We start from the raw sequence: 115,343 nt of genomic DNA, 5'->3' as shown, positions 1-115,343 counted from the left end.
ATGATTATTTTATTGTGACTATTTTAAAGTACAATCACATAATATTTTTATCAATCATGTTTAAAATATATTGACTATTTTTGATACTCTACTATTTAATTCAAGATTATAACACGACATTATATTTATTACAATACATTAAATTAAGTATTTTTTTATTTCATACATCAGTATAGCAGAACTTATTGCGGCATTTAACGACTCAGCTTTGCCATATATAGGTATTTTAACCAAAATATCAGATTTTGATACAAGCTCTTCATTTATCCCATTTGCTTCGTTTCCTATCACCAAAGCTACTTTTGAGCCATAGTCTATTTTGTCATAAAAATTATCTGTATTTAAATAACTTGAAACTATATTAAACCCTTGTGATTTAAGTACATCTACAGTCTCATCTTGTAGGGCATTAATTATATTCATATCAAAAATAGAACCCATAGTTGACCTAATTACCTTTGGATTGTATATATCAACACATCCCTTTAGTGCTATTATTGCATCTACTCCAGCAGAGTCAGCAGTCCTTATTATGGTCCCCATATTTCCTGGGTCTTGTATTCTGTCTAAAATCAATACAAACTTATCTTTTTTATTTATACTTTCTTTTAAATTTTTTTCCTTAAATGAAACTACACCTATTATACCTTGAGTATTTTCTGTGTCTACAAGTTCTTTAAAATTTTTATTAGTAGTCTTATATACATTTGTGTTTTTTTTATCTAAGTTTTCTAATAGTTCCACGTGTTCCTTTTTATTTTCAAAGTCCTCATTGATAAATACATAATCAAGATTTGCATTACATTCAAGTGCAAGCACTACTATTCTGTACCCTTCTATTATGAATTTTGACTCTTTTGTTCTATTTTTTGACTTTAACAGTGCTTTAGTATATTTTAATTTTTCATTATCCTTACTGCTTATAGTTGTAATCATTTTATCTAAATGCTAACTTAATATTAGCACAACCTCCTTATCATTCTTTATCCTACTTTTAAAATCTTGATTTCGATTAAAACTCTATTATCAATTAAAATAAAAATAGTATCATATAACTATTCATAATTATATGATACTATCTACTTTCATTGCAATCAAATATATCTTAAATAATAGACTATCTTCTTCTAATTATACCCTTATTTCCAGATGTAATAGCTGTTATACTAGTATTTTGACCAATTATAACCAATATACTTCCAGCTGTAAGTTCCTCATCAGGAGAAGGTGTCACATTTATATTTTTACCAGTCTTGATGGCAAGCACAGTTATCTCATATCTAGCTCTAAGCTCAAGTTCTACAAGTGTTTTACCAACCCAATCATTTGGAGTTACGATTTCAACAATTGAATATTCTGGGTCAAGTTCAATATGGTCTAATATATTGTCAGAAACTAAATTATGTGCAACTCTTACTCCCATATCTCTTTCTGGGAATACAACTCTATCTGCACCAATCTTATAAAGAACTTTGGCTTGTAATTCATCTTTTGCCTTACATATTATCAACTCTACGCCCATTTCTTTGGCTATAAGAGTCGCCATTATAGATGCTCTTATATCAGAACCTATTGCAACTACTGCTACATCAAAGTTACCTAGACCCAATGATCTTAATGCTTGTTCCTCAGTAACATCCACTATAAGTGAATGCGTTACTTTATCAGATATACTTTGAACTGAATCTTCATTTTTATCTATTGCCATTACTTGATGTCCTAAAAGATGCATAGTAGATGCAACTGAACTTCCAAATCTCCCACACCCAATGACTATATATTGCTTCATCTCGAAACTTCCTCCCTAACACACAATTTGTATAATATCTATTAAATTAACTTTTATATAGATAAATTAATTTAATTTTTATATTTAATATTTTTGTTTTATTTGATTAATCATATCTAAATTTATTTTCTAGATTATTACTATCATTAGTTGATTTATTTAATTAATCACATCTAAATTTATTTTCCTAGATTATTACTATCATTAGTTGATTTATTTAATTAATCACATCTAAGTTTATTTTCCTAGATTATATATCATTATTAATCAATTTATCTCATAAATGCTACTCTATCCAACCATAATCTTCCCTTCTGCGTATCTAACTGGCTGACTCTTTCTTTTACCTCCAGAAAGTATAGCCATAAATAAAGTAAGAGAACCAACTCTCCCCATAAACATAAAGATTATTATTATAACCTTACCTAAAGCATTTAGGTTTGGACTTCCAGCTAAGCTTGAACCAACTGTAGCTAGTGCTGAAGTAACCTCAAATGCTGATTGAACTAGCGTAAACTTAGGTTGAGTTATTGAAATAATCAAAGTTCCAAAAATAACTGCGGATATACTAATTACAAATATCCCTAGAGATTTTTTTATAGTTGCTGGAGCTAGTCTTCTCTCAAAAGCTTCTATATCAGATTTTCCTGATAAAAAACTTCTAACTGTAATTATTAAAACTGCTAATGTTGTTGTTTTGATACCTCCACCAGTAGATGCAGGTGATGCTCCGATAAACATCAAAATTATCATTATAAATATACTACTTTCTCGTAAAGTAGCTAAATCAAGTGTATTAAAACCAGCCGTTCTTGCTGTTACTGATTGAAATATCGCTGATAATATTTTCCCTTTTACAGGTAATTCTGCCATAGTGGCCTTTTGGTTAAACTCTATAAGAAAAATAAATATTGCACCTACTAAAATAAGTATTACAGTTGAAAATAAAACAACTTTAGAATGCACATTTAATTTTGAAAATCTTTTTTTTCTTACAATATCAAGAACAACTGGAAATCCTAATCCACCTAACACTATAAGCGCGCAAATAGTCATTGATACTGTAACATTGTTTACATAAGAATTTAGTGATGTAAATGGCCCACTTACACTACCCATTAAGTCAAATCCGGCATTACAAAACGCTGATATTGCATGAAATATGCTATACCATATTCCTCTAGATAAACCAAATTGTGGAATAAAGACAGTTGATAAAACTAGTGCACCTATTCCCTCTATTGTTATAGTTATTATTAATACAAATCTTGTAAGTCTTACTAGCCCTGATAAATCTGCTTGGTTTAATGATTCTTGTATCAATAATCTTTCTCTTAGTTGTATTTTTTTTCGTGCCATAAGTGAAAACATTGTAGCTACGGTCATAAATCCAAGACCACCAATTTGTATCAATGTTATTATTACTATCTGTCCAAATAAACTCCAATAAGTTGCTGTATCTACCATAACGAGACCAGTAACACAAACCGCTGAAGTAGCTGTAAATAGAGCATTTAATAAGCCTATACTCTCTCTACTCTGTGACGATATCGGGAGTGTTAACAATATGGCTCCAATTAAAATAATTGCTGCAAACCCAGATACCATTATTTGAGTAGGTCGCATTCCATCTGCGTAGAGAATAAGTCTTCTAACTATTGTTTTCAACTTTCTTTATACCTCCTTAACATAAAATCATTACTGTTAAGACCTTTAATTTGTTTATTTTTAGAGCTTTCCTCTAAATTATTATTCTATTATAGTATAAATATTGTATAAAGACAATGATATGAATTTTTATAATTTTTGTTTGGAATATTGCAAATTTTTATATATGTCTTTTAATTTCAATTACATCAAAAATTCCTATATTTTTTGCATATAATAAGTATAATATTAGAATAGTTTTTCGCATTTTGTACTTAAAATTTATTTATCATTTTACCAATACAATTTTCATATACTTTTTTGAAGTTAAGTTTTTATATTATTTATAATCTTGTCCATATTTTTATATTAAATTTTCTTAATATGCATTTTTTATATTTAATATAGTAAAATAACTAATAACTATATCCATGATTGGAGGATTTCTATGATTAAATCCAAGAAAAGATTATTTATTTCTCTAATTTTAATTGTAATTTTTATTATATTTGCATTATACATAAAAAATTATACTAATGATTCAAAAAAAGATTCAGTTAGAGGAACTATTCCTTTTGAAAAAATGGAATATAAGCGTCCTGATATAAAGTCAGTATGCGAAAATATTAACACATACAACGGCAAACTTTTAACATGTAAAAATGCCAAAGAGCAATTGAACGTATTTAATAATGTCGATAAGATTTACCAAGACTTCTATAGTACACTTACTATAGCAAAACTTAGAAACAATATAGATTCATCAGATGAATTTTACTCTAAGGAATACAAGTACCTTATGAGTAAATCTGTGGATGTTGACATGGCATACAAAGATTTTCAGGATACATTTATAAATTCTAAGTTTTCTAAAAAACTAAAAAAAGAAATTGGAAAAGATGGATTTAATTATTTAAAAAACATTGGAAAGCTTAATTCAGAAGAAGTCGAAAACCTACTTAAAAAAGAGCAAGACTTAGTTGTTAGATATGAAGACTTATTATCTAAGTCTACTGTATCAGTAGATGGAATGGAAATAGATTTTGAAGAAGCTATGTCAAAACCCAATCTTAGTTATGAAGAATATGTAAAAATTTATTCAGATTACTTAAAAAAATACAACCCTATATTTGGTAATATTTTTTTAGAGCTTGTACAGACGAGAACTGAGATAGCAACTAAACTAGGCTTTAAGAATTATACCGATTATGCTTATTTAAATTTAAATAAAGATTACTCCCAAGAGGATGCAAGAAAATTTAGAAGTGAGGTAAAAGAGTACATAGTTCCATTATATATGAAAGTTACATCACAACCTTCTGACTCTTCTATTTATATTAAGGCATATAAGAATCGTTCATTTAGAAAATTTGATAAAGTACTTGAAGATATATCTCCAAAATTAAAAGAATGTTTTAATTACATGAAAAAATATGACTTATACGATTATTCTTCTGGAAAGAACAAATCACCTGGAGGTTATACTACTTATATAAACAAGTACAAAGCACCCTTTTTATTTAATACATGGGACAATTCTTTTTTAGGTGTTACTAGCTTTGCCCATGAGTTTGGTCATTTTTATAATTACTACAACAGTATTAACTTAAATAATACGATACAGCCAAGTATTGATATATGCGAAGTTCATTCTACATCTTTAGAAATTTTATTTTACAAGTATTTTGATGAATTCTTTGGGAAACAATCTGAAGCCATAAAAAAGGAACACTTATCGATTGTTTTAAATACTATTATTGATGCTTGTCTTTACGATGAGTTTCAAGAAATTATATATAAAAACCCATATATGAGCTTAAATGATATCAATAAACTATTTTTTGACTTGGAAGAAGAATATGGAGTATCTAATAAGATACTTAAAAACAAAAATGCTCCATTTTGGATACTTGTATCTCATAACTTCCAAGTTCCTTTTTACTATTTAAGTTATGGCCTTGCATCTGATGTATCTCTTCAAATATGGGAGTTATCACAAGATGACTATAGAAAAGCTGTTGATGTATACATGGATTTTTTAAATCAAAATACAGATGCAGGATTTAAAGATGTAGTAGAAAAAGTTAATCTACAATCTCCTTTTGAAAGCGGAAACTTGGAGGAAATAAGCTCAGCTCTATACGATTATTTTGGTATAGAGAACCCTCTTGAATTAGAAAATGCTTCTTAACATTTAATAATAAAAACGTCAGAAATTTTATAAGCCTTTGCTTTTATTTCTTCTGACGTTTTGTATATTTGCCCAATTAGATTAATATTTTTTTATGTACATAATTAAAAGAATTATAGTAATCAATAAAAACACACCTGTAAAAATAGCACTATTCATGTGAAATTTAATAGAACTTGTATCTGTTACCTTGTTATTTCTAATCCAAAAACCACAAATCATAGTTGAAATAAAAAATAAAGCAGTAATAATACTTGCACCAATAGTTATAAGTTTCATTTTACATCATCCCCTTTGATAATATTTTCTATTAAAATATCAATAAAATTCTCTCTCTGATGTTTAACTTTTATATTTGTACCACTATATAATTGAAATGATTCTGGTGATAAAGCCGCCATTTGTATAGGTAAAATAATTTGTAAGGCAATAGTTCTTAAACTCATTTCGTCTTTTTCGTCCCCAAATATATTACGAAGTATAGGAATGATAGCAAGTTGTGCCTGCATATTTCCATTGATTATACATTGATTCAATATAAAAGGTAGTACCTTATCATAACCTACCTCCAAAACATTATACTGAACATTTTTCGTTCTAAACATGTTCAGTATAATGTTTTTTATTATATGTCAATATATAATTTTTAGTTGACTCTACCACTATGATATGGTTTATATTGATATTGAGCTCAAAAATAATACCTTTATAAAGGAGATATAAATATGTTTAAGATAGGCGATTTTTCAAAACTTAGTAAAATTAGTATTCGCATGCTACGTCACTATGATGAAATTGGACTTTTAATACCAACTCATATAAATAAAATTAATGGTTATAGATACTACAGTGCAAATCAACTTTCCACTACAAATAGAATCCATGCCTTAAAAGATATGGGATTTAGCTTATCTTCTATCAAAGAAATTTTGACGGAATACAATGATAGAGAAAGCTTGATAAGGTATTTAAATATCCACCATTCTCAAGTAAGAGAACATCTAGAAGACACGCAAAAAAAACTATTAAAAATAGAAACTACTATTGAGAGAATTGAAAGGATTGATATTATGAAAAATTATGATGTAACTATAAAAGACTTTGCTCCAAAATATATGATGACTTTAAGAAGAACTATACCTACTTATCAAGATGAAGGAATGCTATGGCATCAATTATGCTCAGAAACAAAAGGGCATAATGTACAAGTTGATGTTCCTAACTATTCTAAAGCAGTCTTTTATGATGTTGAGTATAAAGAAAATTATGTTGATGTTGAGATACAACTTGCTGTATCTGGAAATTATAAAGATACTGAAAATGTTAAGTTTAGAACTGTTCCAAGTGTAACTGCTGCAACTGCTATTGTAAAAGGAAACTTCAATCAACTTACAGATGCTTGTGAGGCTATTGGTAATTGGATATCTGACAATAACTATGATGTAGATGGCCCTATGTTTAATATTTATCATATAGGACCTGGTCAAGACAGTAATTCTGATAATTGGGTAACAGAAGTATGCTTTCCAGTTAGAAAAAAATAAGTTTCAATGATGTTTTATTTATGTAATATTTGTATTCTAGCTCTTGTTGTACTTCTTTATAAGTCTTTTAAACATAGATTCATACTTTAGTACTACCTTTGAATAAGCATCTCAATTAATGAATAAGAAATTGCTATAACCATCAATTACAATCGGCTTTAGATTCTTTCGTTTTTTCAAATTTTGCTAGAATGTCTGACAAGCTTCCTAACTAATAGGAACTTGTTAGACCTCACATTTTATTTCTTCACTGAGTATAAATATCCTTTGTTAAACTTACAACCTAGGGAATAATATTTATTTTTATTCTAATCTCTTATTTTCCAAACATCGAACTACTAATAGCAAAAGTATATTTTTTCATAGCATTGTTAACTACTCTATTGAAAGTACCATATTCACATTCTCACCTTCTGGATAATCACCTTGACCCCATTTATCGAAGTATTTCCCATAATAATCTTTAGGATTAAAACAATCACTTACTACAAAACCACATTTTTCATAGGCCTTTATAGCACGAGGATTTTTAATCCATGGTCGAATAATAAATGTGCCTATCTCATAGTCTCTAGTCAAGCTGTCAATTAACAACTTCATAGCTTTTGAACCAATCCCCTTACCAGTACATTTCATTGAACGCAACCACATATCTAGCTCCATATTAGGTATCTTCCCATCATTGTATGCATAAGAAATGGTCCCCACAATTTGATTATCATATTCTATAAGCAAGTATTTATTAAGACCAGGAGTACTACTAAAAAAGTAAGATTCTTCATCATGAATGTCAGACCAGTCAAAATCCTCTTTATTATCAAACATTGACTTCCATATCTCATCTTCCTCAAATACCATATCATATATTAGTTTTCTATCAGAATCTTCAGCATAAAAAAGCTTTATTTTATCTCTCATTACATATAAATCTCTTTTCATAAATCTCACCACCTTCATATAAACAATATTATAAATTAAATAGCTATCTTTCTATTCTGATACAAAATTATTAATTTCGCTTTGCAATTTATTTAAAAACTTTTTAGTTGCCTTAGAAAAAACCTGATACTTTTTCCAGACAATATTTAAGTGTGCTTCTAATCTCGGTTCTAAAGGTCTAAAACAAAGATTGCTATTACCTGTTGTATTGATTAGCTTATCCAAGCAAAGAGCATATCCAACCCCTTCATCTACCATAAGAGAAGCATTGTAGACAAGATTATAGGTTGCCACTATATTAAATGTTTGAAAATCTTGCCCAGACCAACCAGAAATTACATTTTGAACCAATGTTTGACGTGAAGTTAATATAGGAATTCCCTTCAAATCTTCTGCACATATCATTTTCTTTTGAGCAAGTTCACAATCTTTTTTCATAAGTAACCCCCATACATCATTAACAGGAAGTTTGATATAATCATACTTTTCCATGTTGGCAGGTTCAATTAAAATTCCAAAGTCTAAAAGTCCTTTATCTAGTCTTTCCGTTACATCATCAGCATTTCCACTAAATAGATGATAGCGTATATTAGGGTATTCTTTCTGCAATTCTTTCACAGTTTTGGCAATAAAACGCATAGCATCTGTTTCTCCCCCACCAATATAAACATTTCCTCGTATGTCATCATAATCATTGTTAAAATCTGAAATAGTTTTATCTGCTAAATCAATTATTTCCTGTGCACGTTTACGTAAAAATAAGCCATCCTCTGTAAGTGTGATTTTTCTGTTGCCACGCAAAAACAACTTTTTCCCAAGTTCATCCTCAAGTTCCATAAGTTGTTTTGAAAGTGTAGGTTGTGTCACATTAAGTGATTGAGCTGCACTTGTAATACTTTCCTCTTTTGCAACTGCCAAAAAATATCTCAATACTCTAAGTTCCATTTGTATATCCCTCCTATTTATAGTGTAGTTTCCTCTACTATTCCTGTCAACTATGGGAAGGTATTCTTTATAAGTATTTGCTATTATATTATTTCGTTAATATAATAAACGTATAGAAACTATGATATAAATTTTAATAAGAACAATAACATAAAGAGGACATAAAAAGGAGGAAAAAATATGAATTTTAATATGTATATACCAACTCGTTTTATCTTTGGAAATGGACGTTTAGATGAATTACATCAACAAAAACTACCTGGAAAGAAAGCCTTGCTTGTTGTTTCAAGTGGAAAATCAACTAAAGAAAATGGTGCACTTGCCCGAACAGAAAAGCAGTTAAAAATGTCAGGAGTAGAGTTTGTGTTATTCAGTGAAATAGACGCAAATCCTAATAAAAATTCTGTCATGAACGGGGCTTCCTGTGCTCGTGAAACAGAATGTGATTTTATTATTGCCTTAGGTGGTGGAAGTGTCATGGACGCTTCAAAAGCAATTGCAATGATGGTAACAAATGATGGTGACTTATGGGATTATGTAAATGGAGGTACTGGAAAAGCACAACCATTACAAAATGAACCACTACCAGTTGTTTGTATTACAACCACTGCTGGAACAGGTAGTGAAGCTGACCAATGGGGAGTTGTTACAAATGAAGAAACCCATGAGAAAATTGGTGTTGGTGGTTATGACTCTTTATTCCCTGTTTTGTCTATAATTGACCCAGAATTGATGAAATCTGTACCACCTGAATTTACTGCTTATCAAGGATTTGATACCTTATTCCATGCTGTGGAAAGCTATATATCTTCTTTTTCCAGTGTTATGAGCGATATGTATGCTTTAACTGCTATCGAAAATGTAGGCAACTATCTTGCACATGCAGTAAAAAATGGTAGTGATATGAAAGCAAGAGAACACATGGCTTTTGCAAATACGATTGCAGGAATTGTCATGACAATCAGTGTCACTACAGCACAGCATTCTTTAGAACAGGCTATGTCTGGTTATTACCCAAGACTTCCTCATGGTGCAGGTTTGATTATGATTTCTAAAGCTTTCTTTGGATTTTTTATAGAGAAACATGCTTGTGATGAACGCTTTGTACGCATGGCACAGGCATTGGGAATGAAGGATGCTAACAAAGCAGAAGATTTTATTACAGCTCTTAGCAAATTACAAGAAGCTTGTGGCGTTGCAGATTTAAAAATGTCCGATTATGGAATTACACCAGGAGATTTTAATCTAATAGCAAAAAGTGCACGAGAAACAATGGGTGGTTTATTTACAGCAAATCCTTGTGAAATGACACATGAGGATTGTGTAGAAGTATTGAAAAAATCTTACAGTTAATCAGAAAGGATGTGTGAAATGAACTTGAACTTAAATACATTTTTAGAACACGTTAATCAAGGACTTACTGTTGTTGGAGGCTCAGAGTTACATAAATTTATGAGTGAACTCAGCAATGAAGCCATGAAAATTACCTCTAAATTAAACAATCATTATCATGAGCCAGAAGAAATTAGAACATTGTTTTCAGAGTTAATAGGAAAACATGTAGATGAAACATTCAACATGTTCCCTCCATTTTATACTGACTGTGGAAAAAATATAACAATAGGTAGAAATGTTTTTATAAATTCAGGATGTCGATTTCAAGACCAAGGTGGTATTACTATTGGAGACAATTCGTTAATTGGTCATAATGCAGTATTGGCAACTTTAAATCATGATTTTGCACCAAGCAAACGAAGTACTATGCACCCAAAACCTATTAAAATAGGGAAAAGTGTCTGGGTCGGTGCTAATGTCACAATAACTCCTGGTGTAGAAGTGGGAGATGGAGCAATCATAGCAGCTGGAGCTGTTGTAACAAAAGATGTGGCACCTAATACGTTGGTGGGAGGTGTACCGGCAAAGTTTATAAAAAAAATTGAGGAGGAATAAATAAATGAACAAAAAAGTCTTAATTATATCTACAAGTTTTCGCAGAGATGGAAATTCTGAAATATTAGCAGATATGTTTTTAAAATGGGCAAAAGATATATTAAGTAAAGCATATCAAATGGGAAAGGCAGTATAAGCCTATGAAAAAGATTATAAGCCTTATGTTAACTGCACTTTATAGCTTTGCATTATTAGGTTGTACAAATATTCCAGCCTCACAACAAACAATTAATCAAGAATCTAAAAATAATACTTTAACTGCAACTCCTATTTCTTATAAAGAAAAAGAAGTGATAACATCAACTAAAAATAACATGATAATTGCCAATCTTAAAATTGGAGATAAAGACTTTGTATTGAAACTTTATAATAATGCCTCTGTACAAACACTACTAGAAAAAATGCCACTTACACTAGATATGAAAGATTTAAATAAAAACGAAAAATATAATTACTTTACAAAAGATTTGCCATCAAGTTCAGAATCTGTAAAAAATATTAAGACTGGTGATTTTATGCTATACGGCTCTGATTGTTTGGTACTATTTTATAAAGATTTTCAAACCTCATATAACTACACTAAGCTGGGATACATTGAAGATACCAGTAAACTTAATGAAATATTAGGAAATGGAAACATACAAATAGTGCTTAGTATTATTAACTAAAACAATAGTGTCATTATGTCAAATACATCTACCATGATGACACTATTAAACCGAATTTTCTCTAACTTACAATCTTATTTTTTCCATTATTTTTAGCTATGTAAAGCTTTGTATCCGCTCCCTTTACTAGCTTCTCAATAGTCATATTTTCAACGTACTCCTCTACACCACCACTGACTGTAATTTTGTTTACTAAATCAAATAATTTTTTATCACTAGAAACATGTATGCGAATACGCTCTGCTACCTCAATTGCTTTAGATTTAGTAAAGCTAGGCATTACAACTATAAACTCTTCTCCTCCGTATCTTGAAACAATCCCATCATTTCCAACCTCTTCAATTAAAATCTCACTAAATCGAATTAATACATTATTTCCACATAGATGACCATATTTATCATTTATTTTTTTAAAATCATCTATATCAAACAATACAATGGACATAACTCTTTCTTGCAGTGGCTTTTTTAATATATTGGACATATATTGTATTAAATATCTTCTATTATACAAATTTGTCAAATCATCTATAATTGCCTGCCTTTCAAGTCTTTGGTTCAATTTATATACTTTATCACGCTCATGAGAATACTCTTGTAATACTACAATCATTACTATACATAAAAACAATGAAACTATAATAAAACTACTTATCGTATCTGATGCACGAGATTCGCCTATAGATACAATTAAGTTTGGGTAATTAAATGCCAAAAATATAGATATACAATACACAAATATAGATACAGATATCATAACTATTCTCTTAAGACCATCAAGAGTCAATGATATAACACATATTCCCAACAAGAAATAAAGCATCATACCACTATCCACTCCACCACTTATAAAAAAGAGTACTGGAAATAAGAATATATTAAGCCCTATATTAATTACTAGACACCCTCTATCAATATCTTGTGTTTTAAGAGAATAGATTGCCAATATTGACATGATACAAAAGCAAGAAAAACTTCCCCATATAGATATACTAGGAAGGCTACTAAAAAGAGCTGCAACAAAAGCTAAAAATGAACAAATAACTCCAGCAAAACAAAAAAGATAAAAAAGCCTTTCTTGTAAGTTTAATTTTTTATTTAAATACGTCTCCATGTATTTTTTAATAGACTGTTGTATAGATGACAAATATTTATCTCCTTCTTTATTAAGATATTTTAATTTAATTATATTATAATATTATATCATATAATAAGTATGTTTAAATAATAGCTTACATATCCAATATATGGAATTAAATTTATCTAATAAGTATATATGATAATAAAAGTATGTAGAAAAATATTAAAAATAAAACTTATAAAAAATAACAGACAATTACATGTATAAAATAACAAAGCAAAGCACTCATATTATGTTAAAGTGCCTTGCTTTATTTATATATTATATAAAAATTTATAACCTATAATTTCTATTCCAACTCAAATGCCCCTGTATAAAGACTATAATAAACTCCTTTTTTATTTATTAACTGATTATGAGTACCTCTCTCTATTATACGTCCCTGTTCAAGAACTATAATTGCATCTGAGTTTCTAACAGTAGACAATCTATGTGCTATTACAAAAACAGTTCTACCCTTCATAAGATTATCCATACCTTTCTGTACCAGTGTCTCTGTACGTGTATCAATAGAAGATGTAGCTTCATCAAGAATCATTACTGGTGGATTTGCAACTGCTGCACGGGCAATCGAGATTAATTGTCGTTGACCTTGTGAAAGACTGGAACCATTTTGTGTCAATATAGTCTGATATCCATTTGGCAATCTAGTAATAAAGTCATGTGCATTTGACAATTTAGCAGCCTCAATACATTCATTATCTGTAGAATCCATTTTACCATATCGGATATTATCCATAATTGTTCCTGTAAATAAGTTGACATCTTGCAAGACAATTCCCAAGGAATGGCGTAAATCTGTCTTTTTAATTTTGTTGATATTGATACCATCATATCTAATTTTTCCATCTGCTAAATCATAAAAACGGTTAATCAAGTTTGTTATGGTAGTTTTTCCAGCTCCAGTTGCACCGACAAATGCTATTTTTTCTCCTGCTGTTGCTTCCAAAACTATGTTGTGTAATACTAATTTCTTTTCTGTATATCCAAAATCTACATCAAAGAACTGAATATCACCTTTTAAAGGAGTATATGTTATTGTACCATCATGATGAGGATGTTTCCATGCCCATATTTCTGTATTATCAGTTGTTTCGATTACTTCCCCATTATTGAATCTAGCATGTACTAATGTAACATATCCATTATCTTGCTCAGGCTCTTCGTCAATCAATTCAAATATACGCTCTGCTCCTGCCAATGCCATAGCCATCATACTAATTTGCTGTGCAATCTGTGAGACAGGCATACAAAATGTTTTCGACAAACTCAAGAAAGCTACAATCATTCCAACTGTAATAGAGCCTACACTATGCAATGCCATAAGTCCTCCAAAAAGAGCAATTAACACGTATTGCAGATTGCCAAGTTGCATAATAGTTGGCATAAGTATATTACCATATTTATTTGCTTGTGTAGAATCTAAACATAAATCTTTATTCTTTTTATCAAATTGTTGTTTTGCATCTTCTTCATGGCAGAATACCTTAATGACTTTTTGACCATTTATCATTTCTTCAATATATCCTGTAATATTTCCTAATGTCTCTTGTTGCTTTATGAAATACTTTGCACTTGCACCACCAATTTGTTTAGTAACTATGCTCATGATGACTGTAACTACTAAAACTAAAAGCGTCAAAGGTACATTACTTATAAGCATAGAAATCAATATAACAACTACTGTAATAATAGCCGAAATAAATTGTGGTAATGCCTGTGAAATAAACTGACGCAATGTGTCTGTATCATTGGTATAATGACTCATAATATCTCCATGTGTATGAGTATCAAAATAACGAATAGGAAGTTTTTGCATATGTACAAACATGTCATCTCTAATTTCTTTCAAAGTTCCTTGAGAAATCTTTACCATAATTCGATTATAGAGAAATGTCGCGACAACACCTAAGATATAAATACATGCCATTAAAATAATTGTATATAATAAGCCACTAAAAGATGGATTATCTTCAAGCAAAAGTGGAGTTATATAATCATCAATCAATGTTTGCAAAAACAAAGAACTTATAACAATAGTACAAGAGCTAAAAAGAATACATACGACAACCGTACTAAACAAAATTTTATGTCGCCCTACAATATAAGATAACAGTCGTTTCCATACGCTAAATACCTTTGTTTCCATTACTTGTCATCTCCCTTCGTTTGTGAATCATAGATTTCCCTATATATTACATTTGTTTTTAGCAATTCCTCATGTGTACCATACCCATTGATTTTACCGCCTTCCATAACTATAATATAATCAGCATCTTCCACTGAAGAAATACGCTGTGCAATAATAATTTTTGTAGTGTCTGGTATTTCTTCACTGAATGACTTTCTAATCATTGAATCAGTTTTTGTATCTACTGCGCTTGTAGAATCATCAAGTATTAAAATTTTTGGTTTTTTTAGCAAGGCTCTTGCAATACATAGTCTTTGCTTTTGACCACCAGAAACATTTGTCCCTCCCTGTTCAATATATGTGTCGTATTTATCTGGAAATGTTTCAATAAAAGAATTTGCCTGTGCCAATTTACAAGCATGTATCATTTCTTCTTCACTAGCATATTTATTTCCCCAAAGTAGATTTTCTTTAATTGTTCCAGAAAATAGCTCATTTTTTTGAAGAACCATTGCTACTTCATTACGAAGTGTAAATAAATCATAGTCTTTTACATTTACGCCTCCTATTGTAATTTTTCCCTCTGTCACATCATAAAGACGTGGTATTAATTGAACTAGTGAACTCTTTCCACTTCCAGTCCCACCTATAATCCCCAATGTTGAACCAGTTTCTATATGAAATGAAATATTTTTTAGACATTCTTTTTCTTTATCATCTACATAACTGAAACATACATTATCAAAACTTATTTCTCCATTTTCCATATGATATACAGGAGTATCACCGTTTTTTAATGAACTTTCTTCATCTACTATTTCTATAATTCGTTCACAAGAAGCTTTTGCCATATTAATCATAACCATAACCATAGATAACATCATAAGACAATTAAGAATATTCATGGCATATGTAATTAAGCTGGAAAGTTCTCCTGTAGTCATTGTAGTTGCATTGCTTGAAACTATCATTTTTGAACCAAACCAACAAAGTAGTAGTGTACAGCAATACATAGAAAACTGCATTAATGGCATATTATAAGCAACAATTCCTTCAGCCTTTCCAAATGTCTTGTATATTTTCTCTGAAACATGTTTAAATTTCTTGACTTCAAATTTTTCTCTTACAAAAGATTTAACTACTCGTATACCTGTGAGATTCTCTTGCACAACTCCATTTAAGTCATCATAAATATTAAACACTCTTTCAAAATATGGATGGGAACGACTTACAATTAAATATAAACCAACTCCAAGAATTGGGATTGCAATTAAAAATATAAAGGATAAACTCGCATTAACCATAAATGCAGCAATCAATGAAAATACAAGCATAAGTGGAGCACGTACAGCCACACGAATAATCATCATATAAGCATTTTGGACATTTGTAACATCTGTGGTTAATCTTGTTACAATACTGGAAGTTGAAAACTTATCAATATTAGCAAAAGAATAGCCTTGTATTTTGTAATACATATCCTTCCTTAAATTTTGTGCAAACCCAGCAGATGCAGTAGCACAAAAACTTCCAGACAGTATTCCAAAACATAATCCTAAAAATACACAAACAATCAAAATGGTACCAAGTTGTACTAGGGTCTGTGTATTGTTTCCACTGATTCCTACATCAATCATTTCTGCCATAATCATAGGAATCAAAATTTCCATTAAGACTTCTAATACAACAAATACTGATGTTAGTATGGAAGCTTTTTTATACTCTTTAATGGAACAAGCTAATTTTTTAATCATATTCTATCTCCTTTTCTAACTAATTTTTAAGATGTTGATTTACTCTAAGTTTTATCAGACAACTTTAATTATCTATAATTTTCTTACCTAACTTTTATTTGTTCTGTATAGAAATGAATATACTCAGATGCCTAATATTTAAAATTTTATCATTATCTGTGTTGAATGAGAATTTCAAAAACCTTAATAACATTAGATAAAATCTAATATTATATTGAAATTATCTCATCTTACAATTATACTTTTTGATATGGAAAGAAGGTGCTTTATGAATACTCAACAATTAGAATGTTTCGTATGTGTTGCTGACAAGTTAAATTTCACAAAAGCAGCAGAAGAACTTTTTTTATCTACTCCTACAGTTACTCACCATATCAAAAATCTAGAAGAAGAATTAGGAGCGAAATTATTTATACGAAATTCAAAAATGGTTCGATTGACAGAAATGGGAAATATGTTTTACAGTGATGCCAAAGACATACTCAACAAAATAGAGGTATCACAGAAAAGGATAGCAAAAGCTACTTCTCAGAATACTTCTTTTTTGCGTATTGGATGTTCTAGTCATGCTGAACTCAATAAATTACAAGGCATATTGTCAGACTTACGAATTGCCTTTCCACAGGTGTACCCTTTAATATTTATGGAGGATTATTTTAAGCTTAAAAATTTATTCAATAATAAACATTTAGACATTATGCTTTCAACAAGAGAAATGATTAGAGATATGAAAGAGTGCACTTTTAAGAAATTAAAGAATACTAAAAATTATGCTATTATGTCCTCACAATCTATCCTTGCTGAAAAAGATAGTCTGACTTTTGATGATTTAAAGACAAATTGCTTAATTATATTAAATCCTAAGTTTATACCATTTCAACATGGAAACATATTGCAGGAAAAAATAGCATTACATTCTCAAAACCATTTTAATATTGTATGTGAAAATGACCAAGCAAGTATACTTCTTGCAAATTGTGGATATGGTATAGCAATATTACCTGAACATTGCATACCAACAGAAAGTGATGGTTTTATTATTCGTCCAATCATTGAAGAAGCTATCATCGAGTATGGTATTGCATATCAAAAAAATGTAAAGGAAAAATACATTCGATTCTTTATAGATAATTTTACTTGTTTGTAAATAAAAATAAGAAAGAAGAACCTCAAATATAAAGGTTCTTCTCTTTTATTTCAATATACTATTCTTTAGTATTTTAACTGTATCGAGACATATTTTTATATAAACATATTTTTACTAATAAATCTAATATTACAATGTACCTAATTGTATAATTATGGTATAAATTCAATTTATTTTTATTAATTTACTACTTTATTAGTTTACTTATGTATCAATTCATCTTTATTGTATTAATTCATCTTTATTGTCTCACTTAATCTTTATTGCTCTACTTCATTTTTATTGCCTTACTATATTTATTGATAATATTCCATGTACCATTTTCTTTTCTTAATTCGAGGCTTATTTTTGAATAATAATCTCCATTTTCACTAGATTGTGTCACTATAACTTTATTTCCAGACTTATTCTTATAGCTACGTTCTTTTATCTTATTTTTTGTATGCCCAACTACAATAGCATCTATTCCATCTACTGTAGTAGCAAGTTTTTTTATCTCGCTACTTGGATTTTTTAAATTTATATTATTACTATCTGAATGTACAACTGTAACAATTACATCTGGATTTTCTTTTTGCATAACCTTTACCCACTCATTTGCATCCTTAACTAAGTCATTGGTATATAATCTATTTGTTTTTTCAGAATTTTTTTCTGAACTTGAATCATTAATATTTTTTTCATCTTTATCTATAGTAAGCCCCAATATTCCAACCTTTATGTCGCCTTCTTTAGTTTCAACTTTATGCATTATATAAGGTTTTACATAATTTTCTCCAGACTCATCGTATATATTAGCTGATAAAACAGGAATTTTCATTTCCTCAAAATTTTCTATAATAGAATCCAATGTAGACTTTTTTTCTTCAAAATCATTTTTTTCAGATATAAGTTCATGACTACCAAGTACTACAGCATCATAACCTAGATAAACAATAGGCCATTCGTTTATTCTTTTATGAATACCTTTTTTTGTATTATACTGCCATTCTTTAGACCATCTAGTCATTTCTTTTGTATCTGCATCAAAGAAGTCTCCAGTATCAATAAAGATTGGCTGTACAGCTCTATATCTTTCATTAAATAAACTAACTGCCATTTCATCTGAAAAATTTGAATGTAAACCAGATGTTGTAATTATATTTACTTCTTTTCCAAATACCTTTAATTCACTGTGCTTATCTTTTATAAACCACTTATCATTCTTCTTACCCAACTTAAAGTTAATCTTTGATACACTATCGCCATGAGCTCCAGGCTGTGTCACTATCACTTCTTCACCAGATTTATTTTTAAATGTATGTTGCTCTATCTTTTCATGCGTATGACCAGCTACAATAGCATCTATTCCCTCTACAGTTGTTGCCAGCTCCTTTATTCTATTTCCTGGGTTTTTAGGATTTTTAGGCTCTTCACCTGAATGTACAATGGCAACGATTATATCTGGACTTTCTTTTTCCATGACCTTTACCCACTTTTTAGCATCTTCCACCAAATCATTTGCATATAATTTACCTTTATATTGTGCTTGTTCTTCAAGTGCTCTAGCTTTTTTATCTTGCTCAAAGCTTTTAAATCTTGAACGTTCTCCTACTTCTTTTATAGTAAGCCCTAGTATTCCTACCTTTACATTCCCTTTTTCTGTTTTGACATCTTTCATTATGTATGGTTTTACATAGTTTTTTCCAGATTGTTCATATATATTTGCAGACACCAATGGTATGTTATTATTTCTAAAATCAGAAACTAACCTATCAAGACCTTGCTTATCATTAGAAACGAACTCATGATTTCCAAATGTAACTGCATCATATTTTAATTTTGCCATTTCTTTAGCTATAGGAACTTCTCCTTCACGTGGCTCAGCTATTTTTTTAAACTCTGGCATACCATCATTAAATCGTACTAGTTTTTGACCAGTAGACCATCCATTCATATCAATACTTTGTATGTCAAAAAAATCGCCTGCATCAACCATTAGCAAGTTTTCATCGTATTTTCTCTCTTCTTTCACATAAGAAACTAGGTTTTCTGGGACTATTGAATGTAGGTCACTTGTCCCAAGTACATTGATTTCTATATCTTTAGTGCTTTCACATCCCACTAATAATATTATTAGAACTATTATTGATGTAACTATAATAAATTTTATTTTCATAAAAGCTTCCCCCTTGATTTTTTTGATGATAATAAAATTTACTCTTATACCTTATCTTTACTATCTAAGTTTGTTACTGTTTATTATACGAAAAAAACTATATGTAAATTCCTTTTTAAATAAATCTACATATAGTTCTTTATATTTTTTAGTTTCAAAACAAGACTTACTCTAATATACTCAAATCTTCAAGTGGGTTTAATATAGTATACTCACAATATTTTACTATATGGAATATGGAAATAGTCTTATATATTCATCTTATCTATCATACTAATATTAAATACCTTATATTATTTATAAACTTTATATATTATCTATAAACTTTATAAAGTTACTCAACCTCAATTGTTTTACTAAATTTATCACTAATAACCCATGAACCCTTTTCTTTTTTCACTTTAAAAGTAATTTTAGAATAATATTTACCATGTTCACCTGGTTGTGTCACTATAACTTTACCTCCAGACTTATTTTTATAGTCATGTTCATCTATCTTTTCATGAGTATGACTAGCAACAATAGCATCAATCCCATCTACTGTAGTTGCTAATTCTTTTACTCTATTTCCTGGATGCTTAGGATTTTTAGGTTCTTCTCCTGAATGTACAACTGCAACTATTATATCAGGATTTTCTTCTTTCATCACTTTTACCCACTTTTTTGCATCTTCTACTAAATCATTTGCATATAATTTATCTTTATATTGAAATTGCTCTTGTAAATTTACATTTTCAAGACCTTTACCTACCTCTTTTATTGTAAGACCCAATATTCCAACTTTTACATTACCTTCATTTGTTTCCACATCTTGTATGACATATGGTTTAACATAGTTTTGTCCAGACTGTTTATATACATTTGCTGATAATACAGGAATCGCCAACTGCTCAAAATCCTCTACAACAGCATCTAAAAGACGCTCATCTGACCAAAACTCATCTTTTTCAGATACAAATTCATGATTTCCAAGTACTACTGCATCATACATTCCATTCTTCATAGCTATGACCATTGGACATCTACTAATCTCTGTGTCCGTATTATTATCCCTTATAGCTTGCCATTCTTTATACCATTCAGTCATTTCATCTGTTTGAGGGTCTAAAAAGTCTCCTGCATCTACTACAACAGGTTCAATGTGGCTACTTTGTTCATTAACAAGGCTGACTTCTAATTTATCAGAAAAATGTGAATGTAAATCTGCAGTAGCAAGTATATTTATTTCTTTATCAATTATTTTTAATTTGCTAGTCTTTTCCTTTATATCCCATTTACCATTCCTCTTATTTAATTTAAAGTTAATCTCTGACACACTATCTGAATGTGAACCTGGTTGTGTGACAATTACTTCCTTGCCAGATTTATTTTTATATGTATGTTGCTTTATTTTTTTATGAGTATGACCAGCTATAACTGCATCTATTCCTTCTACCGTAGTTGCTAGCTCCTTTATTCTATTTCCTGTATTATCAGAACTCTTAGATTCTTCCCCTGAATGTACAACTGCAACTATTATATCTGGGTTTTCTTTCTTCATCACTTTTACCCATTTCTTTGCATCTTCTACTAAATCATTTGCATATAATTTGCCTTTATACTCAGGTTGCTCTCCAAGTTCTCTTGATTTAGTTTCTTTTTCAACATCTTCAAATCCTGAACTTTTCCCTACTTCTTTTATAGTAAGACCTAGTATTCCAACTTTTACATCGCCCTTATCTGTCTTAACATTTTTCATCACATATGGTTGTATGTAGTTTTTTCCAGATTGTTCATATATATTTGCTGATACTACTGGTATATTATTATTTTTAAAATCAGAAACTAATTTATCAAGACCTGGCTTATCATTTGAAATAAATTCATTATCTCCAAGTACCACAGCATCATATTTTAATGGTATCATGTCTTTAACTATAGGTACTTCATCTTGGCTATTTTTAACTGTGTCTTCATATTCTGCTATACCACTCTCTCTAATATTAACTAGTTTTTTTCCAGAAGTCCATTCCCACATTTCTTTACTTTGTTCACCAAAAAAATCTCCTGCATCTACCATAAGTAAATTTTCATTCTTTGCTCTTTCTTCATTTACATATGAAACCAGAGAATCTGTCACAACTGAATGTAAATCACCTGTTCCTAATATTTTTACTTCTGTATCTGATACTTTATCTTTTGTATCTTTTGTACTTTGACATGCCACAAGTAATCCCACTAAAAACACTATCAATGCCATTATAATAAATTTTATTTTCATAAAAGCCCCCCTCGCAAATTTTTAGATTATAATAAAATTTAATATCATGCTTTATTTTAAACTATAGCAGGTTATAGAACTATGAGCAACATTCATTGGATTAATAGATTATTATCTTTAAAGATATTCATATTTAAAGATATACATTTCATTTATTATGTCATCATATTTAAACATACTTAATAAAATATTTAAATATACTATTAGAAAACTTTAAATGTATATTTCACATAATAAACTTTTATCCAATACAAATAGATATGATAAGATTGTAGCAATATTAAAATATATGAAGAAAATCGAGTATAAAATCTTATTTAAACAGTTAAGTAACTAGAATGGTTGTAAAAGTGACATGTCCACACCTTTATAAATAAAATTGATAAAAGGCTTTGTGTATTTTTGACTGTATTACCTATATTTTATCTGATATTCAAAATATAGAAATACGGAGTAATTTTATATCCTCAGATGTGATTGTTATAGATATCAACATCCTCAACATGCATGCTGATAAGAACCTCATTGTACCACTTCACTTTCTTATGCTAAAAGGTACAATGAAATTCTGTTTTATTTATACAATTTATAAATTAGACCATTACTTCTTAGGATTTACAAGTTCATCAAGTAACATTGGAAGTAGCTCGTCTATTTGTTCATCATTAAATTGGCAAGTCCCAACAGCTTTGTGACCTCCACCGCCATACTTAAGCATTAGACTACCAACATCAATATTTGAAGTTCTATTTAAAATACTGTATCCTACAGCTACAGAACACCCTTTTCCACCTTTTCCATTTACAATCCAGGCAGAAATATTTTGTTCTGGATACATACTGTAAATCATGAAACGATTACCTGTATAAATTGGCTCTACTCCACGTAAATCAGAAATAATAACATCTCCTTCTGTACGTGTGTATTTAGCAACCATTTCTTTAAATTTATTTGTCTGCTCAAAATAAACTTCTATACGTTCCTTTACATCTGACAGATTTAAAATTTCTTCTGTATCTAAAGTTCTACATGCATCAATTAACTTTTCCATCAATTGATAGTTAGATATAGTAAAGTTTCTCCAACGCCCCAACCCTGTTCTTGGGTCCATAAGATAACCAATTAAAATCCATCCAGTTGGATTTTGTACCTCTTCTATAGTAAGATTTCCAGAATCAACTTTGTCTACTGCTTCTAGCATTTCATTAAAATGAGAAAATCTTTCATTTCCACCATAATACTCATAAATAATTCTTGCACAAGAAGGAGCAATGCGACTTTCTCCTTTATACCTTCCTTTAAGCTCATTTCTCTCAAATTCACTAGAATGATGGTCAAACCAAAGACCACACCCTTCTACAAATGGTACATTGGCAAGACAATCATCTTCTGTTACCTCAACTAACCCATCTTGTAAGTCTTTAGGATGAGCAAATTTCCAATTATCAATAATACCTGCTTCTTTTAATAATGCACCACAAACTAATCCATCAAAATCAGAACGTGTAATTAATCTCATTATGTTTCAACCCCTTTGCTTTAAATATATGCCTATAGATATTATAATTTTTTCCTTAAATATATAATATCACTTTATATGTCAGCTTGATATACATTTCAATATATACCCATAAAACTTATTTTTTTGACTATAAATAGCTTTATTTATTATTTAAAGCACAACTTTATCTTTTATTTAAAATATAGTTATATCTTGCCTAACAGCAAAAATTTCAATTATTCTTCTTTAGGAGGTGTAATTATCAATCCTATAGAGTGCTTTTTGCGTCCTTCTCCTGATGGGTTATTTTTTAAAGGTTCTAGTATATCACTAATCTTTCTAGTTGCTTCAGTTATTTCTTCTAGATTAGCATATACTGGAAAGACAGAAAAACCAGAACCATCTTTTAAAATATCTTTTTCTTCTCTTTTAGCGTAATCATAAAACTCCTTCATAAATACCATCATATATTGAGTAAACAGCTGTACATATGCTTCTGCTGAGTTTTCATTTATCATTTTTTTTGCATCATCATCAATATCTGACTTAACAGCATATACTTTTTCAACAGTTCCTCTTATTTTATTTTCTTCAATTACCTTTATAATATTATCCTTTAACATTTTATCAAGATAACGATAAAGTGTGGCTTGTGATATATCCTTAAACTTCTCTCCTAATTGCTTTGCTGTAGTTTGCTTATTTGAATAAATCTCAAGTAACAACCTGCACTTAACTGGATTTATAAAGCAATCCATAAGTTTTTCATTCATATTATACTACCTCCCCATTATTATCATTAAGATAATATTATCATGTTGATAATATTTAATCAAGTCTATTAAAAATTTTATACAAACAAATAATACTCAAAAAATAAAAAAAGCCCTTGAATTATTTACATAATTCAAAGACTTTATATCTCATGATTTAATACTAAGCTAATTTTGCTTTAGCAACTTCTGCTAATTTAGCAAATCCATCTGGATCTTGTATAGCCATTTCAGATAACATTTTTCTGTTAACTTCAACACCAGATAATTTTAATCCATTCATTAATCTTGAATAAGATATTCCATTCATTCTAGCTGCTGCATTTATTCTTTGTATCCAAAGTTTTCTGAAGTCTCTTTTCTTTAACTTTCTTCCTATATAAGCATTTTTTAATGCCTTCATTACGAATGTATTTGCTGGTCTATATAATTTGCTTCTAGCTCCTCTGAATCCTTTTGCAAGTTTTAATATTTTTTTATGCTTCTTACGAGCGTTCATAGCTTTTTTAACTCTTGCCATCGTTATGACCTCCTTTTATATCCCTCTTCTATAGTTATTATTTATAATCCGTATCCTATCCTAGTATGGTAATAATTGTGCTATTCTCTTAGCATCTCCATCACTTACTAGAGTTGATTTTCTTAAGTTCATCTTAGTTTTTGCAGATTTTTTAGTTAATATATGTTTTTTATAAGCTTTAGCTCTCTTTAACTTTCCTGTTCCTGTTTTCTTTAATCTCTTTGCTGCACCTCTATGAGTTTTCATTTTAGGCATGACAAATTCCTCCTCTCAGTTAATCATCTATTTTTTTGGATCTATAATTACAACCATATTATTACCCTCAAATGCAGGGGCTTTTGTTGGTTCTCCAAACTCTTTTATTATATCTAAAAACTTTAACATAACTTCTCTTCCTATATCCTTATGTCCTAGTTCTCTACCTCTAAATCTAAGTTCGACTTTGACTTTATCCCCTTTTTTAAGGAATTTTATAGCATTATTAGCTTTCGTATTTAAATCATTTTGTTCAATACCTGGTCTAAGTCTTACTTCTTTTACAACTATAGTCTTTTGTTTTTTCTTAGCTTCTTTGTCTTTTCTCGCTTGCTCATATCTAAACTTTCCATAATCCATTATCTTACACACTGGTGGATTTGCATTTGGCGAGATTTGAACCAAATCTAAGTTTTTACTAGTAGCCATTGCTTGAGCTTCTTTAGTAGGCATTACTCCAAGTTGTTCACCTGTAGGTGAAAGGACTCTTATTTCCTTGTCTTTTATTTGTTCATTGATTGCTAATTCTTTGCTAATTGTAGGACACCTCCAAATTTTTTATAAAATATAAAATAAAAAGCGGATGACATAATCATCCGCAATATAAGTTACCAAATTTAAACAAGCTTAAATTACTACTAAGCTTTAACTTATATTTACCTTACTAACCCTCGGCGTAAGGTGAGAAGCGGACTTCTTCTTTGTTTTATTCTTACCCTATCCACTATATCATTTTATCAAATTTTTTGCAACTATTTTTTTAAGTTTAATAAATTTTTACTAACTTAACTGCTTTTTTATTTAAAATTGCACATATTTATTATAAACTACATATTATTTGTATTTAATTTCTTCTTCCTAATACTTATTATATGCTCATACCATTTATTTTGCCCTCATTTTCCAAAATTTAATTAAAAAAATTCAAACTTCAACTTTAAAATCTTTTATTACCCTATCACTCTATATAATAAATACTTAAAAACACTTCTTTAGCCAATTTTATACTGAATACTTTACTTTACATTCTTTAATATCCATATTATAGCTTTTTCATCATTTCAATTTTATCTTGATTTGTAGTATTTTTTAGTATATAAAGGTAATTTGCACATATTCATAAATGACTTTTTCCAGTTAAATTTATGAATTTATTTTTATTTAGATTACATGTATATTTTTTCCATAAAAAATAAATAATAAAATATAGTAAATATGGAAAATATAAAATTGATTAACAATAATTAATTACCTGAGGTGTGAATATGAAAATGCTAAACAACTTTTTTAAAAAAATTAACAATCCAGTTCCTGTCTTTGCACAGACAAAAATGGAAAGAGAAAATCAAACAGATGATTCGCTTTCTACAAAACCAAAAACTACATTTAGAGATGTAGCTGGATTAGACGAAGTAAAAGAAGAACTATTTGAAATAGTTGATTTTATGAAGTCTCCACAAAAATATCAAAAAATGGGTGCAAAAATACCTAAAGGCGTATTATTTTATGGTCCTCCAGGGACAGGAAAAACATTACTTGCATCTGCTGTAGCTGGTGAAACAAACTCATCATTTTTCAATGTTACAGGTTCTGAGTTCGTTGAAAAATATGTAGGTGTAGGAGCAAAAAGAGTAAGAACTCTATTTGAAAAAGCTAGAAAAGAAGCTCCAAGTATAATATTTATAGATGAAATAGATGCTGTAGGAGCAAAAAGACATCTTGAAAGCAACAATGAAAAAGACCAAACGTTAAACCAACTTTTAGTTGAAATGGATGGATTTAATAAAGACTCCAATGTATTAATAATAGGTGCTACCAATAGACTTGACTTATTAGATGAAGCTTTACTTAGACCAGGAAGATTTGACAGACACATTCATATAGGTGCACCAAATTATCACACTAGATTTGAAATTCTAAAGGTACATACAGATGACAAGCCTATAGACAAATCTGTAAATCTAGAACTTTTAGCTAAAAAAACTCACGGTTTCAACGGAGCCCATCTTTCAAATATAGCAAATGAAGCAGCTATATTTGCAGTTAGAGATGACAGTGAATATATTACAGCAGAACACTTCGACAAAGCACTTGAAAGAGTTATTGCAGGATTAGAATCCAAAAACTCTTCATTAGTTGAAAAAGAGAAAAAGATAGTAGCTTATCATGAAGCTGGACATGCTCTTGTAAGTGATATAGTTGGAATTTGTCCTATACAAAAAATATCTATAGTACCTAGAGGACAAGCATTAGGTTATGTTCTTCAATTACCTGATGAAGATAGATATATTTATACTAGAGATGAATTGGTTGGAAAAATAAAAACATTACTTGCTGGAAAAGCATCAGAAGAACTAATATTTAATCATAAATCTACAGGAGCAAAGGATGACTTAAAGAAAGTCACTGAGATAGCTAACCAAATGGTTTGTGAGTATGGTATGAGTAACTTAGGATTTATGACTATTGATGGAAATGATAAGACTTTCTTATGTGATAAAGTTCAAAAAGAAGCTAATCGTATAGTTGAAAGTTGTTATAAAGAAACTTTAGAGATGTTAAAGGATAACCTTGAAGATTTACATTCTGTTTCTAAATTCCTATTTGAAAAAGAAACTATGACTCATGAAGAATTAAAAGATTTGATAGGAAAAGAAGCTGTAAATTAGTTTGATAATATTTTAAATAATTTCTACATCAAAATTAATAATTATTTGAAAAAGAATTTAAATATTTTGAGATGATAGGTATTGAGGCTGTAGGTAGATTTGTGTAGAAACAAATTTACTTACAACCTCTTTATTAATTTTTTGTTTATTATCTTTCATTCTGTTATTAAATATTGACTCTACTAACCTTATTGATTTAAATTTACTTTCTATTTTTTTGTTTTTGATATCTTTTTAAATAAACAATACATTTTTCTCATAAAAGCTAGCAAATTTTTTTGAGTATTCGTCACAAAAATTTTACCTTACTGTAATTATCTTCCTGTAAACATACGGTTAACATTACTATGATATTGTTTTGTATATAAATACCAATAGACTAATATATAAGACACTAATGAAAAGTAAATTTTAAATGTTAAACACATAAATAATACATATGAAAAGGGGAACATATCATGAATAAAAAATTAAATGCAAAAATTATATCTACAGGAATGGTTATGACTACACTTGTTACAGGAGTTGCTCAGGCACAAGAAACTGCTCAAGGTAATACCAATATAGAAAAATCTGAAAAAACAGCACAACCTAAAAGTAGAAAAGAAATTAAAACTAGTAGTACTACATATAGTCAACTAGCTGATTTTCTTTTGCAATCAGCTAAATCATATAATTCTAACATAGATAAAAAGAAAATCATGTCTGGATACGAAAAGAAAGAAAATCAAAAAGTTAATAGACTAGATGGTCTTATCATGATAAGTAGAGCTTTTGGAACTTTATCAGCTCCAAAAGGTCAAAATGAAAGAGTGGCAGAGAAAAATGTAAGTTTTACAGATATACCTGCTTCTGCTAAGTCTGATATAGATAACTTAATAAATGGTGGAGTTATGGTTAACACTAAAGACAAAAAACTTAATGGTAGTGAAGTTATGACTGTAGGAGAAGTTGATACTATGGTTAGACGTATCTGGGCATTTAAAGGTAGTAATCCAAAAGATGATTTTTATAATTTTGTAAATAAAAAATCTTTGGAGGAATCAAAGCTTCCAAGTGACGAAGCAGTATCTGGTGGTTATGTTGATATTGAAAATGAAAACACAAAAAAAATTAATGCTATTATTAAAGAAATAGTAGAAGGAAATCATAAAAAAGGTAGTGAAGAACAAAAAATTAAAGATTTCTACCTTAATATACTAGACATGAAAAGCAGAAATGAGCTTGGAAATAAACCAATAAAAAAATATCTTGATGCTATAGACAAAGCAAAGAATGTAAAAGAACTTAATGAAATTCAAAAAAAATCACTTGAAGAAATAGGAACTGGTGGTTCGGTTGGTCTTTTTTTAATGCAAGATAATGTAGATGAAGCAAAGTATGCTTTATATATAGGAACAATGGCTGATACACATTTATTTAGTTCATATTCAAATGATGAGACAATAGAAAATAGCAAAACATTTTTTAAAAAGCTGTTAATTTTAAGTGGAGAAAGTGAGGCACAAGCTAGTAAGCATGTTGATGAGTATATAAACTTTGTAAAAAAAGTATCTGGAGGTGAAGAAGGTGTTGACAAGAGGATGACTTTAAAAGAGATAGAAGAAAAAATGCCAAATTTAGAATTGTCTAAAACACTTACTGCTGCTGGCTATACTAATCTTCCTAAAGAAATCAAGGTAATGAATCCAAAAGATTTAGAACTATTTAATAAGGCATACACTAATAATAATTTAGAAGCTTTAAAAACTCTTTTTAAAATAAAACTGTCTGAAGAAAATGCACAATTTTTAGACCAAAAATATCTAAATGTTTGGACTGACAATGCTAATCCTGGTGCAGATGCTTCGCAAAGTAAAATAACTGAAAAAGATGCAGCAGCATTAACATCTGAAAAGTTCAGTTCATATATTGGAAAATTATTTGTAGAGAAATATTTTCCTGAAAAATCAAAAAAAGACGTTGAAGATATGGTTAAATCTTTTGTAGAATTATATAAAGAAAGAATTAAAAAACTTGACTGGATGAGTGAAACTACCAAAAAAGAAGCTATAAAAAAACTTGATAAAATGACATTTGTCGTTGGATATCCTGATAAATGGGAATCTGATGCAGAAAATGTAGACATTAAAAGTAAAGAAGATGGTGGAAATCATTTTGATAATATAACCGCTTTTAAACTTGCACGTCTAAAAAAAGATGCTGAAAATACAGGTAAAGTAATACCAAAAGATAGATTTGGACTAGCAACATTTACTGTAAATGCAGTGTATGGAATGTATGATAATGCAATGACTTTCCCCGCAGGTATTTTACAAGCACCTTTATATGACCCAAATGCATCAAGAGAAGAAAATCTAGGTGCAATAGGTGCAGTAATAGGACATGAAATTTCTCATGCATTTGACAACAATGGAGCCAAATATGATTCAAGTGGGAAAGAACATGATTGGTGGACTAAGGATGATTACAGAGAATTTCAGGAACGTTGTAATGATGTAGTTAATTTCTATGATGGATGGGAAATAGCTCCAGGTGTAAAAGCAAATGGTAAGATAAGTTTAGGTGAAAATATTGCAGATATAGGTGGTGTAGGAGCTGCCTTGGGAATTTTATCAAAGATGGAAAATCCAAATTATGATAAGTTCTTCAAGAGTTATGCAGAGTCATATATTAGATTATACACAAGAGAATATGCAAAGAGTTCTACAGGAGATGAGCATAGTCCAAATACTTTAAGAGTAAATCGTGTCTTATCAAATTTCGAAGAATTCTATAAAACGTATAATATAACAAAGAATGATGGTATGTATGTAGCTCCTGAAGATAGAGTAAATTTATGGGATAATCTAGATACTAATGTAAAATCTAAAAAAATGACTGGAGATGACAGATTTGAAACAGCAGTAAAAGTATCTAAAGAAGGCTGGAAAACTTCAAATACTGTAATACTTGTAAATGGTACTGATAAGCACTTAGTAGACGGATTATCAGCTACACCACTTGCAAATACAAAAAATGCACCAATGCTACTTTCTAATGGAAGTAATGTAGATAAATCAACAATGGATGAAATTAAAAGATTAAAAGCATCTAATATAATAGTTGTAGGTGGAGAGGCTTCAATCTCTAATTCAGTCGTTAACCAACTAAAAGGTGTTAATAAATCTATGAATGTAAAAAGAATAGGTGGAAAATCAAGATATGAAACGTCTTTAAATATAGCTAAAGAAATGTCTGGTAATAACAATATTGATACAATATATGTAAGTGCTGGAGATGGAGAAGCTGATGCACTATCTATTTCATCAGTAGCAGGAAAAAATAACTCTCCTATAATACTTACACAAAAAGATGGATTAGATAAAGACGCATATGATTATATTAAATCTAAAAAAGTAAAAACTTCTTACTTTATAGGTGGGGAAACTAAAATCTCTCAGAAAGCTATAGAGCAAATTAATAATATAACTTCAAATGATGTCTCAAAAAACAGAATTGCTGGAAATGACAGACAAGAAACTAATGCTCGTGTTATTGAACGTTTCTATAAAGATAATAGCATAAATGGTGTGATATTAGCTAAGGAAAATAATCTGATTGATGCTTTATCAGTAGGCCCATTTGCATCAAAGGAAAATATGCCAGTTGTAATAGCCACAAATAGTTTAAATAAAGAACAAGAAAATATATTAGATAAAAAGAGCTCAGAAAAGGTATATCAAGTAGGTGGTGGTATAAAATTATCTGTACTTAATAAATTAAGACTCTTATTAAACAAATAATATAATATAAATAAAAAAATATCCTATAAATATATATTTACTGAATTAATCACAAATATTCAAGAAAGTATTCTCCATTTTGAATTTGAAGAATACTTTTCTTGTTTATACATTATTAGCATATCTTTAATATAATTTTATACTAAACTGTAGAATCTCTTTCAATCAATTCAGGCTTAAGCATTTCAACTACTGGCTCACAATCATCTTCCTCTAATAAAATTTTAAGTATATTAATCGTTTTTCCAATTAATAAGTCTAATGGTTGTCTAATCGTTGTTAAACTATAACTTTTCCATGAAGCCATCTGAATATCATCATATCCCATTACTGATAAATCCTCTGGTATCTTCAATTTATACTCAAATCTTGCAGCATCCATTACACCCATAGCTATCAAATCACTTGTGCAAAAAATTGCTGTTGGAGGACTTGATAATGCTAGCATTCTCTTTCCAGCTTCATATCCAGAATCATAATCATAATTTGCAGACTCTTCTTTAAGGTTGTGAATTCCGTTTTGTCTTAATTTAGAATAAAATCCAATTTTCTTTTCCATTTCCTCACTTGTTTCTCTTGTAAATTGAATGTATCCTATATTTTTATGTCCCCTATCAATTAGGTATTCAGCAGCCATTCCTCCACCTTCAATTGGGTCCACATAGACCGTACTTATTTTTATACCTGGTATAAAACGATTAAAAAGAATCACAGGAATATTATTTTCTTCACATGTCTCAGCCATTACCTTATTCATAGCTGAAGCTGTAATAATCACAGCTTCCACTTGAAACTGAATTACTCTTGAAATTATATTATCTATTCTTTCTTGTCTAGGAACCTTAAAAACAAGACATTGTTTACCTATTTCTTGAATCTTTTCCACAAATAAGTTAATAATTCTGTTGTAAAATGGACCTAGATTATCACCAACTATCAATCCTATAACATTTGTTTTGCCACTAATCATTCCTCTTGCAACTAAATTGGGAACATAACCAATTTCATCTGCTACACGGAAAATTTTTTCTCTTACTTCAGGTTTTACACCTTTTCCATTTGCACTACCAAATGCTCTTGAAACTGATGACTGCGATACTCCTGCTAGTTTTGCAACATCTTTTGAAGTAGCCGATTTATTATAATGAACTTTCTTTTGATTCATTTAGTATTTCTCCTTAAATATCTTGTATTTCTTTTTAGCATCTTTTACTTCTTCTTAAACACCTTACATTTCTTATTAAAATTGTATTAAAAATAAGATTATATATTGAACAACGAAAAAAACTAACACAATTAACTCTTGTTTCCCTAAAGAAAATGGCAATACAGATACTCCATCTACTTTATCTATTCCTTGCGAAATAAGTTCTTTTCTCATACCAAATACAGTATATTTTTTAATATCTTCTATATTGTGATTATTCTTTAAAATGATACTAAAAATATACCCAAATATTAATGTTATTGTAGCACCTATTGCTGGATTCCACAACCAACTCACATTATATTTATTAGAAATAAAAAAGCCTAAAACTAATCCTATGATGAAACCAATAGAGACCCCTTTATCATGAGCTTTGTATGTAAACATAGCCAATATAAATGCACCTGTAGCTGGACCAGCAAAATATGAAATATAGTTACCAACAAGGTCAAGAATTGATTTGATGCTTCCTCCAAATCCCATAATAATAAAACCTGTCATAACAATACCTATAATCATTGTTATAATCATTGTGACTTTTAATGACGATTCCTCATTATCTTTTTTAAAATAAAACTCATAAATATCCTTTGTAAAAACAGTTGTCATACTGTTTAATATAGAGTCAATACTAGACATCGCTGCTGCAAATACACCAGCAATAATAATTCCAATTGCCCCTACTGGAAGTTCATTCAAAATAAAAGTAATCATTATTTCATTTGTAGTTTCAAATGCTCTTCCCTTATAATAAACAAATAAAATCACTCCTACTAATAACATAAAATAGTAAGCTAAATTCATAACAAATGCACTAACTACAAAAGAATTTTTGGCACCTTTTAAAGATTTAGATGTCAAAACTCTTTGAACTTGAGATTGGTCAAAGCAGAAATATCTTATCCACATTACAGTTCCACCAAGCAGAGTAGCCCAAAAAGTATTTGTAATTGAAATATCCATACTAAAATCAAATGTATTTAATTTACCGCTCTGTTGTGCAATTTGCAATGTATCAAAAAAACCGAGATTCATTCCTTTTAGTGCTGTTATAATTACTATAAATACAGCACTTATTACTACTACCATTTGAATACTATCAGTCCATATAACTGCTTTAATTCCCCCTAGTAGTGTATATATAATTGCTACACATACAACTATTGGAACCAAAATATAAAGTGACCAACCAGTGATTATCTGAATAATAAGTACTGGTATATACACCATAGAACTTGCTTGAATCAATGAATTGATAAAAAATTGAATAATAGTTAATCCTCTTGAATAATTGCCTAAACGAAGTCCCATATATTCATATACAGATGTTATTTTTAATCTATAAATAACTGGGGTGGTAATGCTCAGTGCAAAAAATATTGCTAAAGGGACTGTAATGTTAACCATCACTGGATACATTCCATCCATATATGCCCATCCAGGACCCCCTATAAATCCATTAGCACTAATCATAGTAGCAGCAACTGACAAAGCGATTGGAATCCATGGCATTGACCTACCTGCTAAGAAATAATCTTCTTGATTTTTATTATCTTTTCCTGAATAATAACCAATAACCAACATTAACAGCAAATATCCTACTATAATACACACATCGATTACTGAAATCATAAGCCACCCCTTTCTAACTAACAAAATAGTTCTTAGAATTCTATTCTTTCTTGTTTAATGTTTCTGGTAAGAACAGCCATACAATAGCACCTGCTACAAATACTGCTGTTGATATATAAAAAATAGTTGTCATACCTAAAGCACCTGAAGCTGTACCAGCTATTGCAGGGATTGCAAATGTAGATATAATTCTTCCTCCATTGAATGACATTCCCGAGGACAATGAACGATATTTACTTGGGAATAATTCTGTATAGTATGCTCCCCATGCTCCAGAATATCCAACAGCAATACCTAATAATACTGATATCATATAAAATGCTGTTGTATTATTTCCTCCTAGTTTTGTATATATAAAGACAAATACTGCCGCTAATGCCATACCTATAAAAGGTACTTTTCTTCCAAATTTATCTGCTATTGAACCCCAGAATAAATATCCTACTAACTGCCCAATTCCTTGTAAACTATATATAGAACCTGCTACTGCTGCTGTCATTCCCATTCCTGTTACCAAATATGTAGTTGCATTGTTTGAAAATGCTGAGTATGCTGTAAAATTAGCACCTGATAAAATAATTGTTCCTAATCCAATCCACAAATATTTCCCCTTATACATACTTACATAGCTAATTTTTTCACCTATTTCTTTTCCTTTTTTAACCAATTCTTTTGTATACTCTGAATCATCTGGTACAAAGAAAAATGCTAAAATAGCTCCAATTATAGGCGGTATAATCGCAGTATACATTAATATTTGCCAATTTGCATCACCTAAAAATCCATACACTTTCCCGCCAAAAATCATGGCTAGCGAAAATAAAGCAGTTAATACAGCAGCTAACTTACCACGATATTTACTTGGAAACATATCCGCAACTAGAGGCATCGCTGTTCCAAATACACCACCCAATACTACCCCTGTACATAAACGTGCAATTTTCCACAATATAATATTTGTAGGAGATAACATTGGAATAAAAGTTGTTAACCCAATTAATAAAGCTACACTAATTAAAGTTTTCTTTTTACCAAGCTTTGTAGAAATCACTCCAAAAATGAATGTACCTGGAATTGTACCAAAGGACATGACAGCAAATATTTCTTCTGTCTGTTTTAATGAAAAACCAAACCCGCCTTCTGCCAAAGTATAAATCATTGTTGGTTTAATAAAAGTACCTACCATAAAATTATAGCAATAAAAAAAGTATATTAATGCAATGGAAAAAAATGCAATTCCCCTTTTTAGATTCGAATAATCTTTTCCTAGTATAATATCATTTTCTATCATATCTGTTGTTTTCATATTGTTCATAATTACCCCTCCCTTACTGTTAAGCATACTATCCCTAAAGCTTTCAATTTTTACTTTTCATACATAATTCTTATTTAAGTTTTATATACATTTCTTGTTTAAATTCTATACATATTTCTTGTTCAATCTTTATAACAAGAATATTTACTTATATAATTTCTAAAGATGTTTATACTATAAACCCATTTACTCTTCTACACCCATATACATCTGCTTCAAAACATCCATACCATCAAAAGTCATCCATTCTTCCTTTACCTTACCTTGTAGTACATGATAATGATTAATTCCCATTACCTCTACATGCTTTCCAGAAGGTTGTCCAAAAAATCCAATGCCTTCATTTATTCCACGTAATCTCCATCTCACAGATACATCATACCCTTCATTTTTTTCCTTTTGATTACAAGTTACTCTTTCTACTTCATAACTTCCATTTGGAATTGAAGCAAGTAAACTTACAATCATTCCTTGAATCTCATCATACCCATTTAAATCTTTATCACATATGAAATGTACTACTGCATTATCGTGATAATATTTTTTAACTTCATTTATATATTTATAATTGTAAATACGACTTGTCATCTCAAGCATCATTTCACCAACAGAATCATCTTTAGCTTGATACTTTGCTGGCATAAATTGGCCATCCATAGACTCACAAATACCATAGGTTGATTGTAAGCTCAATACTTTAGATGCACTTGCCTTTGCCATATTTTTTGCCACTTCTTGAGGATTTAACCCTAACTGAGTAACAATCCATAGATTATCTCTAACTAGCCATTCTTCATGGATTCTATTATTCGTTGTAGCACAATCAATTACAGTTCTAAAATTTATCTTCTTTCCAGTTGCTGGAGCAAAATTACTATCACCTAAATTAGTTGCTGTAGACAAAACACGATGAGAAGACAAAAAACCATCAGCACCAAAATTAGACCATATTACATTTTGACCAATCAGCCTTCTATCTGGAAATGCATGTAGAGTTTGAAGAGTATTCGAGATAACATCTTTTATACCAACTAAATTAGAAGAACCACAGTGCATTGTCACATTATTGTGATATGTATCATAAATAACTCCAATACCTTTTTCTTCCCAAATATTATGTGTAATTTTCATAATATAGTCTACAAAGTCTCTATACTTGGAATCAAATCCAGGTAATTTCTGCTCCCTTTTTGTTTGATTTGAAAAATCATTATAATCCATTACTCCAACAGGTGTTACTTCTAGCGAATCTCCATAGTAAATTTTTGTAGACTCCATATTTGCTTCTCCCTTCAATGTAATTTCTTCAGCTTTTTCAATAGTATTATTCTCATTGATTTTACCTGTATTAGCTTTATTTACTTCAACATTACTTAATTTAAGCTCACTTATATCAACTTCTTTTGCTTTTACTTTCTCTTTATCTTTTTCTCTTACATCATTTTTATCAATATATTTCAATTTGCATCTCATTCCTTTCTTGAATACGTATTCACAATTAATTATTAAAAATTAAGCATTAAAAATACTTTTAGTTCTTTCAAGAATATCAAGACCTTGTTGTTTTAGCCAGTAAGGAATATCAATTAACACCCAATTTTCTTTAAGTTTATCTCCCTTGCGATAGTAAACGTCAACAACTTGCATATCTGCCTTAACCTCTCCACCTGGCAATCCTAAAAATCCTCCACATGGGATATTGCTTAAGTTAGGCCATCCAAAGAAACAAGCAAAATTTCCTTCTGCAAATCTACATACATGTCCATTAAAAGTCTTTCCTTTTAAATTATTTCTAAATGGCAATTGATGCTGTTCTTGATATCTAGGTATAGTATAAGAAGCTCCAATCCCCCCTGGTCCATACCAAATCATATCTTTAGCCCATGATTTTTCAAGTATCTCTGGTGGACATCCCATAGAACCACTGTCATTTAATTCAGATAAATCATCTACCATTTTATTGACTAATGCTAAAGTCTTAACCCCATCTACTTCGTCTGCATCTTCAAAAAGTAGTCCATTGTGGTCAATTGGTCCTGGATATACAAAATATGAACCTGTTTGTGGTGGCAATGGATTGACACCTGCCTGAATCATAAATCCAATTATATCTACAAATAATCCAGTCTTGGAAATTTTACCATCTTGCACACAGTTAAATTCTGCGTATCTTAAGCTAATCATCTTGCGAGTATGCTTAATACCAAGCCAGTCATTATCAAAAAGCCCCATAAAATGACCCATACTCATTACCCACTCACTGTTATCAATTTCATTAGTACCTGCAATAAAGATATCTTGTCGTCTTTGCATATTACTCAATGAATTTTTTAAAGGCTTCCAAAATGTATCTGCTACATTTTCAACTCCTCTTTGTTCACGAAATGGATATACGCCTCTCCAGTCATAGTCTGACCTCATGTACTGTTTTAAAATTTTTTTAATTTCATCTCCATCGGCGTTTTCTAATGCTTCAAAGTAATTTCTTACAACTCTTTTTGATTCTTGATATTTTCCCATTATTATATCCTCCCAAATTTATAAAGTATAATCTAACTTTATTGACTCTTGATTGCATACGTTTTCTCTTTTATAGCTTTTTTATTTGTTTTTAGGCTATTTTATGAATACATATGCATTTTTCTAAATATTAACATATATCTAAAAAATTGTAAAGAAAATGTTATCATAAAAATGTAAATTGTAATTTATGTCTACTCAAATTTATAGGGCTTTTATCCTTGCTAATAAAAATAATCTTTACCTCCCATATTTATTGAAATACTTGCACCAATAAATGGCTATAAAAAATTAAAGGTGACAGTCTTTTTAAAGCTGTCACCTTTTTGATTTAGTCAATCTAATATGTTTTTATTTGTATTCTGGTGTTTATTTTTTAATATTTATTTGTTGATTTATTGAATTTCTAATTCTACTTTTTATCAACGCATTTTTTTTCTTCACATTTCATTTCTTCTTTAGTATGATTTTTTTGAACAGATTCTATTTGTTCATCAGTTGCTGTTTTAGATTCATCAATTTTTTCATATTCTTTTATATTATTTTTCTCAGCATCTTCTTTATTTTCAGACATTATTTTTTCATCTACATTTTGATTTTCAAATCTTCCATATTTCTGATATTCATTGTTTTCTTGATAATTTTTAGCATCAAATTCTTCATTGTCTTTAGATTCTCTGTAACTTCTTTCATGACCACTTGGGGCAAATCCTTCATGACTTCTACACTCTCTATGCTCATGACTTCCTTCATGACCTCTATATTCTCCTCTTTCGTACCCTCTTGGGGCAAATCCTTCATGACTTCTACACTCTCTATGCTCATGACTTCCTTCATGACCTCTATATTCTCCTCTTTCGTACCCTCTTGGGGCAAATCCCTCATGACCTCTATACTCTCTATTGCCATGATTTCCTTCATATCCTCTTGACCCAAATCCTTCTTGACGCATCATTTCAAATCTTTTACATCCTTCACATGTATGATTCCATGGATGTCTATGAGGACCTCCATATCCCATTTGACCATGATGTTGCGAATATTTATTATGTTCTCCATAATGTTCTTGGTGTTTATGATGTCCTCTCATTTCAAAATCTTCAAATCCTCTAAATCCTTCTCTTTTATCTTTGTAATAATTCATATTAACTCCTCCTAATTAACTCGATTTTTTCTATTAATTTATTTTCTTAGTTTTTATTAAGGTACCTTATTTATTTTTAATTATAAAGGTACCTTATGATTTTGTCAATACTATTTTTAAGGTACCTTTACATTTTTTTAATTTCTTTTAAACCTGAAAATTATGGCATGAAAAAGCTGTATAGGAAAACACATATTTATTACCATGTATAATTTTTTATTAAATTGCTTAAATTTATTAAACTGTTTCCTACACTTTAATTTATCAAATAATTACTTTTAAAAAAAGTGAACCATTTATAGTAAAATTTTATCTAATGAGTGTAAGGCAAAAAAGTAGTGCTACTTCATATAAATGTAGATTTATCCAATTATTTCCTAAACTTCAAATAAAAAATAATTATTTTTAAAAAAGTGAACCATTTATAGTAAAATTTTATCTAATGAGTATAAAGTAAAAAAGTAGCGCTACGATTTGCATAGAAAGGTAGGAATACAATTGGATAAAACTACATTTATTAATAATATTCTTGAGTCAGAACAGACTTTGTATCGCGTATCTAAGTCTATTTTAGGAAACGACCAAGATTGTGAGGATGCTGTTAACAATGCTATTTTAAAAGCATATGAAAAACTAGACTCACTGAAAGAACAACAATATTTTAAAACTTGGTTGATTAGAATAGTCATAAATGAATGTAATTCATTAAGGCGTAAACAGTTTAATATTCTACCATTTGAAGAAATTCTCAATAACAAAAAAGTAGAAGAAAAAGATGATTACAGTGATTTATATATTGCTATTCAAGGTTTATCTAAAAAAATTAAGATTCCAATAGTTCTTTATTATATCGAGGGATATTCAATAGATGAGATTAAAGAAATATTAGATATACCTCAAGGAACTGTAAAAAGCAGATTATCAAGAGGTAGAAAATTATTAAAAACTAAATTAGAAGATATGGAGGTAAAGTATGAACAAAGACAAGTTAAATAATTCATTCCCGAAAGCTCCAGAAAGCTTTCATAATAGATTAAATAAAACATTAAATAGTCTACCAGAAAGAGAGGAAAATTATAACATGATTAATAATAAAACACATAAATCACCATTTAAATTCTCATTCAAAAAGAGCTTAGTCGCAACTTTGGCTGTTACTCTACTGTTAAGTACAACAGCTCTTGCAGTAGGAGAAATATCTAGTCTATTTTCAAGTACAAGTAATAAGGCTACCTATACATCTGTCCCAACTACAGAACAAGTAAAAAAAGACTTTAAATTTTCTCCTAATATAGTTTCTGAATTTAGTAATGGATATAAATTTAAAGGAGGATATATTGAAAAGGAAAAAGGACTTGATAAACAAGGTAATATTTTAGGAGAATTAAAATCACTTGATATCGAGTATGAAAATGGTAGTGATGTAATATCTCTTAAGACAGCAAATAATATACTTGGAGAAAATTCTGAAAACGTAAAAGTTGTAGATACGTACAAAGATATAAATATTTCTTATGAGGAGTTCAAGCAAAAATATGTACCAGAAGGTTATAAAATGACAGAACAGGATAAACTTGATGAAAAATCAGGTAAATATTCATTTAATACAGGGTCAGATAAAGTGGAAGTTAATGAATATAAATATTTAAGCTGGAAACAAAATGGAGTTTATTACTCATTTATAGTTGAAGACTCAGGTTTATCTATGAATGATTTAGTAGAGATGGCTCATGAAGTAATAGATACAAAATAAAGATAAGTAATATAAAACATAGCTAACGATTGAATTATTTATGAGTCTATTATTTGTGACTTTAATTTATTTATTAGTAAACATAACCATCTCTTTTATATTAATATTTTTTTTAGAATTTATATATCAGATTCTAGCTATTTAACTGCTATACAAATTCTAGTTAAATAATACTACTAAAAAGCCCTTAAAAACCATGTATTTTGGATTTTAAGGGCTTTAACTTTATCATAAAATACTCATCTAAATATTCATTACAAATACATAATAAATATATAATAAGCCTAAAAAAATTATATAAGAATTAAAATTTCATTGTTTTAATATTACTTCAACATTATTTTAATATTGTTTTAATATTGTTTTAATGTTGTTTTAATATCGTTTTAGTATTACTTTAATCTTACTTTAATATGTTTTAATAAAGAACTTATCTCGTCTAAATAATATATGTTTAGCACATAAAGAGCTCTTGTACAACAAGTGTAAAGGAGCAACCTTTCATCTTCATTATTATAATTTTTATTGCTTGCATTATATATAATAACCGCATCAAATTCAAGCCCTTTAGATAGATATGAATGCATTATTAACACACCGTTTATATACTCGTCATCATCTTTTGTTATACATTGTACATCAACATCATTCTCTTTTAAAAACTCGTATACTTCTCTAGTTTCACGAACTGTCTTTGTTATGATACCAATAGATTTATAATTTTTCTGTTTATAATCTTTTATATAGTCATATTTGCAGAATTAAAGAGTTTATAAAATATTTCATATTGTAATGGAGTGTAATCCTGTACTTCATCTATGATTACATATTTTTATAGTAGAAAGATAAATAGTTTCTAATCTTCATTAATATCCTTTTCGCTATACTTTTCATCCTTAGATACATTCTGTTCATCAAATCTCTTATTCTTAAAAAACTCTGGATGTTGTTTTACTATCTGTTCAAAAAATCCCGGATGCTGTTTCGTCATTTGTTCAAAAAATTCTTCTCTATTAAAAAATTCTTCTCTATTAAAAAATTCTTGAAATGCTTCCATACGTGGATTGTAAAATTCTTTTTCTTCTTGAGAACTTGGATGTGGTTCCTCATGTGGATTTGGATGTGAATCCATATGTCCCATTCCAAAACCTTCTCTTCCATTAAAACCTAAGCGTTGACCAGGATGTGGTCTTGAGTGTGGTCCCATATGCGACCCATCAAAATTAATATTATCATCATTTTTTATAGTTCTCTCCAACTCATTAGTAATCTTAATAAGAATATCACTTAGAATGCTTTTTTCTTCTTTTTCTAAAATATCGAATATTTTATTAGTTGGGTCTTCTTCCTGCTCAATTTTATTAATTTCATCCATACCTTTTGATGTTAGTCTTACTACCATTACTCTACGGTCTTTTTCTGAAGGGGTACGAGTAATAAATCCTTGATTTTCTAGTTTTGAAAGCAATTCACCTAAAGATTGAGGTCTCATATCAAGCAAATATGATAGTTCTTTTTGAGTAATTTCTGGCTTTATTTTTAGCATAGATAATACTCTTCCTTGACCTCTATGCGTTCCTCTAAAAAAACCATGTGATTTATGATTTTGAAGGTGAAATTTATGTAGTAATGATTGTACTTTAAAAAATTGCTCTAATAAATTTTCATCTTGAGTTTCATTCATGATTTTTACCTCCTAAATTAATTATTAATTTTGTAATCATGCACTTTACTAATTATATAATTTTTTTCAAATAGGTCCTTTAAAAAGGTACCTTACTTGTATTGAGTATAAGAGCAAGCCTTAGATTTGTCAAATATTTTAACACTTTATTACTCTTTTTATGCATCATAATAAAATCCTTGTATTATATCTTTAAATAAATAATTAAGTTTAATTTTTCAAACTAAAAAATCCAATATCTATACTAATAAAACTCTATCCCTTATTAAAGTTACTAAGTAAATTATCTATTTTATTTTCTTATTTATTAGTACTATATTCTACTTATTAGGACTATCTTCTAAGTCCACTACAACTATACATAAACATATTCAATTAATTCTATATAATTTAATTAATTTTAACTGTACTATATTTTAAACTTTTACTAATATTATGCCCCAATTATACTCTACTCATATTTCTTATGTTTAAGCTTTTCTCTCAGGCATTTTGTAGCCTTCTAAAGCTTTATTAATATAATCATTAAAAGGTTTCATAAGTAAGAATTTATCAGTAACCACTTTACAAAATTCATATAAATTGTCTAAGTCACTATCCTGTAAGTGATATTCAATATACCAGCTTTTGTGTTTTAAATACTCTCCTTTAGTAAAATCTTTTGGATATCCTCTTGGAATATTTTTTAGTTTTTCGCCATCTAAAGTAAAATTCTCTGAAAATTTGTGATTATACAAAATAGATTCTAATTCATCTGAATGTTTAAGTATATAATCCCTCACTCTTGTTGTTGCATCTGAAAGCTGTGGTGTAAAAAGTCCTGCTCCTAAAAATATATTTTGTGGAGAAATATCTATGTAATACCCTACTGGGATTGGTACTCGTCCAGCATATGAAATATGTGCTCTAAATGATGGGTTATAAGGTGATTTATCATTACTAAAACGAGTATCTCTGTTCAACCTAAATATTAAATCTTTTGCATTTAGATGTGCAATAGATTTATCTTCATAAGCTAAAGCATTGATTATATCTTGTACCAACTGTTCAAATTGTAATGTAGCTTCCTTTTTCCATTCTTTATTTTCCATCATCCACTCTCTTGAATTATTTTTTTTCAATGCATTTAAAAACTCTAATATACAATTTGTTTTCATAATTTTCTCTCCCTTTTATATTAATTTTATTAATATTTTTAAAAATTATTTAAATACTTGATTGATACTCAAATACCATATAGCTATTTAAAAATACTCATTAATTTATTTTTAAAATTACATATCTAAATAACTTCTAATATCCATACTTAATACTTATTAAAGTTTTTCATCATATTTCAAAAACTTTTTAAGTATTTATAAATTTTTAATTATTGAGTAGCAGTCTGACTGTAAAAAATCTGTTAGAAATTTTTTTAATTTTTCACTAGAATAATATGATGGAAGTCTTGAAAATACTGTTGAAAAATTTTCAGCTTCTTCCATAGCAGATTTAAATTTAAATATAGTATTATCATCATCTTTTTCTAGACTAGAATACTCCAAATTTTTAGGATTTATACGGTGATTAACTATTGCATAATTAATACGCTTCTTGCACTGACATACCCCTTTTCCACTTAATCCACAATACTCATCTAAAAATGAGGCCATTTTCTTCCTAGTTCGTGATAGCCTCTGTCTATATGCTTCAGAAGATATCTCCAAAATATCACCAGCAACTTTACTATTTAGCTTAAACATTGTACCTAGAATAAAAATGCATCTACTCTCTACATCCAAGCATTGTAACATTACATTTGTACATGAATATTTTAGTTCTTCTTCAATAATAGAAGTTTCAACATTTTGAGATAAATCAGGTATATCTTTTGATTTACCATTTTTGATATCAGCTCCATAATATTCAAAACTTAAATGCTGTTTAGAAAACATACTTTTTTTATAATTTTGTAAATGATTGTATGCTATTCTAAATACCCATGTAGAAAAAGAACTTTCTTTTCTAAATGTAGATAGATGAGTAATTACACGTATCATAATTTCTTGACTGGCATCCTCTGCATCCTGTACAGTACCTAACATTCTTAAAGATAAATTAAATACTAAATCCTGTACATCCAATAACAAAATTTCAAGAGATTTTTTGTCTCCTAAAATAGCTCTGTCTATCAAATTTTCTATTTCATCTTTTTTTACATTATTTTGTGTATTTTCACTCATAATTTCACCCCCTATTAAATTAGACAACTTAAAAAGTACTTTGTGACATAAAATTTTTATTTTCAGTATATTATTACAAAATAAAAATACCCAATCAACCTAAATAGTCCAATTGGGTATAAATCCTCTAAAAAATCATTTTGTATTTAAATAATCATTTTTATATTTGAATAATTATCTTTGTATTTGAATTTTTATCTAACTCTAATCTTTATCTAATTCTAATATTTATCAAGCTCTAATCTTTATCTAACTCCAACTTTTATTTAACTCCAACCTTTATTTAACTTTAGCTATTAGAGAAATTGTATTAAAATACTTACCATCTTCTACTTCCATCATTTTTTTATCATTTTTTGCATAAGAATTCTCGCAATTTAACCAATCTTGCCATGCTTCTTCATGACAACTTAAAGCTTCACATTTCTCTAAAATCACAGACTCGGATTCTGACCAAAGTTCATTCCACCATTTAAGAGAATGAAAATTCATATTATCTTGCCAAAATGGAATAAGTTCATCAGGTATACAATTTACAAAATCTTGTTTTAATCCTGGCATTGCCATTGCAATTATTCCGCCCTCTTTTACAAGAGGCGATATATGATTTTCTAAAAAACCTTCTTTGTTTCCAAAGTAGTGATAAGAGTGAACACTTATTACTGCATCAAAGAAACCTTCTGCGTAAGGTAATTCATGTGCCTCTGCTTGTATTGGAAATATTTTATTATCTAAGTTAAAGTCCTTAAATCTTTCATAATTCTCAGTTGGTTCTATCCACAAATCTGTTGCAAATACAGTTGCATCAAATTCATTTGCTAAAAATATAGAAGATATACCTCTTCCACATCCCAAATCTAAAATACGCATTCCCTTTTCTAATTTTATCTTATTTGTCATTTCCTCTAATATTTTTATACAATTAGGCCCCATCATGTTTTTCATGAGGAACTCTTTGTCATATTTATTACTTTTCGTAAATATCATTCTATCTTTCCTTTCCTTATAAATTATTATTTATTTAAATTGTTCCTATTTTAATGTATATACTAACTAATCTATTTAATTTAGCGGATATTTGACACTTTACCTTTTATTATACCATTTATTCTCATAAATATAATAATTCTATTATTTTAAAATAAATATTTATAATAATTTAAAATAAATACTTATAAAATATAGTTTATCATAATAATACTATAAAAAAACATCGAAAAATAAGTATTCTAGAGAGGAATAGTAAAAATAGCTTTGATATATGTTAGTTATAAAATATGAACAAATAAAGAAGCAAATAGACATGAACTTTAGAATAACTAAAAGAATCTAACTTCAAGACAATTTTTTAAATTCTCCATAGAGCATTACGATACTACATTATAAAGCTAATTAAGATACTATTCTAAAAACAATAAAATAAGCAGTCAGTAAACATAAATTTTTACTGACTGCTTATTTTTGTTTAATATCTATTATAAATCTTCTAAATAATACTTTCCTTGCAAGAATTCTGATTCTAGACCTAGATTTTTGAAATAATTAACTAAAGACATACATGCAAATTTTTCTGTAGAATAATGAGTAGCACCTATAACATTAATTAAATTCTCTTTTGCAATTTTATGAAATTCTAATGCTGGTTCAAAATGTTTTAAAGGCTTGGTAAATCCAGTAATATATAAATTTATGCCAAGCTCAGCAACTTCACTTGCTACAAATGGATAACTTCCTCCACCTGCTGCAATAGCTACTAAACCATCTTTTAAAACAGAGTCTCCATAATCATATAGTTTCGCATCATGTCCAACTGTTTTTTTAACAAGTTCCTTAATCTCTTCTAGTGACTTTAATGATGTCTTACATATAACTCCTACCTTGATTTTATCATCATATTTGCAGAATGGTTTGACAATTTCAAGACCTAAAGCATTTGCAAAACTAACAGAAGTTGAATAGTCACTATAATTGTCTAATGGAGAATGTAATACATAAAAGGAAATTCTACGTTTTTTCATCTCTTCCATATAAGATAGTGGAATATCATGAAATGGAAAATCTTCATCTGATGCTATATATCCCATTGCATGGTGTGAAAAAAGTAAGATATCTCTTTCATCTTTATCTATGATTTGCTGAACTATTTCTTTATCTGGAAAAGTAGCTGTATATACTTTATTAATGTCTTGAGCATTATCTAATACTAATCCTATGTATTTTTTCTTAAATTCTGGAGTAATAAAATCATTTTCAAAATTCATAAAACTCCAATCATCATCAATATTTTTAATATCAAATTCTATGTCTAGCTTTTTATAAAGTTCTTTTGCTTTAATACTAATCACTCCTTTATAATAATATTTAACTGATACATATTTATACAAGAGTTCTATAATATGCTTATACTTTAAAAGTCAACTATAGCTCAAAATACTGTGAGTATTAACTCATTTTAAAGTATAGTTTATTTTTCTAGTATACGTTTTATCTCAATACTCTTGCCTATAAATATCCGTTTATTTTAATATACTTTATTAACCCTGTCAAATACTATTATTTTATATGAGCTATTCTCAATTTATTTATTATTCTAATTATATTTACTTATTATCTTAATTCTTATTGACTTACTATCTTATAGTTACTCTCATTTATTATCCTAATCCTGTTAATCATTAAGCTCCTAACTACCTAAACTTTTTTTAAATTTTTAGGAGGCTTTTTTTTAACTTCAATAATCTTTAAAATATCATCAAGCTCTTTCTCATTCTCCACTCTATAATTTATCCATCCTCCACTTCCACAAGGGTATCGCTTATCCCAAAATTCATTTGTCTTTGGCAATAAGTTATCCAGTATATCTAATAGCTTATCTACATCATTACTTCCAATTTGAATAGTTACTGTAAAGCAATCTTTCTCAAAAAACACATAAAATAGATGCATTGTTTTATGTGAATACTTATATCCCCAGCCATAATTATTTCCAAAAGGAAATCTTAATTCTTTATGTAAATCATATTTTTTATCTAATAAATTCTCAAGATGCAAAATAAGGTTAAAATGATTTTTGCCCACATACTCAGAAATCTCTTTTTCTGATGGCATGACACTTTTATTCAACATTCTTTCATACAATTTTAATCACCACTTTTGATTTATTTTTAATCTGAAAATACTAGTATCAAAATTATTCACTTTTTTTACATTCCTCCACAAATTCAATTGGATGTTGAATAATCTTAGAAACTTCTTCTACAGAATACCCTTCATCTAAATATCTTCTAGCTATAACTTCCATAGATTCTCCTACCTCGATAATATGTTTATCAGGGTCATAAATACGCACTACCCTCTGTTGCCATTCATATTTTAGTGGTTGATGAACATACTCTACATCTTTATATGATTTAAGTTTTTCAATAAATTTATCAAAATCATCAGCTTCAAAATAAAGTTCCATATTGTGTGACTTTTGCACAACTGTATCGGGATTTAGCCCTGTTAACCATGCAAAATCCTCTTGTATTGCAAATCCCCCACTAAAAGTTACATTTCTACCTAAATCTAACACAACTTTTTGGTCAAACAATTCTCCATAAAACTTTTTTGACACTTCTACATTATTTACTGACAATAATGAACATTGATATTTCATAAATGTACCCCCTAATTTCTATTATTATTTTATTATATCAATTTAAACTTGAAAGCTATATGTCATATTTACAAAAATTATTTGATTATGTATTTTACACAACTACAATCTCCATACAAAAAGCTACCCTAAATATAGTTATTTAATTGATAACTAAAGGTAGCTTTTTATATTGAATTAATAGAATTGTCCATCATTAATTTACACTCATGTTTAATTTTATTTTGGTTCATATTACAAACCATTTATAATTTTCAAAGTCAAATATACTATATATCATAAATATACTGTATATGATTTAGGTTTATATTATACAAGCTCGAAAAATTTCTAAAAATAAGTTTTCATATTTTTAGGTATCATGTTTTATTTTACAAATAGCTACTATTTTTCTTTAATCTTCTTTTCTTATTTTTCTTTAATACTTCTTAACCACGCTTCAATAAAAAGTATATCCTCTTCACTTATATTATCATCTGCATGCAGTGATAATAATAAACTTTTTATAGAGGAATCGTGAATATTACTAAAAAACTCTCTTGTTTCAAAATTCAAGTAATCTTTTTCAGCAATTAAAATCTCATACTGTGTATGTTTATTTATCTTTTTAGAATTTAAAAATCCTTTAACTACTAATCTAGATAAAACAGTTAAAGTTGTCGTTTGCTTCCATTGATATTTTTGCTCCATAGCTAAAATAATATCTTTTGATGTTATTTTGGAATCTACTTTCCATATAAATTTCATTATCTTAAATTCTGATTGTGGCAGCTTTTTTATCGGCATAATAAACCTTTGCTACTCAGAATATAGACAAGCAATATCCACAGTAAAATTTTCATCAATTTAATTGATATTATATTCATTTAAATTACTGTGATTTTATAAGATTTTCTCAATCTTAAATTCTAAAGTTAGCTATTTGTACATAATAAACATATGTAAATAGTGTCAAAATTACTTTATATTGCTTAGTTTTATGAAATGTCTTGTACTCAGCTATATACTTCTGGATACTTGTCTCAGTAGCTCTCCCTTCTCTTAAATTTTTCTTTCTAATTTTAAGCATTTATATTTTAGTAATCTTACTTCTTTTAATTTTGACTTATTGCTTCTCTAGCTTTTAAAAAAATAATCTATCATTTACGATTTTAAATATTATAATCTCAATCTTAATTTGTAATTTTAAATATTGCAACATCAGTTTTAATTTACGATTTTAAATACTGTAATCTCAATCTTAATTTACGATTTTAAATATTGTAATCTCAGTCTTAATAATTACACTTTATACAATTAAATTTTGCTAGTTTATTGAATATTCGTTTGTATCTTTTATAATCCAAACCTTTTCCTCAACAGTTCTTTATAGCTCTAATTTAATTCAACATATCTAGACATCTACACTTGATATAACTAAAAATCAGACACCAAAACTCTACTTTAGTAGAGTTTATATGGTCAAAAAATGTCTATTTAAAATACTTTTTCACTCTAAATACAAAGTTATAATAAAATATTTTTCTAATAATTACATAAAAGTTTTTCTAATTAAATCTGTTCTTAAAATCTGATTATCTTCTTCTCAAAATTAAAAACTACTATATTATAATTCTATTTTAGTAGAATATTTTTGTCAATAACATTTTAAGTATTATTAAAAAATATTTAAAAAAAAGGGAACTATTTAAAGAGTTTAACAATCTTACAATAATTCCAAAATATATTATTCCTATGAAAATTTTGATACCATGAGTAACTTAGCTCTAAGCGCATAAAGCAAAAGTTACTATTTTATTTAATAAAACTTGACAAGAAAAGAATTTATATTTATTCTACTATGATAGAGCATTTTTGTCAATAAATAATAAAATTATTTTCAAAATATTTTCATTGTTCACGCTTATTCATTATTTCATTATAAAATATTACTTTACTAGTGGTAATTTTAAAGTTATTTTTAGACCTTGACAATCCTCACTTATGATATCTAATTTACCTTTGTGTGCATTTATAATACCTGCTACTATTAAAAGCCCTAGACCATGATTCTGACCTTTAGCATATGCATCACTCAAATTATATTGATTCTTCAACAAATAACTAATTTTATCTTTACTCATACCTTTTCCATCATCTTCAATAGTTATATAGCAAAAATCTAAATCAGACCTTGAAACTACATTTATATTACATCCATGTTGATTGTGAGTTATACTATTTTGTATCAAATTGCTAATAGCTCTTTTTAATAACTTTTTATCTGCATCTATAATAATATCTTCATCCAATATATTAAGCTCAATATAAAAGTTATTATCCAAATTATTATTTATAAAATCAGAAACAACCTCTCTTAAGAAAGCAGAAACTCTAATTTTACCGCAATCTAATGCTTGCATATTGTATTCTAATTTAGAGACTAAGTTAAGGTCGCTTACTAATTCCCTAATCTTAATACCTTGATTACATATAATATATACTTGCTCATGCTCTCTTTGAGAAAGATTTTTACTTTCCTCAAGCTCTCCAGCATATCCTATTATCATTGAAAGTGGTGTTCTTATATCATGAGATATTCCTGCAATCCAATTAGACCTAGCTTCTTCTCTTTTTCTAAGCTTTGCATTTTTTTCCTGTAATTCTCTAGATACAGAGTTAATAGATTTTGAAATATCGCTAAGTATCCCCTTTTCTTGAAGAAGTACTGGCTCGCCCTTTGAAATAAGCTTCATCCCTGTAATAATTGGCTTTATAGATTTTATCATTTTTAATCCTATAAACAAAGCTATTAAAAAAGTAATCATTGCATTAAGCAAAAGCATAATTAATATTAACCTTGGAAATTGGTCTATTTCCTTAATAGTATAAGTAAGGTTAAACCTTGTATACTTGTCTTTGGGATATCCTGTAACTAGAAGCCCATCAGGATGTTCCCATACATACACAGGATAGTCTTTTAAAAAAAATTTTGAAAACTTAGCTACATCAGTTAAAGTATAATGCTTTGGTATTTCTTTTGGTAAATCATACTCCCATATTCTGTCCCCATTATCATCAATTAGCATTGCCCAAGCTTGATTTTTGTGTAACACCTCTTTACTAGATTCATCCAAGACAAACTTACCATCCTTTGAAGTTAGCTTTTCTTCAAGCATCATTAAATTTGCTTTAGTTTCTCTGCTATTGCTTGTATCTGATTCGCCAGAGTATGGGTATACAAAAGTTACATATGAAAATATCAAAAATCCTGCTATGTTTAAGATAATTAGAAATAATGAAATCAAGATACTTGAACCTATAAATCGCCTTAATATATACTTTACACTATCCAAAATTAAATCCCTCCTCTTGAAATCTTCATATGGCATAAATCAATTAATAATTAACTTATATCCAAGCCCTCTTACTGTAAGAAGATGCTTAGGAGAAGATGGAGCTTCTTCTATCTTTTCTCTAACTCTCCTAACATGTACCATAAGAGTATTTTCATACCCATACATGTCATCTCCCCATATAGCTTGACATAGTGCATCACTAGTAACAATTCGCCCTTTATTTTCATACAGCTTTAAAAGCAGGGAATGTTCTTTAGCAGTTAAAGATATTTCTTGTCCATCTTTTTTTACACATGCAGTATTTAAATTTACAACAACATAATCTCCTAGTTTAAATACTGGCAACTCATCTTCCTTCATAGGAATATATACACGATTTAATATACCTACTAACCTTAAAGTAAGTTCTTTAGGTAAAAATGGCTTTACTATATAATCATCAGCCCCTAAACCTAGACCAATCAACCTATCTTCATCCTCTCCTCTTGCAGAAAGAAAAATAACTGGTATCTTGGATGTTTCTCTAATTTTTCTCATAATAGAAAAGCCATCTCCATCTGGCAACACTACATCTAAAATTGCACAGTCTGGTTTTATATTTTTAAATACTCTCACAGCTTCTTCATAACTAGATGCTAGAAAAATTCTATTAAATCCCTCTTTTCTTAAGATTTCATCTATCATTTTTAATAATTCTTTATGGTCATCAACCACAAGTATTTTTTTATCCTTTATTGTTTCCATAATCATCACCCTTCCTAAGTATATCATATACCCATTTTTATAACTTTACCTCAATAGACTATTTAAGGTTATCGTAAGGTAAACTTCAGCTAGCTGAAATGTAAGTGCTTTATTGTATTAATATAAGCTACAAACACTGCTATATGTAAGTCATAAAAATTCATACTAAATTATAGAAAAGAGGATAAAACATATGGAAATGATAATTAAGACAAACAGACTTTCAAAAGAATACAATAAAATATTTAGAGTAAAAGACTTAGACCTTAGAGTCCCAAAAGGAGCTGTATATGGCTTTTTAGGTCCTAATGGTGCTGGTAAATCCACTACTCTTAAAATGCTACTTGGACTTGCAAAACCTACACAAGGAAATATTAGTATTTTAGGCAAAGAATTAAACGATAAAAATAGAATATCAATTTTAAATGATATTGGCTCATTGATAGAATCTCCATCATATTATGGACACTTGACAGGGCTTGAAAATATGACTATTATGCAAAGACTATTAGATTTACCTAAAAAAAATATACAAGAAGCCTTAAAAATAGTAAGACTAGAAAATCAAAAGAATAAAAAGGTCAGTCAATATTCACTAGGTATGAAACAACGTCTTGGTATTGCCATAGCAATAATGAAGTTTCCTAAATTATTGATACTTGATGAACCTACAAATGGACTTGACCCAGCTGGAATTGAAGAGATTAGAGAACTAATAAAATCTCTTCCAGAAAAATACGGTATGACAGTTCTTATTTCCAGTCATCTTCTAGGTGAAATTGACCAAATCGCCACATCAATAGGAATAATAAATCATGGCGAACTTGTTTTTCAAGATAGTATAAAAGAACTTCATGATAAAGGTCAAAGTCATATTGCTATTAAAACACAAAATCCAATATCTGCCCAAAAACTTTTAAATACACAAGGATATATGTCACTTATACAAGATGGATATTTAACTATTGAGAATTTAAAAGATACAGATGTAGCTAAAGTAAATAACATACTTGTACATTCAAATATGGATGTGTTTAGAATAGAAGAACATAAAAAGAGCTTAGAGGATATATTCCTTGAACTTACTGGCAAGGCGGTGACTTTATAATGAAATATCTTAGTTTAGAATTTTACAAAATCAAAAGAAAGAAAATTATTTTGATGACATTTTTATTTGTAGCTGTTGAGATAATGTGGTGTATCATGAATTCAAACAGAGCTCTTACAAAAAATCCAGACATGCTAAGTGGATTTGAATATTCATACATGATTATGAGTTTTACAAGTTTAAACGGATTATTTTTTCCTATTTTAATATCAATAATTACTTCACGAATAAGCGATATAGAACATAAAGGAGATACATGGAAACTTTTAAAATCTTCTGCTACACCCTTAAACAGTATTTATTTTTCTAAATTTTTATGCTCCACTATTTTGATATCAGTATCTATACTCTTACAAATATTAGCTATTTTAGGTTTTGCGTCTTTTAAGGGCTTTATCGAACCATTTTCTATGTCCTTAATTATCAAATATACCTTAGGCACAATACTTGTTAGTATAGCTATAATAGCACTGCACCAATGGGTTGCAACTGTATTCCAAAATCAAATGCTTGCTGTTACGCTTGGTATGTTAGGTAGCTTTATAGGTTTAACATCAGGATTATTTTTTCAAGGTATTCGTAGATTATTTATATGGTCTTATTACATAGAATTAACGCCTCTAAATTATGCCTATGACACTGCCCTTGGTTCATCAGTTTACAAAGTAAATATGAATTTTTCAATGACTGTTTTAATCTTCTTTGTTGGAATGTTAATTTATTATATTGGAAAAAATCATTTATTAAATAAGGAAATATAGGAGGGATTTAAATGTTAAGAAAATCGGTTCTTGGAGAAATCCTAAAGTTAAAAAATTCTTTTATATGGTATATATTATTGGCTTTACCACTTATAAGTGTGCTAATTGGTTCTGGAAACTTTTATCTAAATCAAGGTGTCCTTAAGAAAGAATGGTATAGCTTGTGGACTCAAGTTAGTCTATTTTATGGTGAGTTTTTCTTTCCTATATTAATAGCAATCTTTTGTGCCTATGTTTGTAGACTTGAACATATGAATCATAATTGGAATAATGTAATGACACTTCCAATCAATTTAAAAAATATTTTTTTATCTAAGCTTATAGTTATTTCAATACTTACAGCTATCACTCAAATTGTTTTTGTTATTTTTTACATAGTGGCTGGAAATATGATTGGATTTTCCCAAAGTGTACCTAATGAACTTGCTGGCTGGATTGTTAAGGGTTGGATTATTTCCATTTCAATAGCTTCTATACAACTATACCTATCTATAAAGATTAGAAGTTTTGCTACTCCTATTGGTATCAGTCTTTGCCTTTCTCTATTTGGAATGGGCTTACTAGTAGCACAACCTTCTATTGGGATATTTTTCCCATACTCTATGCTAGGAAGTGCTATGGGTATTATAAAGCAATCTGCTTTAAATGTTAACGATACTATAATTACAATATGTGTTGCATTTGCTACTACTATAATATTTTCTGAAATCGCTAAGAGAAACTTTAGAAAAAATGATGTTATATCTTAATATTATAATAAAAGTATATATGACAAGATGGCGTCACCCTTTTGTATTATAATAAATAAAGTATATATGATAAGTAATTCAAATATATTATTTATAATCTTTAAAAAAAGAAATTATGGAACAAACATGAGAAGTCAATACTTACTTCTGAAAATTCACTTATTTTTAGTAGAAGATTTACCTATTTTTAGTATCTACTCTTCCTTTATTTCTTAATATGAAATATAATATGTATAGATGAAATTCAATCTAGTAATATGACTGAAAACAAATTACTAAATTGCTAAATAATTGTAAATGAAAAGAAGGATAAGAAGAAAAGATTATTTATATTTTATACGAATTGTAAAGAAGCAAGGTTATAATAAAAGATAATAAAACTAGTGATAAGACTATAGTACATTGCTATTTTATTTTCTAGAATTAGCCTTAATCCACAGGAGGATAAATTAAAATGATAATTAGACAAGAAAAAGCCAGTGATAAAGATAAAGTATATGAAGTTGTTAAGTCTGCATTTGCAAATGAAGAATCTTCTGACCATGATGAACAAAACCTTGTTAATCGATTAAGAAATAGTACTAGCTTTGTTCCAGAACTTTCACTTGTAGCTGAAGATGATGGAAATATAGTTGGTCATATTCTATTTACAGAAATAAAGGTTAAAAATGATGTACTACTTGCACTAGCACCAGTAGCAGTTTCTCCTAATGTTCAAGGTAAAAAAATAGGTTCAAAGTTAATTGAAGAAGGACATAAAATTGCAAAGTCAAAAGGATATAAAGGTTGTGTAGTTTTAGGTCATGACAAATATTATCCTAAGTTTGGCTATCAAGTGGCAAGTAAGTTTAATATAAAAGCTCCATTTGAAGTACCAGATGAAAATTTTATGGCTATAGAACTACTAGACAATGGGCTGAAAGAAGTATCTGGTGTTGTAGAATATGCAAAGGAGTTTTTTGAACAGTAGTTATAAATTATGATTAGTAATTTTGTTGAATATTCAAGAGATAAGGAGTGGTATGATGGGTGAACTTTCTAAATTACCAAATATAGGTCCTGTAGTTGAGGGTCAATTAAACCAAGTTGGAATCACAAACTATGAACAATTAAAGGAAATAGGTAGCAAACAGGCATGGTTAAAAATAAAATCTATTGATGCTTCTGCATGTATTAATCGTCTATATTCATTAGAAGCTGCAATTCAAGGCATCAGAAAAAGTCAATTATCTTCAGATGAAAAGGAAGAATTAAAAGAATTTTATAATATATTTAAGTGTTAGAAAAGGAGTGTTTATATGTTTGAATCAAGATGTGGTGTACTCTGTAACAGTTGTACAAGAAAAGAGAAAGTAAATTGTAAAGGATGTACTCAAATGAAAGGCCCATTTTGGGGTGGTGAATGTAAGGTTAAGACTTGCTGTGAAAGCAAAGAATTTAACCATTGTGGAGAATGTGATACTTTCCCTTGTGATATGCTTTCAAATATGGGAAAAGACCAAGGTTTTGACCCTACAATAAAGATTGAACAATGTAGAAAGTGGCTAAATGAAGAAAAAGCTTTAAATGATTCTCTTAATTAATCTAATTCATGGATTGAAATACATATTATTTTAAGATACATATGATGAGTGATGTATTATAAAAGAGCTAAGTAAATAGTTTTAATTATTACTCAAAACTGATATTTAGCTCCTTTATATCTTATATTTAACTCTTTCATAATCACTCTTTAGCCTTTTATAATTATTCTTTAATTCTCTATAGTTATCTTTTAGTCTTTCATAGTTATTTCTAGCTCTTTCATAATTATCTTTTAGTCTTTCCAATAATTGTATGCCTTTTAATAAAATAAATTAATTGCTTTTAATCTAAGTAATACCAGACACTTTATCGTTTAATCAATATTTACTTTCCCATAAAAATGGTCATAGAAAATCAATTCTTTATACTTCACTTTTTGCCTGTTTTTTGGTATTATTATTATGTTAAGAAAATTAATATAATTTAGTATTATCAAATTAAATTAGTTTACATTTTCCTAAAAAGTTTATTTAAACACCTTATATGACGTCTATTAAAAAACTATCTTTCCTTTTAAAATTTTTAGCTTAAAATAGGAGGTAAATATTGTGCATAATAAACTTTTGTCAATTACCCAATTAGCAAAACTTAGAAATCTTACAAGTGAAACACTAAGATATTACGACAGAATAAATCTTATAAAACCTAACTATGTAGACCCTAATACTAAATATAGATATTACTCTATTCTTCAATACGAAGAGTTAGGAACTGTAAAAGAACTAAGACAATTAGGAATGTGTATCAATGATATTACAAGTTATTTTAATGACAGAAATTTCCAAAAATCTATTGAAATTTTTGAAAAATACCAAGAAACACTTCACTCAGAAATCAGAGAAAAAATAGAACTTGAAAAGGTATTAAATAAAAAAGTTGAATTTTTAAAACAACTAAATTCTCTATCTCCAGTAAATACAATTACAGAGCTTACACTTCCAGATAGATATATGATTACCTTTGATGAACCAACTGGTGGACCTCATGAATTAGCTCTTGCTGTAACTGAATTAGAATCTCATTTAAATGAGATTGCTCCAATTGTTGCGAGCGATAGAGTGGGTGCTTATGGTAATGATTCGATTTTAGACGAATCGCAAGATTATATTCCTCTATCTCCATTTATATTCGTAGAAGACAACGATGTACAGTCCTCTTTAAAAAAGCTTGTTCCAGGTGGATTATATCTTTCTATGTATTATGATGGTGATGAACTTGAAAGATACCATCCGTCTTTTGATTTTATAAAAGAGTATATGAGTGAACACAACCTATGCCTTAATGGCGATATTTATCAGATATTTAAAATAGATGTGACTCTTACTAGTTACTTAAATGAAACGCTTATGGAAATTCAAGTTCCAGTAAAAAAAATATAGTCTATTACATAAAGGCTATGATTGTTAACTTACCATAGCCTTTTTACTTACTTTTCTCCATAGTCTTTTTACTTACTTTTGTGATTCCCAATCTGCTGGGTATGTTACATATATAAACCTAGCATAATTAGGTACTGAAAACTTTATACTACTTCCTTTTGGTATAAGTATTAGCTCCCCTTCAGATGCTGTTATCTTTCTGCCATCTATTAATATGTCTAAAGTTCCTTCTATTATATAGTCTACTTCATCATAATTTAATGTCCAATCGAAAGTTGTTTCTTTCATTTCCATAATTCCACAACCTAATCTTGTACTTTCTTCTAAGGTAAATAAATCTTTTGTATAAACTATATCATTTGGATTGCCAGTATCTAATCTATTACTTTCATCTACCTTTACTCTTGGTAATTTTATAGAAGTTATTCCACTTATATCTTTGTGTCTATCAAAATCTACATTATTTTTAGAACCATTTAAATTTTCTTCTATTATTTGTCTAACTAATACTTCCAATATATCTTTATCTAACGTACTTATATCCATCTCTTATTACCTCCTTAACTCTTATATTAAACTCTATAGCATCAATACTTTTACTCATCCGCAAATTCAAGAGAATCGACTATTCCAACTATAGTTGCATCTATTGGAACACTCTGTCTTTCTATTGAAGTTCTGGCAGCAGAGCCTCTCGTTATAAGGACTAAATCTCCATTCCCTGCCCCTGCATTATCTGCAGCTACTAAAAAGCCTTCTTTATATGTATCTTTAGCATTTAATAGTTTCACAACTAAGAATTTTTGTCCATTTAACTTTTCATCTTTTCTTGTTGCCCATACATTACCAACTATTTTTCCTATCTCCATAAGTCTCCTCCACTATATTCTTTTTACTGTTATATTATGTATTCTTATAAAATCCATAGCTAATGGAGTTATTATACTATTTTGACTTACGATAATATCCTTAGTTCCATTTATCATAGGCTTTCTCAAATCAGACTCCGATATAAGCCTTTTATGCGTCAAATCTATGCTAAACTTATCATCTATTTTTACTTTTTCTTCATTCAATATTTCTTTTTTAAACTTTTCCTCACTAAATGCTATTTCATTAAACGCTACTTCACTTAATGTTATCTCATTTAAATCCTTTATAATCTTTACTCCATATTTACAAATATCATCTTCATACGCTCTGTATTTATTGTATAGTGTTTTAGGTGCAGTGTCTTTATAGAGTTTGTATTCTATTCCTCCATCTAACACATATACTTTCTTACCTTTCATAAGCATTTTTAATAGAAATCTTTCTTCATTTGAAAAACTATTTCCTAATGCTAAATTGCAAATACCTCTCAGACAAAGTTTTGATACTATTACTACATCAGAATCTTTTGTATCATTATCAAATATTTCTATATTAAACTTATCACTTAATAAATCAAATTTACTTTTATCATTTTCATATAATATAACTAATTTTTTTCTATTTTCATTTTCTATACATCTAATATTCGTAGTATTTATTTTTTTGTAAAGTTCTTCTACTATAATCTCTATAAGATTGTTATAATCCATAAGCTTTCCTTTCTAGGTGTATAGCTATCTCTTTATTATCTTTGCAATACTTCCTTTTGAATATGCACATGCATTTGCCTCATCGTAATCTATGTGAATATAAGTTTTAAACTTATCACTAACTCTAACAACTACATCATCAAATATTAAAGGTCTTTTTCCAAATACTTTAACTTCAACTATCTCATTGTCTACCACATTAAATTTTTTGGCATCTTCTATCGACATATGTATATGTCTTTTTGCTACCATAAGACCTTTTTGAAGTTCAATTTCCCTTTTTTCTGTAGCTATTTTAATACCTAAGGTATTTTCTAAATCTCCACTTTGCTTTATTGGTGGCTTCAATCCTAATATAGAACCATCTGTTAAAGATATTTCTACTTGTGTTTCCTTTCTACAAGGTCCAAGAACTACAACATTTTTTAATGTACTTTTTGGTCCAATTATTGTAACTCTTTCTTTACAAGCATATTGACCTGGTTGAGATAAATCTTTTAATTTTGTTAATGTATATCCTTTGCCAAATAGTTTTTCTACATCTTCTTCACTTAAATGTACATGTCTTCCTGATGCTTCAACTTCTATAAATACTTCTTTTTTAACTCTACTTACTACTTCTTGTACTATTTCATTTAATAGGTTTTCCATAAATATCCCCCAACTACTGGTATTGTCCAGTTCTTATTTTATAAATCATAATCCAGAACACTGATGACAATCTATTAAGAGCTTTTATTAAATCTTCTCTCTCAACTTCTCCATATTCACCTTTAAACGCTTCATATGCACAGAGTTCAGCTTCCCTAGTACTAGTTCTTATACTATTTATAAGTACTACTTCTTCACCCATTTTATAAGTTGGAAATTCATGACCTATACCAAAATATTTTTTAGGATTATGAGATTGTTCTCTCAACTCTTTTTCAGATAGACTTAAAAGCTTAAAGCTATCTAATTTTTCTTCTAACACTTCACATCTCATTATCTTCCTTACAAACTCTAATATTTCTTGTAACTCATTTACTAATTTTCCCAGACCTTTTTTGTTACACAAAACTTGAACCTCTAGTATTTTTGATTCTAATGAGTCTATTTTTCCTCTTAAAATTATCCTCTTATGGTCTTTAAATACTAATATATCTCCATTTAAATGAGTCATATGTTCTGGCTTTTCATTTAACTTAGCTCCAAATGCAGTTTTGTATTTATAAGATTCTTCTTTTACAGTTTCTTTTATAACTTCCTTATTCTCATTGTTTGTATTTGAAATATTATCAATATATTTTATTTCAATTTTTTTTTCAGCTAAATAAGACTTTGCTAAAGGAGTTATAATCTGACCTTTTTCAATGTAATATTCAGTTATATTCCCTTTGTTTTCGCGCATTTCTTTTCTTATTTGATTTTCTGTTAAAACACTCATTTTATCACATCTCCTATTAGATGTATAAAAGGGGACTCCTCAAAATATATTGACATCCCCTTTTTATCAAATTTAAATTTTATTTACTATATAACCTATTAGTCAACATTTACTTTTGGTAATATAGCATCTACTTCAAAGTGTGGTCTTGGTATAACATGAACAGATATTAAATCTCCAACTCTCTCAGCAGCAGAAGCACCTGCATCTGTAGCAGCTTTAACAGCTCCAACATCACCTCTCACCATTACTGTAACTAAACCTCCACCTACTTGCTCTTTTCCAACTAATTGAACATTGGCAGCCTTAACCATTGCGTCTGCTGCTTCTATTGCTCCTACTAATCCTTTAGTTTCTATCATCCCTAATGCGTTTGCGTTTGCCATAATTCTTACCTCCAAAATTTTATATTAATATTTTTTAAAATTATTTTAGTTTTTTAAAATCTAACATAGCTCTAAAGCTATCTTTTTTACTAATACATTTATTAGCTCTTCTCTATCCATAGAGTCAAATATTGATTTTTCTACTTTAGAATTTGTGCCTCTAAGTTCTTCTATTTCTTTAACTCCATAAGCTATTTTCTTTATATTTAATAAATCTAATGGTCCTACATTATTTGAAGTTGAACTTCCACCTATAGCTCCACACCCTAGTGTTAAGGCAGGTGATAAGTTTGTTGCTCCACCTATTCCTCCAAGTGCAGATGGTGCATTTACTATTATTCTTGATACTGGCATATTAAGTGCAAATTTCTTTACAAGTTCCTCATCATTAGCATGCATTGAGAATGTGTGACCAGCACCTTCGTTTAAAAGTATCTCTCTAGATTTTTGCATAATAGATTCAATATTTTCCTCTACATAAAATGCAAGTATTGGAGTCAGTTTTTCTCTAGAGTAAGCTACATCATTTCCTACTCTAGATTCTCTTGCTATAAGCACTTTAGCATAACTTGGCACATTACTTAAATTAGCTAATTTAGCAAGTGTTTCTACACTCTTTCCAACTATTTGAGGATTCATTGTTCCATTTGCTCTTAATATAAATTTAGACAGCTTTTCACTTTCCTCTTCATTTAAGAAATAAGCTCCTTGATTTTTCAGTTCATTAACAACTATCTCTTCCATAGATTTTTCTACTATTATAGATTGTTCAGATGCACATATTACACCGTTATCAAAAGTTTTAGAATCTAATATTCTTTTAACTGCTAACTTAATATCTGCACTCTTATCTATAAATGCTGGTCCATTTCCTGGTCCTACACCTATGGCAGGTGTTCCTGATGAATAAGCAGCTCTAACCATAGCTTCTCCACCAGTTGCTAAAATAAGTTTAGTATCTTTATGCTTCATTAATTCATTAGTACCTTTAAGGCTAGGATTAGTTATACCTAATATAATATCCTCTGGACACCCTGCTTTTATAGCTGCCTCACTTATTATTTTTATAGTCTCAAGTATACATTTTTTTGCATTTGGATGTGGTGAGAAAATTATTGAATTTCCTGATTTTATAGAAATCATAGCTTTGTAGATTACTGTTGATGTTGGATTTGTTGATGGTATAAGCCCTGCTACTACTCCTACTGGTGTAGCTATATCAACTGTTTTTTCTTCTTTATTTTCACCTATTATCCCAATAGTCTTCATATCTTTTATGGCTTCATATAACATTTTAGATGCAAATGTATTTTTAACTATTTTATCTTCATATTTTCCAAATCCAGTTTCTTCGTTGGCCATTTTAGCTAATTTAGCGGCATTTTCATATGCTGCATCTGCTATTGACTTAACTATTTTATCTATTTGTTCTTGGCTCATTCTAGAAAGTTTAACTTGAGCTTCTTTAGCCTTTTTTACAAGATTTCTAACTTCTTGTATAGATAATAAATCTTTATCTAAAATTTCCATATCTATTTATCCTCTCTAATCAATTTATCAACTAAATCTACTAGGTCTTCTTTTTTCAAAGAGTTTAATTCCTTATTAGTCAAAGAAGAATTGTATTCTCTAGCTAAATTTTTTAGTTCTTTTACATTCATGTTTAGTAAGTTTCTATTATTAGTAACCCCATCTCTTACTGGTTTTACTTCTTCTAATGTTTCTATATTTGTATTTTCGTTTTCTTCAACTTTTATATCTTCTCTTAAAGTTTCTATATTTGTATTTGTATTTGTATTTGTATTTGTATCTTTATTTTCTTCTATCTTCATATTTTCTTTGATTGGTATTTCGCTAACTTTATTATATTTTTGAGTAGCTCTTTCTTCTTTTTTCAATAAATTATCAGCTACTTCTTTATGTATCCTTGGTATTACATGAGTTGCTCTTAATACTCCAACTTTATTTGCGGCAACTTCTCCAGCTTCTATAGCTGATTTAACTGCTCCTACATCTCCAACTATTGTTAATGTAACTATTCCCGCTCCTACTTTGTCAATGCTAAGTATATTTACACTAGCAGACTTTACACATGCATCACATGCCTCTATTGCAGCAACATATCCTATTACTTCTATTAAACCTACAGCATTCATTTATCTTTAAAACCTTGTTGGGTCATCAGCTACAGATTTAACAGCTTCAGCAAAAGCATCACAAGCTGCTTTACAAGCTGATTGAGACCCTGTAAGCAATGCTCCACCAAAGTTTGTTTCAGTTGGAGGTGCAAATAATTCACATAGACTTACATCTGCTGCTTTTAATGCTGCATCTAGTGCATACATAGCTTCTAAAGGTGGTGCTACTAAATAAGCTATGGCTTCTCCTTCTTTGATTCCTGCCACTTTAGAAAGATATGTTCCTGTTCTAGATACACAGTGAGCATAATATACTATTGAATCATCATCATTTGCACTTATAAAAGTTGATCCATATTCTAGAAAATCAACTACTGCATTTAATCCACTTCTTACTTCAGCTGGGCTTGGTCCTGCTATTATACCTAATACTTCCCCAGCAAGTTTTGTTGAAGCATTTGTAGCTCCTGCATACATTGACTTTGCATATACAACATCAACTTCTGAAGCTTTTGTTGCTTCATCAAGGGCAGTATATGTCACATCATCACAATCAGCAGTTATAAACCCTAAACTTTTATGGTCTGAATTTAATTCTAGCTTTTGTGCCATTTCTGGACTTATGTTTGAAATCATTTTAATTCCCAATATTTTAGGACGAATTATATCATTTTTCATAACTTGTACTCCTTTAAGTTATTATTTTAAATCAATTCCAGAAGCTTTCTTATCTAAAATTGTTTTTATAAGTTCAGCTATATGTGCACCTGCTTCAACAGCAGTAGTTCCACCTTTATGGATGTTTGATACCACTGTTCTCTTAGCTTCTGCTATACCAACTTTAGGCTTGTATGTAAGATACGCTGACATAGATTCTGCTGTAACAAGACCTGGTCTTTCTCCAATTAACACACATACCACTTCACAACCTAACTCTTCACCTAAATGGTCCATAGCCCCAACTCTACAATGTTTAACAAATACAATATCTCCCACTTCAATTCCATACATCTTTAAACCTTGCTTTATAGCCATAATACAATCATTTGAGTTAGCTTCTATAGCAGCTGAACTTAGTCCATCACCTGCCATTATTAATACCTTTTGATTTGTACCTATTTGCGTTTTTATAAAATCTATAGTTTCACTTGAAAATTTTCTTCCAAGGTCTGGTCTAGTTAAAAATTCATCTTTATCCTTACATAAAGTTTCTATTTTTATTAAGTTGCTATTTTCCACAAAATCTTCATCTACGTAAGAGAAAACGGCATCTTGTGCAGCAGCATGGTCTGCTCTAAATCTTAAAACTGTTTCTGTTTTATATCTAGCTCCACATCTACCTATACCTATTCTTGCAGGAGTTTTAGATTTCATATCTAAATAGGCTTCTGCATCCTTAGGATTTTTTACTAATAATTGCTTTTTTAAATCTATTTCCGTTATATCTTCTATGCAAGCATCATCATCTACTGTACTTTTATTTACTTTGTCTACTGTATTTTCAACAACTTCATTTATGACACTAGAATCGATTTGACCAGCCATTTGATTTACTAACTGCTCTACTAATGCTTTTAAATCTTTTTCATTCATACTTAAGACCTCCTACCCTAATAATATTGATGCATCTCCAGCTTTTTCTGTTAATTTACCATCTTTAGAGAAGCCCATTTGTTCCATCCAAGCATCAAACTCTTTTATTCCTGTAAGTCCAAACATTTCTCTAAGTGATGCTGTCTCGTGGTATCCTGTAGTTTGGTAGTTAAGCATTACATCATCTCCATGAGGTATTCCCATAAAATATGTACATCCAGCTGTAGTTAATAATATCGCTAAATTTTCCATATCGTTTTGGTCTGCTTTCATATGGTTTGTATAGCAAACATCAACACCCATTGGCAATCCATGTAATTTACCCATAAAGTGGTCTTCTAGTCCTGCCCTCATTACTTCCTTTGCATCATATAGATATTCTGGTCCTATAAATCCAACTACTGTGTTTACTAAAAATGGCTCAAACTTTTTAGCAAATCCATAACATCTAGCTTCCATAGTAACTTGGTCTATTCCATGATGTGCTTCTGAAGAAAGCTCCGAACCTTGCCCTGTTTCAAAATACATTACATTAGGTCCTGTGGCTGTCCCATGCTTTAAAGCTAAATTTCTTGCTTCTTCAATCGTTGCTGAATTGAATCCAAAAGCTTCGTTTCCTTTCTCAGAACCAGCTATCGATTGGAATATTAAATCTGTTGGAGCTCCATTTCTTATAGCTTCCATTTGTGTCGTAACATGAGCTAACACACAAGTTTGAGTAGGTATTTTATATTTTTGTTTTACTTCCTCAAATCTCTTTAGTACTTTAGTTACACTTTCAACTGAATCATCAACTGGGTTTAATCCAAGTACGGCATCACCTATTCCAAAAGTTAATCCTTCTAGAAGTGATGCAAGTATCCCATCTGGGTCATCTGTTGGATGATTTGGTTGAAGTCTAGCTGATAGAGTACCTTCTTCGCCTATTGTTGTATTACAATGAGCTGTAACTTTAATTTTTTTGGCTGCATAAACTAAGTCCATATTTGACATTAGCTTTGCAACTGCTGCTGTCATTTCTGAAGTTAATCCTCTTGATATTCTTTTTATATCTAAACTACTTGTTTCACTATCTAATAGCCACTCTCTAAGTTCTGAAACAGTCCAGTCCTTTATTTCACTATAAACTTTTTCATTTACACCATCTTGAATTATTCTTGTGACCTCATCTTCATTATAAGGAACTGCGGGATTGTTTCTTATATCCTCTAATTTTATATGAGATAAAACTACTTTTGCTGCAACTCTCTCTTCGGCACTTTGAGCTGCAAGACCAGCTAGCTTATCACCAGACTTTTCTTCATTTGCTTTTGCCATTACGTCATATAGCCCTTTGAACTGATAAGTACGCCCAAATAATTTTGTCTTTAAAATCATCTCCTTACCCCCTTTTTTAATTAAAAACTAATGTCTTTATTACTACAGGTAACACTTTACCTTCAGCTATTGGCTTTCCAATATCTATGTAGTCTCCATTTTCAACCTTAATACTATCTATGCAAATAATATCTTTTTTGTAATCTAAAACTGCACAAATAGATTGTCCTAGTACTTTTGCCATGTCATTTTCTATAATTACTACAAATGGCAAGTCATTTTCTATAATTTCTTTCATACCACTTACTAATCCACGTGCATACTCTTGTATTTCTAAAAAACTTGGATTTTTGCTTCCTTCTATAGCTATAACAATTTTTTGTAAGTCATTTTCTAACTTAAACCAATTTAACTTATTTTTTATACTTTCACTTAATGCCTTTTCATCGCTAGTTTCTTCTTCTCTTGATAGTTTTAAAACAGGTAGATTTTTAAGTGGAAAATCCTCACTTGTATAAGTTATAGTACTTCCACTTACTTCAGTCGTATGAGAACCAGCACCTACTACTGTAGCTCTAATAGTCTCTAATGGAGTTATTACATTTATTTTTTTTAGTTCCTCACAATTTTTTATTGCTTGCCCTAATAAAATACCTAAGTCTCCATATTTAAAATATTCATCTATGTTTTTATCATAGTAGATGTAATCAGCGACCCCACCAGAAAAAGATATGTTCTCTATCTTTTCACTTAAATTTATAGATTTATTGGTTACTATAAACTCAAATAGACTTGTTTTCTTTTTTATTCCTATACTTTGTAGTATTAAATCAACCATTATATCTATTATTGGCTTTGTATTTTCTATAGTTGCTATAGTTCCTATTTGAAGTCCTAGATTATAATCTTTTATGATTTTTTCTATCTTAGGTGATATATAAGTTATTTTTTTGCTATGCTTGTCTATTTTTATAAGTCTCCCACCTATATCTAGACAACCAGTATCTAAGACTTCACCTCTTTTAAATAAAGCTAAATTACTAGTTCCGCCACCTATATCTAGATTTACAACACTAGTTGAATGATTTTTAGAATAAATATGAGCCCCTGCTCCTTTACCAGATATGATACTTTCTAAATCTGGTCCTGCTGTTGCCACCACAAAGTCTCCTGCAAATCCACTTAAATTATGAAGTACATAATTTGCATTTTCTTTTCTAGCTGTTTCACCAGTTATAATAACTGCACCTGTATGTATGTCTTCTTTAGATATATTTGCTTTTTTATATTCACTATCAACTATGTTTTTTATTTCATTTCCATTTATCTCATTGTTGGAGATAAGAGGTGTAAAGTATATTTCACTTTTATATACAATTTCTTTGTCTATTATACTTATCCTAGGTACTGAAAAACTAGATGCAGTGTTTTCAACTATCAATTTAGAAAATATTAGTTGAGTAGTACTTGTCCCAATATCTATCCCAACACTTAATAACTCTTCTCTCATTTTCTCACCTCATAATTTAAAAGCATTTCTTAAACAAAGAAGTTAGATTGTTCTATAGACTATCAATATTTTTCTTCCAATGACCTTATCTCATTTAAATATTCAAATAACTCATCTATACCTACATCATCTATTGTGTCTACTTTAAATATTTTATTGACTCCTGCTAAAGTTAATCTTTCTATTCCTAAATCTATTTGATTTTTATCTAATTTATTTATCTTAGTCATAATGCCTATAGTTTCTTTACAAAATATACTTGCAAAGCCTGGTGCCATATAATTTTCTTCTTGAGTTGCATCATAAACTATAGCCACTACTTTAGCATCTACAGCTGTAGTTATTAAAGCGTTATACAATGCTCTATTTTCCATATATTCACCTGGGGTATCTATTGCATTTTTATAAATTTCTATTGACTGTGTTTTCTTATATCGAATCTCTAGTTCATCTAGTTTTTGGCAAAGAGTAGTCTTTCCACTACTTGTTTTTCCCATAAAAATTATATTTTTCATTTTATGTCCTCGTTATCTTAGTTGATGAAAAATTCAACATCTCACCTAACACTTCTAATACTTCATTTAATGCAGATTCTACAGAACTTACATCTCCAGATATTACTAAAGACCCACTAAATCTATCTATAAATCCAAGCGATATATCTGATGATTTTGTTGCCACATCTGCTGCTATTATTGAAGCTTCACTCGGCGTTATTGTAAGAATACCGATTGCATCTTTTCTATCTAGTATTAATCCTAACTTTTTGTATATATCCTCATTTGGATTAGCTATTATATGAGCAAGTGTTACTTGCTTTCCTGGAACATATTCTTGTATAATTCTTTGTTTAGTTTCTTCGCTCAATTTTGTCCCCCTAATTTTTATTACATTTTTACTTGATTTTATTTAGTATTTCTATTATGTCTTCTTCTATGGGAACTTTAGGATTTGCATTAGTGCATCCATCTTGAATAGCCAAAACTGCTATTTCACTCTGTAAATTACTTAATTCTTCCAAACTTACATTGCATTCTCTCAATTTAATTGGCATGTTTAATTCTTTTTGTAGCTTTTTTATTTCATTAACTAAACTCTTCACACCACTTCTTGTATTTGAAGTACTAAGACCTATTAACTTTGATATTTGTGCATATTTTTTTGCTGATAATGAGTAGTCTGTATTTGAATATCCTGTGATATTAGCATTGTATTCTATTACATGTGGCAATAATATTGCATTTGCTCTTCCATGTGGTATATGAAACTTTCCACCTAGAACATGTGCTATGGAGTGATTTATTCCTAATGATGCTTGATTAAATGCCATTCCTGCTAGACAAGATGCATTATGCATTTTTTCTCTAGCCTCTAAATCATTTCCATCCTTATATGCTTTCAATAAATATTCAAATACTAGTTTTATTGCCTTTTCAGCAAGTGCATCAGAAAAATCATTAGCATTTACTGATACATATGCTTCTAATGCATGTGTCAAAACATCCATTCCAGTATCTGCTGTTATAAAATCTGGTACTGTTTTAACCAACTCTGGGTCTAGTATCGCTATATCTGGAATTAATTCATCTGACACAAGAGGATACTTTGCACCTTTTTGCTTATCTGTTATTACAGAAAATGATGTTACTTCTGAGCCAGTTCCACTTGTTGTTGGTATAGCAATAAATTCGATTTCATTAGTTCTTAAAATTTGCTTTGAAAAGTCCTTTATAGCTTTAGCTGCATCTATTGCAGAACCTCCACCTAAAGCTATTACTGTATCTGGCTTTATATTTTTTAATACTTCGATGCCTTGTACTACTGTATCTATAGGTGGGTCTGGTACTATATCACTAAATACTTCATATGTACTGTGTTTTAAATTTACCAAGATTTTATCTATAGTTTTTGATTTAACCATAAAAGGGTCTGTTATAACCAATACTTTTTTACCTTTTATCTCTTGTAAGTATTCTAAAGAACCTACTCCAAATTTTACTTTGGTTTTTATTTCAAAATTATTCAATCTAATCTCCTCTTTTATAAAAACTTATTTAAAATTAAACAATTGTTAAGCAAAAGCCCCACAGAACAACCTATGGAGCTTTTATTAAGCTTTCAATATTTCGTTATGACATTATTTTAGTAAATATTGGATTTTAGTAAAGTCAAGAATCTTGTATATTAATACTTTATGTTATGCTTTTTCTTATAAGCTATATGAGATATAAATTCATACATTATACCCGCAGCTGTAAGTGAAGTAACATTTCCAGCATCATATTGTGGCGCAACTTCAACAAGGTCATAGCCTACTATATTTAAATCCTTTAATCCTCTTATTATTTCTAATGTTTGGGCAGATGAGAATCCACCTATAACAGGAGTTCCTGTCCCTGGTGCATATGCTGGGTCAACAAAATCTATATCAAATGTAAGGAATGCTTTTGAATCACCAACACGTTGTTTAATTCTTTCTATTATTTCTTCTGTAGTCATCTTATGACATTCAACAGCCTTTAAAACTTCATATCCTAAATCAGTTGAATGGTACTTATCTTCTTCACCATAATAACCTTCTCTTATTCCAACTTGAATTGATTTAGATGTATCAACAAGGTTTTCTTTAGCAGCATGGTAGAAAGGTGTTCCATGACTATAAGGCTTTCCAAAATATTCTGCTATTGTATCATAATGAGAGTCAAAGTGTATTAAAGCAACTGGTCCATGAACCTTATGACAAGCTCTTAATTCTGGTAATGTTACACTATGGTCTCCTCCCATAGCTATTGGAATTACACCATTTTCAAAGATAGGTAACATCCCCTCTGTAATTACATCAAATGTATCTTCTACATATCCTGGCACAGAGCCTAAATCACCATAGTCTACCCCAGAACAATAGTCAAATATACCAACATCAAGAACTGGATTATATGGTTTACAACCTAGAACTGACATTTCTCTTATTGATGATGGACCAAATCTAGCACCAACTCTAAATGTAGCACATGAATCAAATGGTATACCAAGAACAGCAAAATCTACATCGTCTGTTGTAACTACATTTTGTAATCTCATGAATGTTTTAATTCCTGCAAATCTAGGTGATTTTAAAGAATTTATTGTTTTATATTTAATCATAACTACTCTCCCCAATTTTTATTATTTTTTGTTAATTTTTTATCACATTTATTCTAAGCTTTAGATACACCATCTTCTTTTTCCATCTTAAGAACGTATGGAACTGCAATTAACTTTGCAAATATTATACCTATTATTCCACCTACGATTTGACCAACAAGTATTGCAATAACCAAGTTTGGTTGGAAATTGACATTGAAAGCTATAAAATCTCCTAAAGAATATCCTGCACAAACTAAAAACGACATAGATATTACTTTACTTGTCGGTTTCATATCTTTAACTAGTCCAAAAATTGCGATACCATTTGCCATACATGCAACTAATCCAGCACTACCTGCGCTATCTAGTCCAGCTATTGAACCAAGTTTTTCCAGTGGCTTTTTAAAATACTTACGTATAAGATAAACCATTGGAAATGCTCCACAAAGCATCATTGCAATACTCCCTAGAAGCTCAATAGACCTAAACATTTCTTTCTCATCTGCAAACATTGGGTCAAATCCCCAACTCCCAAATACTTTAGTGAAAATACCTGTATAGTGTTCAACAATAGATGATACTACGACTATTATTAATATGCTTGTAAGACCTTTTCCAAAATACATGAATCCTTTTATCATTCCATTAGGGAACAACTTTAACCCTAATGCAAGCAACACACACACCACAACAATAGGAATTAGATTTTGGAAAATCATTAGCATACTTAAATTTAATGTATAGTTAGAACTTCCTACTGTAGAAAGTGTCGTACGTATCGTAGGATTTGTAAGTAATGCAACCATATATGACGTGAATACTCCAAAAGGTACTGATAAAAATCCAGACATAGCTCCTAAAGCTAAGTACTTGTAATCTTTTTTATCTAAAATTGAAAGTCCTATTGGAATATTAAATGCCACTGTAGATGCACACATAAATCCAACCGCTAATACTATCACTAATATTTCACTCGTTTTCCCAATCTCTATAGCTAAAGCATATGAACCGCAATCTGGTGGCATAATCATAGCTGCTGCTACCACTGGGTCTGCGCCAAACATACTAAACAACTTTCCAAATATTTTCTCTACCCCGACTTTTAGATACGGAACAGATACCATAAGACCTACTATTGGTATAAACATCGTTGCCATAGTATGTAAGCCTTCATCAAAAGATTTAGCTAGCTCTGATTCTTCTTTGAAAATCTTTGCTAATCCTCCAGCTACACAACAAGCCATGATGATATACAGTACTGAGTCTCCTAATAATTCCATACAGTATACCCCCTATGTACTAAAAACATTAATCAGCTCTTTATTACTTAATTTTTATTATATTTCTTATGCTAATAAATACTTCTTATAGTGCCTCTACAGATTCTGTAAAGTTAGGGTCATTTATTATATCTAAGTAATGGTCAAAGTTTTCATCCTTCATAAATTCTATACAATCAGCTGCACGAGTTCTTCCATATTCCCAATAGAAGTCATGGTCTTTACCATATGTTATTTGAACTAATGACCATAAAGACCAATGTGCATTAACTAAAAACTTACTTGTAAGTAATCTTGCTCTTTGCTCTTCTGTTGGTTCTCCACCAAAGTATGTTCTTACATAAAGCTCTTCTTTATCTTTTGGAAGAGGATTTTCTACGCACACACATGCCATATCGTAAAATCTATCATTTGTTCCACCGTATTCCCAGTCTATTACACGCATAACTTTTCCATCATACATAAAGTTTTCTGCTAGTGTATCATTGTGACAAGGAACTAATTTTTGTGGGTTATTTTGATAAGCAATTTCTATTATATCTACTTTTTCTGTTATACTATCCCATCCATCATATCTCTTATCAAATCCATTTTCTTTAAGTATTTGTAAGTACTCTTTCATCTTAGCTATTGGATTAAATACACTTTTAAACTCCATTCCACTATCGTGGTATTTTCTCATAATTTCTGCTGATTTCATAACTACATCTGAATTATTTATAAAATCCTCTGCATGCATTGTATCTGATTTTATAAATTCACAAAGTTGTGAACCTGTTTTTGGGTCATAGTAATATATTTCTGGAGCTATTCCAAGACATGACATTAAAGAAGCATTGTGCTTTTCTGCTGGACGATTTATATATCCTGCTGTCCCTACTCCTGCCACACGCATTGCTATTTGAGTGCCATCTTCAATCTCAAGCTTAAAGTTTTTATTTGTAAGCCCGCCTGGCATTATTTCTATTTTGCTAAGTTCTTGGCTAAATGCTGTTTTTGTTAAATTAATTAACCTAAGGAAATCTTGAATTTCATACGGTTGTATTACCTCTCCAAATACTGACATATTTTCTCTTATACTTTCATTTTTCATAATAATTTCTCCTTTGTATGATTTGTTTTTGATTAAAACTTTTTCTATTAAAAACCATTTCCCTTTGATTAGAATTCTATATCTTTGTGCAACACAAAGGTCAACACTATTTTTGTTTAATTTTTTGTTATAATGAATTTTTTTATATATTCTTTGGGTTTTATCTCTATTTGTGCAAATAAAAAAGGGGTTATCTCAAAATAGATTTTGAAAGTTTTGTAAAAAATAATGATTTTGGAATTAGAATAGCAGAAGGTCTATGAGCATCTAAATAAATAAAGGAAAATTATGGAATTGAAAAAAACTTTACGATAGTTATTGGGAATCTATCGAAAAGTGCTTAATAGTGCCACATGACTAAAAAAAGAAACCACATTCTATTTTGTATAGAATATAGTTTCTTGAATTTTAAATAATTAAAAGCAATCTTTTATTTTTTGAATTTTCTAATTTTATAGTAGACAACTTTATTAATTAACTCTTAAATTTTTATCTTCTCTACAAAACTTTTTTCTTATTAAGAAATATGCAGAGATTACAACAAGTTCTATCGCTAAAAATATACCATAAGTAGCTATAGAATCTATACTGTCTATACCATTTCTAAAGAAAATTAATGCTACTCCTGCTGCTATAATTCCTATAGCATTTTTACCTATAGCATTCTGACCAAAACCATAAAAAGAAGGGAAATTTCCTTTTATCTCAATAACTGTCAAAATTAATCCAATTACTATAAATAATGCTCCTACAACTTCCATAATCATACTAGCCATTTTACACCCTCCTCATTAGAGAATTAACCACTACTATAAAAATATCTTGCTTTTATAGTTACATTATATATTCAATTGGGTGTTTTTGGAAGCATTATTAAAAAATAATTTTTCATTCTATTTAAATTTATTTTTCATATTAAAATCATCCCAATTTTTATATAAATATTAATCTAACCTGTATAGTTTTATATATTAGAAGGCTTGTAAATAAATTTATTTTATAAAAATCTATTCACAACCTCTTATATACATTTATATATTATCAAGAAAATAACAGCTAAATAACCAATATTTTTTTAATTATTAATTTTGATTATGAATTTCTTCAATCTCACTCTTGCTCAAATCAACTAGCTCATAAATTTCCTTTAGACTATGTCCTTTGTTTTTTAACTTTATGACAAAGTTACGGTTTATTTGTAAAGTTGTTTCATTTTTTCCTATTTCTTTACCTATTTCTATTCCTTTCTCTTCCCCTATTTCTATTCCCTCTCTTAAAACTTCTTCTCTAAAACTTCTACTTCTATCCATAATGTAAGCACCTCTTTTCAGATTTAATAAATATTCTTCATTACTACCTAATTCCTTTAACCTATCTAATGCCTTTTTAACAATAGTATCATTCTTAGCTATAACTCTGACATCCAAGTTAGAAGGATTATTGATAAGTTTTCCCCATAATATAACTCTATCTACTATGTTATCATATCTATTAATCTTAGGAAGCTCTACAAAATACAGCACTGTTTTCTTTGAATAAATCTCTGGATGACCATCCATAGTTAATCTCATACAATTTACATAATCATCTATTTGCCTATATTTTACATGATTTAGTATATGTATTCCAATAAATTTTTTATATTTTTTCAGTTAACTGGCACAAATAAATTCTACTATACTTAACTTTTGTTTTAATGTTTTTTGATTACATATATTTTGTTAAGTACAGATTGAAATATTTATAATATTATGATAGACCCTAACAAACGATAGACCTTAATAAACATAAATAAATACTTAAAAAATATGTAAGACAAATACTATTGATATTATTCTTTATTATACAATGTACAACCCGTTTTCTTATTAAAAAGCTGAGCCCATTCTTCTGTACAGTAAAAAACAATACACTCGTGATAACCATCTCCCATGAAAAATAACTGTTTGATATTTTTTTCTTTTTCAAAAACTTCATTCATAAAATATAGCATTTTTTCATTAAACCAGTCATGATTAACTTCTACTTCACACATATACGGATTACCATTGTAGTAAAAACTTATTGTCTGCATGCCAGTTCCTTGATTGAAATCTACTTGGCTTGTATCTTCTACAATTTGTGTGATTTCAAATTCATTATTACTAATAGATAAAATTCCTTGCAGGAATATGGTATACATATCATGTCTTTCTACATCAAAACTGTATACTTGAGAAGATTTAGGTGTCCATATCCCAGTATTGTAATCATAAGAACCCCTGCCAAGAATGGTTAAAAGCATGGCTGTTTTATTCATTGAATCTAATACCTCTGATGGCATGATGTTCCAAGTATCTTCAAGATGTTTAATTGCTTCATCTGTAATGCCATGAATACCCAATTCTTTAAGAGTATTAGCTACTTCCTGAAAAGTCATTTGATTAGAATCTACCATAATATTTTCCTCCTTAGATAAGCTACTATTACCTTTTTAGTTATTATTTCAATCACTTAGCCAATAAAAAATATCGTCCATAACGTAATTATAACTTTATTTTCTATCAAATCTGATTGGTTTGCAAGCTAATAGTCTCAAATCAAATTGGACAAAACAACTTTGTTATTTCTTTGAAGCAGATTTTTAAACATCTGAATAAAGTCAAGAAAATACTATCTTCACAGTTTTCCCTGTAATAAAATCTAGTTTTGTATCTATATACGTCCCTTTATGAATGAATTTCATTCAATAGCTAATTTAAAAAAATCCTTGAGATTTAAAGAAGTTTTGAGTTAAAAATTTACAACAGGATAGAGTATTATATGTAATATTTTTTATGTTTATATTTCGCTTTCTCTTTATGTTTTTAGTTTTATTTTTTTGCTTTGTATTTTTCTCTTTTTCTGCCTTTTTCTTTATTTTTATTTGTCTTTTATATTAGTTTATATTTTTTAGCAGTTACAATATATGAAGTATGATTCACTTTATTCCATGTAATATTTCTAAAATCTACAGATAACAATTTACATATTTCTTTCTCTGAGTACATTTTTACATCTCCATCTTTGCTGTACTTTATGAAAACATTCATTATATGTCTAAATAAAAATGGTTGCCAACAGTCACAAATTATCAGGGTTCCTTTTGGCTTTAATACCCTACAAACCTCTGACAATACCTTATCGGGTTTAGGATAATGATGAAAAGAATCATTACAATATACAACATCAAAAAATTCATTTTCAAATGGCAAATACTCTGAATCTCCTAAAACTAAGGTAGCATTCTCTTTTAGTTTATTTTTTGCTATATCTAACATATTCTCAGAAATATCAATTCCATAAGCCTTTTTCCTACAATCTTCATTTAAAATAGCTTGTAATACTGCTCCTGTTCCACACCCTAAATCTAAAACAGTATCATATGAAATATCTGAAAGTGTTTTAAGTAAGACTGGATAAAGCTTTCTTGCATGTTGCCCCTTTATATCTTGGTCATAGGTATTAGCTTGATTATTAAAGGTTTTTCTTGATTTTTCTTTTACATCTGTCATATCTAGACTCCTCCTTTCTTATATTGTTCACAGTATATCATGGGTAGTTCTTTATGTCAATGAATGATATTCATTCATTTGCAATGTTAATATAACTATATTAAGTTATCTATAGTTATATTAACATTCATTTATACTATGCATACTATGATTAAGTTATATTATGTGTATTACGTTTAAGTTATACTGTACATACGATTCTTAAATTATATTATGCGTATTATGTTTAAGTTCCATTATGCATATTATTCCTAAGTTATATTATGTGTATTACAATTAATTTATACTATGCGTATTATTCTTAAATTATATTATGTGTATTACATTTAAGCTCTATTATTCATATTATTCTTAAGTTATACTATATATATTATATTTTTAGTCAATTTGACCTTTTAATATTTTTTCTTTCTCTCTTCTAACTTTTATAAAATAATCCTAAAATAAAGTATCATAATAATTACTCATATTTATCATACATTTTGCTGTTTTATCGCGACCTTTTATCCTGTCTCTGTAAATTTCACAATTAATATCTTGCCCTAACTAGCTCCTACCTTTAAAAATTTACTTTTAGAACCTATCAATTTTATTCTTTAATTTTCTCTTTACTTTAAAGATAAATCGGTCACAGTACTGTTCGTTTTTTACCAACAGCTCATATGCATCCATAATCCCAATAGATTGTACGAAACCAAAAATACCAACTGCCAATCCCAAAAATACAAGTGAATGATATTCTGTCCATTCAATGTACCCTCTAGCTGTTACCGCAATAATAAGAATACCAACTACAAACAAAAATGTACTTGGAATAGCAACTAACTTGTATTTTTTCTTGATTGAAATATATTCCTTTGATAATTCTTTCAAAAACTCATAATCAAATAACAATGGCTCTTTTCTCAAGATTTTATAATCTTCTTGTTCTGTAAACATCCCAAGTATAACAACACCAATACCTAAAACAACACACACTGCTATTCCTAAAATACGCCAACTTGTATGAGTTGGAAGCATTACATAAGGAATACCTGCTAATGCCCAAAACAAAAAACATAAACCCAAATATTTACATTCTCTTTTCTCATTGATAAGATAACCTCTTGCCACTTCCTTGCTTACATAATATCCCTTTTCATTTGTTCCTTTTATTGATTTCTCATCTTTTAATAAAAAATCAATTGATACTTCAAAGATATTAGATAGTAGTAAAAGTTTTTCTGTTTCAGGAAATCCTTGATTGTTTTCCCACTTACTAACCGCCTGTCTTGTTGTTCCGATTTGTTCTGCAATTGCTTCCTGTGATAGCCCTTTTTCTTTTCTCAACTTAAATAATTTTTCACCAAAATTCATATATTATTACCTCCTGTGATTTGATATCCAAATATTATCAAACTATTATGTTAAATTCTATATTTTAAGAAATGCACATTGTCAACTTCAAGTTGCACTCATGTAATTTGTTGCTAAAACATGATTTTATAATAATTTTTGCTTCTCTTTTTGTATTATAGCATCAATGGAAATCTAAATCCTTTCCTTTCTATTTTGGAAGTAATATTTATCAAAATATGATTTTATTAAGTGTACAAACATTTGATTAACAATAGGCTTTTGATTTATGTTCTAAATACAGCATATCCACACATTGAGATTCCCCTTCAAAAATTGGCTCTGGATAATTATCTATAAAAAAGTTTTTAACCTTATGTGAATAAACAAATCCAAATTTCTCATAAAACGGGATTCCACTTTCAGCTGTACCCACAATCATTGATGGATACTTTTCACTATAAACATCTAAAATATGATTTATCACCTTTGATGCGTAGCCCCTATTTTGAAAATGTTCATATGTAGCAATATTTTTTAATTCACATGTTTCTTTAGAAATTTCATTTACAACTGCTATACAAGTGAGTTCATCATTATCATACAAAGCATACATAGTGCCTTCATCAAGATACTTATCAATCATTACCTCATATGGGTCAGCCAACAACAAAAGGTCAATATGACCTTTTTTATTTTTATCTATAGTTTTTATTTCTATCATATATATCTCCTCTTTTCAGCATATATTTCTTTTATGTTTTTGATAAACATAACTAAATGATAATACAATTAGAACACTGAATGATTATTACTATCTAGTTTTACTATCTGGTTTTATTGTATTTAATCCTTTTTAGTTTTTAATACTAAATTGATAATAGAATACATTTTTAGAAGAATCAAGAGTAATTACAACTTATAGGTTAAAAAAACTTTAATTGTGTATATGTATCTGATTTCTTATAGGCTTCTATAATGTCTTTCATCTCTGTCAAAATACCATAACGACCACATTCTTTTTTTAGTACTTGTTCACATCTCTTTCCATTCAAGCTAGGACATACATAATTTAGTCCATATGTCTTTTGATACTGAAATACTAGTTTTTGCGATATATTCTTTAAATGCTTATAAAAAAACTCTCTTTGACCATTACGCATTGTCATTCCATACATACAATAGATAAACTTTGCATTAGCCTTATGTGCTTTTTCAACAATTGCTCTTATCTCATTCTCATTGTCAGTCAAAAATGGTATCAAAGGTGTCAATAATATCCCACAAAATATTCCAGCATCATTAAGCTGTTTTACTGCTTCAAATCGTTCAGAACTTAGACTCACATTAGGTTCTATTTTCTTTGCTAATTCGTCATTTGCAGTGGTTATAGTCACTTTGACAATGGCAGAATTATTTCTTGTTATTTCTTTCAAAATTAGTATATCTCTAACTACCAAACTACTTTTTGTATCAATAGATACTCCAAAATGATTTTCTGAAATTAAATTCAATGCTTGTTGAGTAATGCAAAGGTCTTTTTCAAAAGGATTGTATGTATCAGACATGGCTCCAATACCGACAACTCCTTTTTTTCGCTTTGAATGTAACTCCTTTTTTAGAGTTTCTATCACATTTTCCTTATATCTCACTTGGTCAAAATTTTCTATGTTGTATACTGTGCTACGACTGTCACAATAAATACAACCATGAGGACAACCACGGTAGAGATTCATATTATAATCAATCCCAAACCATCTTGAGTTGTCAAATTTAACTTTCTGTAAAATTTGTTTTGCTGGTATACTTTTAATCATTATTAACCTCTTTTACTATCAGCATCTATAATATTCTTTAAGGAATTCACCCATGTTTCTAACGTTTGAGTTAAGACCAATTGCTGGTCTAGAATAGCCTTCCCTGTTTCTGGTACATTCGATTTTGTATTTATATTTTCCTCAATATACGACTTTAATACTTGTATGTTTTCTTCAATACTACTCAAGCACAGTTTTTGCTTTTCTGGTGTAAGACTGTATAAATTTACTATTACAGCATTGAAATCCAGAAAAATATTTACTGGCTTTGAAGCTGTATCAAACATTAAATCTAAAAAATGCTTTTCACCTAATTCTGTTAAAGAGTAAATTGCCTTTTCTGGCATTCTCCCCTCTCTTACAACTGTACTTTGAATATAACCTTTTTCTTCTAACTGAATTACCTTCTTATAAATTGATGGTGTACTGATTTTAACCCAACGTGATATATTTCTATATTCCACCACTTTCTGTATATCATAAGCACTCTGAGGCTGTTGCTTTACTATGCCAAGTACAATTAAATCTATTGTTGCCATAAAAATTCTCCTCTCGTTTTCTCTCTATTGACAAATACTATAAATTATAGTAGCATTTTCTGTATTACTATAAATTATAGTATTATATTTTAGAGCTAATGTCAATAGAAAGGGAGTGTTTAGCATGAAAGAAAGCAACAAAAAAATTGAATTATTAGGGTCTGCCCCAATACCGAAAGCATTGTTATCTATGGGATTACCTACTATGATAGGTATGATGATAACTGCATTGTACAATTTAGTAGATGCATACTTTGTAGGTGGTCTTGGAACAAGTCAAATGGGTGCTATATCTGTTGCATTTCCACTAGGTCAAATTATTGTGGGATTAGGATTATTATTTGGAAATGGAGCAGCTTCCTACATTGCCAGACTCCTAGGTCATGGAGATAAGGAAAAAGCAGGCAAAGTTGCTAGTACAGCTATTTACAGTAGTATAATAGTCGGTATATTATTTATTATTGTCATTATGATTCTTCTCAATCCTGTTTTAAAATTATTAGGAGCTACAAAAAGTATTATGCCTTATGCAATGTCTTATGCTAGTATCTATGTCGTATCATCTATTTTTAATGTGTTTAATGTCACTATGACTAATATTGTCACAAGTGAAGGAGCTGCTAAAACAACTATGTGCGCTATGTTATTAGGTGCATTGCTTAATATGATTTTAGACCCAATATTCATTTATACTTTTGGAATGGGTGTAAAAGGTGCTTCAATTGCAACTGCTCTCTCTCAGATGGTTTCAACACTGGTTTATATAGGATACATTTTTAGCAAGAAAAGCATGTTTAGTTTTAGAATTAAAGAATGTTGTTTTTCAAATGAAATCATGTCAGAAATTTTAAAGATTGGTGTACCTACCTTAATATTCCAGTTATTGACTAGTCTCGCGATTACATTAACTAATATGGAAGCTACAAAATATGGTGATTCTGTGATAGCTGGAATGGGTGCAGTAACACGAATAATGTCTTTAGGTAGTCTTATCGTATTTGGGTTTATAAAAGGATTCCAACCAATTGCTGGTTATAATTTTGGTTCAAAGAACTATGATAGATTACACAAAGCAATAAAAACATCTATAGAATGGACTACTATATTTTGTGTAGTACTTGGTCTTGTAATGGTGTTTTTCCCAACAGCTATAATTTCACAATTTACAAGTGGTGACGTGTTATTGATTGAAAATGGTAGTAAGGCTCTTAGGGCAAATGGATTTTCATTTATGTTATTTGGTTTTTATACAGTGTATTCTACATTATTCCTTTCACTAGGAAAAGCAAAGGAAGGTGGATTTTTAGGCATGTGTAGACAAGGGATATGTTTTATTCCTATAATCTTGATTATTCCTATATTTTGGGGATTAAATGGTATTTTATATGCACAACCAATAGCTGATTTTATAGCTGCCATAGTTGCAGGTTTTATGACGATAAGACTACATAAAGAGCTTCATATTTTAAAAATAAATTCCATTTCTTCTAAAGAATAAATCTAATTTAAAGTATGTGTCAGTTATATAAATCGACTATCAAAGAAGCTTCATGTATATTACTTATACAAATCGACTATCAGAAAAGATATAAAATTATTTCATGTATTTTGTAGGCTTAATTAACTCTATTAGCACTTATAAATTAATTTATCTATTTATATTGCTTAATCTACTTGCCAACAGGCAATAATATATATTAACATATATTTTTCACACAAATCATACTATTAATATGTGGTTAAATAATCCTTTTTCTCAAACTACTTGTTATTTTATCTATTCACTTGTATCATGGGATTATAATTATTTTAGGAAGGGAGACATTATATGCTTTCACAAAACGATATTGATATACTTACACAAGGTTTATCTTTTTGGGATAAACTCACTGACTCTCAAAAAAGCTTATTAATCTCTTCAGCCAATATATCCCACTTTGAAAAAGGAAACTCAATTCATAGTGGTGATAGTGATTGTGTTGGTGTTTTGATTATAAAGTCTGGAACAATACGCACATACATACTTTCAGATGAAGGGCGTGAGGTAACACTTTTCCGTCTTGATAGTGGTGATGTATGTATATTATCAGCATCATGTATTCTAAATACAATAACTTTTGATGTCTATGTAGATGCTGAGACAGATTGTGATATTATACAAATTAGTTCTTCTGTTTTCTCAAAGTTATCTACAGAAAATATTCATGCAGAATTGTTCTCGTATAAACTAGCCACTGAACGTTTTTCTGATGTTATGTGGGCAATGCAACAAATCCTTTTTATGAGTTTTGATAAGCGTTTGGCATCTTTTTTAGTTGATGAAATAACTAAGCAAAGTAATACTACTGTAAATATGACTCATGAACAAATTGCTAAGTATATGGGAAGTGCGAGAGAAGTTGTGTCGAGAATGTTGAAATATTTTGCTAGTGAAGGTCTTGTATCTCTATCTCGTGGTGGTATAAAAGTGTTGGATAAAGATAGACTTCGTTCTTTAACATTATAAGGGGATGACTCAAAATAAAAATTTAAATCATCTCCCTTTTTATACAAAAATTGAATATCATACATTATAGCTTAATATTTTATTAGATTCATTTTTTTATTTAAATACATCTAATGTTCCTATTTAATATAATAAATAAAAAACATTGACTATTTATCTAACACTTTTTATTTATTATTCTAATAAACTTCTTTTATTTCATTCTCAGTTAATGTAGAATATTTAAATTTGGTTAATGTATCCTCTAATTTAAAACCATTCTTCTTTAGCATTATTATAAATCCAGAGTCTTTTCTTCTAGCTTCTTCCTTTTTAGCTCTTTCTTCAATTTCTTCTTTAAAATTTCTACTTTTATTCATAATGTAAGCACCTCTTTTTTATTATATCAATTCTTCATTAATTTAATTTTATTTTTCATATAATTACCTTCTGTTTTTATAAATACGGATAAATTTAGTTTGAATTTTTATTTGCTAATAAAATAGCTTAGTTTTACTTCTATTACTAATATGAAATAAATTTGAATTTTTTTGAAAAGCTTACTCTTATGATTAGTATAACTTACCTGCGATTTTACCTGAAACTTTTTTATCCATTTCATCAAGAATATGAGAATATATATTTTTCATTGTTGCATTAACAATTCAAACACTACATTTCAATATAAAGCATTACATTTCAAATTGAAATCTTATATTTCTATTTGAAATGTAATATAAAGAAATATAATATTATTTTATTAAATTACAAAAAATATTTTCATAAAATTGTATTAAATCAATTTGATTAACAGTTAAATTACAATAAATCACATAAAAAAACAAATAAAATATTATTAATCTAAAAAGTTGGCATATTTTGTGCTTTTATAATTTAACATAAATCTAAAATTAAATAAGGAGAAGAAAATGAATAAAAAACAGTTGATGAAATTCTTACTTGTTGCAGCTATACCAATAATTGTATGGAGCTTACCTGCACCACAAGGATTAAAGAAAGAAACTTGGGATATTGTTGCTTTATATCTAGGTTTACTAGCAGGTCTTGTTATTAAACCATTTAAAGAGCCAATAATTACCTTAATCATTGTAGGTGTAGCCCTTATGTTTATGGATGAGTCAATACTACTTCATGGATATTCAGATAAAATGACTTGGTTTTTAGTTGTTGTAACTATTGTCTGTACAGCATTTGTAAAGACAGGACTAGGAAAACGTATGGCATACAACCTTTTACTAAGAGCAGGAGATTCTACTCTAGGACTTGGATACTTAATGATGATAAGTGATTTAATACTTAGTCCTGCTACAGGGTCAAATGCCTCTAGAACAACTATTATATATCCTATATTTAGAAATATCGCAGAAGGTGCAGGTTCTAAGCCTGATGATGAGCCTAAAAAATTGGGTGCATATTTAACAGTATTAACATATGTAGTCTCTCAAGGTACAGCAGCATTATTTTTGACAGGTATGGCAACTAATGCGATAACAGTTTCTTTGGCAGCAAGTATGTTAGGTGTTAACTTAACTTGGGGAACTTGGTTTATGGCATCAGTTGTACCAGCAGGTTTATTCTTACTAGTAGCACCACTTATAGTCTATAAAATATATAAGCCAGGTTTAACTCACTTAACAGATATTAAGCCACAGATAAGAAAAGATTTAGATTCATTAGGTGCTATTACAAAACATGAAAAGATACTAGTTGTATTCTTTATTCTTGCAATTCTTGGATGGATGTTTGGTGAAAAAATACCTTTTGTAAACTTAAATATGCAAGTAGTAGGATTTGTGTTCTTAGCACTAGTTCTTATAGCAGGTATTTTAGATTGGGACGATGTTATTGGAGCTAAAGGAGCATGGAATGTATTTATATGGTATGGTGCCTTTTATGGTATTGCTGGTTCGTTAGCTGATGCAGGTTTTTACAATTGGCTGGCTGATAAATTAGGTACAGTACTTAATCTATCAGATGTAAATGGATTATTAGTTACAATAGTACTATTGTTAGTGAGTTTGGCAGTTAGATACTTCTTTGTATCAAATAGTGCATTTGTAGCATCTTTTTATCCTGTACTATTTGCAATAGTTTTATCTACTAAAGCAAATCCGATGGTAGTTACATTATTACTAGCATTCTTTGCAAGTTATGGAGCTTTATTGACTCATTATGGAAATGGAGCTGGTCTTATAGCCTTTGCATCAGGATATGTATCTCAAAAAGATTTCTGGAAAGTAGGTACTATCATGGTAATGGTTGCATTAGCAATATTCTTAGTAATAGGCTTACCTTACTGGAAAATAATTGGATTATGGTAAGTACACATTAAATTTATATATTGGAGATGAATAATTATGCTAGATTTACTTATTGTAAATGGACATGTAGTAGACCCTAAAAATAATGTAAATGGGAATAAAACAATTGCTATATACAATGGAAAAATAACTGAATATAAACATGGCGATAATGCAAAACACACAATAGATGCAAGAGGTAAATTTGTTTTTCCAGGGTTGATTGATGCACATGCTCATATGTTTGCAGATGGAACTGAAATTGGTATATATCCAGATAGCACCTATCTTCCAACTGGTGTTACTAGTGCAATTGATTGTTCAGCAGGGGTAGCAAACTACCAACTCTTTAAGTCTTCAATTGTGGCTAGAAGTAAAGTAAATATAAAAAGTTTCTTGCAGGTTTGTTCAGCAGGATTAGTAACTACTAGCTATCATGAATGCATTGACCCAAGGTATTTTAATCATGAAAAAATAGAACGAATATACAATGAAAATAAAGACAATATATTAGGTCTAAAAATAAGATTAAGTGAAAATTTAGTGGAAGGTCTAGGAATAGAGCCATTAAAAGAAACTATTAAAATAGCTGAAAAAATAGGATGCCCTGTTGAGGTACATTGTACAAATTTACCAGTTCCTACAGAGGAAGTATTAAATATATTAAGACCAGGAGACATATTTGAACATGTATATCAAGGTGTTCAAAACACTATCCTCGACTCAAATGGCAATTTATATGAATGTGTAAAGAAAGCAAGAGAAAGAGGAATCATATTTGACACAGGAGAAGGTAGAAAACATGGTGATTTTGAAGTCATGCTAAAAGCAAAAGAACAAGGATTTATAGCTGATATTTGTAGTACAGATTTGGTGTTAGAAAGCATGTTTAGAAGACCTATATTCTCTCTACCAAATCTTATGTCTAGATACATGTGTATGGGAATAAGTCTATATGATGTTGTAAAAATGACAACACAAAATCCAGCTAAACTTATGAAAATGGAAAATCAAATAGGATGTTTATCAGAGGGTTCAAATGCAGATGTAGCAATATTTGACATTATGGATGTTAAACAAACTTATACAGATTGGAAAGGTAGTAAATTCGAGGCAGATAAATTATTAAAAACAGAAATGACAATTAAAAATGGATTTATAGTATATTGTGCCCCAGATTACATATATGAAAATTAATTAGGAGGAAAAAAATGGGTTGGAAAATATTATTACCACAAGAAATAATGCAAGAAGGAAGAGATTACTTAGAAAGTAGAGGACATGAACTAATAACTGGTTCAGGCATGGAGACTAAAGATATAATAAATGATATAAAAGGTATTGATGCAATTATAGTTAGGTTATCTAAAATAACGAGAGAGGTATTTGAAGCTGCTGATAACTTAAAAGTAATAGTACGTCATGGTGCAGGATTTGATACTGTAGATTTAGATGCAGCAAAAGAATTTGGTGTTCAAGTATTGTATTGTCCAGTAGCAAATAGTACTTCTGTTGCAGAGGTAACACTAATGTATATGTTATATTGCTCTAGAAATTATACAAGAGTAAGAAAAAGTTTTATAGATGACTATTATAAAGCTAAATTAAGAACTCCTAAATGTGAGCTTGATGGAAAAACTGTAGGAATTATTGGATGTGGAAACATAGGTTCAAGAGTTGCTAAGATGTGTATGGATGGATTCAATATGAAAGTGGTTGCATATGACCCCTATAAATCATCTAAAGACTTCCCACAAGGTGTAGAAGTAACTAGAGATATAAGCAAAATATATAAAGAAAGTGATTTTGTTTCTGTTCACTGTCCAACAACTTCTGTCACTAAACATTTTATAGGAAAAGAACAGTTTAGTATGATGAAGGAAACAGCATTTTTTATAAATGCAGCAAGAGGAAGTGTTGTAGATGAACAAGCTTTATATGAAGCATGTAGAGATAATATTATAGCAGGTGCTGGCTTGGATGTATTACAACAAGAACCAGTAGATTCTAAAAACCCTATATTATATTTAGATAATGTTGTGGTATCTCCTCATATAGGAGCAGCAACTAAAGAAGCTACTAATAGAGCCTCTTTACACTCTGCAATTGGAATTAATGAGGTATTTGAAGGTAAAAATCCTACTTGGCCAGTAAAATCAATAGATTGGGACAATGCAACTATATACAATGATTAGTAAACAACAAACACTTATTAGGAGGAACTTAAAATGACAATAGGAAATAGAGTATATTTAAAAAGAGATTTACCAGATAAAGAACTTGTAAAAAGATTTAGTGTATTACCAGCAGCTAATGTAGGAGACTGTATGTATAGGTCAAGTGCATTAAGTTCAGAAATAAAGTTAATGTCTTCACCAAAAAACAGAATGTGTGGAGTTGCATTAACAGTAAAATCAAGACCAGGAGATAATTTAATGCTTCATCAAGCTCTTAATATAGCTCAAGAAGGAGATATTATAATACTATCTAATAATGGAGATAGAACACAAGCTATCATGGGAGAAATCATGTACAAATATCTTGCAGATTTCAAAAAGGTAGCAGGAATTGTAATAGATGGTCCAATAAGAGATATTGATGTTATATCAAAGTCTAGTTGTCCAATATATGCTACAGGAACTACTCCAGGTGGTCCATATAAAGAAGGTCCTGGAGAAGTGAATGTACCTATATCTATAGGAGGAATTGCTGTTAATCCAGGAGATATAATATTAGGAGACCAAGATGGTGTAATCGTAATCCCTAAAAATGATGCAGCAGACCTTATTGATAAAGCAGAAGCAAATGCTCAACAAGACCATGCTAAAGTAGTAAAAGCTTCTGAAGGAACTGCAAATAGAGAATGGGTAAAAGAAACATTAGAAAAAAAAGGTGTACAAATTATAGATGATGTTTACAGAGTTTAGTAATAGATGACTTCTACTCTATGTCTATAAAATATTTATACATATAAATATTAAAATAAAAATGGATGTGTCTCAAAATGAACTTTTTAGTTCATGAGGCACTCTTTTTTGTATGAAATCAATTATATTTTCATCATTTCAACAATGAAAAAGAAGCTTATCTCTATTTTGAGACAGCCCCATTTTTTATTTTATTCAATGAACATTTTATTCAATGAACATTTTATTTAATAAATATTTTATTTATCATATATTTAATTTGAAAGTTGATACTTTTTAAGTTTACGCCAAAGAGTAGTAGTACTGATACCTAGCTGACTTGCAGTAACAGATTTTACTCCATTATTTTTCTCTAATGTTTCAAGAATTAATTTTTTTTCATAATCTACAATTTTATTATCTGCCAAAGTAGGAGAATAATCTATTGTGGATGTTGAATTTATATCCTTTCGAAAATGTGGCTCAGAAGTTAAAATTTCAGAAACTAAGTATTCATCTATAAAATTATCATCACACATAACTACTAGTCTTTCTACTATATTTTTTAATTGTCTTATATTACCAGGAAAGTCATATCTACTTAAAATTTTAAGTGCAGAATCAGATATTGACACTGGTTTGTTATAATGAGATATAATAGCATATGTCAGTTGTTCGATATCTTCTTTTCGCTCTCTAAGAGGAGGTAAATCTAGCTTCAACACACAAAGTCTGTAAAATAAATCTTCTCTAAAATTATTATTATCAATCTGCTCCACTAAGTTTTTATTGGTAGCTGTTATAACTCTTACATTAATAGGTACAACTTTAGTATCACCTATTCTAGTAACTTCCCTCTCCTGCAATACTCGAAGCAGTTTGACTTGGACATCTTTAGAAATTTCTCCAATTTCGTCTAAAAATATAGTCCCATTATGTGCCAATTCAAAGACACCTGCTTTTCCTTCATTTCTAGCACCTGTAAAAGCTCCCTTTACATATCCGAATAGTTCACTTTCAAGTATATTTTCAGGTATAGCTGCACAGTTTATAGCCACAAAAGGTCCATTAAATCTATTGCTATAATTATGTATACTTTGAGCAAATATTTCTTTTCCAGTGCCAGATTCGCCAGTTATTATTATTGTAGAATCAGATTTAGCAAATTTCTTAGCCATATTTACTGAGTGCATTAATGCATCACTTGAACCTAATATATCGTTAAAATTGCTTTTTGCACAATGAGATTTTGAAATTAAACTCTCTCTTATTTCTTTTTCTGTTGATTGAATATTTTCGATATCTTGTATGGTTGCAACACATCCAAAATGCAAACTATCAATTATAATTGGAAAACAATCAAATGTGAGAGAAGACCCTTTAAAATTAATTATATTGTTACATAGAGAATGCCCATTTTTCAGTGAATCCGAAATATCACCAGAAGTTAAATAATCTTTTATAAATTTATCAACTTGGTTAAATAGTAGCCTTTTTGCTTGATTATTTATAAAAAGTGGTGAGTGATTTTTATCAATTGCAATTATACCACTATGGGTACATTCTAGAATTTCTTCTGTAATAGAGTTATTTATTCTCTTTTCAATTCCTATGTTATATAGATGAATTGCTTCATTAATAGATGCATGAATAGAAGACTTTTCAACTTCAGTCTCTATACAGGGCTTATTGTATTTAGAGGTGATTTCTTTTGTTGTTTTTCCACCTATGAAAATTTCAGTACCATTATCAATTAATTCTTTTATTGTATCTTCAAACTCATAAAGAGAATTTAACTTGGGTATTTCTAAGTCAAAATTGGAGATTTCTTTGAATCGCTTAGCCGTTTTATATGATAATTCTAAACCTATAAATCCTATTTTTGAGGAATATTTAAGTGCTTTTTTGTACGAATAAAATATGTCTTCATATTTATATCCAATATCTACTATAGGAATTGAAACATGCTTACGCAATAAATCAACATTTTGACCACGAGTAATTATTACTTTAGTGCCTAAGTTAATTAGGTTATCTGCTAGTTCTATAGTTTCTTTACCTGTAGCAATGTATGATGGAATTTTTATATGTAGTTCTTCAAGCACTTCATATACAGTATCTGAAAATAACTTAGAAGGAGCAATAACTACTATCTCGTTTTTCATATCATCAAATCTCCTTTTATTAATCTTAATCTATTTTTTATTTTATATATGTATTGTATTAATACCTTGTACTCTCATTTTACCATGATAAAAGGGGATGTCTCAAAATAAAAATTTGAATCATCTCCTTTTTTATACAAAAAACAGAAAAGGAGTTCCTAAGAACCCCTAATCTATATGATAATTGCTATGTAAAAAAACAAAAAACACATTATAATTATTTATAATCTTATTTGTCGTCTTACTTGTAATATTCAAATATCTATCCATAAACATAAAATAATATTATCCACAAACAATAATATACAAACAATAAATAAAAATAAATATATTATATATACATATTATAAACCTCAAAAAATTCTTCAGTCGTAACTGTACCTAACCATTCTTTAGAAGGATATAAAAACTTATACTGATTGTTTTTAATAAGACTATCATCCATAGTATCATAAATACAAGATAGCAATGATGCAGACTTCACAAATGAATTACAAAATTCCTTAGATACAAGAGATTCCAATACCTCCAGCATAGTTTTTTCATCTAATGATTTACTTGCAGCAATATAAGATGGTAATGCTATAGCTCCATCATCAGGGTATGACATAAATAAATCGTTATTATTAGCACGCTTTGCATATATACTAGGAGTTATTGCTAATCTATCCGAACCATTTTTTACATCATTAAATGATTGTATTGGCATATCTAATATAACTGAATTAGATAAAAATCTCTCCACGTACTCTTTTCCATATCTACTCCATATAGCTTTAACAACAGATTTCGCACCAGAGTTATTTATACCACCAATGACAGTTTTTGTATCAGCGTCAATTACGTTTTTTATAGAATCTGTTAAACCCTTGTAATTCTGATTATAAGAAAATACTAATGGTATAACCAAAAATGGAAGTAATCTTTCATCGAAATATATAGATGATGATTTAATCTCACTTTTAATATTGAAATAGCTCGATAACGAGTACAATTTACTTGAAAACTTTGAATAGATATTCTTGTCTTCATACACTTCTAAATCTGTAGAAACTATAATATCAGGAATTAAAGCATCTGGTTTTTTTAAATACTCATTGAGTTTGTAAGGATAACCTATACCAAAATAAGTTACCTCTAAATTAATATCCTTCTCTTTTAAAGACATAATTAAATTATCTAAATAGTTTTTCTCATATTTATGAAGTATACAAATATTGCTCCAATACAGCCTAACATTTTTCATAAAGAGTCTCTCCTTTTCTTAATTTATATTGACATTCTAATTGAAATTCATATATATCTTTAAGTTTCCCTAAGATTTCTTTTTCTTCTTTAGTCTTATTGATTACTTTGAAGATTGAACCATTTTTCATTATTATACGCTTCTCTGCTATAAGTGCTGTATGAGGGTCATGAGTAACTATAAAAATCAGCTTATCACTTTTCAATAAGATGTCTAATGCAACATTTTTATTTATTCCAGCATTCTCTATTTCATCTATCAAAACAATAGGATTATTTGAAATGAGAGCAACATCTGCAATCATCAAGGCACGTGTCTGTCCCCCACTCAATGATGTAAGGTCTTGAGATAGGGAAATAGGTTCTGCTGTTATGGAGTTTGCTACATCTAATACTTCTTTTATTGATACAGAAGTATTGTTTTTACATTCTTTATGTATAACTAAAAATTCCTCAACTGTAGAATCAAGAACAAACCTCATGTTTTGGCTAAGATGAGAAATTAGATTTGTAGCAAATTTATTTCTTTCCTCAATAGCAACTTCCATATTATCAATGACTACTTTTCGATTAGTCAAAGAATCTTTATTGACAAACTGCTCTATATCTTTGATTAACCTGCTTTTACCAGAGCCAGTATTACCTACAATAGAATAAATATGACCTCTATAAAAAGTTAGAGATTCAAAGTTCTCTGTATTGCCAAGTTTGTTTTTTCCAGGATATATGGTTATACTTTTCATTAAAATTCACCTCTAAAATTCATTTTAGAAACTATGCCTTGTTGGAATTCATCACCAATTCTACATTCCCCAATACAATAAGAACATACTCCACTTGGCATTGTATGTCTTAATAAATGTTCGTCATTGTTTGGAATATTAGTACTTTTTATATAGTTTGAAATTAGCTCTACACCAAAACCAACTAATCCATCTATAAAGAATATATTAGAATTAGGATTTATTTTTTTTATATTAAATGATATTATCTCTCTTTCTGCTTGCGATACCATGTCTATTTTACTTAGAACTATGGCATCACTTTCACTTAACATTGGACCTAGTTTTTGAGGGGTCTTAAAGCTAGATGTACAATCACATACACATATGTGGAGTGTTTTATTTGTTGCAGGTGAACACCTATTGCAAAGCCCAGCAGTTTCTATTAGTAAAATATCGCTACTTTTATTTTTAGCCCAAAGTATAAGTTCGTTTATGTTTGAGATAAGAAAATGGTCTGGACATATATCTTTACTAAGTCCAACAATATAAGGTATATTCAATTTTTTATATATTAAATCATCATCAGTAGCTAGACAATCTATCTTACATATTGAAGGGTTAAGCCCATTAGACTTCAGATAAGGAATTAAATGTTTTATTAAAGCAGTCTTCCCTACAGAAGATGAACCAGAAATTAATATAGTTTTCATGGATTATGTAAAATCTCCTTTCATATTTTGTTAAGAGATATGATAGCATTAAAAACTACTAAAAACTGTATCAAATGAGACAATTAATAAATAAACTTGATTGAAAATAATTATCAATATTATTGAATTTTGGTAAATACTATGATATTATTTCAATCAAAGTGAATATTTATCAGAAAAGGTGATGACTTTGAATGAGAAGGAAGTACTAATAAATAGTAAGTTATTTTCTGAAAGATACATTGTAGAAGATAAGATAAAAGCAAAGAGTTATAAAAAGGGTCAATTTATAAGCGATTTTTTTGATAAAGAATATTATGTAGGTGTAGTCAAAACAGGACAAGTATCCATCTATTGTATATCAAGTGATGGAACTGAAGTTAACATGTCTATTCTAAAGGAAGGAGATGTTTTTGGAATTTCTAATATATTTGATGAAGAATCCTTAGATACTGTACTAAAATGCAAAAGTGATGTTTACGTAGTTTTTTATCCCAAAAAATGCTTTATAGATATGATGAAGTTGGATATTGCTGTTGCTTTAGAGTATTCAAGATATTGTAATAGAAAAATACAATTTTTACTTAGAAAAGTAGAGTTTTTAAATATACAATCTAGTAAAAAGAAAGTTATTGAATACTTACTAGAAAAAGCTAGTAAAAATGACACTGTGCTATTAGAGTGTTCTAAGGAGGAGTTAAGTAAAAGAATTAGTGTAAGTCGAGCATCTTTATATAGGGAATTGCAGTCATTACAAAATGAAAATTGTTTAGAACTTGGTAAAAAGTGTATAAAAATATTGAATAAAGAAAAGTTAACACAGATTCTATATGAAATATAAACTTAAATAACAGATTCTATATAAAATATAAAATTAAATACTAGGAGGAAGTTTTTATGAAAAAGAAATTATCAATATTATTACTAGCAGCATTAATAATAATTTCATTGGTAGGGTGTACATCAAACCCACCAGAAAAACAAACAAAAGAAGCTAAAGTAGTTGCAAAGGTGACAGCACTAAAGGGTCCTACAGGAATGGGAATGGTCAAAATGATTGGTGATGAAAACGATAAAAAAGAAAAGGATTATGAATTTTCAATAGCAAATTCTGTTGATGAAATTACACCCAAGCTTGTTAACAAAGAGCTAGATATTGCTGCTATTCCCGCAAATCTGTCATCTGTTTTATATAATAATAGCAATGGTGAAATAGAAACACTAGCCATTAATACTTTAGGAGTCTTATACATAATTGAGAATGGAAATTCTATAAACAGTGTCGATGATTTAAAAGGAAAAACGATTTATTCTAGTGGTAAAGGCTCTACTCCTGAATATGCTTTGAATTACATATTGAAAGAAAATGGAATTGACCCGACTGAAGATGTCAACATAGAGTACAAATCAGAACATACAGAATGTTTGGCGGCATTATTAAATGATAAAAATGGAATAGCACTACTTCCCCAACCATTTGTAACAACAGCATTGACTAAGAGTGACAACTTAAGAGTAGCTTTGGATTTGACAAAAGAATGGGATACTTTGAATAAAGATAAAAATACTGAAAGTGCTTTAGTAACAGGAGTTGTTGTTGCACGAAAAGAGTTTATTGATAAATATCCAGAAAAGGTTAAAAGTTTCTTAGAAGAATATAAGAAATCAGTTGATTTTACAAACAATAATATAGAAGAAGCTTCAAAACTTATTGAGGAAAATGAAATAGTACCATCTCAAATAGCAAAGCAAGCAATACCAAAATGTAATATAACATTTATAGAAGGTAATACAATGAAAGATAAATTAAGTGGATACTTACAAGTACTTTATGATGCTAATCCAAAGTCAATAGGAGGAAAGATGCCAGGTGAAGATTTCTACTACACTCAAGAAAATTAGTAAAGCTCATATACTAGCAATAATCTTTTGGCTTATAGTTTGGCAAATAAGTAGTATGATAATTGGTCAGGAGATACTTTTAGTATCTCCTTTTTCCTCTTTAAAAAGGTTATTCGAATTATCTATGAAGTTTGAGTTTTGGCAATCAATACTCTTTTCTTTTATGAAAATAACAACAGGATTTATATTAGCTTTTATCATTGGAATAATATCTGCCATAATAGCATCTAATAAAAAAAATTTTAGGATACTTATTGAACCCTTAATACTGACAATACAATCTATACCAGTAGCTTCTTTCATAATATTATCTTTAATATGGATATCTTCAAAGAACCTGTCTATTTTTATATCTTTCTTGATGGTATTGCCAGTGGTATATAGAAATATTCTAGATGGAATAAATAGTATATCTAGGGAGTTAAATGATATGGCAAAAGTATTTAAAGTCAGTAAGATAAAAAAAATAAGGTACATATATTTATCTGAGGTAGCACCATATCTAAGAGCAGCATGTAGTGTTTCTTTAGGGCTATGTTGGAAATCTGGAATAGCAGCAGAAATAATAGGAATGCCAGCTAATTCTATAGGAGAAAACTTATACAAAGCTAAAGTATACTTAAATACACCAGATTTATTTGCATGGACTATAGTTATTATTATAATAAGTATTTGCTTTCAAAAGGGCTTTTTATCATTGATAGACTATTTATTAAAAAGATTGGAGATAAACTAAATGGATATAGTAATTGAGAATCTAAATAAAAAATATAATGATAAGGTTGTTTTAGACAATTTTAATAATGTATTTAAAGATGATGCTATCTCATTTATAACAGGAACATCTGGTATTGGTAAAACAACTTTGATAAGAATATTAATGGGCTTGGAGAAAGCAGATAGTGGAAAAATTATAGGTATTAGTAATAAAAAGATTAGTGCAGTATTCCAAGATGATAGTTTGTGTGAAAATCTAAGTGTGTTATTGAATATAAAGTTGGTATGTGAAAGTCTGGGTAATTCAGAAATTGAAGATGCTTTAGAACTATTGGACTTAAAGGGTTGCATGAATAAAAGAGTAAGGGAATTAAGTGGTGGTATGAAAAGAAGGGTTGCAATATTAAGAGCTTTATTATATGATTTTGACTTGCTTATAATGGATGAGCCATTTAAGGGTCTTGATATTGAAACTAAGTATAAGGTTATGGATTTTGTAATAAGAAAGATGGAAAATAAGAGTGCTATAATAATTACTCATGATATGGATGATATAAAATACTTTAGAAATCATGAAAAATTAATAATTGACTTTAAAATGCCTTCGATATATTGATTTCATATTGGTTTTAAAATCAACTAAAGTTTTTATATGAATATTATTTCAAACTTACTAATTCTATATACCAAAAAGGCTGTAGGCAAATTTGTTTTTACATAAAAAAGTACCTGCGATTAAAACAAGTACTTTACATATTTTTTCTAATTTGTGATATAATAAAAGCAAGAAGAACTACAATCTATTTGCAGTAGAGTGGAGTTCGTAAATTAGTGTTTCTTTTTGAACTTAATCTTTAGTTCAAAACTAAAGTCACTCCTGCCAGAGTGGCTTTTTACTTTTTTAAACAATTTATCCGTTAAGTAAACTATTAAACTGGCAACTAAACTTGCTAGTACACCTTGTAAAAAATTATCCACACATACTCACCTCCCTTCTATACGTTGGGAGGATAACCTTTTGTATGAACTCCACTCTATAAATTGTAGATTACATCTTCTTGCTAAAACTATTATAACATATAATTCCTACATATTTTACCTATTCTATAGTTATTTTCCTATCTCCTTCGCCCTCTTTTTCTTTCTCTTTCAGCCTCTTTCATTGCTTTATATTCTATCTTATTATTTAATTATTATTGCTATCTAAATTTATCATATCTACTCTTTTTAATTTTTCTACTTAATTAAAACTCTTACACATAAAAAAGAAGCATAAACAAGTTTATTTTATACAAACTCTATCTATACTCCTCACAAATTCACATAAATTCTCTCTATACAGACTTGCTCTTCGCCTTACATATCATCTGAGTCATAGTACCCATAGGACAATAAACACACCATGAACGAGGCTTAAATAGTATCATCGTAATCAATCCAAGAACAGTTGATGTAAGCATAACACTATAAAAACCAAACGCAAACTGTACCACCCAAGGTGAAACTAAAGTCCCATGATATGCCCATTGCCATGGCATTTTTATAGTCCAAAGCAAAGTCACTACCTCTTTAAAATTTCTACTACCTTCAAACACTAGATAAGTTGAAAAAAGCATATTAGCAAACATCACCATAAAAAATGTCAAAAAACCATATCTAAACCACTTACTTCTAATAAATTTAGGAATATCTTTATTTCTTGACAACTTTAATTTATTTCCAAGCAAATTAAACAGCTGTCCTCTTCCACAATATTTATTGCAGTACGCTTTATTTCCTTTAATAATAGAAATAAGTAATGGGATAAAGAAACAAATTAACCCAATCCAAGCGAAAATAATATTTACAAATCCCAATATCAAATATATTGAAGAGAAAATCCATAAATAGTCATACCAATGTTTTTTATTATTCATGACACTTACCTTCTTCCTCTTTTAATATTGTTATAATCTCAATCACAGATGCTGGACATACCTTCTCACAAATACCACATCCAACACATAAGTCTCTATCAATCTTTGCACTAATACCATGTGGTACTGAGATAGCCCCTCTTGGGCAGACTTTTATACAGCTACCACAAGCTACACACTCGTTTTCTAAAATATTTGCATACTTCTTTTTTTTAGCAGACATAATAACCTCCCTATATTATTAATCTATAGGAATTATATCAATATATTTACTTTTTATCTGTGACTTAATCACATAAGATATCAAGATTAAAAATTCCACTCTAATAGTCACACTTACCTTATCCACAACATATCTATTTCTTTCTAACAATGTACCTGACATTAATAACACTCATGTCAAACATTCTCGCTAATTCCATATAATTTTTTCCATTAAATAATTTAATCATAAGCTCATTTCTAGCCTCTTTTAAAGCACCCTCCACTGTCTTAATATAAAAATATGTTCCCCCACTTTGTTGACACAATTTCAGATACTCCAATAAATTATACTTATGTAACTCCTTTGGAATACTCACTTCTATATTGTGTTCTTCAAGCAATTCTATAATTTTTTCCAATTCTAACATCTTTTCACCTCATATTTTATATTATTTTTAGACTTTCAATAAGCTTGTTATGGCTATCTTATTACTCTAATAATTTAGTTCTTGAAAATGTAACCTATCCCCATAGTAACAAAAATGCTTATGCCTAGTCTGTCCATCCCTACACTTCGCAACTATTAAATCAACAATCTTAATTCCCCTGTACTCTGATTCCCTAACTAATTCCTCACTTTCTCCTATATCTTTTACTGCTTCTTCATAATCACTCCCTTTTAATTGATGTATATAAACCACATTGTTGCTATCGTGGTAGATGGCTTTACTATCCCTCATAGGTCTATCTCCATAAGGTCTAAAATCTTTCATTTCATCATTTAATTGACTTAACTGAATTATTGGTATATCAAAATCCAGAGTCATACTTTTTAATTCTCTAGAAAAAGTGGCCACTTCTCTTTCTCTTTTTTCCATACTTTTTTGAGATGTAAGAAGTTGCACATAATCCACAATTAATAAGTCGGGCTTTATTTGCCTTATCCTCTTTCTAATTGCACTGATTGTGTCTATCTTGTCATTTATATAAATTAAGTTATTCTCGCGTAAATCTCCTATTGCATTTACAATTAGTTTCCAATCACTTTCATTTATCTCTTTAGATTTCATATTTCTTGTACTTACCCCTGTTATCTTGCATATATTTCTCATAAACACTTGCTCACTTGTCATTTCTCTACTTATAAATAGAGTCTTTTTCCCTTGCTTGGCCGAATTTAACATTATTTGAAGAGCTAAAGCAGTCTTTCCAACCCCTGATTTAGCTGCTATTGTTGTTAGCTCCCCTTTAAAAAGACCTCCTATAGTCGAATCAAGTAAACTTATCCCAAACTTAAATCCAACATCCTTTTTACTTTCTAAAAAATCAAGGACTTTTTCTGCTATGCTATGTACATCATCATTTTCATAAGTATCTTTGTCCAAGATTTTTCTTATATTATTTTCAAATTTATAGATGCAAGTATCGATATTTTCTCCAAAATTTATACCTTCCAATAGTCTTTGACAATTTTGATTTATGCTTCTTCTTGCTAAGTTTTCTTTTAAAATTTTTATATAACCATCAATACCAAAAGTTTGACCCCAAGTGATTACACTAGTTAAACTGCTCATTTTAATTGCTAAAGACTTCTCATCTATCTTTGATTTTACAGTTGCTACATCAATTATTATCTTTTCTTTTCTAAGTTCTTTCATGATTTTAAATATTTCAAGGCATGTAGAATTCATAAACATATTTTCATTTAAGTCATCTAATTTGTAGTTTAATTTATTGTCTAAAATAATTGTGCCTAAAATAGCCTGCTCTATTTCAACAGCTTTTGATTTAACCATATAAATTAATCTCACTTTCCTCTTAAGTTTTATATTTTAATATTATTAAGTCTTTTATTTTTATATTAAATTGCAATGATATTGTCAGTTAGAAATATACTTTTAATTGTAAAAGATATAAATATATTTCCAGTTAAAAATGCATTATCAGCTATAAAATATATAAATTCATGTTAGTTATAAACGCATTGTCAGCTATAAAATATATAAATTAATTCCACTTATAAATGCATTCTCCGACTAGTTAAAATTCACAGACTGGATTCCAATACCTTACATTTTCATGTTTTTTTCTTTCACGCTTGCTGTCATCATATGTGGTATAGTCAGAATATATACAATTATTATTGTTATGATTGTCGCTCTTTTTACACTGGTAAACATTACTTTGATTTTTTACAGATATGTTTTCATTAACATAGGATTCAAATTTATGGCTAAATAAGGTCTCTGGTCTTATATACATTTCCATTATGGTATCTTTCCACTTAGCTACTTTTACCTCAATAACTTTGTAGAAATCTTCTAAGACATAACCCTCCTTTAGTCTTTCATTGATAAGTTTGATGCTCGTTGGAGAATTGATTTTAAAGTTTTTTCCTGTTTTTTTATTTAGCATATTTATAATGCTTTGCTGTATATTTTTTTTATTAAATTTATTTAAAGATTCTTTTTTATTTGTTACAAACTTAGCTTCTTTTTGTGCATCATGAGTATTATCAAAATCACTCTTTTTACTATATCTACTCATGCTACTAAACACTTTGCTATTGCTTGATTTTATAACATTTTTACTTTGATTATCTTCTATGTCATTTTTAGTTATTTTATCTATGTCATTATATGTTTCATTAAATCTGACATTTGAAGACCTCGATTTTAAATTAGAGTTTTCTATTTTCAATTCTTCTCCAACAAATGGTTTGTTAGTATAATCTTTAATTTTATTAGTTACATTGATAAAATTAACAACAGATTTTTCAGAGTTGATATTTTCATTGTTGATATTTTCATTATTATAACTAGTATTTTTACCATGATTTTTTATTCCACTATAATCTAAGTCATTGCTTTTTTTATTAGCAGAATTATTCTCACTACTTGAATTATTCTTACTACTTAATATACTACAGTCATCACAGTTACTACATTCTGTATTTTCTTCAATACTACTATCATATTTTGACATTCCACAACCATAAATACAATCTTTATCAATACAATCCTTATTTTCTATATCTCCATAAGCATACTCTAAATTATTGAACTCATAATTCTCTACACTGTCATAGTTAAAATCTATAATTTCATCACTATCAAATAAATTCTCACTAATACTATCAAATAAATCTTCACTAATTTCTGAACTAATATAACTATATATAGAATGCATCTTCCCCTTTGCTCCCTTAGATACAAGCCTTATTACTCCTAAATCTGAAAACTCTCTTACAAGCCTACTTATAGTAGAAATAGAAAGTTGTAAATCTGTAGCAGCTCTTCTTACTGTCATATAAAATTGACCTCTTGGTAAAGTACATTGCAATCTCTGTATATTTTCTTTTCTCATTATATAATGATTAAATCTTATTTTATTAATATCACTTGCTATATCAAAGCCTAATACTACTGAATTCAATTTATAAAATCCATTATTCATCTCTACTAACCCCTTTTCTACTAATAAGTAATCGCTTCTCAATAATTATTACTTTATATAAGCAACATAAAGTTTAAATTTAAATATATATTTATTTTAATATATTTTAAATATACTTATTAATCCCTTAAAATCCCTATTTATATTCTTAAATATGCAAATGTATTATGTCATATTTATTTATATTTTTTTATTTATATAGCTTATTTATTGTTTTTTCCCCTTTATACAAGCAATTGTACCATTTTGTTTATTTTTTATCCAACAAATATTTTCGACTATTTTTTTGAATTCTCAATATATCTCCATTATTTAACAGAATATTTTATAGAATATACAGTCTATTTAAATTAATAGGCAATAAATTTAGTAAATTTGTCTAAAAAAAACTTTATAAAATGTCTTTTACCTACTCCATACTTAATCTTTACAAAATATTTTGTATAGCATTTTATATATTGTTTTCATTTATTATTCGCTTAATATTGCTCACACACATGTTGTGTTTAATAGCTAGTTCCCCATAATTAACTCCATTAAATTGTCTCACTATCTCCCTATTTCTTGCATATCTAAAAATCCCCTTACATGTAGGTATATAAGTGTTTGTACCTCCATACAATTTAGCAATCTCTATAAACTTATCAATTCCCACTATTTCCACCATTGCATGAAACTGAACTGGTATATCTTCTAATTTTACTTTCATAAACTACACTCTCCTTTAAAATATTTTTAATAGCTTTAATAGCTTTAATAGCTTTAATAGCTTTAATAGCTTTAATAGCTTTAATAGCTTTAATAAAGATTTTAATGGTTTAAGAGTAAAATGTTAATATTGGACTTTTAACTTTTTTATTTACAGATTAAATTTAATAATTTTTTTAACATAAACCTTAGACTAAAACGAACACTTCTAAAGAACTTTGACTATAATAATATTTTTCTATAAGTAACATAGAGCTATATATTCCATGTTATTTCTATATTCATATTTAAAAATATAATAACTTTGATAAAAGTACCTAATACTATCTCCCTATATTCAAAAACTGATTCTTATCATGTGAATTCATAATTGAAAATTTCATTCATTGTATTTAGTGAATGACTGACTGTCATTGCAAAACTTTATTAACAAATCATAATCCTTTCAAATCTAACAACAAAAAAAGCAGTAAACCTTAATCGATTTACTGCTTTGGTAATTTAAAATTAAAAAATACAAGTTAAATCACTTTAAATTTACAACTTAATAGCACACTCCATTGCAAGCTCAAAGGTATGTACTTTTTGTGAAATCGGACGTATAGTTAATCCTCGTTGTTCCCATACATCTGAGTTTAGATTATCACAAGCATAAACAAACTGTGAAAATATAACATTTCTAAATTGTGCTGCGGCAGCTACAGCAGCACATTCCATATCAACTGCAATACATCCCTGTTTCTTCCGTGTAAGCATTTTATTACGTGTTTCACGATATGGAGCATCAGTAGTCCATATTTTACCTTTTATGTATGATAATCCTTTACCTTTAAATACAGATTCAATCACTTTAACTCCATGTGGGTTAAGTATAATTTCATCAGAGGCTGGTTGATAATGATAACTTGTGCCCTCATCACGGATAGCTGATGTTGGAATGATTAAAAATGCATCATCAATAGAATGGTCTAACACACCACATTCTCCACAGATAAATATCTTCTTTGCTCCTAACGCGACTACTTCTTCAAAGTTGGTTACACATGCTGGTGCACCTACCATAACCTGACAAATCCCAATTCTTACATTCTTGAAAAACACTTCATAAATTGGTATATCTCCAGCAACACTAATTAAACGACCTATTTTTTTGCCATTATACTTTTCAACAATTGTTTGTATCATAGATTTTGAAAATTCACATACGATAGTTTCAGGAAAATGACAGTCAGGTTTTTCTATTACATAATCTGGCCTCAAAATCCCCCAAAAATCAGAGTCAAACTGTTCCAACAGAATTTCACTCATAATATAATCTCCTCTCAAAATTTAGTATAGCGTGTTCCTGTTAAATATATGGAGTATATTATATCACGATGAACTAGCTAAAACAATTAAAGATGTATATTTACAATCTAGCTACTGGACACAGATACTGGATACATCTAGATAGTTCATTCTAAAAGAACATATTGGATATTTTATCCCCCATATAAAATATTCTAAACAAAATCAATAAAAAACTATTGCACATATCACATATAACATATCACATATCACATATCACATATCACATATAACATATAACATATAACATATAACATATAACATATAACATATAAACATTAAATCATTCATTCAATCATTAAAACAATATATACTTATAAAGTTTTTTATAAAATTTTAACAAAAAATCTTAAGAAATTACTGTTTAACTCCGATATTATCTTATATGATACTATAGATTTAACAAAGAAAGTCGACAAATCTTTGAAATTAAATTTTTAGGAGGTAGTTTTATGGCAGTTGTTTCAACAAAAAATTTATCTAGTATAAAACTAAAATTGGATGCTGGTTTTGATGATAAGGGTAAGGCAGTTATTAAAAGTAAATCTTTCGCAAATGTAAAGGCAGAGGCATCAAACGATGATGTTTATGCTGTTGCAGAGGCAATCGCAAGTCTTCAAGAAAATCCTATTGTAGATATTTTAAAACTAGATAGCACATCACTATCTAAATAGTAACTTTCAAATATAGTCTACACTAAAGATTATAGTCTAAATTAAAATTTATCAACTATTTATATATCATCTTCAATATATAATACACTTGATATTATATAGATTTAACAAATTATACACTTAATATATTGATACTTTAAGCAATTAAAAAAATAAATTATTATCGTGGAGGTAACTGTATGGAGATTAAGAAAAAATTAGTCATGAGTTTCAAGAATATAAAGGATAAACAAGTTTCTTTTTCTATAGAAAATCCAAAGGAGGACTTAACTGAAGAAAATATAAAATCTGTTATGGATTTGATAGTATCTAAAAATGTTTTTTCAGTTGGAGGATTTGACCTTGCTTCTGCTGTTGAAGCTAAAATTGTAGAAACTAATACTACTCCTTATGACCTAGTTATAATATAGGAGGTAATTTTATGGATGATAGTTTACAATTGTTAATAACTAATGTTGGTTTTCCTATAGCTCTATCCATGTATTTATTGGTTAGAATTGAAGGGAAATTGAACACACTATCCAACAGCATTGATGCACTATCTAAAAATATTTTGACATTTGAGAAGTAATTTGACAATATATGCAAGTCATAAGATAGGTCTATTTGTAAAATAATTAGAGATATTCTATGAAAAGTACTACGATATTTGGATAATATTCCCAAATGGTCGTAGTATTTTTTCGAATTTTACCACTTTAAATTTGAATTTCACTATTTTAAATTTGAATTTAACTGTACTTAATTTGAAATTTAGCACTCATCTAGTTGGACTCAATAAAATATAATGCTATTCTAATGACAGTAATAAAATGAGGTGATAATTAATGAAAATACATGTCGAACAATCCACTAATTTTGATGATATTGAAATAATTATAAAATGCTCTGCCATTGACAATAATATTGAAAAAATAATTTCATTACTAAATACACCATTACTAGATATAAATGGTAAAAAAGCAGGAGAAATTTATAAGCTTAATATTTGCGATGTTTTATACTTTGAGACGGTTGGCAATAAAACATTTGCTTACTATAAAGATGATGTATTTGAAATTGACCTAAAAATATATGAATTATCAAACCTACTACATAATACATCTTTTTTAAGAATATCTAAATCCATGATTTTAAATATGGATTACCTAGAAAGTATAAAAGTAATATCACACAATCGCATGCAGGCTACTTTATCAAATAATGAAAAAGTTATTATAAATCGCCGTTACATAAAAAATATTAGAGATAAGCTAAATATTTAATAAAAATTACAAAAATCAAAAATATTTTATTAATATCACTAATTATCTACTTATTAATTCACTTTATAGTCAAAATAAAATAATCTATCTGGTATTAAATCTAAACTAATTATACATAGTGTAAATAGCTAATTATGTATAGTATAAATAGTTTAAAAATAATTAGTTAATACAAACGCTAATATAAGTACGCATCAACGAAAACTAGTAAACTATAATTACTAATAGACTATCGATAAACGCCAATAAACTATTAATAATTACTAACGGACTATCAATAAACACCAATAAACTATTAATAATTACTAACGGACTATTGATAAACACTAATAAGCTATCAACAATTACTAATACTAAATAATACTTTCAGCCCTAAAAAATAAATATAAATTAAACCACTATTAACAAAACGAAAGGATAGTGAACATAAGATGCAATTATATAACCCCCATTTTAATTCAGATAAAAATTTAATTTTTTTCTTTACAATCACGCTATTATGGACTTGGGTATTCAGCTTTACACCTGTATTACTAGGAGTTACAAATACCATGCTTGGAAAACTTCTTTTTTACTCTGCATATACAGCCCCTTCCATCATAGGGCTACTTTTTGTTTTCACAATATATCCAAATAGTGCAAGAAAAGATTTTCTTTACAGGAGCTTTAGCTTCAAAGAAATAGAAATAAAATGGCCATTACTAACAGTACTCTTTTTTGCTTTAATTGTCATTTGTTCTTTACTAATAGGAAAGTATTTTCATCTAGAAATTAATGATGTAGATTGGATGCACATAGCTATTTATACACCTTATAAAATACCAATTATGCTATTTATAAGCTTTATACTAAGTGTACTTAGCCAAGAATTTGGATGGAGGGGGTATTCTCTTGATAAATTATTAGTCAGGTTTGGATTTACAGGTGCTTCAATTATTTTAGGAACTATTTGTGGAGTTTGGTATCTGGGATGGTATCTTACACCTGGTCAAATTCCATATAATCTATTGCAATATTCTTTATTTGATGCACTTTTATTTATACCATCTACTATACTTTTAAGCTTTGTTATTACATTTGTATATATTAATACACATAGAAGTATTTTAACAGGCGGATTTGTACATATGATGTGTAACTTCTTTACCATTCAACTATGTTCTTACTATCATATTGAAGTATATGTAATAACTCAATATGTAAAAATAATATTTTGCCTCATATTAATTATTTACATAATTTCTTCTACTAAATTTAAACAGAAAATCAACTCTGAAATTGAGCAGATAAAATCAGACGAATTTGAATTCGAGTTAGACTGGGGATTATAGATTAAACTGGTAATTAAATGCATTTTCCTAAACACTTGAAGTATACAAAAACAATATATATACTGATTATAAGTGAGAAGGAGGACATATTTTCATGTTTAAAATTGGAGAATTTTCAAAACTAACACAAGTCTCTATTCGAATGTTACGTTATTATGATGAACTTGGCATTCTAAAACCAGCAAAGATAGATAAATACACAGGTTATCGCCTATACTCTGCTGACCAAATTTCAACTTTACAAAGAATTATTTTACTAAGAGATTCAAAATTTACTGTTTCAGAGATATCAAATATTATTCATAACTGGAATGACGAACTTGTGATTAAAGAATTGAATCGAAAAAAAATTGAAATACAAGATGAAGTCAAAAAAGAGCAACAAAGAATAAATAATATTGATAAATTGATTGAGGCTATAGATGACAATAAAGATGAGATTCATTACAATGTTATCTTTAAGGAAATTCCCAGTTATAAGATTATCTCGCTTAGAGAAATAATTCCAGACTATCACTATGAAGGTATACTGTGGGAAAAATTATATGAATTTATTAAAGAAGAACATATAGAAATATCCCATCAAGCAAACAACAATATGGCACTTTATCATGATGAAGAACTTAAAGATTGTGGTGTAGATATAGAGGTTGGAATGGTTGTAAAAAAATTAAGCAAAAACAAATCTGGATTTATATATCGTGAGACAGAAGCAGTTGATATGATGGCATGTAGTATGGTATATGGTCCATATGAAAATATAGCTGGTGGGTATGAGTCATTTGCTTACTGGCTGGATACAAATAGTGATTATAAAATGTCTGGTATAAATAGGCAAATTGGTCATAAGGGAGTTCACAACGAGGAAAATCCTGAAAACTATCTTACAGAAATTCAGATACCAGTCATAAAAGTTAAATAGATTTCAATATAAATATTTACATATTAATGTTAAAAGTAGTGCCTCAAAATGAACTTTTTAGTTCATGAGGCACTCTTTTTTGTATAAAATCAAAAATATTTTTCTCCAATCTTTTTAACTTAGATATCTCAAAGTAATATCTTTTTTTTGAATGCGACTAATTCTTGAGTTAAATAAGAACTTGATTATGGTATATAGTAAATTTAGTAAAATGAAAATAAACAAAATTACAAATATATTACATTGAAAAGGAATATAGTCATTTGTTGATAAAGATAAACTTTTATGAATGAGCTTACAAATTTCAATACTTGGTATAAGTAAAATGATAAAAGCAATGTTTAATATTGGACGGTACACACTTATGAACATCTTGTTGATTTTCTGGGCAGTATATCCCATCATATCTAAAATAAAAATGTTTTTGGTATCTTCTTGAAATTTTAAAAGAATAGTTAAATATAAAAGCAAACACCCAATAACACAACCTAATATTTGGCATATTACAGCACTGGTGCGGTTTGAAACATTATTCTCTTCAAGTTTAGCTATTCGTTCTGATATATTTTGTATATGGGCTGTTCCTATCTCTGGCATATCTGTTATACTATTTGTATAAATACCGTTGTAAGGGTCTTGCGATATATTTAATAATTTTTCCAAATTACTTTTTGATGTGTATACGGAATAATTATCTGCATTTTGTGCAATATTGTAAACATGAAGTGATTTTTCTATATTATTTAATCTTACAGTTATATCAGTTCCCTTTTGAATGTCATACAAATCTGCCAATGCCTCACTTACAACAACATTATTAGTTGGTATATTCTCTATTTGACTTCCCCTCTCATCAGTTAGAAAAAATAAGCCCTTACTATTTTCTATTCCCATAATAGAACCATTGATTTTTTTGCCATTACTTTCTACTTTTATATTTTCCTTTATGTAATACTCAAATTTTTCGGAATCCTGATGTACAGTCTGATAAACAGGATAAGATACATCATATTGATAGTTTCTTCCATGAGATTGTGTATCAAAAATATATTGACTACTTAAATTTAAAGAAAAGCTCATAATAAAAAGTATAGCAAATATCCACACAGAAAGAATAGAAATAAATATCTGAAATGGTTTTCTTAGTACAAGTCTCATTGAAAAACTTGAAAATTTACTTAAAATTTGACTAAACATTCCCACATGAAATGTATTCATATTGTTATTTGCATTTAAAAAGTCAATAGTATCCTTTTTATTCATTTTTTCAAAAATTATCATAACTGAAATTGCAGGTAAAAAAGAACTTAGTAAGGCTATACTATAATTTTGTATATATATCCCTTTAACCAAACACTCCAAAGAATATACATCATTATATAAACCTAACATTACATCTGAGCCTATCCACCCTAAACATAATCCGCAAATATTAGCAATAAAATTTAAAATTATGCTAATCAAAAGAATTATTAAAGCCATCTTTTTTGTAGAATATCCTAATGCAATATAACACCCTAATTCTTTTTGGTGCAAAGAGCAATACTTCTTGTAAAACATAAAATATACAAAAACAGTAATCAATGTAAGCATTACTAAAAATGTAATAGCTAAGGTTTGATTTGATTGTAGAGATATAAGAAATTCTTTTTCTATATTTGTTAATACTAGTTTACTATTCAAATATTCTAAATTACCATCAATAGAAATCTGAACAAAAAAATACATAAATGACGATAATAAGCTCAACAAAAAAAGAATTATAATATTAGATTTCATGGATAATGCACTCTTACAAAAGTATTTTGCAAAAAATTTCATTATTCAATCCCCCAATCTATATCTTCAACAGCTAGTGGTGTATGATTTTGTATATCATTTATGACTACACCATCTTTCATTGTAATAATACGGTCTGCCATTTTTGATATTTTAACATTATGGGTAGAAAATATAACCGTTGTGCCATATTTGTAGTTAAGTTCTTTCAAATATGAAACTACTTTTTTGCTGTTTTCTTCATCTAATGCTCCAGTTGCTTCATCACAAAAAAGAATATCTGGATTTTTTATAATTGCTCTTGCAATAGCCGTTCTTTGTCGTTGACCTCCCGATAGCTCAAAAGGAAATCTATCCTCTAAATCTTCTATATCTAATTGTTGCATAATTTCTTTATACGGAATATTATTACTTCTAGACGATTTTCCTAATTCGATATTTTCTTTTATAGTCAATTCTGGCAAGAGAAAATACTCTTGAAAGATATTACTGAATTTCTCGTGACGTAAATTAAGTTGCTCTTTCTTTGATATATTTGTAATTGCTTTATTACGATAATATACTTTTCCATTAGTCGGATGTAGCAAACTGGACATAATATTTATTAATGTTGATTTTCCAGAGCCACTCTGACCTAAAATAACAGTAAATGTTTCAGAAATAAAATCCAAAGTTACTTCTTTTATTGCGCTCTCAAAAGAATTAAATTGTTTATTAATGTCGACTACCCTTAAAATTTCTTGCATCATATAACCTCCATAGTAATAAAATCAAAAAACGCAATGTACTTTTCTGTTCCCAATGATTTATTTACTAATTCTTCCAAAGCTTCAATTTTATTTTTTATGCTCTTTGCTTCCCATTGAAAGAGTATATTATCAAGGTAGAAATTAGATAGTGTCAATAACATTTCAGCAACTTCCAAAGGGAAAGATGTCTCAAACTCTTTGCCAATTACTCCATCCTTTATAATAGAAGCATAGAAAGGTGACATATACTTTGTAAATGCAATCATTAGTTTTTGATGAAAAATAGCATTCTCAGGTTTATTTATTACTTTTGACTGTTCAATGTTGTCATGGAATAGGGAAATTCCATTCTTGATTGCCTTTTGTAATCGAACGACAGCACATTCTGAATAGTTATCCATATTTCGCAAAGCAGTTACTGACTGGTTCACATACTCAATGATTGCTGAATCGACACATTCTTCTTTAGATTCAAAATAGTGATAAAAAGCACCTCTTGAAATAGATAACTCTTTAATAATTATAGAAATCGACATTTGCTCATATCCGTATTTTAATAATATCTGCCATATAGAAGCAAGAAGCTCTTGTTTTTTACTATCAAAATTAACTTTAGTTCGTGCCATATTTACCTCCTTATAAATAAACCGACTATCGGTTTATTTATATATTATCAAACCTACTTCACACTGTCAATGAAATATAGCTTATAAAATTTTACCTAAATATTATAAGCTCATAAAAACCTTAGAGATAATGGAGTTATTTAATCATCATCCTACTGTTACTCTTATTTAATTATTCTTATTTAGTTGTTCTCATCCAATAATATTATTTATATATTGTCTACTTTTATCAATGTGGAAGAATTTCTAAACTCTCTATATACAGTTTCCCAATATTAGTATTTTAAAAATAAAGATTATATTACAATTAAAAAATTATTTCTAACCTTTCATTTAGTAGCCACTTTTTATATCATTTTGTACAAAAAGACGGTATTGATATAGTTTTTGCAAAGGTATATATGAAGATTTTAAGTTCATTAAAATATGACGGAGAATGGATTTATGCTCCTTCTATACATTTTATAGAAGATTTATTATCTACAGAAGAATATCAAGTTAAACGAACTCCTGTAAATCATGAATTTAACAAGACAATTATAAAAAAACTGCCACCTTCTAACCTACTTAAAAACTAACACTCCATTGACATATAAAAGCTTTCGTGATAGTATCTAAACGTGTATTAAACACGTTTAATTTTTTTATGAGGAATTCTTAAGGGGAAAAATATGAAAATAGATTCAAAAAAAGAGCAACTAATTAACACAACAGTCCAGCTATTAACTTCAAATAGAGATATTTCAAGTATCACAGCTAGAGAAATCATCGCTAAAGCAAATGTCAATTTGGCTATGATTAATTATTATTTTAAATCTAAAGAAGCACTAATTAACACTGCTATAAAAAGAATTTTAAAATGCCATATGGATGAATATAAAGCTACACATGATAAAAAAAATTTAGCACCTAGGCAAGAATTAAAAGAAATGTTAATGACATTTTGTGATGTTATAATTTTATATAGTCAATTTATAGAGATTTCTGTACCTTACATATTAGTGCAGGAAGACATTATTTATCCATTTGAAATATTGCCTTTGATTAGGGCTCATTATAAAAATCACGACAATAACAAAACTGAGGAAGATTACAAGGTTATTGCATATCAAATAACTTCATTTATACAGTTAGTTCTTCTTCGCTCTAACGCTTTTTTAAGGTATAGCGGTATTGATATTATGGATGCTGAGAAAAGAAGTGCTTTAATTGACTCTCAATTAGATTTATTTTTAGTAGACACTATAAAGTAGTACTATTTCAGTTTAGTATTATCTCTATTTAGTATTTATATGTGTTTAGTATTATGTCTGTTTGGTACTATTTCAGTTTAATTATATGTCTACTTAGTTATATGTATATTTAATTATATGTTTGTTTAACTATATGTCTATTTAGTTTTGATACATAACTCTGACATAACTTAAAGATATTCTCATAGACTCAAATACTTACATTAAATAAAGGGGGAATTTTAATGTTTTTTACATTTATAGGGATAATATCAGCAGTTTTATTAGTATGTACAATTATATGCGGACTCTGGATAAAACTTAATAATCGCAACAATGACTCAAATTCTCACTTTACTTTTTCAATACTTTCAATTGTATTTTCGTTATTGATTGTGGTAGCTTTTTTAGTAAAAAAATAGTGTTTTTATATCATAAGATAAAAACATATAATTATTTTATGTTGTCTTCAAGTTATCCTATAGAGGCTTTTTAGGCAACTAGTTTTTATCCTATCACAATAATACTCTTTTCTATTGATTAAAATAAGTGCAACTCTATTGATTAAAATAATTACAACCGCATTAACATAAATTTTATCTAAACAATTATAATAGTCTACCCTTTACATATCAGCATACCTTTTATCTAAATAATCGTAGCAATACCCTCTCAACAATTTTTCTAATTCAAACATTACAAAAAAACACCCAATTCTTACAACGAGACTTATATTCCCAGACCCCTTTCAAATGCTATCATTGACTTACAAGATAAACGAAAGCGAGGATGATATATATGCTTAAAGTAAACAATTTATGTAAATCATACAAGACAGGTAATAAAACGTACCCTGTATTAAAAAATATTTCTTTTGAAATCAATAAAGGTGAATTCGTTGCAATCATGGGTGCATCTGGAAGTGGAAAGACAACTCTCTTAAACTGCATTTCATGCTTTATACCAATTGATGAAGGTGAAATAACTCTTGGAAACAATAATATAAGAAACCTACAGGAAAAAGAACTTTCCGAAGTTAGAAATCAGCAGTTGGGATTTGTATTCCAAGATTTTATGCTGTTTGATGGTCTTAGTGTCTTTGAAAATATTTGTGTTCCACAAATTATCAAAGGTGGTCAAGTTATACAAATGGAAAACCGTGCTACTAGTCTATGCAAGTTATTTGGTATTGAACATATACTCAAAAAATACCCTGCCGAAATATCTGGTGGTGAAAAACAACGTACAGCAGTAGCAAGAGCTCTTATGAACAATCCAGATTTGATATTAGCAGATGAACCAACTGGTAATCTTGATAGCAAATCTTGTCGTACAGTAATTGACTCATTCCTAAAAGCCAAACAAGAACTAGATGCTACTATATTCATGGTTACACATGATAGCTTTGCTGCAAGTTTTTGTGACCGTGTTATTGTCCTTAAAGATGGAATGGTTTACAAAGAAGTTGTAAAATCAAATTCAAGACGTGAATTCCTAGACGAATTGTTGGAACTTTTAAAAGAAATGGGAGGCGGTCAAGATGACAATTAATAAATTATATGGAAAACTTCGAGCCTACAATTGGAAAAACTATACAACATTATTCTTTTGTATAATACTTTCTGTAGTCTTAGTAACTTCATATGCTTTAATTTATTTTAGCCCTACAGTACAAACAATCCTTCCAACTGGTGGAGATAGTAGAAAACAAGCCATAATGATATTTGCAGTTGCTATATTAGGATGTGCTGTTTTTACTACTTATGCCTCTTCCCTATTTTTAAAATTTAAAAGTAGAGAAATTGGTATTTTTATGGCTCTAGGAACAGATAAGAAAAAATTGAAAAAGATTCTATTTTCGGAAATACTACTTATTTCAATAGTCTGTTGTCTTTTAGGTCTTATATTAAGTATACCTGTATCTTTTGGTATATGGAAGATATTCCAATTAGTAATTATTGATACAAGAGAAATGGCGTACCAATTTGGAACTCAAGGATTTATATATGGTTTCATATTTTGTATATTTGTAACTCTATGTATTTTCTTACTTTCAGTAAAATTCATTAATCGTACAAATATAATTGATATACTAAATGACCAAAGAATCTCTGAACCAGTTCATGAAGTGAAAAGTTGGTATGGTATATTGGGAGCATTTTTTATGGTATTAGGACTTCTTCTAGGTTATGTAGTACCTTCAATAGTCATAAATAAACTTAATTACAGGTTGCCATCTATATGGAGCATCACTTATATATTCTCTGCTGTTGGAATTTACATGATTATGACATATGTAGTGGTACATGCAAAAAGAGGAAAACACCCAGAAAAATACTATAAGAACATTATATCTACTAGTATGATGCGATTTATGGGCAAGCAAACAGTAAAAAATATGTGTGTTATTGCATTTTTAATTGCAGGAGCCTTATTTGCTGTATTCTATGTACCTAATATGGTTACAGGAATTAACGAAAATATTAAAAAGAATCCTATAGATTACACGTTCACTTATAATCAAAGTGTAAATCAAATATCAAAAAAAGAAATTGAACAGTAACAAATAGTTTATAAAACTTTATAAAAGAATTATAAAAATATAAACTATACTGCGTATGTAGAGAAATCTGCATAGGACACCACTTTAAAACCAGTAAATCCTAAAGCTCTACTACCACAATAAAGGATAGAATCAGAAACCTTTATGATGGTGA

At 28.8% G+C, this 115,343-nt stretch carries 116 protein-coding genes and 1 other annotated feature; of the genes, 39 read left to right on the top strand and 77 right to left on the bottom strand.

The genetic code is table 11. From position 1 onward, the window contains the following. Positions 1-138 precede the first annotated feature (138 nt). The 3 genes from KGF48_RS05035 to KGF48_RS05025 form a co-directional block, all read right to left on the bottom strand. Positions 139-936, bottom strand: a complete 798-nt coding sequence (locus KGF48_RS05035; RefSeq protein WP_227839070.1) for a TrmH family RNA methyltransferase — start codon at positions 934-936, stop codon at positions 139-141. Positions 937-1,117: 181 nt separating this feature from the next. Beyond that, the gene (locus tag KGF48_RS05030; RefSeq protein WP_227829447.1) at positions 1,118-1,789 is read right to left on the bottom strand and encodes a potassium channel family protein; all 672 of its coding nucleotides are present in this window, start codon (positions 1,787-1,789) and stop codon (positions 1,118-1,120) included. Between the two features lie 291 nt (positions 1,790-2,080). Next, a complete protein-coding gene (locus KGF48_RS05025) occupies positions 2,081-3,457 on the bottom strand; it encodes a TrkH family potassium uptake protein (protein WP_227839071.1) in 1,377 nt (458 codons plus the stop codon). Between the two features lie 427 nt (positions 3,458-3,884). On the opposite strand from KGF48_RS05025, the gene KGF48_RS05020 reads away from it, so the two are divergent. Next, the gene (locus KGF48_RS05020) at positions 3,885-5,627 is read left to right on the top strand and encodes a peptidase M3 (RefSeq protein ID WP_227867802.1); all 1,743 of its coding nucleotides are present in this window, start codon (positions 3,885-3,887) and stop codon (positions 5,625-5,627) included. A gap of 81 nt (positions 5,628-5,708) precedes the next feature. Here the strand turns inward: KGF48_RS05020 and KGF48_RS05015 are convergent, their stop codons facing one another. Together KGF48_RS05015 and KGF48_RS05010 are read right to left on the bottom strand one after the other, a co-directional pair. Next, on the bottom strand, positions 5,709-5,906 hold the full coding sequence (locus KGF48_RS05015; protein ID WP_227829444.1) for a hypothetical protein: 198 nt from the start codon (positions 5,904-5,906) through the stop codon (positions 5,709-5,711). Beyond that, a complete protein-coding gene (locus KGF48_RS05010; protein WP_227839744.1) occupies positions 5,903-6,232 on the bottom strand; it encodes a hypothetical protein in 330 nt (109 codons plus the stop codon). The genes KGF48_RS05015 and KGF48_RS05010 overlap by 4 nt, the downstream gene beginning before the upstream one ends. 120 nt (positions 6,233-6,352) lie before the next feature. Here KGF48_RS05010 and KGF48_RS05005 point away from each other — a divergent pair, with 120 nt between their 5' ends. Continuing rightward, on the top strand, positions 6,353-7,171 hold the full coding sequence (locus KGF48_RS05005) for a MerR family transcriptional regulator (RefSeq protein ID WP_227839745.1): 819 nt from the start codon (positions 6,353-6,355) through the stop codon (positions 7,169-7,171). 375 nt (positions 7,172-7,546) lie between these two features. On the opposite strand, the gene KGF48_RS05000 is transcribed toward KGF48_RS05005, so the two are convergent. Next, complete coding sequence (locus KGF48_RS05000; RefSeq protein WP_227839746.1) at positions 7,547-8,110, bottom strand: GNAT family N-acetyltransferase; 564 nt, start codon at positions 8,108-8,110, stop codon at positions 7,547-7,549. Between the two features lie 51 nt (positions 8,111-8,161). Then, the gene (locus KGF48_RS04995; protein WP_227839747.1) at positions 8,162-9,055 is read right to left on the bottom strand and encodes a LysR family transcriptional regulator; all 894 of its coding nucleotides are present in this window, start codon (positions 9,053-9,055) and stop codon (positions 8,162-8,164) included. Between the two features lie 180 nt (positions 9,056-9,235). On the opposite strand from KGF48_RS04995, the gene KGF48_RS04990 reads away from it, so the two are divergent. The 4 genes from KGF48_RS04990 to KGF48_RS04980 are packed head-to-tail and all read left to right on the top strand — an operon-like array spanning position 9,236 to position 11,673. After that, positions 9,236-10,408: an iron-containing alcohol dehydrogenase gene (locus tag KGF48_RS04990; RefSeq protein ID WP_227839748.1), complete on the top strand. Its 1,173-nt coding sequence runs from the start codon at positions 9,236-9,238 to the stop codon at positions 10,406-10,408. Between the two features lie 24 nt (positions 10,409-10,432). Beyond that, a complete protein-coding gene (locus tag KGF48_RS04985) occupies positions 10,433-11,005 on the top strand; it encodes a DapH/DapD/GlmU-related protein (RefSeq protein ID WP_227839775.1) in 573 nt (190 codons plus the stop codon). 4 nt (positions 11,006-11,009) lie between these two features. Beyond that, on the top strand, positions 11,010-11,141 hold the full coding sequence (locus KGF48_RS20240; RefSeq protein WP_255642483.1) for a hypothetical protein: 132 nt from the start codon (positions 11,010-11,012) through the stop codon (positions 11,139-11,141). 4 nt (positions 11,142-11,145) lie between these two features. Further along, positions 11,146-11,673 (top strand): cyclophilin-like fold protein, encoded by a 528-nt coding sequence (locus KGF48_RS04980; RefSeq protein WP_227839749.1) that lies wholly within the window; start codon positions 11,146-11,148, stop codon positions 11,671-11,673. Between the two features lie 61 nt (positions 11,674-11,734). Here KGF48_RS04980 and KGF48_RS04975 read toward each other — a convergent pair whose 3' ends face one another. The 3 genes from KGF48_RS04975 to KGF48_RS04965 all read right to left on the bottom strand — a co-directional run bounded on the left by KGF48_RS04975 (position 11,735) and on the right by KGF48_RS04965 (position 16,699). Next, a complete protein-coding gene (locus tag KGF48_RS04975) occupies positions 11,735-12,820 on the bottom strand; it encodes a diguanylate cyclase (RefSeq protein ID WP_227839750.1) in 1,086 nt (361 codons plus the stop codon). Between the two features lie 283 nt (positions 12,821-13,103). After that, positions 13,104-14,963 (bottom strand): ABC transporter ATP-binding protein, encoded by a 1,860-nt coding sequence (locus tag KGF48_RS04970; RefSeq protein ID WP_227839751.1) that lies wholly within the window; start codon positions 14,961-14,963, stop codon positions 13,104-13,106. Then, the gene (locus tag KGF48_RS04965; RefSeq protein WP_227839752.1) at positions 14,963-16,699 is read right to left on the bottom strand and encodes an ABC transporter ATP-binding protein; all 1,737 of its coding nucleotides are present in this window, start codon (positions 16,697-16,699) and stop codon (positions 14,963-14,965) included. The genes KGF48_RS04970 and KGF48_RS04965 overlap by 1 nt, the downstream gene beginning before the upstream one ends. Positions 16,700-16,967: 268 nt before the next feature. Here KGF48_RS04965 and KGF48_RS04960 point away from each other — a divergent pair, with 268 nt between their 5' ends. Then, a complete protein-coding gene (locus tag KGF48_RS04960) occupies positions 16,968-17,846 on the top strand; it encodes a LysR family transcriptional regulator (protein WP_227828691.1) in 879 nt (292 codons plus the stop codon). 268 nt (positions 17,847-18,114) lie between these two features. Here KGF48_RS04960 and KGF48_RS04955 read toward each other — a convergent pair whose 3' ends face one another. The 7 genes from KGF48_RS04955 to infC form a co-directional block, all read right to left on the bottom strand. Next, positions 18,115-20,004 (bottom strand): metallophosphoesterase, encoded by a 1,890-nt coding sequence (locus tag KGF48_RS04955; protein ID WP_227839753.1) that lies wholly within the window; start codon positions 20,002-20,004, stop codon positions 18,115-18,117. Between the two features lie 334 nt (positions 20,005-20,338). Next, positions 20,339-22,264: a metallophosphoesterase gene (locus tag KGF48_RS04950; protein ID WP_227867801.1), complete on the bottom strand. Its 1,926-nt coding sequence runs from the start codon at positions 22,262-22,264 to the stop codon at positions 20,339-20,341. 601 nt (positions 22,265-22,865) lie between these two features. Then, positions 22,866-23,783 (bottom strand): exopolyphosphatase, encoded by a 918-nt coding sequence (locus tag KGF48_RS04945; RefSeq protein WP_227839755.1) that lies wholly within the window; start codon positions 23,781-23,783, stop codon positions 22,866-22,868. 218 nt (positions 23,784-24,001) lie between these two features. Further along, the gene (locus KGF48_RS04940; RefSeq protein ID WP_227839756.1) at positions 24,002-24,538 is read right to left on the bottom strand and encodes a hypothetical protein; all 537 of its coding nucleotides are present in this window, start codon (positions 24,536-24,538) and stop codon (positions 24,002-24,004) included. Positions 24,539-24,701: 163 nt separating this feature from the next. After that, entirely contained in the window at positions 24,702-25,058 is a 357-nt protein-coding gene (gene rplT, locus KGF48_RS04935) for a 50S ribosomal protein L20 (protein ID WP_227828695.1), read from the bottom strand. A 60-nt stretch (positions 25,059-25,118) separates the two neighbouring features. Then, positions 25,119-25,313 (bottom strand): 50S ribosomal protein L35, encoded by a 195-nt coding sequence (rpmI, locus tag KGF48_RS04930; RefSeq protein ID WP_003418222.1) that lies wholly within the window; start codon positions 25,311-25,313, stop codon positions 25,119-25,121. A gap of 27 nt (positions 25,314-25,340) precedes the next feature. Then, positions 25,341-25,850: a translation initiation factor IF-3 gene (infC, locus tag KGF48_RS04925; protein ID WP_227828813.1), complete on the bottom strand. Its 510-nt coding sequence runs from the start codon at positions 25,848-25,850 to the stop codon at positions 25,341-25,343. A 28-nt stretch (positions 25,851-25,878) separates the two neighbouring features. Next, positions 25,879-26,021, bottom strand: a sequence feature (ribosomal protein L20 leader region). A 557-nt stretch (positions 26,022-26,578) separates the two neighbouring features. Between infC and KGF48_RS04920 the strand changes: the two genes are divergently transcribed. Further along, positions 26,579-27,982 carry an AAA family ATPase gene (locus KGF48_RS04920; protein WP_227839757.1) on the top strand — a complete coding sequence of 468 codons (1,404 nt, stop codon included), beginning with the start codon at positions 26,579-26,581 and terminating at the stop codon, positions 27,980-27,982. A gap of 458 nt (positions 27,983-28,440) precedes the next feature. Beyond that, a complete protein-coding gene (locus KGF48_RS04915; RefSeq protein WP_227867800.1) occupies positions 28,441-31,767 on the top strand; it encodes a cell wall-binding repeat-containing protein in 3,327 nt (1,108 codons plus the stop codon). A gap of 142 nt (positions 31,768-31,909) precedes the next feature. On the opposite strand, the gene KGF48_RS04910 is transcribed toward KGF48_RS04915, so the two are convergent. The 6 genes from KGF48_RS04910 to KGF48_RS04885 form a co-directional block, all read right to left on the bottom strand. Next, entirely contained in the window at positions 31,910-32,932 is a 1,023-nt protein-coding gene (locus KGF48_RS04910; RefSeq protein WP_227842704.1) for a LacI family DNA-binding transcriptional regulator, read from the bottom strand. Positions 32,933-33,007: 75 nt separating this feature from the next. Next, a complete protein-coding gene (locus KGF48_RS04905) occupies positions 33,008-34,606 on the bottom strand; it encodes a sodium:solute symporter (protein WP_227839760.1) in 1,599 nt (532 codons plus the stop codon). 40 nt (positions 34,607-34,646) lie between these two features. Next, positions 34,647-35,921 (bottom strand): MFS transporter, encoded by a 1,275-nt coding sequence (locus KGF48_RS04900; protein ID WP_227867799.1) that lies wholly within the window; start codon positions 35,919-35,921, stop codon positions 34,647-34,649. Positions 35,922-36,107: 186 nt separating this feature from the next. Next, positions 36,108-37,382 (bottom strand): ester cyclase, encoded by a 1,275-nt coding sequence (locus tag KGF48_RS04895; RefSeq protein ID WP_227839762.1) that lies wholly within the window; start codon positions 37,380-37,382, stop codon positions 36,108-36,110. Between the two features lie 51 nt (positions 37,383-37,433). Next, on the bottom strand, positions 37,434-38,441 hold the full coding sequence (locus KGF48_RS04890) for a nuclear transport factor 2 family protein (protein ID WP_227867798.1): 1,008 nt from the start codon (positions 38,439-38,441) through the stop codon (positions 37,434-37,436). A 412-nt stretch (positions 38,442-38,853) separates the two neighbouring features. Further along, a complete protein-coding gene (locus KGF48_RS04885; protein WP_227867797.1) occupies positions 38,854-39,585 on the bottom strand; it encodes a hypothetical protein in 732 nt (243 codons plus the stop codon). 498 nt (positions 39,586-40,083) lie between these two features. Between KGF48_RS04885 and KGF48_RS04880 the strand changes: the two genes are divergently transcribed. Continuing rightward, positions 40,084-40,581: an RNA polymerase sigma factor gene (locus KGF48_RS04880; RefSeq protein WP_227839765.1), complete on the top strand. Its 498-nt coding sequence runs from the start codon at positions 40,084-40,086 to the stop codon at positions 40,579-40,581. After that, positions 40,559-41,338, top strand: a complete 780-nt coding sequence (locus tag KGF48_RS04875) for a hypothetical protein (protein WP_227839766.1) — start codon at positions 40,559-40,561, stop codon at positions 41,336-41,338. Before KGF48_RS04880 ends, KGF48_RS04875 begins: the two co-directional genes overlap by 23 nt. 392 nt (positions 41,339-41,730) lie before the next feature. Here the strand turns inward: KGF48_RS04875 and KGF48_RS20610 are convergent, their stop codons facing one another. From KGF48_RS20610 to KGF48_RS04820, 11 genes are all read right to left on the bottom strand, one after another. Then, positions 41,731-41,925, bottom strand: a complete 195-nt coding sequence (locus KGF48_RS20610) for an ATP-binding domain-containing protein (protein ID WP_413894783.1) — start codon at positions 41,923-41,925, stop codon at positions 41,731-41,733. A gap of 269 nt (positions 41,926-42,194) precedes the next feature. Further along, positions 42,195-43,022, bottom strand: coding sequence for a MarR family winged helix-turn-helix transcriptional regulator (locus tag KGF48_RS04865; protein ID WP_227839767.1), 828 nt, complete (start codon positions 43,020-43,022; stop codon positions 42,195-42,197). 470 nt (positions 43,023-43,492) lie between these two features. After that, positions 43,493-44,179, bottom strand: a complete 687-nt coding sequence (locus KGF48_RS04860) for a DUF2461 domain-containing protein (RefSeq protein WP_227839768.1) — start codon at positions 44,177-44,179, stop codon at positions 43,493-43,495. Between the two features lie 198 nt (positions 44,180-44,377). Next, positions 44,378-45,244, bottom strand: coding sequence for an RNA polymerase sigma factor (locus KGF48_RS04855; protein ID WP_227867796.1), 867 nt, complete (start codon positions 45,242-45,244; stop codon positions 44,378-44,380). Positions 45,245-45,523: 279 nt separating this feature from the next. Next, positions 45,524-46,189 (bottom strand): methyltransferase domain-containing protein, encoded by a 666-nt coding sequence (locus KGF48_RS04850; RefSeq protein WP_227839770.1) that lies wholly within the window; start codon positions 46,187-46,189, stop codon positions 45,524-45,526. Positions 46,190-46,719: 530 nt separating this feature from the next. Continuing rightward, a complete protein-coding gene (locus KGF48_RS04845) occupies positions 46,720-47,589 on the bottom strand; it encodes a Nif3-like dinuclear metal center hexameric protein (protein WP_227867795.1) in 870 nt (289 codons plus the stop codon). 346 nt (positions 47,590-47,935) lie between these two features. Further along, positions 47,936-48,382 carry a DUF3788 family protein gene (locus KGF48_RS04840; RefSeq protein WP_227867794.1) on the bottom strand — a complete coding sequence of 149 codons (447 nt, stop codon included), beginning with the start codon at positions 48,380-48,382 and terminating at the stop codon, positions 47,936-47,938. A gap of 52 nt (positions 48,383-48,434) precedes the next feature. Continuing rightward, a complete protein-coding gene (locus KGF48_RS04835) occupies positions 48,435-48,902 on the bottom strand; it encodes a VOC family protein (RefSeq protein WP_227867793.1) in 468 nt (155 codons plus the stop codon). 408 nt (positions 48,903-49,310) lie between these two features. Beyond that, positions 49,311-49,688, bottom strand: coding sequence for a BlaI/MecI/CopY family transcriptional regulator (locus KGF48_RS04830; protein WP_227839774.1), 378 nt, complete (start codon positions 49,686-49,688; stop codon positions 49,311-49,313). A gap of 1,142 nt (positions 49,689-50,830) precedes the next feature. After that, the gene (locus tag KGF48_RS04825) at positions 50,831-52,237 is read right to left on the bottom strand and encodes a sensor histidine kinase (protein WP_227867792.1); all 1,407 of its coding nucleotides are present in this window, start codon (positions 52,235-52,237) and stop codon (positions 50,831-50,833) included. A gap of 39 nt (positions 52,238-52,276) precedes the next feature. Further along, a complete protein-coding gene (locus KGF48_RS04820; RefSeq protein ID WP_227828713.1) occupies positions 52,277-52,984 on the bottom strand; it encodes a response regulator transcription factor in 708 nt (235 codons plus the stop codon). Between the two features lie 193 nt (positions 52,985-53,177). Between KGF48_RS04820 and KGF48_RS04815 the strand changes: the two genes are divergently transcribed. The 6 genes from KGF48_RS04815 to KGF48_RS04790 all read left to right on the top strand — a co-directional run bounded on the left by KGF48_RS04815 (position 53,178) and on the right by KGF48_RS04790 (position 57,185). Then, on the top strand, positions 53,178-54,092 hold the full coding sequence (locus KGF48_RS04815) for an ATP-binding cassette domain-containing protein (RefSeq protein WP_227867791.1): 915 nt from the start codon (positions 53,178-53,180) through the stop codon (positions 54,090-54,092). Next, positions 54,092-54,853 carry an ABC transporter permease gene (locus KGF48_RS04810; protein WP_227839209.1) on the top strand — a complete coding sequence of 254 codons (762 nt, stop codon included), beginning with the start codon at positions 54,092-54,094 and terminating at the stop codon, positions 54,851-54,853. The genes KGF48_RS04815 and KGF48_RS04810 overlap by 1 nt, the downstream gene beginning before the upstream one ends. Positions 54,854-54,864: 11 nt before the next feature. Then, positions 54,865-55,602, top strand: a complete 738-nt coding sequence (locus KGF48_RS04805) for an ABC transporter permease (RefSeq protein WP_227839208.1) — start codon at positions 54,865-54,867, stop codon at positions 55,600-55,602. Between the two features lie 454 nt (positions 55,603-56,056). Then, positions 56,057-56,572: a GNAT family N-acetyltransferase gene (locus KGF48_RS04800; RefSeq protein WP_255642482.1), complete on the top strand. Its 516-nt coding sequence runs from the start codon at positions 56,057-56,059 to the stop codon at positions 56,570-56,572. A gap of 55 nt (positions 56,573-56,627) precedes the next feature. Beyond that, positions 56,628-56,885, top strand: a complete 258-nt coding sequence (locus KGF48_RS04795) for a TfoX/Sxy family protein (protein WP_227828717.1) — start codon at positions 56,628-56,630, stop codon at positions 56,883-56,885. 15 nt (positions 56,886-56,900) lie between these two features. Then, positions 56,901-57,185, top strand: a complete 285-nt coding sequence (locus tag KGF48_RS04790; RefSeq protein WP_227839207.1) for a DUF3795 domain-containing protein — start codon at positions 56,901-56,903, stop codon at positions 57,183-57,185. Between the two features lie 114 nt (positions 57,186-57,299). On the opposite strand, the gene KGF48_RS20235 is transcribed toward KGF48_RS04790, so the two are convergent. Next, on the bottom strand, positions 57,300-57,431 hold the full coding sequence (locus KGF48_RS20235; protein WP_255287817.1) for a hypothetical protein: 132 nt from the start codon (positions 57,429-57,431) through the stop codon (positions 57,300-57,302). Between the two features lie 303 nt (positions 57,432-57,734). Between KGF48_RS20235 and KGF48_RS04785 the strand changes: the two genes are divergently transcribed. Next, the gene (locus tag KGF48_RS04785) at positions 57,735-58,565 is read left to right on the top strand and encodes a MerR family transcriptional regulator (RefSeq protein WP_227828719.1); all 831 of its coding nucleotides are present in this window, start codon (positions 57,735-57,737) and stop codon (positions 58,563-58,565) included. A 72-nt stretch (positions 58,566-58,637) separates the two neighbouring features. On the opposite strand, the gene KGF48_RS04780 is transcribed toward KGF48_RS04785, so the two are convergent. The 26 genes from KGF48_RS04780 to KGF48_RS04655 form a co-directional block, all read right to left on the bottom strand. Beyond that, on the bottom strand, positions 58,638-59,111 hold the full coding sequence (locus tag KGF48_RS04780; protein ID WP_227867790.1) for a cupin domain-containing protein: 474 nt from the start codon (positions 59,109-59,111) through the stop codon (positions 58,638-58,640). 50 nt (positions 59,112-59,161) lie between these two features. Then, a complete protein-coding gene (locus tag KGF48_RS04775) occupies positions 59,162-59,434 on the bottom strand; it encodes a EutN/CcmL family microcompartment protein (protein ID WP_227824686.1) in 273 nt (90 codons plus the stop codon). A 12-nt stretch (positions 59,435-59,446) separates the two neighbouring features. Continuing rightward, positions 59,447-60,148 carry a TIGR02536 family ethanolamine utilization protein gene (locus tag KGF48_RS04770; RefSeq protein WP_227839205.1) on the bottom strand — a complete coding sequence of 234 codons (702 nt, stop codon included), beginning with the start codon at positions 60,146-60,148 and terminating at the stop codon, positions 59,447-59,449. Positions 60,149-60,172: 24 nt separating this feature from the next. Then, positions 60,173-60,799 carry an ethanolamine utilization phosphate acetyltransferase EutD gene (eutD, locus tag KGF48_RS04765; RefSeq protein ID WP_227839204.1) on the bottom strand — a complete coding sequence of 209 codons (627 nt, stop codon included), beginning with the start codon at positions 60,797-60,799 and terminating at the stop codon, positions 60,173-60,175. Positions 60,800-60,812: 13 nt separating this feature from the next. After that, positions 60,813-61,574 (bottom strand): cobalamin adenosyltransferase, encoded by a 762-nt coding sequence (locus tag KGF48_RS04760; protein ID WP_227867789.1) that lies wholly within the window; start codon positions 61,572-61,574, stop codon positions 60,813-60,815. Between the two features lie 98 nt (positions 61,575-61,672). Beyond that, positions 61,673-61,960, bottom strand: a complete 288-nt coding sequence (locus KGF48_RS04755; protein ID WP_227828724.1) for a BMC domain-containing protein — start codon at positions 61,958-61,960, stop codon at positions 61,673-61,675. A 60-nt stretch (positions 61,961-62,020) separates the two neighbouring features. Continuing rightward, complete coding sequence (locus tag KGF48_RS04750; RefSeq protein WP_227828725.1) at positions 62,021-63,490, bottom strand: acetaldehyde dehydrogenase (acetylating); 1,470 nt, start codon at positions 63,488-63,490, stop codon at positions 62,021-62,023. A gap of 2 nt (positions 63,491-63,492) precedes the next feature. Beyond that, positions 63,493-64,116, bottom strand: a complete 624-nt coding sequence (locus KGF48_RS20530) for a BMC domain-containing protein (protein ID WP_285891665.1) — start codon at positions 64,114-64,116, stop codon at positions 63,493-63,495. A gap of 6 nt (positions 64,117-64,122) precedes the next feature. Further along, entirely contained in the window at positions 64,123-64,776 is a 654-nt protein-coding gene (gene eutL / locus KGF48_RS04740; protein WP_227867788.1) for an ethanolamine utilization microcompartment protein EutL, read from the bottom strand. A gap of 21 nt (positions 64,777-64,797) precedes the next feature. Further along, the gene (gene eutC / locus KGF48_RS04735) at positions 64,798-65,691 is read right to left on the bottom strand and encodes an ethanolamine ammonia-lyase subunit EutC (RefSeq protein ID WP_227828727.1); all 894 of its coding nucleotides are present in this window, start codon (positions 65,689-65,691) and stop codon (positions 64,798-64,800) included. A 12-nt stretch (positions 65,692-65,703) separates the two neighbouring features. Further along, entirely contained in the window at positions 65,704-67,068 is a 1,365-nt protein-coding gene (locus tag KGF48_RS04730; protein WP_227839200.1) for an ethanolamine ammonia-lyase subunit EutB, read from the bottom strand. Positions 67,069-67,084: 16 nt separating this feature from the next. Next, entirely contained in the window at positions 67,085-68,518 is a 1,434-nt protein-coding gene (gene eutA / locus KGF48_RS04725) for an ethanolamine ammonia-lyase reactivating factor EutA (protein WP_227839199.1), read from the bottom strand. A gap of 62 nt (positions 68,519-68,580) precedes the next feature. Then, the gene (locus KGF48_RS04720) at positions 68,581-69,033 is read right to left on the bottom strand and encodes a EutP/PduV family microcompartment system protein (protein ID WP_227828730.1); all 453 of its coding nucleotides are present in this window, start codon (positions 69,031-69,033) and stop codon (positions 68,581-68,583) included. 1 nt (position 69,034) lies between these two features. Continuing rightward, a complete protein-coding gene (gene eutS, locus KGF48_RS04715; protein WP_227828731.1) occupies positions 69,035-69,385 on the bottom strand; it encodes an ethanolamine utilization microcompartment protein EutS in 351 nt (116 codons plus the stop codon). A 28-nt stretch (positions 69,386-69,413) separates the two neighbouring features. Further along, on the bottom strand, positions 69,414-70,544 hold the full coding sequence (locus tag KGF48_RS04710) for a 1-propanol dehydrogenase PduQ (protein WP_227828732.1): 1,131 nt from the start codon (positions 70,542-70,544) through the stop codon (positions 69,414-69,416). 158 nt (positions 70,545-70,702) lie between these two features. Next, positions 70,703-71,662 carry an agmatinase gene (gene speB, locus KGF48_RS04705; RefSeq protein ID WP_227828733.1) on the bottom strand — a complete coding sequence of 320 codons (960 nt, stop codon included), beginning with the start codon at positions 71,660-71,662 and terminating at the stop codon, positions 70,703-70,705. 53 nt (positions 71,663-71,715) lie between these two features. Further along, complete coding sequence (locus KGF48_RS04700) at positions 71,716-72,924, bottom strand: ethanolamine utilization protein EutH (protein ID WP_227867787.1); 1,209 nt, start codon at positions 72,922-72,924, stop codon at positions 71,716-71,718. Positions 72,925-73,009: 85 nt separating this feature from the next. Then, positions 73,010-74,017: a choline/ethanolamine kinase family protein gene (locus KGF48_RS04695; RefSeq protein ID WP_227839196.1), complete on the bottom strand. Its 1,008-nt coding sequence runs from the start codon at positions 74,015-74,017 to the stop codon at positions 73,010-73,012. Positions 74,018-74,487: 470 nt separating this feature from the next. Next, complete coding sequence (locus KGF48_RS04690; RefSeq protein WP_227839195.1) at positions 74,488-74,793, bottom strand: hypothetical protein; 306 nt, start codon at positions 74,791-74,793, stop codon at positions 74,488-74,490. 306 nt (positions 74,794-75,099) lie between these two features. Continuing rightward, positions 75,100-75,669: a PD-(D/E)XK nuclease family transposase gene (locus tag KGF48_RS04685; protein ID WP_227867811.1), complete on the bottom strand. Its 570-nt coding sequence runs from the start codon at positions 75,667-75,669 to the stop codon at positions 75,100-75,102. Between the two features lie 179 nt (positions 75,670-75,848). Continuing rightward, positions 75,849-76,436: a hypothetical protein gene (locus KGF48_RS04680; RefSeq protein ID WP_227867786.1), complete on the bottom strand. Its 588-nt coding sequence runs from the start codon at positions 76,434-76,436 to the stop codon at positions 75,849-75,851. Between the two features lie 493 nt (positions 76,437-76,929). Further along, positions 76,930-77,550 (bottom strand): class I SAM-dependent methyltransferase, encoded by a 621-nt coding sequence (locus KGF48_RS04675; RefSeq protein WP_227867785.1) that lies wholly within the window; start codon positions 77,548-77,550, stop codon positions 76,930-76,932. Between the two features lie 573 nt (positions 77,551-78,123). Continuing rightward, positions 78,124-78,906 carry a helix-turn-helix domain-containing protein gene (locus tag KGF48_RS04670; RefSeq protein WP_227862018.1) on the bottom strand — a complete coding sequence of 261 codons (783 nt, stop codon included), beginning with the start codon at positions 78,904-78,906 and terminating at the stop codon, positions 78,124-78,126. Positions 78,907-79,153: 247 nt separating this feature from the next. Beyond that, on the bottom strand, positions 79,154-79,609 hold the full coding sequence (locus tag KGF48_RS04665; RefSeq protein WP_227839190.1) for a GNAT family N-acetyltransferase: 456 nt from the start codon (positions 79,607-79,609) through the stop codon (positions 79,154-79,156). Between the two features lie 202 nt (positions 79,610-79,811). Next, positions 79,812-80,702 carry an SPL family radical SAM protein gene (locus tag KGF48_RS04660; protein ID WP_227828743.1) on the bottom strand — a complete coding sequence of 297 codons (891 nt, stop codon included), beginning with the start codon at positions 80,700-80,702 and terminating at the stop codon, positions 79,812-79,814. Between the two features lie 2 nt (positions 80,703-80,704). Beyond that, on the bottom strand, positions 80,705-81,241 hold the full coding sequence (locus KGF48_RS04655; protein WP_227828744.1) for a PadR family transcriptional regulator: 537 nt from the start codon (positions 81,239-81,241) through the stop codon (positions 80,705-80,707). A gap of 124 nt (positions 81,242-81,365) precedes the next feature. On the opposite strand from KGF48_RS04655, the gene KGF48_RS04650 reads away from it, so the two are divergent. Then, positions 81,366-82,739 carry an MATE family efflux transporter gene (locus tag KGF48_RS04650; RefSeq protein ID WP_227867784.1) on the top strand — a complete coding sequence of 458 codons (1,374 nt, stop codon included), beginning with the start codon at positions 81,366-81,368 and terminating at the stop codon, positions 82,737-82,739. A 330-nt stretch (positions 82,740-83,069) separates the two neighbouring features. Further along, the gene (locus KGF48_RS04645) at positions 83,070-83,747 is read left to right on the top strand and encodes a Crp/Fnr family transcriptional regulator (protein ID WP_227839188.1); all 678 of its coding nucleotides are present in this window, start codon (positions 83,070-83,072) and stop codon (positions 83,745-83,747) included. 179 nt (positions 83,748-83,926) lie between these two features. On the opposite strand, the gene KGF48_RS04640 is transcribed toward KGF48_RS04645, so the two are convergent. Further along, on the bottom strand, positions 83,927-84,106 hold the full coding sequence (locus tag KGF48_RS04640; RefSeq protein ID WP_227839187.1) for a hypothetical protein: 180 nt from the start codon (positions 84,104-84,106) through the stop codon (positions 83,927-83,929). A gap of 549 nt (positions 84,107-84,655) precedes the next feature. Here KGF48_RS04640 and KGF48_RS04635 point away from each other — a divergent pair. From KGF48_RS04635 to KGF48_RS04620, 4 genes are read left to right on the top strand one after another with little or no spacing between them, the layout of a single operon-like run. Beyond that, on the top strand, positions 84,656-86,068 hold the full coding sequence (locus KGF48_RS04635; RefSeq protein ID WP_227839186.1) for a DASS family sodium-coupled anion symporter: 1,413 nt from the start codon (positions 84,656-84,658) through the stop codon (positions 86,066-86,068). A gap of 36 nt (positions 86,069-86,104) precedes the next feature. Continuing rightward, a complete protein-coding gene (locus KGF48_RS04630) occupies positions 86,105-87,244 on the top strand; it encodes an amidohydrolase family protein (protein ID WP_227839185.1) in 1,140 nt (379 codons plus the stop codon). 14 nt (positions 87,245-87,258) lie between these two features. Continuing rightward, entirely contained in the window at positions 87,259-88,242 is a 984-nt protein-coding gene (locus tag KGF48_RS04625) for a hydroxyacid dehydrogenase (protein ID WP_227839184.1), read from the top strand. Positions 88,243-88,275: 33 nt separating this feature from the next. After that, positions 88,276-88,974: an RraA family protein gene (locus KGF48_RS04620; RefSeq protein ID WP_227839183.1), complete on the top strand. Its 699-nt coding sequence runs from the start codon at positions 88,276-88,278 to the stop codon at positions 88,972-88,974. A gap of 254 nt (positions 88,975-89,228) precedes the next feature. Here the strand turns inward: KGF48_RS04620 and KGF48_RS04615 are convergent, their stop codons facing one another. From KGF48_RS04615 to KGF48_RS04600, 4 genes are all read right to left on the bottom strand, one after another. After that, positions 89,229-91,118 carry a sigma 54-interacting transcriptional regulator gene (locus KGF48_RS04615; protein WP_227839182.1) on the bottom strand — a complete coding sequence of 630 codons (1,890 nt, stop codon included), beginning with the start codon at positions 91,116-91,118 and terminating at the stop codon, positions 89,229-89,231. A gap of 331 nt (positions 91,119-91,449) precedes the next feature. Further along, positions 91,450-92,364 (bottom strand): hypothetical protein, encoded by a 915-nt coding sequence (locus KGF48_RS04610; RefSeq protein WP_227839181.1) that lies wholly within the window; start codon positions 92,362-92,364, stop codon positions 91,450-91,452. Continuing rightward, positions 92,351-93,106 (bottom strand): ATP-binding cassette domain-containing protein, encoded by a 756-nt coding sequence (locus tag KGF48_RS04605; protein WP_227839180.1) that lies wholly within the window; start codon positions 93,104-93,106, stop codon positions 92,351-92,353. The genes KGF48_RS04610 and KGF48_RS04605 overlap by 14 nt, the downstream gene beginning before the upstream one ends. Continuing rightward, the gene (locus KGF48_RS04600; protein ID WP_227828755.1) at positions 93,106-93,798 is read right to left on the bottom strand and encodes a GTP-binding protein; all 693 of its coding nucleotides are present in this window, start codon (positions 93,796-93,798) and stop codon (positions 93,106-93,108) included. The genes KGF48_RS04605 and KGF48_RS04600 overlap by 1 nt, the downstream gene beginning before the upstream one ends. A gap of 190 nt (positions 93,799-93,988) precedes the next feature. On the opposite strand from KGF48_RS04600, the gene KGF48_RS04595 reads away from it, so the two are divergent. The 4 genes from KGF48_RS04595 to KGF48_RS04580 are packed head-to-tail and all read left to right on the top strand — an operon-like array spanning position 93,989 to position 97,033. Further along, positions 93,989-94,639 (top strand): Crp/Fnr family transcriptional regulator, encoded by a 651-nt coding sequence (locus KGF48_RS04595; protein ID WP_227828756.1) that lies wholly within the window; start codon positions 93,989-93,991, stop codon positions 94,637-94,639. A gap of 56 nt (positions 94,640-94,695) precedes the next feature. Then, entirely contained in the window at positions 94,696-95,700 is a 1,005-nt protein-coding gene (locus KGF48_RS04590; RefSeq protein WP_227839178.1) for an ABC transporter substrate-binding protein, read from the top strand. Next, positions 95,669-96,436: an ABC transporter permease gene (locus KGF48_RS04585; protein ID WP_227828758.1), complete on the top strand. Its 768-nt coding sequence runs from the start codon at positions 95,669-95,671 to the stop codon at positions 96,434-96,436. The genes KGF48_RS04590 and KGF48_RS04585 overlap by 32 nt, the downstream gene beginning before the upstream one ends. Further along, positions 96,437-97,033, top strand: coding sequence for an ATP-binding cassette domain-containing protein (locus KGF48_RS04580; RefSeq protein WP_227839177.1), 597 nt, complete (start codon positions 96,437-96,439; stop codon positions 97,031-97,033). It abuts the gene before it with no gap. Positions 97,034-97,245: 212 nt separating this feature from the next. On the opposite strand, the gene KGF48_RS04575 is transcribed toward KGF48_RS04580, so the two are convergent. The 8 genes from KGF48_RS04575 to KGF48_RS04540 all read right to left on the bottom strand — a co-directional run bounded on the left by KGF48_RS04575 (position 97,246) and on the right by KGF48_RS04540 (position 104,009). Next, positions 97,246-97,395 (bottom strand): type I toxin-antitoxin system toxin, encoded by a 150-nt coding sequence (locus tag KGF48_RS04575; RefSeq protein ID WP_227433538.1) that lies wholly within the window; start codon positions 97,393-97,395, stop codon positions 97,246-97,248. 356 nt (positions 97,396-97,751) lie between these two features. Continuing rightward, entirely contained in the window at positions 97,752-98,333 is a 582-nt protein-coding gene (locus tag KGF48_RS04570) for a 4Fe-4S binding protein (RefSeq protein ID WP_227828760.1), read from the bottom strand. After that, entirely contained in the window at positions 98,326-98,556 is a 231-nt protein-coding gene (locus tag KGF48_RS04565) for a 4Fe-4S dicluster-binding protein (protein ID WP_227839176.1), read from the bottom strand. The genes KGF48_RS04570 and KGF48_RS04565 overlap by 8 nt, the downstream gene beginning before the upstream one ends. A 133-nt stretch (positions 98,557-98,689) precedes the next feature. After that, the gene (locus KGF48_RS04560) at positions 98,690-98,965 is read right to left on the bottom strand and encodes a Mor transcription activator family protein (protein WP_227828762.1); all 276 of its coding nucleotides are present in this window, start codon (positions 98,963-98,965) and stop codon (positions 98,690-98,692) included. A 66-nt stretch (positions 98,966-99,031) separates the two neighbouring features. Then, the gene (locus KGF48_RS04555; RefSeq protein ID WP_227828763.1) at positions 99,032-100,333 is read right to left on the bottom strand and encodes a replicative DNA helicase; all 1,302 of its coding nucleotides are present in this window, start codon (positions 100,331-100,333) and stop codon (positions 99,032-99,034) included. A gap of 244 nt (positions 100,334-100,577) precedes the next feature. Next, positions 100,578-101,993 (bottom strand): conserved phage C-terminal domain-containing protein, encoded by a 1,416-nt coding sequence (locus KGF48_RS04550; RefSeq protein ID WP_227867783.1) that lies wholly within the window; start codon positions 101,991-101,993, stop codon positions 100,578-100,580. Between the two features lie 451 nt (positions 101,994-102,444). Beyond that, a complete protein-coding gene (locus KGF48_RS04545) occupies positions 102,445-102,702 on the bottom strand; it encodes a Mor transcription activator family protein (RefSeq protein WP_227839173.1) in 258 nt (85 codons plus the stop codon). Between the two features lie 536 nt (positions 102,703-103,238). After that, a complete protein-coding gene (locus KGF48_RS04540; protein WP_227867782.1) occupies positions 103,239-104,009 on the bottom strand; it encodes a nucleoside phosphorylase in 771 nt (256 codons plus the stop codon). A gap of 491 nt (positions 104,010-104,500) precedes the next feature. Between KGF48_RS04540 and KGF48_RS04535 the strand changes: the two genes are divergently transcribed. From KGF48_RS04535 to KGF48_RS04510, 6 genes are all read left to right on the top strand, one after another. After that, positions 104,501-104,722 carry a DUF1659 domain-containing protein gene (locus tag KGF48_RS04535; protein WP_227828767.1) on the top strand — a complete coding sequence of 74 codons (222 nt, stop codon included), beginning with the start codon at positions 104,501-104,503 and terminating at the stop codon, positions 104,720-104,722. Between the two features lie 179 nt (positions 104,723-104,901). Further along, positions 104,902-105,132 carry a DUF2922 domain-containing protein gene (locus KGF48_RS04530; protein WP_227839171.1) on the top strand — a complete coding sequence of 77 codons (231 nt, stop codon included), beginning with the start codon at positions 104,902-104,904 and terminating at the stop codon, positions 105,130-105,132. Positions 105,133-105,143: 11 nt separating this feature from the next. Next, on the top strand, positions 105,144-105,293 hold the full coding sequence (locus tag KGF48_RS04525; protein WP_227828769.1) for a YvrJ family protein: 150 nt from the start codon (positions 105,144-105,146) through the stop codon (positions 105,291-105,293). A 256-nt stretch (positions 105,294-105,549) separates the two neighbouring features. Next, positions 105,550-105,987 carry a LytTR family DNA-binding domain-containing protein gene (locus KGF48_RS04520; RefSeq protein WP_227828770.1) on the top strand — a complete coding sequence of 146 codons (438 nt, stop codon included), beginning with the start codon at positions 105,550-105,552 and terminating at the stop codon, positions 105,985-105,987. Positions 105,988-106,538: 551 nt separating this feature from the next. Beyond that, the gene (locus KGF48_RS04515) at positions 106,539-107,318 is read left to right on the top strand and encodes a CPBP family intramembrane glutamic endopeptidase (protein ID WP_227867781.1); all 780 of its coding nucleotides are present in this window, start codon (positions 106,539-106,541) and stop codon (positions 107,316-107,318) included. A 94-nt stretch (positions 107,319-107,412) separates the two neighbouring features. Beyond that, positions 107,413-108,240 (top strand): MerR family transcriptional regulator, encoded by an 828-nt coding sequence (locus KGF48_RS04510; protein ID WP_227839169.1) that lies wholly within the window; start codon positions 107,413-107,415, stop codon positions 108,238-108,240. A 114-nt stretch (positions 108,241-108,354) separates the two neighbouring features. Here KGF48_RS04510 and KGF48_RS04505 read toward each other — a convergent pair whose 3' ends face one another. Genes KGF48_RS04505 through KGF48_RS04495 form a run of 3 tightly spaced genes read right to left on the bottom strand, consistent with a single transcriptional unit; the run spans position 108,355 to position 111,394 of the window. After that, the gene (locus KGF48_RS04505) at positions 108,355-110,061 is read right to left on the bottom strand and encodes an FtsX-like permease family protein (RefSeq protein WP_227867780.1); all 1,707 of its coding nucleotides are present in this window, start codon (positions 110,059-110,061) and stop codon (positions 108,355-108,357) included. Beyond that, positions 110,061-110,765: an ABC transporter ATP-binding protein gene (locus tag KGF48_RS04500; protein ID WP_227867779.1), complete on the bottom strand. Its 705-nt coding sequence runs from the start codon at positions 110,763-110,765 to the stop codon at positions 110,061-110,063. The genes KGF48_RS04505 and KGF48_RS04500 overlap by 1 nt, the downstream gene beginning before the upstream one ends. Further along, a complete protein-coding gene (locus KGF48_RS04495) occupies positions 110,765-111,394 on the bottom strand; it encodes a TetR/AcrR family transcriptional regulator (protein ID WP_227867778.1) in 630 nt (209 codons plus the stop codon). Before KGF48_RS04495 ends, KGF48_RS04500 begins: the two co-directional genes overlap by 1 nt. 401 nt (positions 111,395-111,795) lie before the next feature. Here KGF48_RS04495 and KGF48_RS04490 point away from each other — a divergent pair, with 401 nt between their 5' ends. The 5 genes from KGF48_RS04490 to KGF48_RS04470 all read left to right on the top strand — a co-directional run bounded on the left by KGF48_RS04490 (position 111,796) and on the right by KGF48_RS04470 (position 115,189). Continuing rightward, the gene (locus KGF48_RS04490) at positions 111,796-111,972 is read left to right on the top strand and encodes a hypothetical protein (protein WP_227867777.1); all 177 of its coding nucleotides are present in this window, start codon (positions 111,796-111,798) and stop codon (positions 111,970-111,972) included. A 93-nt stretch (positions 111,973-112,065) separates the two neighbouring features. Continuing rightward, positions 112,066-112,647 carry a TetR/AcrR family transcriptional regulator gene (locus KGF48_RS04485; protein ID WP_227839158.1) on the top strand — a complete coding sequence of 194 codons (582 nt, stop codon included), beginning with the start codon at positions 112,066-112,068 and terminating at the stop codon, positions 112,645-112,647. Positions 112,648-112,871: 224 nt separating this feature from the next. Beyond that, a complete protein-coding gene (locus tag KGF48_RS04480) occupies positions 112,872-113,048 on the top strand; it encodes a hypothetical protein (protein ID WP_227828778.1) in 177 nt (58 codons plus the stop codon). A gap of 376 nt (positions 113,049-113,424) precedes the next feature. Then, positions 113,425-114,177, top strand: a complete 753-nt coding sequence (locus tag KGF48_RS04475; RefSeq protein ID WP_227839157.1) for an ABC transporter ATP-binding protein — start codon at positions 113,425-113,427, stop codon at positions 114,175-114,177. Beyond that, a complete protein-coding gene (locus KGF48_RS04470) occupies positions 114,167-115,189 on the top strand; it encodes an FtsX-like permease family protein (protein WP_227867776.1) in 1,023 nt (340 codons plus the stop codon). The genes KGF48_RS04475 and KGF48_RS04470 overlap by 11 nt, the downstream gene beginning before the upstream one ends. The last annotated feature ends 154 nt before the right edge of the window (positions 115,190-115,343 follow it).

Origin of the sequence: Clostridioides sp. ZZV15-6388 (assembly GCF_020657755.1) — a bacterium.
Lineage (GTDB): Bacteria > Bacillota > Clostridia > Peptostreptococcales > Peptostreptococcaceae > Clostridioides.
The sequence above is the reverse complement of the archived record's forward strand: the minus strand, read 5'-3'. Positions and strand labels throughout refer to the sequence as shown.

Coding starts and splice junctions, on each gene's coding strand:
- KGF48_RS05035 (WP_227839070.1), bottom strand. CDS start 936: ATGATTACAACTATAAGCAGTAAGGATAATGAAAAATTAAAATATACT.
- KGF48_RS05030 (WP_227829447.1), bottom strand. CDS start 1,789: ATGAAGCAATATATAGTCATTGGGTGTGGGAGATTTGGAAGTTCAGTT.
- KGF48_RS05020 (WP_227867802.1), top strand. CDS start 3,885: ATGATTAAATCCAAGAAAAGATTATTTATTTCTCTAATTTTAATTGTA.
- KGF48_RS05015 (WP_227829444.1), bottom strand. CDS start 5,906: ATGAAACTTATAACTATTGGTGCAAGTATTATTACTGCTTTATTTTTT.
- KGF48_RS05010 (WP_227839744.1), bottom strand. CDS start 6,232: ATGTTTAGAACGAAAAATGTTCAGTATAATGTTTTGGAGGTAGGTTAT.
- KGF48_RS05005 (WP_227839745.1), top strand. CDS start 6,353: ATGTTTAAGATAGGCGATTTTTCAAAACTTAGTAAAATTAGTATTCGC.
- KGF48_RS05000 (WP_227839746.1), bottom strand. CDS start 8,110: ATGAAAAGAGATTTATATGTAATGAGAGATAAAATAAAGCTTTTTTAT.
- KGF48_RS04995 (WP_227839747.1), bottom strand. CDS start 9,055: ATGGAACTTAGAGTATTGAGATATTTTTTGGCAGTTGCAAAAGAGGAA.
- KGF48_RS04990 (WP_227839748.1), top strand. CDS start 9,236: ATGAATTTTAATATGTATATACCAACTCGTTTTATCTTTGGAAATGGA.
- KGF48_RS20240 (WP_255642483.1), top strand. CDS start 11,010: ATGAACAAAAAAGTCTTAATTATATCTACAAGTTTTCGCAGAGATGGA.
- KGF48_RS04980 (WP_227839749.1), top strand. CDS start 11,146: ATGAAAAAGATTATAAGCCTTATGTTAACTGCACTTTATAGCTTTGCA.
- KGF48_RS04970 (WP_227839751.1), bottom strand. CDS start 14,963: ATGGAAACAAAGGTATTTAGCGTATGGAAACGACTGTTATCTTATATT.
- KGF48_RS04965 (WP_227839752.1), bottom strand. CDS start 16,699: ATGATTAAAAAATTAGCTTGTTCCATTAAAGAGTATAAAAAAGCTTCC.
- KGF48_RS04960 (WP_227828691.1), top strand. CDS start 16,968: ATGAATACTCAACAATTAGAATGTTTCGTATGTGTTGCTGACAAGTTA.
- KGF48_RS04955 (WP_227839753.1), bottom strand. CDS start 20,004: ATGAAAATAAAATTTATTATAGTTACATCAATAATAGTTCTAATAATA.
- KGF48_RS04950 (WP_227867801.1), bottom strand. CDS start 22,264: ATGAAAATAAAATTTATTATAATGGCATTGATAGTGTTTTTAGTGGGA.
- KGF48_RS04945 (WP_227839755.1), bottom strand. CDS start 23,783: ATGAGATTAATTACACGTTCTGATTTTGATGGATTAGTTTGTGGTGCA.
- KGF48_RS04940 (WP_227839756.1), bottom strand. CDS start 24,538: ATGAATGAAAAACTTATGGATTGCTTTATAAATCCAGTTAAGTGCAGG.
- rplT (WP_227828695.1), bottom strand. CDS start 25,058: ATGGCAAGAGTTAAAAAAGCTATGAACGCTCGTAAGAAGCATAAAAAA.
- rpmI (WP_003418222.1), bottom strand. CDS start 25,313: ATGCCTAAAATGAAAACTCATAGAGGTGCAGCAAAGAGATTAAAGAAA.
- KGF48_RS04920 (WP_227839757.1), top strand. CDS start 26,579: ATGAAAATGCTAAACAACTTTTTTAAAAAAATTAACAATCCAGTTCCT.
- KGF48_RS04915 (WP_227867800.1), top strand. CDS start 28,441: ATGAATAAAAAATTAAATGCAAAAATTATATCTACAGGAATGGTTATG.
- KGF48_RS04910 (WP_227842704.1), bottom strand. CDS start 32,932: ATGAATCAAAAGAAAGTTCATTATAATAAATCGGCTACTTCAAAAGAT.
- KGF48_RS04905 (WP_227839760.1), bottom strand. CDS start 34,606: ATGATTTCAGTAATCGATGTGTGTATTATAGTAGGATATTTGCTGTTA.
- KGF48_RS04900 (WP_227867799.1), bottom strand. CDS start 35,921: ATGAACAATATGAAAACAACAGATATGATAGAAAATGATATTATACTA.
- KGF48_RS04890 (WP_227867798.1), bottom strand. CDS start 38,441: ATGGGAAAATATCAAGAATCAAAAAGAGTTGTAAGAAATTACTTTGAA.
- KGF48_RS04885 (WP_227867797.1), bottom strand. CDS start 39,585: ATGAATTATTACAAAGATAAAAGAGAAGGATTTAGAGGATTTGAAGAT.
- KGF48_RS04875 (WP_227839766.1), top strand. CDS start 40,559: ATGAACAAAGACAAGTTAAATAATTCATTCCCGAAAGCTCCAGAAAGC.
- KGF48_RS20610 (WP_413894783.1), bottom strand. CDS start 41,925: ATGCATTCATATCTATCTAAAGGGCTTGAATTTGATGCGGTTATTATA.
- KGF48_RS04865 (WP_227839767.1), bottom strand. CDS start 43,022: ATGAATGAAACTCAAGATGAAAATTTATTAGAGCAATTTTTTAAAGTA.
- KGF48_RS04860 (WP_227839768.1), bottom strand. CDS start 44,179: ATGAAAACAAATTGTATATTAGAGTTTTTAAATGCATTGAAAAAAAAT.
- KGF48_RS04855 (WP_227867796.1), bottom strand. CDS start 45,244: ATGAGTGAAAATACACAAAATAATGTAAAAAAAGATGAAATAGAAAAT.
- KGF48_RS04850 (WP_227839770.1), bottom strand. CDS start 46,189: ATGAAAAACATGATGGGGCCTAATTGTATAAAAATATTAGAGGAAATG.
- KGF48_RS04835 (WP_227867793.1), bottom strand. CDS start 48,902: ATGAAATATCAATGTTCATTATTGTCAGTAAATAATGTAGAAGTGTCA.
- KGF48_RS04830 (WP_227839774.1), bottom strand. CDS start 49,688: ATGCCGATAAAAAAGCTGCCACAATCAGAATTTAAGATAATGAAATTT.
- KGF48_RS04820 (WP_227828713.1), bottom strand. CDS start 52,984: ATGGAAACAATAAAGGATAAAAAAATACTTGTGGTTGATGACCATAAA.
- KGF48_RS04815 (WP_227867791.1), top strand. CDS start 53,178: ATGGAAATGATAATTAAGACAAACAGACTTTCAAAAGAATACAATAAA.
- KGF48_RS04810 (WP_227839209.1), top strand. CDS start 54,092: ATGAAATATCTTAGTTTAGAATTTTACAAAATCAAAAGAAAGAAAATT.
- KGF48_RS04805 (WP_227839208.1), top strand. CDS start 54,865: ATGTTAAGAAAATCGGTTCTTGGAGAAATCCTAAAGTTAAAAAATTCT.
- KGF48_RS04800 (WP_255642482.1), top strand. CDS start 56,057: ATGATAATTAGACAAGAAAAAGCCAGTGATAAAGATAAAGTATATGAA.
- KGF48_RS04795 (WP_227828717.1), top strand. CDS start 56,628: ATGGGTGAACTTTCTAAATTACCAAATATAGGTCCTGTAGTTGAGGGT.
- KGF48_RS04790 (WP_227839207.1), top strand. CDS start 56,901: ATGTTTGAATCAAGATGTGGTGTACTCTGTAACAGTTGTACAAGAAAA.
- KGF48_RS04780 (WP_227867790.1), bottom strand. CDS start 59,111: ATGGATATAAGTACGTTAGATAAAGATATATTGGAAGTATTAGTTAGA.
- KGF48_RS04775 (WP_227824686.1), bottom strand. CDS start 59,434: ATGGAGATAGGAAAAATAGTTGGTAATGTATGGGCAACAAGAAAAGAT.
- KGF48_RS04770 (WP_227839205.1), bottom strand. CDS start 60,148: ATGGATTATAACAATCTTATAGAGATTATAGTAGAAGAACTTTACAAA.
- eutD (WP_227839204.1), bottom strand. CDS start 60,799: ATGGAAAACCTATTAAATGAAATAGTACAAGAAGTAGTAAGTAGAGTT.
- KGF48_RS04760 (WP_227867789.1), bottom strand. CDS start 61,574: ATGAGTGTTTTAACAGAAAATCAAATAAGAAAAGAAATGCGCGAAAAC.
- KGF48_RS04755 (WP_227828724.1), bottom strand. CDS start 61,960: ATGGCAAACGCAAACGCATTAGGGATGATAGAAACTAAAGGATTAGTA.
- KGF48_RS04750 (WP_227828725.1), bottom strand. CDS start 63,490: ATGGAAATTTTAGATAAAGATTTATTATCTATACAAGAAGTTAGAAAT.
- KGF48_RS20530 (WP_285891665.1), bottom strand. CDS start 64,116: ATGAATGCTGTAGGTTTAATAGAAGTAATAGGATATGTTGCTGCAATA.
- eutL (WP_227867788.1), bottom strand. CDS start 64,776: ATGAAAAATGATATAATTCGTCCTAAAATATTGGGAATTAAAATGATT.
- eutC (WP_227828727.1), bottom strand. CDS start 65,691: ATGAATGAAAAAGATTTAAAAGCATTAGTAGAGCAGTTAGTAAATCAA.
- KGF48_RS04730 (WP_227839200.1), bottom strand. CDS start 67,068: ATGATTTTAAAGACAAAATTATTTGGGCGTACTTATCAGTTCAAAGGG.
- eutA (WP_227839199.1), bottom strand. CDS start 68,518: ATGAGAGAAGAGTTATTAAGTGTTGGGATAGATATTGGGACAAGTACT.
- KGF48_RS04720 (WP_227828730.1), bottom strand. CDS start 69,033: ATGAAAAATATAATTTTTATGGGAAAAACAAGTAGTGGAAAGACTACT.
- speB (WP_227828733.1), bottom strand. CDS start 71,662: ATGATTAAATATAAAACAATAAATTCTTTAAAATCACCTAGATTTGCA.
- KGF48_RS04700 (WP_227867787.1), bottom strand. CDS start 72,924: ATGGAATTATTAGGAGACTCAGTACTGTATATCATCATGGCTTGTTGT.
- KGF48_RS04695 (WP_227839196.1), bottom strand. CDS start 74,017: ATGAAAAATGAAAGTATAAGAGAAAATATGTCAGTATTTGGAGAGGTA.
- KGF48_RS04690 (WP_227839195.1), bottom strand. CDS start 74,793: ATGGCTAGTATGATTATGGAAGTTGTAGGAGCATTATTTATAGTAATT.
- KGF48_RS04680 (WP_227867786.1), bottom strand. CDS start 76,436: ATGACTTTTCAGGAAGTAGCTAATACTCTTAAAGAATTGGGTATTCAT.
- KGF48_RS04675 (WP_227867785.1), bottom strand. CDS start 77,550: ATGACAGATGTAAAAGAAAAATCAAGAAAAACCTTTAATAATCAAGCT.
- KGF48_RS04670 (WP_227862018.1), bottom strand. CDS start 78,906: ATGAATTTTGGTGAAAAATTATTTAAGTTGAGAAAAGAAAAAGGGCTA.
- KGF48_RS04665 (WP_227839190.1), bottom strand. CDS start 79,609: ATGATAGAAATAAAAACTATAGATAAAAATAAAAAAGGTCATATTGAC.
- KGF48_RS04660 (WP_227828743.1), bottom strand. CDS start 80,702: ATGATTAAAAGTATACCAGCAAAACAAATTTTACAGAAAGTTAAATTT.
- KGF48_RS04655 (WP_227828744.1), bottom strand. CDS start 81,241: ATGGCAACAATAGATTTAATTGTACTTGGCATAGTAAAGCAACAGCCT.
- KGF48_RS04650 (WP_227867784.1), top strand. CDS start 81,366: ATGAAAGAAAGCAACAAAAAAATTGAATTATTAGGGTCTGCCCCAATA.
- KGF48_RS04645 (WP_227839188.1), top strand. CDS start 83,070: ATGCTTTCACAAAACGATATTGATATACTTACACAAGGTTTATCTTTT.
- KGF48_RS04640 (WP_227839187.1), bottom strand. CDS start 84,106: ATGAATAAAAGTAGAAATTTTAAAGAAGAAATTGAAGAAAGAGCTAAA.
- KGF48_RS04635 (WP_227839186.1), top strand. CDS start 84,656: ATGAATAAAAAACAGTTGATGAAATTCTTACTTGTTGCAGCTATACCA.
- KGF48_RS04630 (WP_227839185.1), top strand. CDS start 86,105: ATGCTAGATTTACTTATTGTAAATGGACATGTAGTAGACCCTAAAAAT.
- KGF48_RS04625 (WP_227839184.1), top strand. CDS start 87,259: ATGGGTTGGAAAATATTATTACCACAAGAAATAATGCAAGAAGGAAGA.
- KGF48_RS04620 (WP_227839183.1), top strand. CDS start 88,276: ATGACAATAGGAAATAGAGTATATTTAAAAAGAGATTTACCAGATAAA.
- KGF48_RS04615 (WP_227839182.1), bottom strand. CDS start 91,118: ATGAAAAACGAGATAGTAGTTATTGCTCCTTCTAAGTTATTTTCAGAT.
- KGF48_RS04610 (WP_227839181.1), bottom strand. CDS start 92,364: ATGAAAAATGTTAGGCTGTATTGGAGCAATATTTGTATACTTCATAAA.
- KGF48_RS04605 (WP_227839180.1), bottom strand. CDS start 93,106: ATGAAAAGTATAACCATATATCCTGGAAAAAACAAACTTGGCAATACA.
- KGF48_RS04600 (WP_227828755.1), bottom strand. CDS start 93,798: ATGAAAACTATATTAATTTCTGGTTCATCTTCTGTAGGGAAGACTGCT.
- KGF48_RS04590 (WP_227839178.1), top strand. CDS start 94,696: ATGAAAAAGAAATTATCAATATTATTACTAGCAGCATTAATAATAATT.
- KGF48_RS04580 (WP_227839177.1), top strand. CDS start 96,437: ATGGATATAGTAATTGAGAATCTAAATAAAAAATATAATGATAAGGTT.
- KGF48_RS04570 (WP_227828760.1), bottom strand. CDS start 98,333: ATGAATAATAAAAAACATTGGTATGACTATTTATGGATTTTCTCTTCA.
- KGF48_RS04565 (WP_227839176.1), bottom strand. CDS start 98,556: ATGTCTGCTAAAAAAAAGAAGTATGCAAATATTTTAGAAAACGAGTGT.
- KGF48_RS04560 (WP_227828762.1), bottom strand. CDS start 98,965: ATGTTAGAATTGGAAAAAATTATAGAATTGCTTGAAGAACACAATATA.
- KGF48_RS04555 (WP_227828763.1), bottom strand. CDS start 100,333: ATGGTTAAATCAAAAGCTGTTGAAATAGAGCAGGCTATTTTAGGCACA.
- KGF48_RS04550 (WP_227867783.1), bottom strand. CDS start 101,993: ATGAATAATGGATTTTATAAATTGAATTCAGTAGTATTAGGCTTTGAT.
- KGF48_RS04545 (WP_227839173.1), bottom strand. CDS start 102,702: ATGAAAGTAAAATTAGAAGATATACCAGTTCAGTTTCATGCAATGGTG.
- KGF48_RS04540 (WP_227867782.1), bottom strand. CDS start 104,009: ATGAGTGAAATTCTGTTGGAACAGTTTGACTCTGATTTTTGGGGGATT.
- KGF48_RS04535 (WP_227828767.1), top strand. CDS start 104,501: ATGGCAGTTGTTTCAACAAAAAATTTATCTAGTATAAAACTAAAATTG.
- KGF48_RS04530 (WP_227839171.1), top strand. CDS start 104,902: ATGGAGATTAAGAAAAAATTAGTCATGAGTTTCAAGAATATAAAGGAT.
- KGF48_RS04525 (WP_227828769.1), top strand. CDS start 105,144: ATGGATGATAGTTTACAATTGTTAATAACTAATGTTGGTTTTCCTATA.
- KGF48_RS04520 (WP_227828770.1), top strand. CDS start 105,550: ATGAAAATACATGTCGAACAATCCACTAATTTTGATGATATTGAAATA.
- KGF48_RS04515 (WP_227867781.1), top strand. CDS start 106,539: ATGCTTGGAAAACTTCTTTTTTACTCTGCATATACAGCCCCTTCCATC.
- KGF48_RS04510 (WP_227839169.1), top strand. CDS start 107,413: ATGTTTAAAATTGGAGAATTTTCAAAACTAACACAAGTCTCTATTCGA.
- KGF48_RS04505 (WP_227867780.1), bottom strand. CDS start 110,061: ATGAAATTTTTTGCAAAATACTTTTGTAAGAGTGCATTATCCATGAAA.
- KGF48_RS04500 (WP_227867779.1), bottom strand. CDS start 110,765: ATGCAAGAAATTTTAAGGGTAGTCGACATTAATAAACAATTTAATTCT.
- KGF48_RS04495 (WP_227867778.1), bottom strand. CDS start 111,394: ATGGCACGAACTAAAGTTAATTTTGATAGTAAAAAACAAGAGCTTCTT.
- KGF48_RS04490 (WP_227867777.1), top strand. CDS start 111,796: ATGAAGATTTTAAGTTCATTAAAATATGACGGAGAATGGATTTATGCT.
- KGF48_RS04485 (WP_227839158.1), top strand. CDS start 112,066: ATGAAAATAGATTCAAAAAAAGAGCAACTAATTAACACAACAGTCCAG.
- KGF48_RS04480 (WP_227828778.1), top strand. CDS start 112,872: ATGTTTTTTACATTTATAGGGATAATATCAGCAGTTTTATTAGTATGT.
- KGF48_RS04475 (WP_227839157.1), top strand. CDS start 113,425: ATGCTTAAAGTAAACAATTTATGTAAATCATACAAGACAGGTAATAAA.
- KGF48_RS04470 (WP_227867776.1), top strand. CDS start 114,167: ATGACAATTAATAAATTATATGGAAAACTTCGAGCCTACAATTGGAAA.